Annotated in this window: 112 protein-coding genes, 2 tRNA genes, 1 other RNA gene, 2 pseudogenes and 1 riboswitch (1 of these 118 running past the window's edge); of the genes and pseudogenes, 74 read left to right on the top strand and 43 right to left on the bottom strand. The window is 62.9% G+C overall.

The window, feature by feature from the left end; translation table 11 throughout:
- A protein-coding gene (locus NKI25_RS00585) for an AsmA family protein (RefSeq protein ID WP_352997758.1) crosses the window boundary here: on the top strand, positions 1-1,285 show its end. The gene continues 2,825 nt to the left of window position 1, outside the view; 1,285 of the gene's 4,110 nt are visible here — the last part of the coding sequence; its start codon lies off the left edge, out of view; the stop codon is at positions 1,283-1,285.
- An 11-nt stretch (positions 1,286-1,296) separates the two neighbouring features.
- Here NKI25_RS00585 and NKI25_RS00580 read toward each other — a convergent pair whose 3' ends face one another.
- A complete protein-coding gene (locus NKI25_RS00580; RefSeq protein ID WP_023676711.1) occupies positions 1,297-1,734 on the bottom strand; it encodes a MarR family winged helix-turn-helix transcriptional regulator in 438 nt (145 codons plus the stop codon).
- 154 nt (positions 1,735-1,888) lie between these two features.
- On the opposite strand from NKI25_RS00580, the gene NKI25_RS00575 reads away from it, so the two are divergent.
- A complete protein-coding gene (locus NKI25_RS00575; RefSeq protein WP_352997756.1) occupies positions 1,889-3,682 on the top strand; it encodes a chloride channel protein in 1,794 nt (597 codons plus the stop codon).
- Between the two features lie 2 nt (positions 3,683-3,684).
- On the opposite strand, the gene NKI25_RS00570 is transcribed toward NKI25_RS00575, so the two are convergent.
- From NKI25_RS00570 to NKI25_RS00555, 4 genes are all read right to left on the bottom strand, one after another.
- Positions 3,685-3,906, bottom strand: coding sequence for a ribbon-helix-helix domain-containing protein (locus tag NKI25_RS00570; RefSeq protein ID WP_023676709.1), 222 nt, complete (start codon positions 3,904-3,906; stop codon positions 3,685-3,687).
- A 20-nt stretch (positions 3,907-3,926) separates the two neighbouring features.
- Positions 3,927-4,130 carry a DUF4169 family protein gene (locus tag NKI25_RS00565; RefSeq protein WP_023676708.1) on the bottom strand — a complete coding sequence of 68 codons (204 nt, stop codon included), beginning with the start codon at positions 4,128-4,130 and terminating at the stop codon, positions 3,927-3,929.
- 18 nt (positions 4,131-4,148) lie between these two features.
- Positions 4,149-4,685 carry an SspB family protein gene (locus NKI25_RS00560; protein ID WP_023676707.1) on the bottom strand — a complete coding sequence of 179 codons (537 nt, stop codon included), beginning with the start codon at positions 4,683-4,685 and terminating at the stop codon, positions 4,149-4,151.
- A gap of 134 nt (positions 4,686-4,819) precedes the next feature.
- The gene (locus NKI25_RS00555) at positions 4,820-5,509 is read right to left on the bottom strand and encodes a TetR/AcrR family transcriptional regulator (RefSeq protein WP_023676706.1); all 690 of its coding nucleotides are present in this window, start codon (positions 5,507-5,509) and stop codon (positions 4,820-4,822) included.
- 167 nt (positions 5,510-5,676) lie between these two features.
- Between NKI25_RS00555 and NKI25_RS00550 the strand changes: the two genes are divergently transcribed.
- Positions 5,677-6,882: a multidrug effflux MFS transporter gene (locus tag NKI25_RS00550; RefSeq protein WP_352997754.1), complete on the top strand. Its 1,206-nt coding sequence runs from the start codon at positions 5,677-5,679 to the stop codon at positions 6,880-6,882.
- 101 nt (positions 6,883-6,983) lie between these two features.
- Positions 6,984-7,805 (top strand): annotated as a pseudogene (locus tag NKI25_RS00545) (LysR family transcriptional regulator); the annotation flags it as partial.
- A 66-nt stretch (positions 7,806-7,871) separates the two neighbouring features.
- On the opposite strand, the gene NKI25_RS00540 reads toward NKI25_RS00545, so the two are convergent.
- From NKI25_RS00540 to ssrA, 3 genes and pseudogenes are all read right to left on the bottom strand, one after another.
- The gene (locus NKI25_RS00540; RefSeq protein WP_031211759.1) at positions 7,872-8,612 is read right to left on the bottom strand and encodes an SDR family oxidoreductase; all 741 of its coding nucleotides are present in this window, start codon (positions 8,610-8,612) and stop codon (positions 7,872-7,874) included.
- 173 nt (positions 8,613-8,785) lie between these two features.
- A pseudogene (locus NKI25_RS00535) lies at positions 8,786-9,325 on the bottom strand (AAA family ATPase).
- A 113-nt stretch (positions 9,326-9,438) separates the two neighbouring features.
- Positions 9,439-9,794: a transfer-messenger RNA gene (ssrA, locus tag NKI25_RS00530) on the bottom strand.
- A gap of 162 nt (positions 9,795-9,956) precedes the next feature.
- On the opposite strand from ssrA, the gene NKI25_RS00525 reads away from it, so the two are divergent.
- From NKI25_RS00525 to NKI25_RS00500, 6 genes are all read left to right on the top strand, one after another.
- Positions 9,957-10,268, top strand: coding sequence for a DUF2853 family protein (locus tag NKI25_RS00525; RefSeq protein WP_023676702.1), 312 nt, complete (start codon positions 9,957-9,959; stop codon positions 10,266-10,268).
- Positions 10,269-10,381: 113 nt separating this feature from the next.
- Entirely contained in the window at positions 10,382-11,176 is a 795-nt protein-coding gene (locus tag NKI25_RS00520) for a thymidylate synthase (RefSeq protein WP_023676701.1), read from the top strand.
- A 285-nt stretch (positions 11,177-11,461) separates the two neighbouring features.
- Positions 11,462-12,253, top strand: a complete 792-nt coding sequence (modA, locus tag NKI25_RS00515) for a molybdate ABC transporter substrate-binding protein (protein WP_352589558.1) — start codon at positions 11,462-11,464, stop codon at positions 12,251-12,253.
- A gap of 15 nt (positions 12,254-12,268) precedes the next feature.
- Positions 12,269-12,973, top strand: a complete 705-nt coding sequence (gene modB / locus NKI25_RS00510) for a molybdate ABC transporter permease subunit (RefSeq protein WP_023676699.1) — start codon at positions 12,269-12,271, stop codon at positions 12,971-12,973.
- A complete protein-coding gene (modC, locus tag NKI25_RS00505) occupies positions 12,970-14,082 on the top strand; it encodes a molybdenum ABC transporter ATP-binding protein (protein ID WP_352589561.1) in 1,113 nt (370 codons plus the stop codon). Before modB ends, modC begins: the two co-directional genes overlap by 4 nt.
- Before the next feature lie 81 nt (positions 14,083-14,163).
- Positions 14,164-14,505: a winged helix-turn-helix domain-containing protein gene (locus NKI25_RS00500; RefSeq protein WP_023676697.1), complete on the top strand. Its 342-nt coding sequence runs from the start codon at positions 14,164-14,166 to the stop codon at positions 14,503-14,505.
- 33 nt (positions 14,506-14,538) lie between these two features.
- Here the strand turns inward: NKI25_RS00500 and cobF are convergent, their stop codons facing one another.
- Entirely contained in the window at positions 14,539-15,312 is a 774-nt protein-coding gene (cobF, locus tag NKI25_RS00495) for a precorrin-6A synthase (deacetylating) (RefSeq protein WP_352589564.1), read from the bottom strand.
- Positions 15,313-15,452: 140 nt separating this feature from the next.
- Between cobF and NKI25_RS00490 the strand changes: the two genes are divergently transcribed.
- From NKI25_RS00490 to NKI25_RS00470, 5 genes are all read left to right on the top strand, one after another.
- Complete coding sequence (locus NKI25_RS00490; RefSeq protein ID WP_352589567.1) at positions 15,453-16,463, top strand: DUF4424 domain-containing protein; 1,011 nt, start codon at positions 15,453-15,455, stop codon at positions 16,461-16,463.
- Entirely contained in the window at positions 16,463-16,981 is a 519-nt protein-coding gene (locus tag NKI25_RS00485; RefSeq protein ID WP_023676694.1) for a dihydrofolate reductase, read from the top strand. The genes NKI25_RS00490 and NKI25_RS00485 overlap by 1 nt, the downstream gene beginning before the upstream one ends.
- A gap of 162 nt (positions 16,982-17,143) precedes the next feature.
- Positions 17,144-18,238, top strand: coding sequence for an FtsH protease activity modulator HflK (gene hflK, locus NKI25_RS00480; protein ID WP_352589570.1), 1,095 nt, complete (start codon positions 17,144-17,146; stop codon positions 18,236-18,238).
- Positions 18,238-19,200: a protease modulator HflC gene (hflC, locus tag NKI25_RS00475; RefSeq protein ID WP_023676692.1), complete on the top strand. Its 963-nt coding sequence runs from the start codon at positions 18,238-18,240 to the stop codon at positions 19,198-19,200. The genes hflK and hflC overlap by 1 nt, the downstream gene beginning before the upstream one ends.
- Positions 19,201-19,346: 146 nt before the next feature.
- On the top strand, positions 19,347-20,864 hold the full coding sequence (locus NKI25_RS00470; protein WP_023676691.1) for a DegQ family serine endoprotease: 1,518 nt from the start codon (positions 19,347-19,349) through the stop codon (positions 20,862-20,864).
- Between the two features lie 46 nt (positions 20,865-20,910).
- Here the strand turns inward: NKI25_RS00470 and NKI25_RS00465 are convergent, their stop codons facing one another.
- Positions 20,911-21,483 carry a GNAT family N-acetyltransferase gene (locus NKI25_RS00465; protein ID WP_352997750.1) on the bottom strand — a complete coding sequence of 191 codons (573 nt, stop codon included), beginning with the start codon at positions 21,481-21,483 and terminating at the stop codon, positions 20,911-20,913.
- Positions 21,480-22,367 carry a phosphoserine phosphatase SerB gene (gene serB / locus NKI25_RS00460; RefSeq protein WP_352997748.1) on the bottom strand — a complete coding sequence of 296 codons (888 nt, stop codon included), beginning with the start codon at positions 22,365-22,367 and terminating at the stop codon, positions 21,480-21,482. The genes NKI25_RS00465 and serB overlap by 4 nt, the downstream gene beginning before the upstream one ends.
- Here serB and miaA point away from each other — a divergent pair.
- From miaA to NKI25_RS00445, 3 genes are all read left to right on the top strand, one after another.
- Entirely contained in the window at positions 22,357-23,325 is a 969-nt protein-coding gene (gene miaA / locus NKI25_RS00455) for a tRNA (adenosine(37)-N6)-dimethylallyltransferase MiaA (protein WP_352471648.1), read from the top strand. The two genes, serB and miaA, sit on opposite strands and share 11 nt — an antisense overlap.
- 104 nt (positions 23,326-23,429) lie before the next feature.
- Positions 23,430-24,224 (top strand): GGDEF domain-containing protein, encoded by a 795-nt coding sequence (locus tag NKI25_RS00450; RefSeq protein ID WP_023676688.1) that lies wholly within the window; start codon positions 23,430-23,432, stop codon positions 24,222-24,224.
- Positions 24,225-24,356: 132 nt separating this feature from the next.
- Positions 24,357-24,743, top strand: a complete 387-nt coding sequence (locus NKI25_RS00445) for an ester cyclase (RefSeq protein ID WP_023676687.1) — start codon at positions 24,357-24,359, stop codon at positions 24,741-24,743.
- A 36-nt stretch (positions 24,744-24,779) separates the two neighbouring features.
- On the opposite strand, the gene NKI25_RS00440 is transcribed toward NKI25_RS00445, so the two are convergent.
- A complete protein-coding gene (locus NKI25_RS00440; RefSeq protein ID WP_352589577.1) occupies positions 24,780-26,606 on the bottom strand; it encodes an ATP-binding protein in 1,827 nt (608 codons plus the stop codon).
- A 150-nt stretch (positions 26,607-26,756) separates the two neighbouring features.
- Here NKI25_RS00440 and NKI25_RS00435 point away from each other — a divergent pair, with 150 nt between their 5' ends.
- The 7 genes from NKI25_RS00435 to NKI25_RS00405 all read left to right on the top strand — a co-directional run bounded on the left by NKI25_RS00435 (position 26,757) and on the right by NKI25_RS00405 (position 32,997).
- Positions 26,757-27,323, top strand: a complete 567-nt coding sequence (locus tag NKI25_RS00435; RefSeq protein ID WP_352589580.1) for a helix-turn-helix domain-containing protein — start codon at positions 26,757-26,759, stop codon at positions 27,321-27,323.
- A 1-nt stretch (position 27,324) separates the two neighbouring features.
- The gene (locus NKI25_RS00430; protein WP_352570433.1) at positions 27,325-27,636 is read left to right on the top strand and encodes a hypothetical protein; all 312 of its coding nucleotides are present in this window, start codon (positions 27,325-27,327) and stop codon (positions 27,634-27,636) included.
- A gap of 21 nt (positions 27,637-27,657) precedes the next feature.
- A complete protein-coding gene (locus tag NKI25_RS00425; RefSeq protein WP_352589584.1) occupies positions 27,658-28,185 on the top strand; it encodes a GNAT family N-acetyltransferase in 528 nt (175 codons plus the stop codon).
- A gap of 219 nt (positions 28,186-28,404) precedes the next feature.
- Positions 28,405-29,565: a PcfJ domain-containing protein gene (locus tag NKI25_RS00420; RefSeq protein ID WP_352589586.1), complete on the top strand. Its 1,161-nt coding sequence runs from the start codon at positions 28,405-28,407 to the stop codon at positions 29,563-29,565.
- A 352-nt stretch (positions 29,566-29,917) separates the two neighbouring features.
- A complete protein-coding gene (locus NKI25_RS00415; protein WP_352620207.1) occupies positions 29,918-31,669 on the top strand; it encodes an acetolactate synthase 3 large subunit in 1,752 nt (583 codons plus the stop codon).
- 66 nt (positions 31,670-31,735) lie between these two features.
- Positions 31,736-32,308, top strand: a complete 573-nt coding sequence (gene ilvN / locus NKI25_RS00410; RefSeq protein WP_023676680.1) for an acetolactate synthase small subunit — start codon at positions 31,736-31,738, stop codon at positions 32,306-32,308.
- A gap of 5 nt (positions 32,309-32,313) precedes the next feature.
- Complete coding sequence (locus tag NKI25_RS00405) at positions 32,314-32,997, top strand: SEL1-like repeat protein (RefSeq protein WP_352589592.1); 684 nt, start codon at positions 32,314-32,316, stop codon at positions 32,995-32,997.
- On the opposite strand, the gene NKI25_RS00400 is transcribed toward NKI25_RS00405, so the two are convergent.
- Positions 32,994-33,398: a metalloregulator ArsR/SmtB family transcription factor gene (locus tag NKI25_RS00400; protein WP_352589595.1), complete on the bottom strand. Its 405-nt coding sequence runs from the start codon at positions 33,396-33,398 to the stop codon at positions 32,994-32,996. The two genes, NKI25_RS00405 and NKI25_RS00400, sit on opposite strands and share 4 nt — an antisense overlap.
- 186 nt (positions 33,399-33,584) lie before the next feature.
- On the opposite strand from NKI25_RS00400, the gene NKI25_RS00395 reads away from it, so the two are divergent.
- The 8 genes from NKI25_RS00395 (at position 33,585) to NKI25_RS00360 (ending at position 42,788) form a co-directional block, all read left to right on the top strand.
- Positions 33,585-34,565 carry an acyl-CoA desaturase gene (locus NKI25_RS00395; RefSeq protein ID WP_352589598.1) on the top strand — a complete coding sequence of 327 codons (981 nt, stop codon included), beginning with the start codon at positions 33,585-33,587 and terminating at the stop codon, positions 34,563-34,565.
- A gap of 106 nt (positions 34,566-34,671) precedes the next feature.
- Positions 34,672-35,268, top strand: a complete 597-nt coding sequence (locus NKI25_RS00390) for a LysE family translocator (RefSeq protein WP_352644859.1) — start codon at positions 34,672-34,674, stop codon at positions 35,266-35,268.
- Positions 35,269-35,437: 169 nt separating this feature from the next.
- Entirely contained in the window at positions 35,438-36,688 is a 1,251-nt protein-coding gene (locus NKI25_RS00385; RefSeq protein ID WP_023676678.1) for an efflux RND transporter periplasmic adaptor subunit, read from the top strand.
- Positions 36,685-39,843: an efflux RND transporter permease subunit gene (locus NKI25_RS00380; protein ID WP_352997743.1), complete on the top strand. Its 3,159-nt coding sequence runs from the start codon at positions 36,685-36,687 to the stop codon at positions 39,841-39,843. The genes NKI25_RS00385 and NKI25_RS00380 overlap by 4 nt, the downstream gene beginning before the upstream one ends.
- A 56-nt stretch (positions 39,844-39,899) precedes the next feature.
- A complete protein-coding gene (nthA, locus tag NKI25_RS00375; RefSeq protein WP_023676676.1) occupies positions 39,900-40,505 on the top strand; it encodes a nitrile hydratase subunit alpha in 606 nt (201 codons plus the stop codon).
- On the top strand, positions 40,502-41,161 hold the full coding sequence (nthB, locus tag NKI25_RS00370; RefSeq protein WP_023676675.1) for a nitrile hydratase subunit beta: 660 nt from the start codon (positions 40,502-40,504) through the stop codon (positions 41,159-41,161). The genes nthA and nthB overlap by 4 nt, the downstream gene beginning before the upstream one ends.
- Before the next feature lie 19 nt (positions 41,162-41,180).
- Positions 41,181-41,513 carry a nitrile hydratase accessory protein gene (locus tag NKI25_RS00365; RefSeq protein WP_156937343.1) on the top strand — a complete coding sequence of 111 codons (333 nt, stop codon included), beginning with the start codon at positions 41,181-41,183 and terminating at the stop codon, positions 41,511-41,513.
- Positions 41,514-41,660: 147 nt separating this feature from the next.
- Entirely contained in the window at positions 41,661-42,788 is a 1,128-nt protein-coding gene (locus NKI25_RS00360; protein ID WP_023676673.1) for an ATP-dependent DNA helicase, read from the top strand.
- Positions 42,789-42,807: 19 nt separating this feature from the next.
- Here NKI25_RS00360 and NKI25_RS00355 read toward each other — a convergent pair whose 3' ends face one another.
- On the bottom strand, positions 42,808-43,212 hold the full coding sequence (locus tag NKI25_RS00355) for a SpoIIAA family protein (RefSeq protein WP_352997741.1): 405 nt from the start codon (positions 43,210-43,212) through the stop codon (positions 42,808-42,810).
- 115 nt (positions 43,213-43,327) lie between these two features.
- Here NKI25_RS00355 and NKI25_RS00350 point away from each other — a divergent pair, with 115 nt between their 5' ends.
- The 3 genes from NKI25_RS00350 to NKI25_RS00340 all read left to right on the top strand — a co-directional run bounded on the left by NKI25_RS00350 (position 43,328) and on the right by NKI25_RS00340 (position 48,163).
- Positions 43,328-44,068: a pyridoxine 5'-phosphate synthase gene (locus tag NKI25_RS00350; RefSeq protein WP_023676671.1), complete on the top strand. Its 741-nt coding sequence runs from the start codon at positions 43,328-43,330 to the stop codon at positions 44,066-44,068.
- Between the two features lie 97 nt (positions 44,069-44,165).
- Positions 44,166-46,085, top strand: a complete 1,920-nt coding sequence (locus tag NKI25_RS00345; RefSeq protein ID WP_352997739.1) for a potassium transporter Kup — start codon at positions 44,166-44,168, stop codon at positions 46,083-46,085.
- A gap of 158 nt (positions 46,086-46,243) precedes the next feature.
- Entirely contained in the window at positions 46,244-48,163 is a 1,920-nt protein-coding gene (locus NKI25_RS00340; RefSeq protein WP_352450049.1) for a potassium transporter Kup, read from the top strand.
- 41 nt (positions 48,164-48,204) lie between these two features.
- Here NKI25_RS00340 and NKI25_RS00335 read toward each other — a convergent pair whose 3' ends face one another.
- Entirely contained in the window at positions 48,205-49,095 is an 891-nt protein-coding gene (locus NKI25_RS00335) for an SDR family oxidoreductase (protein ID WP_352997737.1), read from the bottom strand.
- Between the two features lie 135 nt (positions 49,096-49,230).
- On the opposite strand from NKI25_RS00335, the gene NKI25_RS00330 reads away from it, so the two are divergent.
- Both NKI25_RS00330 and NKI25_RS00325 read left to right on the top strand, forming a co-directional pair.
- A complete protein-coding gene (locus NKI25_RS00330) occupies positions 49,231-49,641 on the top strand; it encodes a winged helix-turn-helix transcriptional regulator (protein ID WP_352450047.1) in 411 nt (136 codons plus the stop codon).
- Positions 49,642-49,715: 74 nt separating this feature from the next.
- On the top strand, positions 49,716-50,954 hold the full coding sequence (locus tag NKI25_RS00325) for an FAD-dependent oxidoreductase (RefSeq protein WP_352997735.1): 1,239 nt from the start codon (positions 49,716-49,718) through the stop codon (positions 50,952-50,954).
- Here NKI25_RS00325 and NKI25_RS00320 read toward each other — a convergent pair.
- Complete coding sequence (locus NKI25_RS00320) at positions 50,902-51,621, bottom strand: glutathione S-transferase family protein (protein ID WP_352829818.1); 720 nt, start codon at positions 51,619-51,621, stop codon at positions 50,902-50,904. The genes NKI25_RS00325 and NKI25_RS00320 overlap by 53 nt on opposite strands.
- Position 51,622: 1 nt before the next feature.
- Positions 51,623-51,928: a Rieske (2Fe-2S) protein gene (locus NKI25_RS00315; RefSeq protein WP_352997733.1), complete on the bottom strand. Its 306-nt coding sequence runs from the start codon at positions 51,926-51,928 to the stop codon at positions 51,623-51,625.
- Positions 51,929-52,028: 100 nt separating this feature from the next.
- On the opposite strand from NKI25_RS00315, the gene NKI25_RS00310 reads away from it, so the two are divergent.
- Positions 52,029-52,481, top strand: coding sequence for a MarR family winged helix-turn-helix transcriptional regulator (locus tag NKI25_RS00310; protein WP_023676665.1), 453 nt, complete (start codon positions 52,029-52,031; stop codon positions 52,479-52,481).
- 37 nt (positions 52,482-52,518) lie between these two features.
- On the opposite strand, the gene NKI25_RS00305 is transcribed toward NKI25_RS00310, so the two are convergent.
- On the bottom strand, positions 52,519-52,947 hold the full coding sequence (locus NKI25_RS00305) for an anthrone oxygenase family protein (protein WP_023676664.1): 429 nt from the start codon (positions 52,945-52,947) through the stop codon (positions 52,519-52,521).
- Between the two features lie 153 nt (positions 52,948-53,100).
- Here NKI25_RS00305 and NKI25_RS00300 point away from each other — a divergent pair, with 153 nt between their 5' ends.
- The 5 genes from NKI25_RS00300 to NKI25_RS00280 all read left to right on the top strand — a co-directional run bounded on the left by NKI25_RS00300 (position 53,101) and on the right by NKI25_RS00280 (position 57,781).
- Positions 53,101-53,754, top strand: coding sequence for a TetR/AcrR family transcriptional regulator (locus tag NKI25_RS00300; protein ID WP_023676663.1), 654 nt, complete (start codon positions 53,101-53,103; stop codon positions 53,752-53,754).
- Positions 53,755-53,889: 135 nt separating this feature from the next.
- Positions 53,890-54,909 carry a ketol-acid reductoisomerase gene (gene ilvC, locus NKI25_RS00295; RefSeq protein WP_023676662.1) on the top strand — a complete coding sequence of 340 codons (1,020 nt, stop codon included), beginning with the start codon at positions 53,890-53,892 and terminating at the stop codon, positions 54,907-54,909.
- A 257-nt stretch (positions 54,910-55,166) separates the two neighbouring features.
- Complete coding sequence (locus NKI25_RS00290; RefSeq protein ID WP_352997731.1) at positions 55,167-56,144, top strand: DUF3592 domain-containing protein; 978 nt, start codon at positions 55,167-55,169, stop codon at positions 56,142-56,144.
- A gap of 499 nt (positions 56,145-56,643) precedes the next feature.
- Positions 56,644-57,165 (top strand): hypothetical protein, encoded by a 522-nt coding sequence (locus NKI25_RS00285; protein ID WP_352589623.1) that lies wholly within the window; start codon positions 56,644-56,646, stop codon positions 57,163-57,165.
- Positions 57,158-57,781: a hypothetical protein gene (locus NKI25_RS00280; RefSeq protein WP_352997729.1), complete on the top strand. Its 624-nt coding sequence runs from the start codon at positions 57,158-57,160 to the stop codon at positions 57,779-57,781. Before NKI25_RS00285 ends, NKI25_RS00280 begins: the two co-directional genes overlap by 8 nt.
- 10 nt (positions 57,782-57,791) lie before the next feature.
- On the opposite strand, the gene NKI25_RS00275 is transcribed toward NKI25_RS00280, so the two are convergent.
- From NKI25_RS00275 to NKI25_RS00265, 3 genes are all read right to left on the bottom strand, one after another.
- A complete protein-coding gene (locus NKI25_RS00275) occupies positions 57,792-58,076 on the bottom strand; it encodes a PilZ domain-containing protein (protein ID WP_352570507.1) in 285 nt (94 codons plus the stop codon).
- 176 nt (positions 58,077-58,252) lie between these two features.
- Complete coding sequence (locus NKI25_RS00270; RefSeq protein WP_352589629.1) at positions 58,253-58,837, bottom strand: BA14K family protein; 585 nt, start codon at positions 58,835-58,837, stop codon at positions 58,253-58,255.
- A 51-nt stretch (positions 58,838-58,888) separates the two neighbouring features.
- Positions 58,889-59,026 carry a hypothetical protein gene (locus NKI25_RS00265; protein ID WP_352570411.1) on the bottom strand — a complete coding sequence of 46 codons (138 nt, stop codon included), beginning with the start codon at positions 59,024-59,026 and terminating at the stop codon, positions 58,889-58,891.
- Here NKI25_RS00265 and NKI25_RS00260 point away from each other — a divergent pair.
- Together NKI25_RS00260 and NKI25_RS00255 are read left to right on the top strand one after the other, a co-directional pair.
- Positions 59,025-60,137: an endonuclease/exonuclease/phosphatase family protein gene (locus tag NKI25_RS00260; RefSeq protein ID WP_352589632.1), complete on the top strand. Its 1,113-nt coding sequence runs from the start codon at positions 59,025-59,027 to the stop codon at positions 60,135-60,137. The genes NKI25_RS00265 and NKI25_RS00260 overlap by 2 nt on opposite strands.
- 7 nt (positions 60,138-60,144) lie before the next feature.
- Positions 60,145-60,873 (top strand): hypothetical protein, encoded by a 729-nt coding sequence (locus NKI25_RS00255; RefSeq protein WP_352589635.1) that lies wholly within the window; start codon positions 60,145-60,147, stop codon positions 60,871-60,873.
- Here the strand turns inward: NKI25_RS00255 and NKI25_RS00250 are convergent.
- From NKI25_RS00250 to NKI25_RS00235, 4 genes are all read right to left on the bottom strand, one after another.
- Positions 60,870-61,112 carry a hypothetical protein gene (locus NKI25_RS00250; protein ID WP_352997728.1) on the bottom strand — a complete coding sequence of 81 codons (243 nt, stop codon included), beginning with the start codon at positions 61,110-61,112 and terminating at the stop codon, positions 60,870-60,872. The two genes, NKI25_RS00255 and NKI25_RS00250, sit on opposite strands and share 4 nt — an antisense overlap.
- 113 nt (positions 61,113-61,225) lie before the next feature.
- Positions 61,226-62,443 (bottom strand): ABC transporter permease, encoded by a 1,218-nt coding sequence (locus NKI25_RS00245; protein WP_023676652.1) that lies wholly within the window; start codon positions 62,441-62,443, stop codon positions 61,226-61,228.
- A gap of 2 nt (positions 62,444-62,445) precedes the next feature.
- Positions 62,446-63,153, bottom strand: coding sequence for an ABC transporter ATP-binding protein (locus NKI25_RS00240; protein WP_352644836.1), 708 nt, complete (start codon positions 63,151-63,153; stop codon positions 62,446-62,448).
- A 2-nt stretch (positions 63,154-63,155) separates the two neighbouring features.
- Positions 63,156-64,448: an efflux RND transporter periplasmic adaptor subunit gene (locus NKI25_RS00235; RefSeq protein WP_352997726.1), complete on the bottom strand. Its 1,293-nt coding sequence runs from the start codon at positions 64,446-64,448 to the stop codon at positions 63,156-63,158.
- A gap of 111 nt (positions 64,449-64,559) precedes the next feature.
- Here NKI25_RS00235 and NKI25_RS00230 point away from each other — a divergent pair, with 111 nt between their 5' ends.
- Together NKI25_RS00230 and NKI25_RS00225 are read left to right on the top strand one after the other, a co-directional pair.
- Positions 64,560-65,465 (top strand): PhzF family phenazine biosynthesis protein, encoded by a 906-nt coding sequence (locus NKI25_RS00230; protein WP_352997724.1) that lies wholly within the window; start codon positions 64,560-64,562, stop codon positions 65,463-65,465.
- A gap of 344 nt (positions 65,466-65,809) precedes the next feature.
- Positions 65,810-65,885: transfer RNA gene (locus tag NKI25_RS00225), tRNA-Lys, on the top strand.
- Between the two features lie 379 nt (positions 65,886-66,264).
- On the opposite strand, the gene NKI25_RS00220 is transcribed toward NKI25_RS00225, so the two are convergent.
- Genes NKI25_RS00220 through cbiE form a run of 8 tightly spaced genes read right to left on the bottom strand, consistent with a single transcriptional unit; the run spans position 66,265 to position 73,066 of the window.
- Positions 66,265-66,702, bottom strand: a complete 438-nt coding sequence (locus NKI25_RS00220; RefSeq protein ID WP_352997722.1) for a hypothetical protein — start codon at positions 66,700-66,702, stop codon at positions 66,265-66,267.
- Between the two features lie 26 nt (positions 66,703-66,728).
- Positions 66,729-67,739, bottom strand: a complete 1,011-nt coding sequence (gene cobT / locus NKI25_RS00215; protein WP_352997720.1) for a nicotinate-nucleotide--dimethylbenzimidazole phosphoribosyltransferase — start codon at positions 67,737-67,739, stop codon at positions 66,729-66,731.
- A 24-nt stretch (positions 67,740-67,763) separates the two neighbouring features.
- Positions 67,764-68,537 (bottom strand): adenosylcobinamide-GDP ribazoletransferase, encoded by a 774-nt coding sequence (gene cobS, locus NKI25_RS00210; protein ID WP_352997718.1) that lies wholly within the window; start codon positions 68,535-68,537, stop codon positions 67,764-67,766.
- 3 nt (positions 68,538-68,540) lie between these two features.
- On the bottom strand, positions 68,541-69,890 hold the full coding sequence (locus NKI25_RS00205; protein WP_352997716.1) for a cobyrinic acid a,c-diamide synthase CobB: 1,350 nt from the start codon (positions 69,888-69,890) through the stop codon (positions 68,541-68,543).
- Complete coding sequence (gene cobA / locus NKI25_RS00200) at positions 69,887-70,693, bottom strand: uroporphyrinogen-III C-methyltransferase (RefSeq protein ID WP_352997714.1); 807 nt, start codon at positions 70,691-70,693, stop codon at positions 69,887-69,889. The genes NKI25_RS00205 and cobA overlap by 4 nt, the downstream gene beginning before the upstream one ends.
- The gene (gene cobM / locus NKI25_RS00195) at positions 70,690-71,454 is read right to left on the bottom strand and encodes a precorrin-4 C(11)-methyltransferase (RefSeq protein WP_352997712.1); all 765 of its coding nucleotides are present in this window, start codon (positions 71,452-71,454) and stop codon (positions 70,690-70,692) included. The genes cobA and cobM overlap by 4 nt, the downstream gene beginning before the upstream one ends.
- On the bottom strand, positions 71,451-71,831 hold the full coding sequence (locus tag NKI25_RS00190) for a cobalamin biosynthesis protein (protein ID WP_352470219.1): 381 nt from the start codon (positions 71,829-71,831) through the stop codon (positions 71,451-71,453). The genes cobM and NKI25_RS00190 overlap by 4 nt, the downstream gene beginning before the upstream one ends.
- A complete protein-coding gene (cbiE, locus tag NKI25_RS00185) occupies positions 71,828-73,066 on the bottom strand; it encodes a precorrin-6y C5,15-methyltransferase (decarboxylating) subunit CbiE (RefSeq protein ID WP_352786703.1) in 1,239 nt (412 codons plus the stop codon). The genes NKI25_RS00190 and cbiE overlap by 4 nt, the downstream gene beginning before the upstream one ends.
- A gap of 1 nt (position 73,067) precedes the next feature.
- Here cbiE and NKI25_RS00180 point away from each other — a divergent pair, with 1 nt between their 5' ends.
- Positions 73,068-73,850, top strand: a complete 783-nt coding sequence (locus tag NKI25_RS00180; RefSeq protein ID WP_352589669.1) for a cobalt-precorrin-6A reductase — start codon at positions 73,068-73,070, stop codon at positions 73,848-73,850.
- On the opposite strand, the gene NKI25_RS00175 is transcribed toward NKI25_RS00180, so the two are convergent.
- The 8 genes from NKI25_RS00175 to NKI25_RS00140 all read right to left on the bottom strand — a co-directional run bounded on the left by NKI25_RS00175 (position 73,814) and on the right by NKI25_RS00140 (position 84,057).
- On the bottom strand, positions 73,814-74,578 hold the full coding sequence (locus tag NKI25_RS00175; RefSeq protein ID WP_352589672.1) for a precorrin-3B C(17)-methyltransferase: 765 nt from the start codon (positions 74,576-74,578) through the stop codon (positions 73,814-73,816). The two genes, NKI25_RS00180 and NKI25_RS00175, sit on opposite strands and share 37 nt — an antisense overlap.
- A complete protein-coding gene (locus NKI25_RS00170; protein WP_352589675.1) occupies positions 74,575-75,333 on the bottom strand; it encodes a precorrin-2 C(20)-methyltransferase in 759 nt (252 codons plus the stop codon). The genes NKI25_RS00175 and NKI25_RS00170 overlap by 4 nt, the downstream gene beginning before the upstream one ends.
- Positions 75,330-75,977 carry a precorrin-8X methylmutase gene (locus NKI25_RS00165; RefSeq protein ID WP_502896971.1) on the bottom strand — a complete coding sequence of 216 codons (648 nt, stop codon included), beginning with the start codon at positions 75,975-75,977 and terminating at the stop codon, positions 75,330-75,332. Before NKI25_RS00165 ends, NKI25_RS00170 begins: the two co-directional genes overlap by 4 nt.
- Positions 75,974-77,443, bottom strand: a complete 1,470-nt coding sequence (cobG, locus tag NKI25_RS00160) for a precorrin-3B synthase (protein ID WP_352997710.1) — start codon at positions 77,441-77,443, stop codon at positions 75,974-75,976. The genes NKI25_RS00165 and cobG overlap by 4 nt, the downstream gene beginning before the upstream one ends.
- Complete coding sequence (locus tag NKI25_RS00155; protein WP_352997708.1) at positions 77,440-81,096, bottom strand: cobaltochelatase subunit CobN; 3,657 nt, start codon at positions 81,094-81,096, stop codon at positions 77,440-77,442. The genes cobG and NKI25_RS00155 overlap by 4 nt, the downstream gene beginning before the upstream one ends.
- Before the next feature lie 18 nt (positions 81,097-81,114).
- Positions 81,115-82,155: a cobalamin biosynthesis protein CobW gene (gene cobW, locus NKI25_RS00150; protein ID WP_352997706.1), complete on the bottom strand. Its 1,041-nt coding sequence runs from the start codon at positions 82,153-82,155 to the stop codon at positions 81,115-81,117.
- Positions 82,152-82,586, bottom strand: coding sequence for a DUF1636 family protein (locus NKI25_RS00145; protein ID WP_352458247.1), 435 nt, complete (start codon positions 82,584-82,586; stop codon positions 82,152-82,154). Before NKI25_RS00145 ends, cobW begins: the two co-directional genes overlap by 4 nt.
- A gap of 38 nt (positions 82,587-82,624) precedes the next feature.
- A riboswitch (cobalamin riboswitch) is annotated at positions 82,625-82,828 on the bottom strand.
- A 29-nt stretch (positions 82,829-82,857) separates the two neighbouring features.
- Positions 82,858-84,057 (bottom strand): winged helix-turn-helix domain-containing protein, encoded by a 1,200-nt coding sequence (locus NKI25_RS00140; RefSeq protein WP_352997704.1) that lies wholly within the window; start codon positions 84,055-84,057, stop codon positions 82,858-82,860.
- A 335-nt stretch (positions 84,058-84,392) separates the two neighbouring features.
- On the opposite strand from NKI25_RS00140, the gene NKI25_RS00135 reads away from it, so the two are divergent.
- The 23 genes from NKI25_RS00135 (at position 84,393) to NKI25_RS00025 (ending at position 108,230) form a co-directional block, all read left to right on the top strand.
- A complete protein-coding gene (locus NKI25_RS00135) occupies positions 84,393-84,758 on the top strand; it encodes an NADH-quinone oxidoreductase subunit A (protein WP_023798850.1) in 366 nt (121 codons plus the stop codon).
- Positions 84,749-85,330: a NuoB/complex I 20 kDa subunit family protein gene (locus NKI25_RS00130; RefSeq protein ID WP_023720749.1), complete on the top strand. Its 582-nt coding sequence runs from the start codon at positions 84,749-84,751 to the stop codon at positions 85,328-85,330. The genes NKI25_RS00135 and NKI25_RS00130 overlap by 10 nt, the downstream gene beginning before the upstream one ends.
- A gap of 6 nt (positions 85,331-85,336) precedes the next feature.
- The gene (locus NKI25_RS00125; protein WP_352997702.1) at positions 85,337-85,876 is read left to right on the top strand and encodes a hypothetical protein; all 540 of its coding nucleotides are present in this window, start codon (positions 85,337-85,339) and stop codon (positions 85,874-85,876) included.
- Positions 85,873-86,475: an NADH-quinone oxidoreductase subunit C gene (locus tag NKI25_RS00120; protein WP_352617419.1), complete on the top strand. Its 603-nt coding sequence runs from the start codon at positions 85,873-85,875 to the stop codon at positions 86,473-86,475. Before NKI25_RS00125 ends, NKI25_RS00120 begins: the two co-directional genes overlap by 4 nt.
- Positions 86,476-87,666, top strand: coding sequence for an NADH-quinone oxidoreductase subunit D (locus NKI25_RS00115; RefSeq protein ID WP_352450015.1), 1,191 nt, complete (start codon positions 86,476-86,478; stop codon positions 87,664-87,666).
- Positions 87,667-88,100: 434 nt separating this feature from the next.
- Positions 88,101-89,162 carry an NADH-quinone oxidoreductase subunit NuoE gene (gene nuoE / locus NKI25_RS00110; RefSeq protein WP_352997700.1) on the top strand — a complete coding sequence of 354 codons (1,062 nt, stop codon included), beginning with the start codon at positions 88,101-88,103 and terminating at the stop codon, positions 89,160-89,162.
- Between the two features lie 10 nt (positions 89,163-89,172).
- Entirely contained in the window at positions 89,173-90,477 is a 1,305-nt protein-coding gene (gene nuoF / locus NKI25_RS00105) for an NADH-quinone oxidoreductase subunit NuoF (protein ID WP_023676626.1), read from the top strand.
- A gap of 77 nt (positions 90,478-90,554) precedes the next feature.
- On the top strand, positions 90,555-91,250 hold the full coding sequence (locus NKI25_RS00100) for a helix-hairpin-helix domain-containing protein (RefSeq protein WP_352786695.1): 696 nt from the start codon (positions 90,555-90,557) through the stop codon (positions 91,248-91,250).
- A gap of 74 nt (positions 91,251-91,324) precedes the next feature.
- Positions 91,325-93,406 carry an NADH-quinone oxidoreductase subunit NuoG gene (gene nuoG / locus NKI25_RS00095; protein ID WP_352570380.1) on the top strand — a complete coding sequence of 694 codons (2,082 nt, stop codon included), beginning with the start codon at positions 91,325-91,327 and terminating at the stop codon, positions 93,404-93,406.
- 2 nt (positions 93,407-93,408) lie between these two features.
- Entirely contained in the window at positions 93,409-94,452 is a 1,044-nt protein-coding gene (gene nuoH, locus NKI25_RS00090; protein WP_023676623.1) for an NADH-quinone oxidoreductase subunit NuoH, read from the top strand.
- Positions 94,452-94,943 (top strand): NADH-quinone oxidoreductase subunit NuoI, encoded by a 492-nt coding sequence (gene nuoI / locus NKI25_RS00085; protein ID WP_023676622.1) that lies wholly within the window; start codon positions 94,452-94,454, stop codon positions 94,941-94,943. The genes nuoH and nuoI overlap by 1 nt, the downstream gene beginning before the upstream one ends.
- A gap of 118 nt (positions 94,944-95,061) precedes the next feature.
- Complete coding sequence (locus tag NKI25_RS00080; protein ID WP_023676621.1) at positions 95,062-95,682, top strand: NADH-quinone oxidoreductase subunit J; 621 nt, start codon at positions 95,062-95,064, stop codon at positions 95,680-95,682.
- Position 95,683: 1 nt separating this feature from the next.
- Positions 95,684-95,992 carry an NADH-quinone oxidoreductase subunit NuoK gene (gene nuoK / locus NKI25_RS00075; protein ID WP_023676620.1) on the top strand — a complete coding sequence of 103 codons (309 nt, stop codon included), beginning with the start codon at positions 95,684-95,686 and terminating at the stop codon, positions 95,990-95,992.
- A 10-nt stretch (positions 95,993-96,002) separates the two neighbouring features.
- A complete protein-coding gene (gene nuoL / locus NKI25_RS00070) occupies positions 96,003-97,976 on the top strand; it encodes an NADH-quinone oxidoreductase subunit L (RefSeq protein WP_023676619.1) in 1,974 nt (657 codons plus the stop codon).
- A complete protein-coding gene (locus NKI25_RS00065) occupies positions 97,976-99,481 on the top strand; it encodes an NADH-quinone oxidoreductase subunit M (protein WP_352450009.1) in 1,506 nt (501 codons plus the stop codon). Before nuoL ends, NKI25_RS00065 begins: the two co-directional genes overlap by 1 nt.
- An 18-nt stretch (positions 99,482-99,499) precedes the next feature.
- The gene (gene nuoN, locus NKI25_RS00060) at positions 99,500-100,936 is read left to right on the top strand and encodes an NADH-quinone oxidoreductase subunit NuoN (RefSeq protein ID WP_352589712.1); all 1,437 of its coding nucleotides are present in this window, start codon (positions 99,500-99,502) and stop codon (positions 100,934-100,936) included.
- Between the two features lie 4 nt (positions 100,937-100,940).
- Positions 100,941-101,762: a biotin--[acetyl-CoA-carboxylase] ligase gene (locus tag NKI25_RS00055; protein WP_352589715.1), complete on the top strand. Its 822-nt coding sequence runs from the start codon at positions 100,941-100,943 to the stop codon at positions 101,760-101,762.
- Positions 101,763-101,881: 119 nt separating this feature from the next.
- A complete protein-coding gene (locus tag NKI25_RS00050) occupies positions 101,882-103,552 on the top strand; it encodes a ribonuclease J (protein ID WP_352589718.1) in 1,671 nt (556 codons plus the stop codon).
- 140 nt (positions 103,553-103,692) lie between these two features.
- Positions 103,693-104,097 (top strand): methylmalonyl-CoA epimerase, encoded by a 405-nt coding sequence (mce, locus tag NKI25_RS00045; protein WP_023676614.1) that lies wholly within the window; start codon positions 103,693-103,695, stop codon positions 104,095-104,097.
- Positions 104,094-104,378, top strand: coding sequence for a DUF1467 family protein (locus tag NKI25_RS00040; RefSeq protein ID WP_023676613.1), 285 nt, complete (start codon positions 104,094-104,096; stop codon positions 104,376-104,378). The genes mce and NKI25_RS00040 overlap by 4 nt, the downstream gene beginning before the upstream one ends.
- Before the next feature lie 560 nt (positions 104,379-104,938).
- Entirely contained in the window at positions 104,939-106,267 is a 1,329-nt protein-coding gene (gene proS, locus NKI25_RS00035) for a proline--tRNA ligase (RefSeq protein WP_352570374.1), read from the top strand.
- A complete protein-coding gene (locus NKI25_RS00030; RefSeq protein WP_352458234.1) occupies positions 106,264-107,550 on the top strand; it encodes a lipoprotein-releasing ABC transporter permease subunit in 1,287 nt (428 codons plus the stop codon). The genes proS and NKI25_RS00030 overlap by 4 nt, the downstream gene beginning before the upstream one ends.
- Positions 107,547-108,230 (top strand): ABC transporter ATP-binding protein, encoded by a 684-nt coding sequence (locus NKI25_RS00025; RefSeq protein WP_023676610.1) that lies wholly within the window; start codon positions 107,547-107,549, stop codon positions 108,228-108,230. Before NKI25_RS00030 ends, NKI25_RS00025 begins: the two co-directional genes overlap by 4 nt.
- A 387-nt stretch (positions 108,231-108,617) precedes the next feature.
- Here the strand turns inward: NKI25_RS00025 and lipB are convergent, their stop codons facing one another.
- A complete protein-coding gene (gene lipB / locus NKI25_RS00020; RefSeq protein ID WP_023676608.1) occupies positions 108,618-109,361 on the bottom strand; it encodes a lipoyl(octanoyl) transferase LipB in 744 nt (247 codons plus the stop codon).
- 175 nt (positions 109,362-109,536) lie between these two features.
- Here lipB and NKI25_RS00015 point away from each other — a divergent pair.
- Together NKI25_RS00015 and NKI25_RS00010 are read left to right on the top strand one after the other, a co-directional pair.
- Positions 109,537-109,621: transfer RNA gene (locus tag NKI25_RS00015), tRNA-Leu, on the top strand.
- Between the two features lie 137 nt (positions 109,622-109,758).
- Positions 109,759-111,141 carry a DUF6538 domain-containing protein gene (locus NKI25_RS00010; RefSeq protein ID WP_352458233.1) on the top strand — a complete coding sequence of 461 codons (1,383 nt, stop codon included), beginning with the start codon at positions 109,759-109,761 and terminating at the stop codon, positions 111,139-111,141.
- On the opposite strand, the gene NKI25_RS00005 is transcribed toward NKI25_RS00010, so the two are convergent.
- A complete protein-coding gene (locus tag NKI25_RS00005; RefSeq protein ID WP_352458232.1) occupies positions 111,101-111,475 on the bottom strand; it encodes a hypothetical protein in 375 nt (124 codons plus the stop codon). The genes NKI25_RS00010 and NKI25_RS00005 overlap by 41 nt on opposite strands.
- Between the last annotated feature and the right edge of the window lie 958 nt (positions 111,476-112,433).

Raw genomic sequence — 112,433 nt, 5'->3', positions numbered from 1 at the left:
ACTCGCCGGCGCCGATCTGGCAGCCGTGCTGCCGGAGGCCGGCATCAGCGGAAGCGGCGAGTTCTCGACGGCGCTTTCGACCAGCGGCAAATCGGTCGACGCGATGGTTGCGGCGCTGTCCGGTTCCGGCACGGCAACGCTCAAGGGCATGACTATTGCCGGCTTCAATCCCGATGCCTTTGGCGCATTCATCGCCAAGGCCGACGCGATAGGGCGCGATATCGACGCGTCGAAGACCGCCGGCTTTGTGCCGCAGATCGCCGCGTCGGGCAGTTTTCCGGCGCAGGACACCGATATTGCCTTCACCATCGCGGGCGGCACGCTGAGGACGCCACCGGTCAAATTCGAAAGCCCGGGCGCGACGCTGTCCGCCGACATCACCGCCGATCTGAATACCAGCACCGTCGATGCCAAGGGCGAGATCGCTTACCGGCCCGGCGACGAGGCGCTGGTCGGCTCCGAACCGATTTTGAATTTCAGCGTCGACGGGCCGTTTGGCGCCACCAAACGGCAGTTCGACAGCGAGCCGCTGGCACAGTTCCTGACCCAGCGTGCGCTGGAAAAGGAGCAGCAGCGGGTCGAAGCCATGCAAGCCGCACTGCTCGAGAAACAAAGGCTGCGGCGTGAGGTGCGCTACTACGCTGCGCTGCAAACCGAGCGTGAAAGAGCGGCGGAGGAACTGCGCAGACAACAGGAAGCAGCGCGGCTGAAGGCCGAGGCCGACGCCAAGGCAAAGGCCGAAGCCGAGGCTCAGGCCCAAGCCGAAGCCGAGGCGAGGGCGCAGGCTGAAGCCAAGGCGAAGGCTGAAGCGGACGCCAAGGCACAGGCGGATGCGGAGGCGAGGGCGCACGCTGAGGCCAAAGCGAAGGCTGAAGCGGACGCCAAGGCAAAGGCCGAAGCTGAGGCGCAGGCCCAAGCCGAAGCGGAGGCCAGGGCGCAGGCTGAAGCCAAGGCGAAGGCGGATGCAGCGGCGAAGGCCGAAGCCGAGGCCAGGGCGAAAGCCGAGGCGGCTGCAAAGGCCGAAGCCAAAGCCAAGGCGGCGCAACAGGCTGCCGAGGAAGCAGCGCAGGCCGAAGAACAGCAACGCCAGAGGGCGGAAGAGGCGTTGCGGATCGCCTCGGAAGAGAAGGCAAGGCTCGACGCCGAACGCAAGGCCGCGGCGGAGCGAGCGGAACGGGCGCCACCGGCCGCAAATAACGTGCCACCGCCAGTGCAGCCCCCGCCAAAGCTCAAGTTCGATCCCTCGTCGATCGACGATCTGCTAAAATCGCTGAATGGCGGGTGACGGCGCATCCCTTATGTGTCGCGTCCAGCAAGCAAGCGCTTCAGCATCGGCTCGATCCGCCCGAGTTCGTCGAGATGAGCGGCTGACAGGTTGGCGAGACTGTCGTCGGCGCGCTCGGTCAGCCGCAGCAGCACGCGGCGGTGGTCCTCCTCGTCGTGGTCCCTCGCGACGAGCCCGGCTTCGCAAAGACGGTTGACCAATTCCACTGCGCTGTGATGGCGGATGCGCAGGCGCTCCGCGAGGTCGCCAATGGTCACCGGCCCTCCGCCGGGGAACCCTTTGATTGCAAGCAGGGCCTGATGCTGGCGTGGTGTCAGGCCGGCTTCCTGCGCCTGGATCTGGCTGAATTCGAGAAAGCAGCGGATCAGGTAACGAAATTCGGACAGCCTCTGGTAGTCGGCCGGCCCGATCGTTGCGCCGCGCTTTTGTGGCTTCGAAGTGTCTGCCATCGATTCCTTTCCGACAAAGCCGCAAACGGGCCTTGAACATTTATATCGCGTTACGATACAGAGCGCACCAACATGGCTCGTGCCCGCCATCTTCGGTGGCACGGCCGGCGACCCATCCGCAAGTCGGCACGCCGCCAGAAAGCAAGGTTTGCAAATGAAGTCCGATCACGCCAACCCCGGCCATCTGCGCGATTTTACCACCGATGCCCGGGTGCTGCTCATTGCCGGCATAGCAGTGGTGGTTGCGACGGCGGGGTTGTTTGCCGGCATTGCCCTTTTGAAGCTGATCCGGCTTGCCACGAACATCGCCTATTTTGGCCAGTTCACGCTCGCCGACCTGAAACTGCAGGATACGCCGCTTGGCTATGCCTCGGTATTTGTTCCGGTCATCGGGGCACTGATCATCGGTGTGATGGCTCGCTTCGGAAGCGAAAAGATTCGCGGCCATGGTATTCCCGAAGCCATCGAGGCGATCCTGCTCGGACGCTCGCGGCTCGACGCCAAGGTGGCAATCCTGAAGCCGTTGTCGTCGGCGGTCTCGATCGGTACCGGCGGGCCATTCGGCGCGGAAGGGCCGATCATCATGACCGGCGGCGCCATCGGTTCGCTGATAGCGCGGATGCTGCCGGTCAGCGACAATGAACGCAAGACGCTGCTGGTGGCGGGTGCGGCGGCCGGCATGACCACCGTGTTCGGAACGCCGATCGCCGCCATCATGCTTGCGGTGGAATTGCTGCTCTTCGAATGGACGCCGCGCAGCTTCATTCCCGTGGCGGTCGCCGCCATCATTGCCGAGGTCGAGCGCACCATGCTGCATCTGCCGGGGCCGATCTTCCCGTTTCAGGGCGGCATGGAGGTTTCATTTCCCGGCCTTGCCGGCTGGGTGCTGGTCGGCATGGCAGCCGGGCTGCTATCAGGGTTGCTGACCCAGATGGTCTATGCCTGCGAGGACGGTTTCCAGAAGCTGCCCATCCACTGGATGTGGTGGCCGATGCTCGGCGGCCTGGTGGTCGGCATTGGCGGGCTGATCGAGCCGCAGGCGCTCGGCGTCGGCTATGACAATATCGCCGACATGCTGGATGGCCGCACGATAGCGACCGCCGCGCTCACCCTGTTGGTGGTGAAGGCGATCATCTGGTCGGTCGCACTCGGCTCGGGAACGTCGGGAGGTGTGCTGGCGCCGCTGCTGATCATGGGCGGGGCGATGGGCGCGGTCCTCGCCGGCTTCCTGCCGGCCGCGGATCCGGGCTTCTGGGCGCTGCTGGCGATGGCGGCGACGATGGGCGGCACCATGCGTGCGCCGCTGACCGCCACCTTCTTTGCGGTCGAACTGACCGGCAACACCCATGTCCTGGTGCCGCTGATTGCGGCGACTGCCACCGCGCATGCGGTGACCGTGCTATTGATGAAGCGTTCGATCCTCACCGAAAAAATTGCAAGGCGAGGGCATCACATGGTTCGCGAATACCGTGTCGATCCGTTCGCCCTGACCAGGGTGCGCGAAGTGATGACCAGCGAGGTCGAAAGCGTGCCGGCGACGATGACGCTGCATGGCGCTGCAGCGTTCCTGACGGCGCCCGAGACACGGCATCCGAGCTTTCCGGTCGTCGACGAAGAGGGCCACGTGCTCGGCGTCATCGACCCGCCGGCGATCCTGCGCTGGAGACGCGCCGGCAAGCACCGCACGACGACGCTTGGCGAACTGCTGGCCGGCAGCAAGGTCACGCTGGCCTATCCGGATGAGTATCTCGAGGGCCTCTCCGACAAGCTGCTGATGGCGAACGTGTCCCATTTGCCGGTCGTCACGCGAGAAAATGCCCGGCTGGTGGGCTATGTCGGCTGGAAGGACCTGATGCGCGTCAGATCGAAGAAACAGGCCGAAGAACGCGACCGCTCGGCTTTGCTGCGCTTCCGTATCCGGCACAGGAAACAGGATAGCGTTGCCTGAAGCTACAACTTGCCGCGCTTGGCCCAATCCAGCACATAGAGCCGGAGCGCCGAGGAGAGATTGGCATCCCGCGGGCGGCTCTCGTCGATTTCGGCGACAAGCGCGGCGAGCGTCAGTTTTCGCACGGCCGCGATGGCGCCCAGTTCGTCGTAAAAAGGCTTTTCGAGCGAATAGCTGGTGCGGTGGCCGCGAATGGTGACCGAGCGCTTTTCCACCGGGCTCACGAGACGATCCTACTCACACTTCAAGCATCGGATTTGTCCGAATCGCCCGAATTTTCGCGGCGATGGCCGGCGACGAATTTATCGGCCTTGTCGGCGATCAGGCGGTCGCGATCCCGGCTGGGTTTGGAACGGCCATGCAGCGCCCGGTTCTGTTCGGCCAGGCGCTCCTTCTCGGCTCGCGCCTTCTGCTTGCGTGCCTGACGGAGATTGACGATCTCGGCCATGTCACGCCGCCCGTCGGGTCACTTCTTGCGGAAGGCGTCAAGCGACACCACGTCGGCGCCCTTGGCGCCGGCGTCGGCCGCGGCAGGCTTCTTTTCCGCCTCGGCGGTTTTCTTCTTCGTCTCGGGCTTTTTCTCGGCGACGATGGCCAGCGGTTCGGGAGCAGGCTTGGCCTTTGTCTCCTGTTCCGCCGGGGTATCGGTCTTGACGTCGAATTCGAGCTCGAAGTTGACGGACGGGTCGTAAAAGCCGCGTACGGCCGAGAACGGGATTTCCAGTTTCTCCGGCACGTCGGAAAACGACAGCCCGACCTCAAAGCCGGTGTCGCTCACCTTCAGGTCCCAATACTGGAACTGGATGACGATGGTCATCTGTTCGGGATAGCGCTCGCGCAGCCGCGACGACACGCGCACGCCCGGCGCGCCGGTGAGAAAGGTGATGAAGAAATGATGGTTGCCCGGGAGACCGGTGCGCGCGACCTCGGCCAGGACCTTGCGCATGACGCCGCGCAACGCCTCCTGGGCCAGAATGTCGTAGCGGATGTGGTCGTCGGCCATGTGGCTGTCGGGTTCCGTTGAATCGTCCTGATAGCTGTAATCAAGCTTGAGCGCGGCGTAAACCGGATATAGATCGCCGGCGTGCGGAAGCGAAGCCCATTGCCGACGATTTGATCGTCAAACGGCTTTGATCGTCAAGCGCTGGCGAGCGCGCCCTGTTTGCTTGCCCGGGCCATAGGCTGCCGCTTGCCGAAGGCGCGCAGGAAGGTGCGCACGCCATTTGTCGCCGACTGCACCACCTCGTCCTCGGTCGGTGTGCCGCCGAGCATGAACGTCGTCTGCAACTCGGCATTGGCAAGCGCCATGAACTGGCGCGCTGCGACATCGGGATCGTCGATGTCAAGGAAGCCGGCATGAGCGAGGCGGGCGAAGCGGGCGGCGATCGCTGGCCATGTCCTGCCCGGTCCTTCTTCGCGCCATTCGGCGAACAACTCGGGATAGCGCCCGCCCTCGGTCTGGATCAGCTTGCGCAGGAATTTGCCGTCGCGGTTGCAGATGCAGTTGTGGTTCATCCGCACAGCAAAGGCGATGAGGTCGGCCTCGAGATCCTTCGGCTGATCGGGAAAAGTGGAAATCGTGGCAAAGATGCCGGCATTGCAACGTTCGGTGAGGTCGCGGACGATGGCAACGAAGAGTTTTTCCTTGTCGCCGTGATGATTGTAGATGGTCTGGCGGGAGACGCCGGCCTCGGCGGCAATCATGTCGATATTGGCACCGGCAAAGCTTTCGCGGCAGAAGACCGAGGCGGCGGTATCGACAATCGACATGCGCTTGGCCTCGTGGCCTCGCGGCGGGAAAATGTCAGGAGAGACGTTGGCCTTCATGCAAAACTATATAGAGGTGGTTGACGAATTAGACAAGCCTGTCTAAATTTGTGGACTTGCACGAAGGGGTTTCGTTCCGCAGAAGAGTCGGAACTCCACGGGATGGAACGTCCTAGGGTTATACGCCGGTCCTCGGCGGCAACCAGAATTCGAAAGAGCCTGCTATCATGAACGCCAAATTCCTCCGCATTGCGGTCGTGCTCGGCCTGTTGTCCGCGATCGGCCCGTTTGCCATCGACATGTATCTTCCGGCCCTGCCTTCAATCGGTGAGGATCTGCATGCCGGCACTGCCGCGGTGCAGATGAGCCTGCTGATCTTCTTTCTTTCCATGGGCTTCGGCCAGATCGTCGTCGGACCGATCTCCGACATGGTCGGCCGCAAGCTGCCACTCTACGGCGGCCTGGCGCTGTTCATGGTCGGCGGCGTCGGCTCGGCGCTGGCTCCCTCGATCGAATGGCTGATCGCCTTCCGCTTCCTGCAAGGGCTCGGCGCCAGCGCCGGCATGGCCGTGCCGCGCGCGATCGTGCGCGATCTGCATACCGGCACCGAGGCCGCCAAGCTGATGTCGCTGCTGATGCTTGTGTTTTCGGTGTCGCCGATCCTGGCACCGCTGACCGGTAGCCAGATCATCGAGAATTTCGGCTGGCGCGCCGTGTTCTGGACGGTGACGGGCGCGGCCGTGCTCGCCACCGTCCTGCTGGCGACCTCGCTCAAGGAGACACGGCCGGTCGAGGAGCGCGCCGGGTCGTCCTTCGGGACGGCACTTTCCGGCTACCGCTTCCTGATGGGCGACCGCAACTTCCTTGGCCTGACGGCCATCGCCGGCTTCGGCATTGCGAGCTTCTTCGTCTATCTGTCGAGCTCGTCCTTCATCCTGATCGACCATTATGGCCTGTCGCCTTCGGTCTACAGCGTGTTCTTCTCGATCAATGCGGTTGCCTTTATCGGCATGTCGCAGCTGACCGGGTTGCTGTCGGAGCGGTTCGGGCTGCAGCGCGTGGTGCGCGTCGCGGTGACCGGCTATGCGACGACGATGGTGGTGCTGTTCGCGGTGATGGCATCGGGTGTCGACCGGCTCGACGTGATGGCGGCGCTGCTGTTCATCGGCTACGGCTTTCTCGGCCTGGTCATCCCGACGACGTCGGTGCTGGCCATGGAAGAGCATGGCGAGATCGCGGGTACCGCGTCGGCGCTGATGGGCACGCTGCACTTCGCCATCGGCGCGGTCGCCATGGGCGTCGCCGGCGTGTTTTTCGACGGCACGCCGCTGCCGATGGTGGCGGGCATCACGCTCTGCGCGGCGATCTCCTTCACACTGGCCAAAATAACGCTCGGCCGCAGCCGGGACGTCGCGGAAGCGCCGGCGGAGTAAACTTCGCCTATCGAGACAAAAAGGCCGGGCGATGTTCCCGGCCTTTTCACGTTTGCCGTCCCGGTTCAAAGCAGTCTATGCCTATATGACGGGTTCAGGACATGCAGCTTCGACATCTCAAAACCTTCGTGGCGGTCGCCACCACCTTGAACATCACACGCGCCTCCGAGCGGGTTCATCTTGCCCAATCGAGCGTGACCGAACAGATCCAGGCGCTGGAAAGCGATCTAGGCACGTCGCTGTTCGACAGGTCACGGCGTGGCTTGAAGCTGACGGCGGCGGGACAACGCCTGCTGGACTACGCAAACGATCTCCTCGACCTCGCGGACGAAGCCCGTTCCGCAGTCGCCGACGCGAGCGGCACGGTTGCCGGTCGCCTGACTGTCGGCGGCCTGGAGACGCTTTGCTCGACACGCTTGCCAGCTCTGCTGGCGGAATTCCATCGGCGCCATCCCGATGTGAAACTGAACCTCAGGGCGGACGATAGCAGTGGGTTGCGTGCCGGCGTGACAAGCGGGGCGCTGGACGTATCTTTCCATTTCGGAGCCGTCCCGGCGGCGGCGCCGGAGCTGCGAAGCGAGCAAGTGGCAGTGGAAGAGCTCGTCACCATAATGCCGGCAAATCACCGATTGGCTGGACATTCTGCCATGACGCCCGACGACCTGGCTGACGAGGCCTTCCTCGTGACCCAGCCCGGTTGCGTCTATAGGCGGATGTTCGACGAAACGTTTGCCGCAACGTTGCCTGACCGTCCAAAACTCGTCGGCGAGTTCGCCAGCATGGGTGCGATACGGGGCCTTGTCGCAGCCGGTCTTGGATGCGCGCTGGTTCCGCGTCTCGTGGCTTCCGCGGCTGACGCCAATGTTGTCGTGTTGCCTTGGGTCGCAAGCAGCCCGGTGACGCCGGTCATCATGGTATGGCGCCACCGGCGCATTCAAGCGCCGGTCATGCGGCTGTTCCTCGCAATGGTTCGCGAGGTCTGGCCGTCACTAGACCAGCCGCTGGCCACCATCGACATGAAGCACGGTTCCGGTGATGAAGCCGTTGTGCATGAGGGACGTGATGGCCTGGGCAATGTCGGTTGCCTGGCCGATCCGGCCGACGAGCAGACGCTTTGCCATGGCCTCCAGCGCAGCCACCTTTCCGCTGCCGACGACGGCATCCCAAATCGGCGTGTCGACCCAGCCCGGCGAAACGACGTTGACGCGGATCGGCGCCAGTTCGACGGCAAGCGCGTAGGCGAGTGAGCCAAGTGCCCCATTAACGGCTGCCACCACCGAGCCTTTCGCCGCCGGACGATAGGCGGCGATGCCTGAGGTCAGCGTGATCGATCCCCTAGGCGTCAGACGAGGCGCGCCATGCTTGGCAAGAAGAAGCGGTCCGACGACTTTGGAATCCATCACTTTCCGCGCCGCCGAGATGTCCATCTCGGGAAGCAATACATAGACGCCGGTGACGTCGGCGGCGGTCGAGACGATGTGGTCGAGCGTGCCGACCTCCTGGAACAGGCGCTGGACCTCGTCCTCGCTAGTGACGTCGGCTGCGATCGTCCTCAGCCTTTCGGGGTGAGGCACGCGCTGCCGTGCGGCCGACAACCGGTCCTCGGAGCGGCCGACGATCGTAACCTCGGCGCCGGCGGCAAGCTGCTGTTCGGCCAGCGACAGCCCCATGCCGGAACTGCCGCCAACGATCAGGATGCGTTCGTGTTTCGGTGTGGTTTCCTGGTTCATCTTATCTCTCCATGAGGCAGCTCGCCGGGCATGACCACACGCGGCGAGAAACTGAGGCCTTGTCCCGCAAAGGCGTGGAAGAAGGGAAACGGGAAGAAACGAATGCTGCCATCGGAGGTTCCGATGATGGGAGGCCCTTGGGCTTTCGCAAAACCGTCGCTTGCGGCGCTTCGCTACGACGCTGTCTCGGAGAGGACGAACCGCAGCCGCGTTTCGACGGGCGCCAAGGGCAGCGGCACCAGCTCGTAGCCTAGTTCCGTGTAAACGGCGACGAGTGCGTGAAAGGTGCGTTCAGCCTCGTCCATCGTTTGCTTGCGCTCGTTGTCCTGCCGAAAGATTTCTGGCCATGGCGGCGCGACGAAGACGCGCCTGGCATAGCGGAAGCGTCGGGCGGCATTCGTGGCGTGATCGGGAACCGGCACCCCGGTCAGGCGCAGATAGCCAAGAGTGTCCGGCACGCCGCGATCGAAGAAGACCAGGCCGGATTCCTCGCCCGCGATCCGGTAGGAGCGCAACTCCCAAGACAGCATCAACTCGGCGAACAGAGCCGCCAGGGCAGGGCCTTGCCGCCTATCGCCAATTGGTCGTGAATGATGCTGCGCCCGGCTTCGCCCGAGGTTGCGAGGCCTGCCACCTTAAGAGTCGATCAATGTTGTCTTGCCTGAGCCCGGACCGCCGGTCAGCACGAAAAACCGATTGGAATCGTTTCGCATTTCTGATCCATGGATTGGATGGGGGAAGTATGAAGACAGGGATTTTTTGGACCCGTCAGGGCACATGAAAGCCCGGCCGGCGGGGCCTGCTTCTGCATATGTCGAGAGGGAGAAATGGAGGTTTCTGTTGCCAGGTACCTCCGAACCCCGCCTAGAAGTGCGAACCACTAGGGCTTGAATTGAAGCTATCGCACCGCTTACGCGGCGAGACGTGCTTCCGCATAGTTGTCGTTGGCAACTATAAGTTTAGCCCGATAACGGTGGTACAATGCCGGGCAAAAGTACGATCTTTACACCTTCGTCGATCCTATTTCGCCCCCAGCAAAAGCCGCTCCTGAGCAGCGGTTTTTGGTGGAGGCGCCGGGTACCGCCCCCGGGTCCGAACGGCTTATTTCATCGCCTGTTTATCGCCATAGTCGGTCGAGCCGACGAGGCGAATATAGGGACTGACGGTGGAAAATGAAAGGCCGGAATGCCACTTTCGTCCGTGTTAAAGTGGATCATCAAGGGGTTGACTTGCAGCCGGTCTCAACCGAAGCTTTGTGGCGGTGAGGAGACCTAGCGCATACTTGCGGCAGCGCGCCACAATCCTCATTGACCGGATCCCGTGGCGCCGACGAGGGGAAATTCGATGGCCGATTATCTCGCAGACGTAAAGAAATATGATGCGGCGGCGGATGCCGACGCGGTCGCCAAGATCGTCAAGCATCTGGGCATCGCGCTCAGGAACCGCGATTCCTCGCTGGTGTCCTGCACCGACCCGGAGGAACTGAAGCGCGTCAGGAACAGCTGGGTCGCCGGCAAGCTCGGCGTCACCGACGGTGCCAAGGCGGATGCGGCTATCGAAAAGACCTGCAAGGCTATGGCGGCCGACAACAGCAAGAGCCGGGTGACATTCTATTACCTCGTCGCCAAGGATCTGGGCATGCTCGGCTCGCTCTGAGCAACCTCGCCGCCGGTGCTGGTGAGGCTTCTGCTGGAATCGTGTCGCTTTGCTGTGTTCGGCCGACGGTCATTCGGCTATGATGGCTGACAACCCGAATCGGACCGGAGCCGATGCGCCAGTATCTCGACCTTCTGAAGCATGTGCTGGAAAACGGCGCCGATCGCGGCGACCGCACCGGCACCGGAACGCGCTCGGTATTCGGCTACCAGATGCGCTTCGACCTGGCCCGCGGCTTTCCGGTCACCACCACCAAGAAGCTGCACCTGAAGTCGATTATCCACGAGCTTTTGTGGTTCCTGGCCGGCGACACCAACATCAAATATCTCAACGATCACGGCGTCTCGATCTGGGATGAGTGGGCCGACGAGAACGGCGATCTCGGCCCGGTCTATGGCAAACAATGGCGGTCGTGGCCGGACGGCCATGGCGGCGCCATCGACCAGATTGCGAATCTTCTGAAGGAGATACGCAAAAATCCTAATTCGCGGCGGCTGATCGTTTCGGCGTGGAACCCGGCCGAGGTGGAGGCCATGGCCTTGCCGCCCTGCCACTGCCTGTTCCAGTTCTATGTTTCGGAAGGCAAGCTTTCCTGCCAGCTCTACCAGCGTTCGGGCGATATCTTTCTCGGTGTGCCGTTCAACATCGCTTCCTATGCGTTGCTGACGCTGATGGTGGCGCAGGTGACCGGATTGAAACCCGGCGATTTCATCCACACGCTCGGCGACGCGCATCTTTACTCGAACCATTTCGAGCAGGCGCGCGAACAATTGCGGCGCACGCCCAAGGCGTTGCCGACGCTGTGGATCAATCCCGAGGTGAAGGATCTCTTTGCCTTCCGCTTCGAGGATTTCCGGCTCGAGAACTATTTCGCCGACGCGACGATCAAGGCGCCGATCGCGGTCTAGCACCATACCTGACCATCCATATCGAAATTGCCTACTGCGGCTGCGCCCTCGGGCGTTGTCAGCATCAATCTCGATCGGCCGACGTCGACCTCACGCGCAATCCCGGGTCGCTGATTTTATGTGAATATTTCCTTCGGCTTCGACGCCGCTGTATCCAACGACGATTATCGCAGGCCGGGAAAACCTCAGCTCAGAATGCCGTCGGCGGTAAAGAGCCTTTCCTTGTTATGTTCACATGGATATATCGATGGACGGCTTCGGGCGTTCTGAGACGAGGAGAGTTTCATGCTGGCGCGCAAAGGTTCGACGACGATTGCCATCGCGGGTCTCGCCGCCATGCTGATGGCCGCGGTGCCGGCGGCCCATGCCGATGACAAGGTGGTCGTGTTTGCCGCGGCGAGCCTGAAGGATGGGCTCGATGCCGTCAACAAGGCCTGCGAGGCCGATGTCGGCGAGGCGGCGACCATTTCCTACGCGGCGAGCTCGGCGCTGGCCAGGCAGATTGAAAGCGGCGCGCCGGCAGACCTGTTCATCTCGGCCGATCTCGACTGGATGAAATATCTTGCCGACAGGAAGCTGACCAAGCCCGGCACCGAAGTGAAATTGCTCGGTAACCAGATCGTGCTGGTTGCGCCGCGGGATTCCAAGGTTGAAACCAGGATCGAAAAGGGTTTCGATCTTGCCAAGCTCGTCGGTGACGGCAAACTTGCCATGGGCGATGTCAAAGCTGTGCCGGCAGGCAAATACGGCAAGGCAGCCCTCGAATCGCTCGGTGCCTGGTCTTCGGTCGAAGGCAAGGTGGCGCAGGCCGAGAATGTCCGCGCCGCTCTAAAACTGGTATCGACCGGCGAGGCAGCACTCGGCATCGTCTACGCCACGGATGCGCATGCGGAACCTGGCGTCAAGGTGGTCGGCACTTTCCCCGCGGGTACCCATCCGCCGATCATCTATCCGGTCGCCCAGCTTGCCGATTCGAAGAGCAGGGATACCCCGGCATTCCTGAAATGCCTGCAATCCGCCAAGGCTGGCGAACTCTTCAAGGCGCAAGGTTTTACAATCCTCGCGCCGAGCAACTGACGTACGGCACCGCACATGAACTGGCTGCTGGATCTCGCTCCCGACGAATGGAATGCGGTCCGGCTGTCGATCAAGGTGGCGACCGTGGCGATGATTGCCAGCCTGCCGCCGGGCATTCTGATCGCTCTTGTGCTTGCCCGCGGCCAGTTCTGGGGCAAGACGCTGCTCAATGGTCTGGTGCATCTGCCGCTGATCCTGCCGCCGGTGGTGACCGGCTATTTGCTGCTTTTGACTTTCGGCAAACGTGGTCCGGCCGGCGCTTTCCTGGCCGAACATTTCGGCATCGTTTTTTCCTTCCGCTGGACTGGCGCCGCGCTCGCCTGCGGCGTGATGGGCTTTCCGCTGATGGTGCGGGCCATCCGGCTGTCTATCGAGGCCGTCGACCGCAAAATCGAGGCGGCCGCCGGCACGCTCGGCGCCAATCCGCTATGGGTATTCGGCACGATCACGCTGCCGCTTATCCTGCCCGGCCTGATCGCCGGTGCGATCCTCTCCTTCGCCAAGGCGATGGGCGAATTCGGCGCGACGATCACCTTTGTCTCCAACATTCCGAACGAGACGCAGACGCTACCGTCGGCGATCTACACTTTCACGCAGGTTCCCGGCGGCGACGCCGGCGCGCTCAGGCTGACGCTGATCTCGATCGTCATCTCGATGGCGGCACTTGTTGCCTCGGAAGTGCTGGCGCGGCGCGTCGGCCGGCGGATGGACATCGAATGACGGTTCAGGTCGACATCAGCCACCGGCTTGGCGATTTCACCGTCAATGCCCGCTTCGAAAGCGCCGGGCGGCTGACTGCGCTGTTCGGGCCTTCCGGCTCCGGAAAGACGACGCTGATCAATTTGATTGCCGGGCTGATCCGCCCCGACAAAGGTCGTATCGCGGCAGACGGCCGCGTGCTGGTCGATAGCGATGCCGGTCTGTTCGTGCCGAAGCACAAACGGCGGATCGGTATGGTGTTCCAGGATGCGCGGCTGTTTCCGCATATGAGCGTGGCGAGCAATCTGCGCTATGGCCGCTGGTTCACGCCGGCTGCCGAGCGTTACGCGGATATCAATGGCGTGGTCGAACTGCTCGGGATCGGCCATTTGCTCGACCGGCGGCCGGCAAAACTCTCCGGTGGCGAGAAGCAGCGTGTGGCAATCGGCAGGGCGCTGCTTGCCAGTCCGAAATTGCTGCTGATGGACGAGCCGCTGGCTTCGCTCGACGAGGGGCGCAAGGCCGAGATCTTGCCTTATATCGAGCGGCTGCGCGACGAGACGAAAATCCCGATCGTCTATGTCAGCCACTCTATCGCCGAAGTGGCGCGGCTGGCGAGCGACGTCGTGGTGCTGATGCAAGGAAAGGTCGCCGCTTCCGGTCCGACCGGAGCGATCATGCAGCGTCTGGATCTATTGCCGGCCGAAGAGCGCGGCGAGGGCGGTGCCGTGCTGGATACCGCGGTTCTGCGCCACGACGAAGCCTTTGGCATGACGGTGCTAGGCTCATTGGCGGGCGAGATCCGGGTGCCGCTTCTGGCAACGCCAGCCGGTGCGCCGGTGCGCGTCCGCATCCGTGCCCGCGACGTGATGATCGCCACCGAGCAGCCGGTTGGCCTCAGCGCGCTCAACATATTGCCGGGCACGATCGTGGCGATAGAGCCGGGCGAAGGGCCTACGGTCGAGATTGGCCTCGACTGCAATGGCGCAACCGTGCTTGCCCGCATCACCGAACAGTCGCGGCAGACACTGGGGCTTCGGCTTGGTCGACAGGTCTTCGCCGTGGTCAAGACGGTGAGCTTCGACCGGGCGAATACCGGCGCCGGCCTGCCCGCCGAGGCGGATGAGTGAACGGCCGATGATTCGCTATATCGTTTTGGAATAGCGGTATCGCTGCAGAACTTGTAGAATAGCGTCACCGCGGAGGAGCAAATGCCGTCGCTGAGTTTGCGGATAAATCTCGATCCAGATGGCCGCATCGGACCGGGCAAGATCGAGCTTCTGGAACAGATCGCCGCCTTCGGCTCGATTTCGGCCGCGGCACGCGGCATGGAGATGTCCTACAAGCACGCCTGGGATCTGGTCGAAGACATGAACCGCGTGTTCGGCAAGCCGCTGGTTGCGGCACAGACGGGCGGCAAAAAAGGCGGTGGCGCCCAGTTGACATCGGTTGGGCTTGCTGTGGTCAGCCGCTTCCGCGCGATCGAGCGGGCTGCGTCTTCAGCAGCGGCGGCGCATATGGAGGCGCTGCAGGCCGAGATCGACGCAGCGTGACGCCGGCGGAATTCATGCCGCGTGTGATCCCTGTTACTTCTTAGGCTCGCCCGGCTTGCGCAGCAGATAGGTGTCCATGATCCAGCCTTTTTTCCGGCGGGCCTGCTCACGGGTGCTCACGATCTTGTCGCCGACGTCGCCAATCCGGCCCGAGATGACGATCTCGTCGGGCGTCCCGAGATAGGCGCCCCAGTGGACGGTGACGTCGTTGTCGTCCAGCGTGTTGAAGGCGCATTTGCCGTCCAGCATGACGATGGTGCTGCCGGCGTTTTCGGGCAGACCTTCCTCGGCGAGCCGGCGGCCGGTGGTGATCAAAATGGCGTCGCCGATCCGGTTCAATGCCATTTTGTGGCTGGCTGCGAGTGCCTGGATGGCGGTGATGCCAGGGATGACCTCCAGCTCGAACGCTACACTGCCTCTGAGGCGCACGCGGTCGAGGATGCGCAGCGCACTGTCGTAGAGCGACGGATCGCCCCAGATCAGGAAGGCGCCGGAGCCATCTTCAGGGAGTTCGTCGCGGATCAGGCCTTCGTAGATCGCGGCGATCGCCTCGTGCCAGTCGTCGACGGTCGAGCGGTAGGAAGGCGCCGGCTCGGCGCGCACCGGCACCTCGAATTCGACACGGCGCGAGTTCGGATTAATGACGAAGCGGTCGCAGATCTGGCGGCGCAATTCGGCGAGATCGTTCTTCTTGGCGCCCTTGTCGGGAATGAACAGCACGTCGGCCCGGTTGAGACCGTTAATGGCCTGGACCGTCATGTGCTCCGGATTGCCGGCGCCGATGCCGATGACGAGAAGCTTGCGCATGGGCGAACTCCTGCCCGATCGGGACCGGCGTGTCTAGACCGACACGACATGCCGGCGGGCGCCGGCGCATTTGCCGAAAGGCTTTGAAACGCCACATTGAACAGCTAGAGTCATGTTGGCATCTCGCCGGGGGAGCTTCCATGTTCCGTTACGTCCTGACCGCAGCCTTGGCGCTCTCGGCTACGCCTGCGCTCGCCAATGATTCGGTCGCCGAACTCGGCACCGGTGGGCTGATCCTTTCGCGCAGCGATGCGGTGGCGATGGAAAGCGAGGATCTCTACATCTCGCCGGAAAAGGTGACGGTCGACTACGTCTTCCGCAACAACACCGACAAGGATGTCGATGCGATCGTCGCCTTTCCGATGCCCGACATCGAAGGCGATCCCGAAGAAATACCGGCGATTCCGGAGGCGCAGAGCGACAATTTCCTCGGCTTCGAAGTGACGATCGACGGGGTGCCGGCAAAGCCGCAGCTCGAGCAGAAGGTGTTCGCGCTCGGCATCGACATCGGCGCTGACCTGAAGGCGCAGGCCGTGCCATTCTATCCGTTCGGCGATGGGGCCAAGGCAGCGCTGGCAAAGCTGCCGCAAGCGGTCGCCGACGACTGGGTCAACCGCGGCATCATCATCGAGGACACTGCCGACGACGGTTCGGGCATGAAGACCGTCTATACGCCGTTCTGGCAATTGCGCTCGACCTATTGGTGGCGCTCGACGTTTCCGGCCAACAAGGCGGTCCATGTCTCGCATCGCTACAAGCCGAGCGTCGGCGGCACCTCCTCGGTCAGCTTCTTCTATGACGGCCAGTTCCAGGGTCAGTATGCCGCCTACAAGACACGCTACTGCATGGACGATGCCTTCGAGAATGCCGTGCGCAAGGCAGCCAAGGACGATCCCGACGGCTACCCCAAATATTTCGAGAACCGCATCGCCTATATCCTGACCACGGGCGGCAACTGGGCGTCGGGAAACATCGGCACGTTCAAGCTGACCGTCGACAAGGGCGATCCGAAGAACCTGGTCTCGTTTTGCGGCGAAAACGTCAGGAAGATCGGACCGACGACGTTCGAGATGAAGGCGCAGAACTTCTACCCCGAGCACGACATCGACATATTGCTGCTGGAGCCATCCGATGGCGGAAACGGCGGCTGATGGACCTCGCGATTTATGTCGCCATCGCCGAGAACGGCGTGATCGGGCGCGAGGGTGGGTTGCCGTGGCGGCTGTCCACCGATCTCAAGCGGTTCAAAGCCGATACGATGGGCAAGCCCATCATCATGGGCCGCAAGACCTATGAAGGCATCGGCCGCCCATTGCCGGGCAGGCTCAACATCGTGGTGACACGAGACAGGGCATGGCGCGCCGAGGGCGTCGAAGTCGCGCACTCGATCGAGGACGCAATCGCGCTGGCGACGGTGCGCGGGCGCTGCATGGCCGGCGCCGACGAGATCTGCGTCATCGGCGGCGGCGAGATCTACGCTCAGGCGCTGCCGTTGGCCGATCGGCTGCACGTGACCCATGTTCTGGCCGCGGTCGACGGCGATGCCCATTTCCCGCCGATCGATCCGGCGCTGTGGCGGATCGTCCGCTCGCAGGAGGTGGAGGCTGGCGAAAAGGACAGCCATGCGACACGCTATTCGGTTTACGAGCGGCGCCGCGACGTGCATTGAAGGCGACAAAGGGGTCGCGACAGGTCTAGATGGACCCAAAAGGCGGACAGTGGCGGCAGCCGATCGCGTTGAAAGCGTGCCGCTGCATCCCTATAGAATAATAATATTGGATTTTGCGCCGGTGAGCCGGCGCTTGAGGGAATTCCAAGCGAAAGGACATTCATGCCCTGGAACGACAAGAGCGGCGGCGGCGGCCCGTGGGGCGGCGGCAACAATCAGGGGCCTTGGGGTCAGGGACCAAAAGGACCCAGCGGCCCGCAGGGCTCGCCTCCCGATCTCGAGGATATCATCCGGCGCGGGCAGGACAGGTTGCGGCGCGCGCTGCCGGGCGGCGGTGGCGCGAGCCCTGCCGTGTTCGGGCTGATTGCCGCGGCGCTGGTGGTGCTATGGGCGTTCAAGGCGGTCTACACCGTGCAGCCCGACGAAGTTGCGGTGGAACTCAGGTTCGGCAAGCCGAAGGCGGAGCTGTCGCAGCCTGGCCTGCATTTCCATTGGTGGCCCATCGAAACGGTCGAGACCGCCAACATCGCCGAGCAGCTTGTCAGTATCGGCGGCGGCAGTTCCAGCGGCAATGGCCTGATGCTTTCCGGCGACCAGAACATCGTCAATGTGCAGTTCTCTGTGGCCTATCAGGTCTCCGACCCTAAGGCCTATCTATTCGACGTGTCCGACCCGGACGGCATGCTGCAGCAGGTCGCCGAAAGCGCGATGCGCGAAGCGGTCGGCCGGCGCCCGGCGCAGGACATTTTCCGCGACGACCGGCAAGGCATCGCGGCGTCGGTGCGTGAGATCATCCAGACGACGCTGGATGGTTACAAGGCCGGCCTCAACGTCAACGCCATTTCGATCGAGGACGCCGCGCCACCGCGCGAGGTGGCAGACGCGTTCGACGAGGTGCAGCGCGCCGAGCAGGACGAGGACAAGTTCGTCGAGCAGGCCAATCAGTATTCCAATCAGAAGCTCGGCCAGGCACGCGGTGCGGCCGCACAGATCCGCGAAGACGCGGCCGCCTACAAAAACCGGGTCGTGCAGGAGGCCGAAGGCGAGGCGCAGCGCTTCATCTCGGTTTATGACGAATATGCCAAGGCGCCGGAGGTGACGCGCAAGCGACTCTACCTGGAAACGATGGAGAGGGTGCTGAAGGATTCGAGCAAGGTCATCGTCGAGCAAGGCAACGGGCAAGGGGTCGTTCCCTACCTGCCGCTGCCGGCATTGCAGCAGAAGGCGCCGACACCGACCACCGGAGGAAACCAGTGATGGCCAACCGTCTTCCCGTCATTGCGGTCATCGCCGCGGTCATCCTGTTCCTGCTCTACTCGTCGGTCTTCGTCGTCAATGCGCGCCAGCAGGCGCTGGTGCTCAGGTTCGGCGAAATCGTCGACGTCAAGAACCAGCCGGGCATCTATTTCAAGGCGCCATTCTCCTTCTTCGATGCCGACACCGTGCAGCTGATCGAAAACAGGGTCCTGCGCTTCGACCTCGACAACATCCGTGTCCAGGTTTCGGGCGGCAAATTCTATGAGGTCGATGCCTTTATCGCCTATCGTATCTCGGATCCGCGCGTGTTCCGCGCCGCGGTGTCCGGCCAGATCGAACTGGCCGAGGCCCGGCTGAGGACGCGTCTCGACGCCGCCTTGCGCCGCGTCTATGGCCTGCGAGACTTCGAGGCGGCGCTCTCGGAAGAGCGCGCGGTGATGATGCGCGAGGTGCGCGATCAGCTGAGGCCCGATGCCACCTCGCTTGGCCTGCAGATCGAGGATGTCCGCATCCGCCGCACCGATCTCACGGCCGAAGTCTCGCAGCAGACCTTCGATCGCATGAAGGCCGAACGTCTCGCCGAAGCCGAGCGGCTGAGGGCGCGAGGCAATGAGGCAGCGCAGCGGATCAGGGCTCGCGCCGACCGCGAAGTGGTCGAAATCGTCGCCGAAGCGCAAAAAGAGTCTGAAATCCTGCGCGGTGAAGGTGAAGCCCAGCGCAGTGCCACGTTTGCCGGGGCCTATCAGCGCGATCCGGCCTTCTTCGATTTCTATCGGTCGATGAATGCCTATGGCACGGCGCTGAACAGCGCCGGAACGACGATGGTGCTGTCGCCGAATTCCGAGTTCTTCCGCTTCTTCCGCGACCCGGACAGCAAGGAAACGCCTGTGGCACCGGCGGCACCAGCGCCAGCACCTGCCGCTCCCGCCCCACCGGCAGCGCAGCCAAGCACCGGCCAGTAGGGCCGGTGCAGGGATAGCCGGCGTAACAGAGGATTTATTCTCTGGCGGTAGCCATAGCCGCAAACGTGCCTTATTTCTTGCCAACATGACGCGGACCGGCATTTTTGCCGAAGCGGTTTTTTTTCAGAACACCCGGAGGCCTTTCGATGACATCCACCACCCTTCTGCGTGCAGCGAGGCGGACGTTCATCGCCGGGGCCGCTGCGCTTCTGGTCGGCGCCGTTGCCGTTCCGTCGTTCGTGGCGCCGACGATGGCAGCCGACGGGCCGCCCTCGGTTGCCGATCTCGCCGCCGGCCTGCTTGGCGCCGTGGTCAACATCTCGACGTCGCAGACTGTTAAAGGCACTGAGGGGCCGGGCGCAGTGCCGATGCCGCAGCTGCCGGAGGGCTCGCCCTTCCAGGACTTCTTCGACGATTTCTTCAAGAACCGTGGCGGCGACAAGGGCGGCGGCGGGCAAAAGGTGCAGTCGCTGGGCTCCGGCTTCGTGGTCGACGCCGAGCAGGGCATCGTGGTGACCAACAACCACGTCATTGCCGATGCCGACGACATCGAGGTGAATTTCTCCGATGGGGTGACGCTCAAGGCGACGCTGGTCGGCACCGACACCAAGACCGATGTCGCGGTGCTGAAGGTCGATCCGAAAGGGCACAAGCTGACGGCGGTGAAGTTCGGCGATTCCAACACGATGCGTGTCGGCGACTGGGTGATGGCGATCGGCAATCCGTTCGGTCTCGGCGGCACGGTGACGGTCGGCATCGTCTCGGCACGCAATCGCGACATCAATTCCGGCCCGTATGACGACTTCATCCAGACCGATGCCGCGATCAACCGCGGCAATTCCGGCGGACCGCTGTTCAACAGCAGCGGCGAGGTCATCGGCATCAACACGGCAATCATCTCGCCATCGGGCGGCTCGATCGGCATCGGCTTCTCGATCCCGTCGCAGCTTGCCTCGGGCGTCGTCGACCAGCTTCGCCAGTTCGGCGAGACGCGGCGCGGCTGGCTCGGCGTGCGCATCCAGCCGGTGACCGACGACATTGCCGAAAGCCTGGGCATGGCGACCGCCAAGGGCGCGCTGGTCGCCGGCGTCATCAAGGGCGGGCCGGTCGACAACGGCACAATCCAGGCCGGCGACGTCATCATCAAATTTGACGGCAAGGACATCCATGAAATGCGCGACCTGCCGCGCGTCGTGGCGGAGAGCCCGGTCGGCAAGGCGGTCGACGTGATCATCGTGCGCAAAGGGGTCGAGCAGACCGTCAAGGTGACGCTCGGCCGGCTCGAGGACGGCGAAAAGCTTGCCAGCGGCGGTGAAAACGGCAACACCGACCAGGACGATGCCGACAAGGCGCCTGCGGTTTCGACGGCTGCCGTGCTCGGCATGACGATCGGCGAGCTCAATGAGGAGACGCGCACGAAATTCGGCATCGCCACCGATGTCTCCGGCGTCGTCGTGACGGACGTCGCCAAGGATTCGGCGGCAGCCGAACGCGGCATCCAGCCGGGCGAGGTGATCACCGAGATCGCGCAGGAATCGGTCGCCACGCCCAAGGACGTCATGGACCGGATCGGCGCGCTGAAGGAGCAGGGGCGCAAGAACGCGCTTTTGATGCTGGCGTCGAAGACCGGCGAGTTGCGGTTCGTTACGATCCGGATGGATTGAGTCCGGAAGAGCCTGCAACGCTCTGATGTTAAAAGGAAAAGGGCGGCTAGCGGGCCGCTCTTTTTCTTGCCTGCCAGTCTGTGCGTGACAGCCTGTAGAAGACATGTCGCCTGAGTGCGGTGTGGCTGTCCGGAACACCGGGATGGTCGAAGTCGGAGGCGGGGTCGGCGATCATGCCCAGGCGCTCCATGACGGCAGTGGACCGGCTGTTATCCTTGACTGCGAAGGACACGATTTCGTCGAGGCCAAGTCTTTCAAAGCCATAGGTGAGCCAGGCTTCGGCTGCTTCGGTGACATAGCCGCGGCCCCAGAATTCGGGTGCCAGCCGCCAGCCGATCTCGATCGTGCCGGGCGGCAGGAATGGCAAATGATCGGTTCGGGTTATGCCGACGAAGCCGATGCATTCACCTGTGGCTGCGATCTCAGCGGCCGCGAAGCCGAAGCCGTCGCGATCGATAGCCGCGCGCAACTCCTCCATCTTGGCGTCCGACTGGGCACGGTCGCGCCGAAACGGAAAGAATTCCATGACGCGCTCGTCGGAATTGATGCGATGGAAGAGCTCGCGGTGACGATCTCCCCAGTTGCGCAGGATCAGGCGCTCGGTGCGGATCGGCGTCATTCGAAAAATTCCTCCCGGCGATAACCCTGCAGATAAAGCAAGGCGGTGAGGTCGCCGTGGTCGATGCGGATCTTTGCCTCGGCTGCCACGGCCGGCTTGGCATGCAAGGCGACGCCGATGCCGGCAAGACGGATCATGTCGAGATCGTTGGCGCCGTCGCCGACGGCAATGGCATCGGCAGGCGTCAGGCCGAGGCGGGCGGAAATCTCGATAAGGGCTTCGGCCTTGGCGGCGCGGCCGAGGATCGGTTCGGCGACCAAGCCGGTGAAGCGGCGATCCTGCTCGATCAGCCGGTTGGCGCGATTTTCGTGAAAGCCGAGCAATGTTGCGATGCGGGTGGTGAAGATGTCGAAACCACCGGAGATCAGCGCAGTCCAGGCGCCATTGGCCGCCATTGTCTGGACGAGCGTGCGGCCGCCGGAGGCTAGCGTCAGGCGATTGTCGATGATGCGGTCGATGATTACGGCATCGAGACCCTTGAGCAGCGCCACGCGCTCGCGCAAGGCCGGCTCGAATGCGATCTCGCCGTTCATCGATCGCGCCGTGATGGCGGCGACCCGATCCTTGACGCCGATCTCGTCGGCAAGCTCGTCGATGCATTCCTGGTCGATCATCGTCGAATCCATGTCGGCGATCAGGATCTTCTTGCGCCTGTTCTCAGCCGGCTGGACGGCCACGTCGATCGGTTCGGAAGCAAGCGCGGCCTGCAGGCGCGCCGTTATTTCGGAAGCGTCGGCGGTCTCCGGCAAGTCGAGTTCGCAGGCGATGCCTTCGGCCAGCCAGCGAACAGCGCTTGCGCCGACCGACCGCGAGGCCATATTCGCTAGCGTCGGCGTCAATGCGCGGCCGGCGGGATGGGATAGAAGCGTGGCGATCAGCGGCATCGAAAATTCCAGCGGACAGGCGGGCGAAGGCCGCGTGAAGAACGCGATCCTGATAGCCGGGCCGACCGCCAGCGGCAAGTCGGCGCTCGCACTCGACCTCGCCGAGCGCAATGGCGGTGTCATCGTCAACACCGATTCCATGCAAGGCTATTCGGTGCTCGACGTGCTGACGGCGCGGCCTGGTCCTGCCGAACTCGCCCGCGTCCCCCACTTTCTTTATGGACACGTTGATCCGTCCACCGCCTATTCCACCGGCGCCTGGTTGCGTGATGTCACGAAGCTGATCGACGACGGCACGCTCTCGGAGCGGCCAGTGATTTTCGTCGGCGGTACCGGGCTTTATTTCCGGGCGCTCACGGAAGGTATCTCGGAGATGCCCGACATTCCGAAGTCGATCCGCGATCGCTGGCGCTACGAGCTCCAGGAACAAGGCGCAGTGAGATTGCACCGCATCCTGCTGCGCGAGGATTCTGCGGCCGGCATGATGCTGAAGCCGACGGATGGCCAGCGCATCGTGCGGGCGCTGGAGGTGCTCGACGCGTCGGGGCGTTCCATCCTGGACTGGCAGGCCGCGCGTGGCCGGCCGTTGATCGACAGGAGCAGCGCGCGCTTTTTCGTCATCGAGCCGGAGCGAGCGGCGCTGGTGGAGCGGATCGATGCTCGCTTCGACCGCATGCTGGACAAGGGGGCACTGGACGAGGTGAAACAGCTTTCAGCGCTCGGCCTCGATCCCGACCTGCCGGCGATGAAAGCAATCGGTGTTCGCGAGCTTCAGGCCGCGCTGGCCGGCGCCTTCAGTTTTCCCGAGGCCATCGAGCGCGCGAAAATCGCGACGCGGCAATATGCCAAACGGCAGGCGACCTGGTTCAGGCACCAATTGGGCCCGGAATGGCAGAGATTGCGTCCTGGTGAGGGGATCGACTCGATGCTCTCACTCCCTCCTTCGAGCGCAACCTGAAAAGTCGACACCGAGGGGACATTTCGCGTTGAAGTTGTCCAGGTTAACTGTCCGTAAGTTCCCGCATGCCATAAGATCCTTACGAACTTTCCAACGGGGAGCAGATGCGTTTCCACAAGGCGGAATCAGCCTTTTTCGTCTTTATTTTTGTGATCCTGGCCGCCGGCCTGGTGACGCTTTACGCCTATGGGCTCCTGCAAACCCTGGCCGCCGACATTAGCAATACGCCTTCGGAACTCGATGAAATCGTCTATCTCAACAAGCTGCTGTTTGCGACGGGCGTGCTCCTGGCGACTGCGCTGTTCTTCGGCATTTTCTTCATCTACCCGCTGATCCGAAAGCAGGCGACGGAAGAAGGCAAGCTGCGCGCCATGACCGTTTCGCTCAGCGCGCGTTCGGAGACGCTAGAGCATGCGGCGCTCACCGACAGCCTCACCGGCATGCAGAACCGGCGTTATTTCGACGATGCGCTGAAGGAATATCTCGAAGAGTTCCGTCGCATCGAGAAACCAGTAGGGCTGATGATCCTCGACCTCGACCATTTCAAGCAGGTCAACGACAGCCACGGCCACGATGTCGGCGACGAGGTGTTGCGGGCGGTCGCCAACTGTCTCAAGGACATGACACGCTATCACGACGTGGTGGCGCGCCTGGGCGGCGAGGAGTTCGCGGTGGTCACGCCCAATATGGACGCCGAGCTGCTATCCAAATTCGCGGAGCGCATCCGCAAGGCGATCGCCAACATGTCGGTGCTGACGGGCAATGTCCGACTGAAAATCACCACCAGCGTCGGGCTTGCCGTCTGGGATCGTAAGGAAACCGCCGAGGAGTTCTATCGCCGCGCCGATCGCCAGCTCTATGAGGCGAAGAGGCAAGGGCGCAACCGCGTCTGTGCCTGAAATTCCGTCATTGAATTCGTGATGCCGGCCGTCTGGTATCGTTTTCTGCGTTTCCGGTGCACGCAGACCGACATCACCCAGTCAAGCTGAGATGCTGCCTTTGCGGGGCTTGCCGGAAATAGAGGTGTTGCCGTGACTAAATCCGATCTCTCCGGTCTTTACCGAGGCTATATTGCATGCCTGAACAAGCAGGATTGGCCAAATCTGGGGCGGTTTGTTCATGATGAAGTGACCCACAACGGTCGCAAGCTCGGATTGTCCGGCTATCTCGAAATGTTGGTGAGAGACTTCGACGAAATTCCGGACCTTTACTTCGACATTCAGCTATTGGTTGCCGATCCGCCTTATGTAGCGAGCCGGCTAAGCTTCGACTGCGCGCCAAGGGGAACGTTCCTTGGGCTCGATGTAAGCGGGAAGAGAATTTCGTTTGCCGAGAACGTATTTTATGAGTTTCAGAGAGGGAAAATTCGCCAGGTGTGGTCAGTTATAGACAAGACAGCCATCGAAACTCAGCTTTGATATCTGCGAGCGCTGCCTAAAAGTCGCTCGGCTCAATCATTCTGGGGGACGCAGGCCGAAGGTCGCCGGCTTGAGGCCGTAGCGCAAGTCGAAATCGTCGTTTCGCTGGGTGCGTGCGGCCGACGGCTTGCGATAGTCCGAATCGCCGGCCTGCCGGCCCGGATCGACGACTTCCGCGAAAGGCATTGCCTGCTGTGATTTCGGCACGTTGCGCAGCCGTTCGACGATCGCCACGAGGTCGACCTCGTCGCCGGTTTCGGACTGCAAGGCGTCCGCGCGCTTGGCGGTGCCGGGGATCAAATCCTCGGAGAGCTTTTCGAACTTCATCCGCATCGTCGTCGCCACGCCTTCCCCGAAGGCAATGGCCTCGCGCTGGCCCATGGAAGACAGGAACGCCAGCGTCGAAGCCGAGGAGTCGGCGATCGCCGAGCGGATGATCGCCTGGTCCTGCTCGTTGGCGAGCCGCATGGCAAAGAACGTCGAGCACTGCGACAGGATGGTCGGGTCGAGTTCGCCCGGGCGCTGGGTGACGACGCCGAGATAACAGCCATATTTGCGGCCTTCCTTGGCGATGCGCGACAGCGCGTGCCGCGTCGGCGCGAAACCGAGGCGCGGATCGGCCGGCATATAGCGATGCGCTTCCTCGCACAGGAAGAGCAGGCGCAGGCGGCCTTCGCTCCACAACGCCAGGTCGAAGGCCAGCCGCGCCAGCACCGAGCATACGGAATTGACCACCTCGGACGGCATGCCGGCCATTTCGAAGCAGGTCACAGGGCGGCCGTGATGCGGCACGCGGAAGATGTTGCCGATCGTCTCGTGGATGGTGTCCTCGATCAGGCGCGAGTTGAACATGAAACGGTAGCGCGGATCGGATGCCGCCGATTCGATACGTGTCTTCAGTGACCTGAGGGTCGGGCGATCGTTCTTGCTTTCCAGCAATCCCATGCGTTCGTCGACCAGCTTGATGAGGTCGGCAATGCGATAGGGCACTGGCGCGTCGGCGGTCAGCGCATCGGTGCTGCGCCGTAGATAGTTGCCGGAGTTCGGATTGCGGTAGAGATTCTTGGCCGCGGGAATGAGATCGCGCAAGGCGTCGACCTCTTCCGGAACCGTCTCGCGGCCGCGAAACAGCACCTCGGCAAATTCCTCGAGCTTGAACATCCAGAAGGGCAGGTCGAGCGTCGTCGAATCGACCCTGAGGCAATATTCGGGCAACGACGCCGCGAACTCGTTGTGTGGATCGAGGATGAGCACGCGCAGGTCGGGCCGGGCGGCGATCGATTTGCGCAAGAGCAGCGACACGGCGGTCGATTTGCCAACCCCGGTGGTGCCGACAATGGCGAAATGGCGCGCCAGCGTATCGTCGATGGCGATATTGGCGTCGATGGCCTCGTCCTGCGACAGCGTGCCGATGGTGATCGAATGACGACCGGCGAGATCGTAGACGGCCTGCAGGTCGCGGCTGCGGATACGATGGGCAATGGCGCCGATATGCGGGTAGGTTGTGATGCCACGGTCGAAGATCGGCTTCGCGCCGGGTTCAGCACCGTCGCGCACCTCGCCGATCAATTCGATGCTGACCTCGATCGGATTCTGGCCCTCGCTGCTCCAGGCACGATCCGACTTGCCGATTTCGTAGACCAGGCCGACGGTTCGTGACGCGCCGAGATTGATCGAGATCATCTTGCCGACGCTCCACAGGCCGGTGACCGTGCCTTCGATATCGTCGGCATAGGCGCTGATGGTGGCGCGCGCGCCGTCGCATTGCACGACATTGCCCAGAATGCGCTTGTCGTTCTGCTCCGCCCTGCGGCGCTCCAGCAAAGTCGGTTCCCCGATGGAGGCTTCGCGTTCAACGAGCATGGACACGCCGATCCCTTTTCCCAAGCGATGAGTCTAGGCGAACGGGGTTAAGGTGGGATGAGGCCGGATGGTTTAGCGGACATTAAGGAGTTTGCGAAAAATGGATGAAACGGCCGTTGCTCCGTAGAAAAATTTCGATATATTGGATTAATGGATGATATAGCGAACGACATCTCCTCGACCATCGGCAGAAGAATACATGCCGAAAGAGTGGCTCGAGGCTGGTCCCTGGCAGAGCTGGCGGAGCGGTCCGATGTTTCGAAAGCCATGCTGAGCACGGTGGAACGCGGCATGACCAGCCCGACGGCGGCACTCCTTGTGCGCATTGCGGCCGCCTTCGGCATGACGCTGTCCACATTGATCGCAAGGGCGGAATTGCAGGGCGGTGGCCTGCTTCGCGAACGTGACCAGCCGCTCTGGCGCGATCCGGCTACGGGTTATGTGCGTCGGCATCTTTCGCCGGTCTCCGACATACCCCTCGAACTGATCCGGATCCAGTTGCCGGCCGGCGCCAAGGTAAGTTTCCCGGCGGCGTCCTATGCCTTCATCAGGCAACAGATATGGCTGATCTCCGGGGGGCTGGAATTCACCGAGGGGGACATCGTTCACCGGCTCGAACCGGGCGACTGCCTGGCGCTCGGCGCGCCATCCGATTGCGTCTTTCACGCTCCGGGGCCGGACGCCGCCGACTATCTGGTTGCGTTGGCCAGGAGCTGAGGTGAAGGCGCGCCGTCCGAAACGCTCCGACAATGGCGGTCCGCCGCTCGACGACTATAACGGTCCGCCCTGGGGCAAGGGTGAGCCCTATGTGTTTCTTGCCTGGCGGACCGCCCATGCCCAGGCGTGGAAAGCGCCAAGCCGCGAGATCATGCTGATGCGGCTGGACAAGGCCGAGCGGCTGGGCCTGACCTATGAGGAATACACGCTCGAACTGCTGGAACGCGGGCGACATCTGCAAGAGGAAGACGCCGATCGCATCGCGGAAATCCGGCGGGCCAGGAAGCGGAAGCGGACCAGTCATTTCGATTGACGGACGGCGCAGGGGAACCACATGAGTTCGATCGAAATCAGACCACTCAGCAATACTGACGGAACGCAAAAAATGCTGGCGGATCTGCTGATCGGGACAGTCGCTGCCGGCGGCTCGGTCAGCTTCATGCATCCGCTGGCGCCGGAGATGGCCGCGGCCTTCTGGAACAGGTCGCTTCATGCGGCCGCCAGAGGCGAAAGGGCGGTGCTTGGGGCCTGGAACGGCGAGGCTCTGGTCGGCACCGTCACCTTGCTGCTCGACTGCCCTCCCAACCAGCCGCACCGGGCCGAGATCGCCAAACTGATGACCCGCCTCGATTATCGCGGCAAGGGCATCGCAACCCGCCTGATGGAGGCGGCGGAAGCCGTTACCGTGGAGAAAGGCCGCACGCTGTTGGTCCTCGACACGGCAAAAGAGGAGGGGGCTTCCGGCCTCTATGAAAAGCTCGGCTTCACGCTGGCCGGCGAAATACCGGATTATGCGCTGAAGCCGCATGGCGGGCTGACAGGCACCCTCATCTACTGGAAACGCGTCGGCCGGACACGGTGATGGCGACAACGATGCACCTTTGCAACACCCGTCAGACCATCGCGGGCATGGAAAGAATGGCTCTTGCGTCAAATTGGCGGCGAGCTTAGAGAAGCCGCCCATTCTGATCCGTCGTCCTGAAAGGAGACCTGTCAATGACCCGGCGATCCAGATCGACACATTCCGTGCCGACGCTGGAATTGCGTGCGGCCGACAGGGTTCCAATCAGGAAGAACGGCCATGGCAAAGTCCATGATCCAGCGCAGGCAGGATGCCGAGCGCGAACGCATTGAAGCATATGCCGTAACGCTGCGGCGGGTTTTTCCCGTCCCGCGTCCCGCTCCGGATTTCGAGCGGGCGCTCGACGAGGCACGTCGGGGCTTTGCCGGCATGGCGATCCGCGACGGCGCGCTGTGGCGTCCAATGCTGAAGACGCGCGACCCCGCGCGGCTGCGGCTGGCCGCGGCGCGTCATCTCTATGCGCGCTACCCGGTTACAGCCGCGCTCGAGGGGATCTGGCTGGACAGCTCGGGGTTGAATGCCGGCGAGATTACGCTTCGCAAGGCTTGGCATATCGCAGTGGCGCGTGGTGACTCGCTTTACAAGGCGGGCGCCCGTGCGTGGCTGTCTCGCAAGGAGGTGCATTGCTTCTTGAACTTGCCCAGCGATTTCACGTTCGACGAGGCATTTTGGGTGGCGATCGCCCGGTCCTACACGGATGATTCCGGATTGGCGGCCCGACTTGCCAAGTCGAAAATCGCGCGCACGCCACGTAACGATCTGGCCTTCTGGCGCGAGGTGACACGGTTCTTCTGCGGGCAACCCGCGTCGAAGGAGGAGATCGACGATCTATGCGACTATATCGGCGCCGTGCACCAGCGCGATGCGGCGTACAGCCTGAAGGGTCGCACGCTCGCCTCGCTGCGTCGGCAGATGCTGGAATGGCATCGAGACATTGCCGCGATCGAACGCATCGAGGCAATGCGCCGCCGCGCTGCCGGGCGGGCCACGCGTACTGCCGGGACGCAGTCGCAGGGTCGCGCCTGGGACGGCTCGTGCCTCGACGACTGGGACTGGCAGCCGTCGACCAAAGAGGCAAAGGCGCATGGCGAGCGTTTCTTCGTCCGTCAGTTGAGGACAGCCGAGGATCTGGTCGCCGAGAGCCGGGCGATGCATCATTGCGTCTCGATATACGCGGCCAAATGCATCGCCGGCAATGCCTCGATCTGGGTGCTGCGGCGCTCGGCGCTCGGCAAGATCGAGCGGTTGCTGACGATCGAACTCGACCCGCAAAACCGTGCGGTGCAGGTGCGCGGATTCGGCAATCGTCTCGCCTCGCTCGAGGAGCGCAAGATCATCGAGCGCTGGGCCAAGGCGAGGGGTGTGGTGCTCTGCGCCTGAAACGGAACACCCGCGCGGCGGAAAGGCGGCGCGGGTGCACAATGGGCGGATGTGCCGACGTCAGGCCAAGTGCACATTCGCCGTTGACAGCGGCGTCAAACCAATTCTATTGTCCGCCACCATGAAAAAGGCACTCATTCTCGTAGGAAAGCGCGTGGGCAAGGCGGTGTAACCGCCGGGCGATGACCTCCCATGCGCAAGACACAGGCTCCCTCGGGGGCCTTTTTTATTGCCCGAAACACGACTAAACGACGAGCAATCGCCAGATGGCGAACAGTACGGGACCAGAACGATGAGCAGTGGACAGAATGAGCGGCGCGAAATGCCAAGAACTGAAATGCCAAGGAGCGAAATGACGGGCGCCGAAATGGTGGTGCAGGCGCTGAAGGACAATGGCGTCAAGCATGTTTTCGGCTATCCGGGCGGCGCGGTTCTGCCAATCTACGATGAAATCTTCCAGCAGGACGAGGTCGAGCACATCCTCGTCCGCCACGAGCAGGGCGCGGGCCACGCGGCGGAAGGCTATGCGCGCTCGACCGGCAAGGCCGGCGTCATGCTGGTGACCTCGGGGCCGGGCGCCACCAATGCGGTGACGCCATTGCAGGACGCGCTGATGGACTCGATCCCGCTGGTCTGCCTGACCGGCCAGGTGCCGACTTCGCTGATCGGCTCCGATGCGTTCCAGGAGTGCGACACGGTCGGCATCACGCGGCCCTGCACCAAGCACAACTGGCTGGTGAAGGACGTCAACGAGCTCGCGGCAACAATCCACGAGGCCTTCCATGTGGCAACGACAGGGCGCCCCGGTCCGGTCGTCGTCGACATCCCGAAGGACGTTCAGTTCGCCAAGGGCATCTATGTCCCGCCGCAGACGGCGCCGCGCACTAGCTACCAGCCGAAGGTCCAGGGCGATCTGGAGAAGATCAAGGCGGCGGTCGAGCTGATGGCGGCTGCCCGGAAGCCGATCATCTATTCGGGCGGCGGCGTCATCAATTCCGGCCCGGAGGCGAGTCATCTGCTGCGCGAGCTGGTCGACCTCACCGGCTTTCCGATCACCTCGACGCTGATGGGCCTCGGCGCCTATCCGGCATCGGGCAAGAACTGGATGGGCATGCTCGGCATGCACGGCACCTATGAAGCGAACATGGCGATGCACGATTGCGACGTCATGCTCTGCATCGGCGCGCGCTTCGACGACCGTATCACCGGGCGACTGACGGCGTTTTCGCCGAATTCGAAGAAGATCCACATCGACATCGACCCGTCTTCGATCAACAAGAACGTCCACACCGACGTGCCGATCATCGGCGATGTCGGGCGCGTGCTGGAGGATCTGGTGCGGCTGTGGCGGGCAACCGCCAAGGCCGACAAGAAGGCGCTTCACCCGTGGTGGGAGCAGATTGCCAAATGGCGCGCGCGCGATTCGCTCGCCTACAAGATGAACCACGAGGTGATCATGCCGCAATATGCCGTCCAGCGGCTCTATGCGCTGACCAAGGACCTCGACACCTACATCACCACCGAGGTCGGCCAGCATCAGATGTGGGCGGCACAGCACTATCATTTCGAGAAGCCGAACCGCTGGATGACCTCTGGCGGACTGGGCACGATGGGCTACGGCCTGCCGGCCGCGCTCGGCGTGCAGATCGCGCACCCGGATGCGCTGGTCATCGATATCGCCGGCGACGCCTCGGTGCAGATGACGATGCAGGAGATGAGCGCCGCGGTGCAGCACGAGGCGCCGATCAAGATCTTCATCCTCAACAACCAATATATGGGCATGGTGCGGCAGTGGCAGCAGCTGCTGCACGGCAACCGGCTGTCGCACTCCTACACCGAGGCGATGCCGGATTTCGTCAAGCTCGCCGAAGCCTATGGCGGCCACGGCATTCGCTGCGACAAGCCGGACGAGCTCGACGACGCCATCAAGGAGATGATAGCGGTCAAGAAGCCCGTCCTGTTCGACTGCCGCGTGGCGACGCTCGCCAACTGCTTCCCGATGATCCCGTCCGGCAAGGCGCATAACGAGATGCTGTTGCCGGACGAGGCGACGGACGAAGCTGTGGCCAACGCTATCGACGCCAAGGGCAGGGAACTGGTGTAGCCTGGTTCAAGGAAGCTGTGCGAAAACAGCAGATTAGCGCAAAAGTTTGAAATCGAGATTGATGTCATGAACGCACAGTTGCAACCGACCGGCTCCGCCTATTTCATCGCCAAGGAGACGGAAAAACCAGAGAACCACACGCTTTCGGTCCTGGTCGACAACGAGCCGGGCGTGCTTGCGCGGGTCATCGGCCTGTTTTCCGGACGTGGCTACAACATCGAGAGCCTGACGGTCTCGGAAACCGAGCACGAAAAGCACCTGTCGCGCATCACCATCGTGACGCGCGGCACGCCGCACGTGCTGGAGCAGATCAAGCACCAGCTCGAGCGCATCGTGCCGGTGCACCGCGTCGTCGATCTCACCGTGCGGTCGCAGGAATTCGGACAGGAGCGGCCATTGGAGCGGGAACTCGCGCTGGTCAAGGTCGCCGGCACCGGCGAAGCCCGCGTCGAGGCGCTCCGGCTCGCCGATGCATTCCGCGCCAGCGTCATCGATGCCAACACCGAGCATTTCATCTTCGAGATCACCGGCAAGGGCTCCAAGCTCGATCAGTTCATCGCCATCATGAAACCGCTCGGGCTGGTTGAAATCTGCCGTACCGGAGTGGCGGCGATGAACCGCGGCCCGCAAGGGATGTGATCATAATGCTCGCGGCGGCAATTCTAGCAGGCGCCGGCGCAATCGTTCTTGCGGTCACGACGGCGGCGGCCAGCCAGGAGCCGGTATTCGACAAGTCAGTGCTGCCGAAATTGTTTGAAGAAATCGACCGCAGGGGCACACCGAGCTACTATTTCCAACAATGCCCGGCCGATATTTGGCGCAGGGCGTCGGGCGTCGATGACGCGCTCTTTTCCACGCCGGGAATAGATTACCAAGGTTGTGAGAAAGACGTCTTGGCCTGTGCCAAGCGGTGTTTCGACGGACGCAGGGGCGAAGCCTGTTTCGAGACGGCCAGGGTCATCCAGGAGCACTCGCCAGAAGACAAGCAATGGACCGAGGAGATGTTCGCCCAGGCCTGCGCTACTGGCAGTATCGGCGGCTGCACAAATCGCGGCGCGGGAATTCTCTTGGGTCGGCTTGGGCTAAACAAACTGCTTGCCGCCGGTAGTGCCAATGAATCTTGCCCTTATCGCACATTCAAGCTGAGCTGCAATGAGGGCGATGCCTGGGGTTGCACCATGTATGGCAGCGCCCTTCAGCATGGTGAAGGCGTCTCTGTGGACGAAGCCGAGGCGATGGCCGCTTACAAAAAGTCTTGCGAGATCGCTGTGGAATTTGACGCCTGCCGATACGCCAAGGCGCTCATGAAAACGATGCAAAGCCGCTAGGGCTTTTCAGATTTGCGCAAGTGCGATCTTTGCGCTGCCTCGCCTCGACCAAGTTCTTTGCTTTCTCTCTTGATAGGGCGCGATACCGGGCAGACATCCTGAACAAATCCATTCAGCGTGTTCACAAGATTGTTCTGGACCAGAGAATAGTGGATGAACTGTCCGTGCCGCTCCTTGGCGATGAGCCCGGCCGTCTCCAGAATGCTCAAATGCTGCGAGATCGACGGCTTCGACATCTCGAAGCGCGCCGCGATCTCGCCCGCCGTTAGGGAAGAGTGCGCAAGATAGGCGAGCATCTTGCGCCGGGGCGCTGAAGATAGCGCTTCAAACACGCGCTGTATCGCGCCATTTGCGTGAGCAGCCGTTTCGGCATCCGCTGCGTGCTCTGCATCTTCGATCACTGTCTGCCACCTTGTGATGCCGAGGCGTTGGCTGCGCCTCGGTCCGCTTTTCTTATTTTCATTTAGACTATTGCCTAAATACCTAATTCGTAGTAGTAGACGATTAGCTTACTGCCTAAGTAACGGAAGACGCGCCAGAAGGCAAGGCTGTGGTCCGGAAATGTTCATGCAGGAGGAGGGGTACCGATGAAAACCATATCCACGGGCAGAATGATTTCCCAACAGGACAGTGACGCCGAAGACGGCAAAGTCGTGTGGGTGCCGGCAAAGTCGATCTGGGTCGGGGCGATGACGATCGCCGCCATTGTGTTGGGACCGATGACATTTAGCTGGAGTGCCTTCGCCTTATTCGTTGCGACAACGGCGGCGACAATCTGCGCCGGACACTCGGTGGGGATGCACCGTCTGCTCATCCACCGTTCGTTCAAGGTTCATATCTGGGTCGAGCATGCGCTGGTCTACCTTGGCGTGCTCGTCGGCATGGCCGGTCCTTTTGGGATGATCTATGCTCACGATATTCGTGACTGGGCTCAGCGCCAGACCGCATGTCACGATCTCCATGCCCATCGTCGGCCATTTTTCACCGATGCCTTCTGGCAGATGCATTGCGCGGTCGCTTTGCGCAATCCACCCACCTTCGTCATCGAACCCTCGATCAGGAATGACCGGTTCTACAAGTTCGTCGAACGCACCTGGATGCTGCAACAACTGCCCTGGGCGATCCTCTTTTTCGCGCTTGGCGGCTGGGATTGGGTGGTATGGGGAATCGCGGTGCGCGTTTCAGTGTCGCTTACCGGGCATTGGTTGGTTGGGCATTTTGCGCACCGAGATGGGGAGCAAGGATGGCGCGTCGACGACGTTGCCGTGCAAGGATACAATTTGCCGCGTTTCGGGCTGGTAACGTTCGGCGAGAGTTTCCACGGCAACCATCACGCGTTTCCCGAGTCTGCACGGCTTGGTCTGGAACCCGGACAGATCGATCTCGGCTGGCTATTCATTCAGGTTCTGGCGATCCTGGGTCTGGCGCACAGCGTCAAGATTCCGGAGAATACGCCGAGACGCAAAGGGCTGCGACGCGTGCGCCGTCAGCGCGAAACTGCCCCGGATTCAGATCTATGGTCGGTGCAGCCTACCGCAGATAGATGTTCTCAGCGGATATTGGCCTAAGAAATGAAGGAACGCTTAGGGCGCGTGGACCAACGAATTGCATTTGCACTCAGCACCTCATCGATTTAAGTCAGTATTTCAGTATTATTGATCATTGCGATCCTCCATGACCTTCGATGCATTCCTTGCTCTGCTGGTTTATGCCTTCGTGACCTCGATCACGCCGGGTCCGAACAATTTCATGCTTTTGGCCTCGGGCGTGAATTTCGGCTTGGTCAAAACCGTGCCACACATGCTCGGCATCGGCTTCGGCTTCCTCGTGCTGTTGCTTGCCGTAGGCTTCGGGCTTGGCGCCGTGTTGACGGCCTTTCCGGTCCTGCATACCGGGTTGAAGATCGCCGGCGGCCTCTACTTGCTTTATCTCGCCTGGAAGATCGCCATGTCGCGCTCGCTCGGCGGCGAAGGCGAGGCGAAGGGCCAGCCGATGCGCTTCATCGAGGCTGCGGCTTTCCAGTGGGTCAATCCCAAAGCCTGGGTGATGGCGATTACAGCCATGGCCGTCTATACGAACCCGGAACGCCCGCTTGTGTCCGTGGTGCTGATCGCGGCCGCGTTCGCCGTCGTCATGCTGCCGAGCATTTCGACCTGGGCCGGTTTCGGCATGGCGCTGCGCGGTTTTCTGGCGGATACGGCGCGGCTCAAATGGTTCAACATCGCCATGGGTGTGATGCTGGCGGCGACATTGTGGCCGATGCTGCGCTAGCTGCCGTTTTATTGTGCACTGCACATTAAATCTTCGTAATGACGGGTTTTGGCCCTTTTTCGCCTTCGGCATCCTCTATTATCTGGCAAAATCGCGGCAAGAGGCTGCGAGTTGAGCTAGAGTGCGACCAGCGGAAATCGGCGTGTCGCGTTGAGAAGGCCTTTTGTCGATGCGCGGAAAGATCGTATTTGCGGTGATCGCTGCAGCCTGCCTTGCGGCGGCGTGGCTCTATTTTTCGCCCACCGCAATGACCGGTCTTCAGCAGATGCTGTCGGCGAAGCAGACCACGGCGGCGGCGGACAAACCCGCTGCAGCAGCAAATGCCGCTCGTTCGACTTCGGTGGTTGCCGCCACCGCTTCGACGGCCGATTTCCCGGTCCGGCGCTATGCCATCGGCTTTGTGTCCTCTCCTGCCGTGGTCAGCATCAACGCGCGGGTCTCGAGCCAGATCGTCGCAATCGCGGTCAAGGACGGACAGATGGTGAAGGCCGGCGACCTTCTTTTCTCGCTGGACGATCGCTCGTTGAAGGCGCAACTGGCACGCGATCAGGCGACGCTCGCAAAAGACCAGGCGCTACTTGCCAGCGCCACGGCCGATCTTCAGCGCGCCAAAAATCTCGTCGCCAGGCAGGCCGGAACACAGCAGACCTACGATCAGGCCGTCGCGGCACAGAAATCCGCCGCGGCCACCGTCGACGCCGACAAGGCAACGATCGATGCGGACCAAATCCAGCTTGGCTTCGCCACGATCAGGGCGCCGATCTCCGGCAGGCTTGGCGCAGTCAGCGTCGCCGTCGGCGATCTCGTCACCACCAGCAACGGCAGCAGCACGTCGACTCCACTGGTGACGATCACGCAGGTCGACCCGCTGCAGGTGAACTTCAATCTCCCCGAAAGCGATCTTGCCTTGCTGCACAAGGCGCTGGCAGCGCCGCAGCAAGGTGCGGTGACGCTGACCAAGGACGGCGACCCGAAGCCGATCGGCAAGGGAACGCTGGATTTCGTCGATTCCAGCGTAGACACGGCGTCCGGCACGATCGCAACGCGGGCCAGTGTGCCCAACGCCGATCTTTCGCTATGGCCGGGCCAATACGTCAACGTCGTGCTCGATGCCGGCATCATGCCACAAATGACGTCCGTTCCGACGGTCGCCGTCCAGCCCAGCCAGAAGGGCCCGTTCGTCTATGTGATCAAGCCGGACAACACCGTTGAAATGCGGCCCGTGCAGGTCGCGCTGACAGAAGGCACCAACACCGCAATTAGCCAAGGATTGAAAAGCGGCGAGCGTGTCGTCGTCGAGGGTCAGACCAAACTGAAGAACGGCGCGGCGGTGCGCGAAGGCAAGGCTTCGACCGGCACCGGCGATCAGGCGGCTCCGAAGGTTGCCGAGGCTGACCGGACGGGCGGAACACAGCCATGATTTCCGAATTCTGCATCCGCAGGCCCGTCGCCACGCTGCTCATGTCGTTCGCCCTGGTTCTGGGCGGGCTATTTGCTTACAAATTCCTGCCGGTCGCGGCGCTGCCAAGCGCCGAATTTCCGGTTGTCAACGTCTCGGCCTCGCTGCCCGGGGCTTCGCCGGAAACCATGGCGACGTCGGTGGCAACGCCTCTGATCAAGCAGTTTGCCACCATCGCCGGCATCGATTCGATCTCGACGACCAACTCGCTCGGCTCGACCTCGGTCGCCATTCAGTTCGTACTCAACCGCGACATCGATGCAGCCGCCGCCGACGTGCAGGCAGCGATCGCACGTACGCAACGACAATTGCCGCCGGAGATGACCAGCCCGCCGAGCTACCGCAAGGTCAATCCAGCCGACGCGCCGATCCTGCTGATGTCGCTGGTCAGCGACACAATTCCGCTGACTGATCTCGACGCGTTTGCCGAGAATGTGATTTCGCCGTCGCTGTCGACGATCGACGGCGTTGCGCAGGTTTCGATTTACGGCCAGCAAAAATACGCTGTCCGCGTCCAGATCGATCCGACGGCGCTCGCCGCTCGCGGCATCTCGATCGATCAGCTGCAGACGGCCATCGCCTCGGCCAACAGCAACACGCCGCTCGGCGTGCTCAAGAACAACAAACAGCAGCTGACAATCACCGCGAACACGCAGCTGACCGATGCGGCGGGATTCTCCAACATCATCATCGCCACCAAGAACGGCCATCCGGTGCGGCTCGGCGAGGTGACCCGCGTCATCGATTCGGTCGAGACCACGACGACGGCAAGCTGGTATGACGGCACCCGCGCCATCATCATGGCCGTGCAGCGCCAGCCGGATGCCAATACCGTCGACGTCGTCGACCGCGTCAAGGCGATGCTACCTTCCTTCGACGATCAGATGCCGGCAGCGGCGAGCATCCAGTTGCTAAACGACCGCTCGACATCGATCCGCGAGGCGGTCGATGACGTGCAGTTCACGCTCCTGCTCACCATCGCGCTGGTGGTGATGGTGATCTTCCTGTTCCTGCGCCGGGTGACGGCGACGATCATCCCGGCGGTGGCGGTACCGATTTCGCTCATCGCCACGCTGGGCGTGATGTACCTGTTCGGCTTTTCCATCGACAACGTCTCATTGATGGGGCTGACATTGGCGGTCGGCCTTGTCGTCGACGATGCCATCGTCATGCTGGAAAATATTTTCCGCCATATGGAGGAGGACGGGCTCTCGGCCCTCGAGGCGTCGCTCAAGGGCGCGCGCGAGATCGGCTTCACCATCATCTCGATCTCGATCTCGCTGGTCGCCGTGTTCATTCCGGTGCTTTTGATGGGCGGCGTGATCGGGCGCATCTTCAACGAATTCGCGGTGGTGGTGACGGTCGCCATCCTGGCGTCGATGTTCGTCTCGCTGACGCTGACGCCGATGCTGTGCTCGCGGCTGTTGTCATTATCGAAAGCCGAGCAGAAAGCAGCGCACGGCGGGGACCATAGACAAAACGTCTTCATGCGGGGCTATGACAGGCTGCTGACATTCTGTCTGCGCCACAATTTCCTTGTCTTCCTTGTCTTCCTCGTGACCGCCGGGCTGTCGGTGTGGCTGATCCAGATTTCGCCGAAAGGCTTCTTCCCGCAGGAGGATATCGGCCAGGTCTCGGTGACGACCATCGCGCGCCAGGACATTTCGTTTGACGCGATGGTGAAGCTGCAGGGGCAAGTGGCGGATGTCTTCACCCATTCGCCCTACGTCGCGCATGTCGGCTGGTCGGCGGGCAGTGGAAACAATGCGCTCAACCAGGGCCAACTGTTTGTGCAGCTGAAAGACAAGGACCACCGACCGAACATCGACAAAGTGCTTACGGACCTGCGGCGCCAGCTGGCCAATGTGCCCGGCATCGAAACCTACATGCAACCGGTGCAGAACCTGCGGCTCGGCGCGCGTTCTTCGGCGAGTGCCTACCAGCTTGCCGTGCAGGGCCTCGATACCGGCCTGACGAACGTCTGGGCGCAAAGGCTGACGGATGCGATGGCCGCCGATCATGCCGCCTTCACCGACGTCACCAATGACCTGCAGAACAACGCGCTACAGGCGACGCTGGTGATCGACCGCGACAAGGCGGCGAACCTCGGTGTCGATACCGACACGTTGCGCTCCAGCCTCTATGGCGGTTTCGGCACCCAGCAGGTGTCGACCATCTTCGGTTCGGCCGACAGCTACGACGTGATCATGGAGCTCGATCCGAAGATCGAGTGGTCGCCCGAGCGGATGCTGGCCATCAAGGTGAGAACGGCGAGCGGCAGCCTGGTGCCGCTCGGCGCGTTCGCCCGCGTCGATCGGACCGCCGGCGCTTTGACCGTCAACCAGCTCGGCCAGCTTCCGGCAGTGACGATCTCCTACAATCTGCCGCAAGGCGTGGCCCTCGGCGACAGCGTGAGCCACATCAACGCGCTGAAGGACAAGATCGGCATGCCGCCGACGATCTCGACCGCCTTCTCGGGCACGGCCAAGACGTTCCAGGATTCGCTTTCCAACCAGGGGCTGCTGATCGGCGGCGCGATCCTGACCATCTATATCGTGCTCGGCATGCTTTATGAGAGCTTCATCCATCCGCTCACCATCCTGACCGGGCTTCCATCGGCGGTGCTGGGCGCACTGGTGGCACTGCGGCTGGCGGGGATGGATCTGTCGGTGATCGCGGTGATCGGCATCCTGATGCTGATCGGCATCGTCAAGAAGAACGGCATCATGATGATCGACGTGGCGCTCGAGCTTAGGCGCGAGGGGATGTCGCCTGTCGAATCCATCCACAAGGCCTGCCTGATGCGCTTCCGGCCGATCATGATGACCACCCTTGCGGCGCTGATGGGTACCATCCCGATCGCGCTCGGCACCGGTGCCAGTGCGGAACTGCGCCAGCCTCTCGGCGTGGCGGTGGTCGGCGGTCTTGTCGCCTCGCAGGCACTGACGCTGTTCGTCACGCCCGTCATCTACGTCTACATGGAGCATTTTTCCGGCTGGCTGGTCAGGCTGTGGGCGCGGCGCCGGGGCGAGCCGAGGCCGGTCGAAGCGGTCGACCAGCCGTCACTGTTCGACGAGGAGGAAGAACCAGTGCCGCAAAAGGCGGCAGCCGAATAGCGCTGGCCCAAGCCGTGGTGCTTGCGGCCGGGGGTCCGCGATCGTAATTTGACGCCATGCCGCATAATCACCACCATGACAACGAGCTTGATCCTTTTGCGGCGCGCGTGCGCGCACTGGAGACGATTCTCACCCGCAAAGGCCTGATCGATCCGGCGGCGATTGATGCCATAGTGGACACCTACGAGACCAAGATCGGGCCGCGCAACGGCGCAAAGGTGGTGGCGAAAGCCTGGGTTGATCCCGCGTTTGCCGCATGGCTGAAGCGTGATGCGACGGCGGCAATCGAATCGCTCGGCTACACCGGCCGGCAAGGCGAGCACATGCAGGCGGTCTTCAACACGGCCGACACGCACAACCTCGTCGTCTGCACGCTATGTTCCTGCTATCCGTGGTCGGTGCTCGGCCTGCCGCCGGTCTGGTACAAGGCGCCGCCCTACCGTTCGCGCGCAGTGATCGATCCGCGCGGCGTGCTCGAGGAATTCGGGCTAATCTTGCCGGCGACGACAACAATCCGGGTGTGGGATTCGACCGCCGAGCTGCGCTATCTGGTGGTGCCTATGCAGCCAAGGGGCACCGAGGGCTGGGATGAGGCACGGCTCGCCGATCTGGTGACGCGCGATGCCATGATCGGCACGGCGTTGGTGCGGGAACCGGCATGAACGGGCCGCAGGATCTCGGCGGTCAGATGGGTTTCGGGCCGGTCGCGCCCGAACCGGACGAACCCTATTTCCATGCCGATTGGGAAAGGCGGGCGCTGGGCGTGACGTTGTGCGCCGGCGCCATGGGCGCCTGGACCATCGACGAGAGTCGGCACGCGCGGGAATCGCTGCATCCAGCGGATTATTATGCCTCCAGCTACTACCAGATATGGATCAAGGCGCTGGAGGTGCTGCTCAAACGCCATGGTTTCGTCAGCGACCGCGACCTGGCTACGGGCGACGCAGTCGACCCGGCAGCGACACCCAAACGGGTGCTGAAGGCTAAGGACGTTCCGGCGGTGCTGGCCAAGGGCGGGCACTGCGACCGGCCTGTCGCCGTGCCTGCGCGGTTCAAGGCGGGCGACCCCGTGCGAACCAGGAACTTTCATCCGACCGGCCACACCAGACTGCCGCGCTATGCACGCGGCAAGCGAGGCGTCGTCGAGGCTGTGCGCGACGGCTTTGTCTTTCCCGACACCAATGCGCACGGCCAGGGCGAAAACCCGCAATGGGTCTATACGGTGTCCTTCACCGGCGGCGAAATCTGGGGCGAGGGCGCCGATCCGACACTTGTCGTGTCGATCGATGCCTGGGAGAGCTACCTTGAGCCGGCGTGAGACGGGCTCAGTCGCCGCCATGCTGCCCGCCGGTGTCGAGGCGCCTGTGTTTGCCGAGCCGTGGCAAGCAGAGGCCTTTGCCATGACGGTAGCACTGCACGACAACGGGCTGTTTTCGTGGAGCGAATGGGCGGATGCTTTGTCGGCAGAGGTGAAGCGGCCGGGCGCCGCGCGCGACGGTCACGATTACTACGAGCACTGGCTGGCAGCGCTGGAAAAGCTGCTTTTGGCCAAGGGCGTTGCCGGAAAGCGCGACGTCGATGCGCTCGCCGCTGCCTGGGAACGCGCCGCGCACGCAACGCCGCATGGCAAGCCGATCCAGCTGGAGAACGATCCACAGCGGGCCGGGTAAGCTGCGGTCGCCTGGCCTTGTTCTCTTTACGTTCCTGTTCGTCACTGATAGCCTGACCCTGTCGCAGCGGCGTGATTGCCGGCGATGAAAATTGATGGTGACGGCAGTCACCTTGTCTTTCCCTCGCGAATCCGGTCTGTCGCGCTGATGGAATTCTCTCCTCAACAGGACGAGGCGCTGAAGGCGGTGGCCGGCTGGCTGAAAGCCGGCAAGCCGCAGCTGTTCCGGCTGTTCGGCTATGCCGGCACCGGCAAGACGACGCTGGCGCGCTATTTCGCCGAGCATGTCGACGGCCAGGTGCAGTTCGCCGCGTTTACGGGCAAGGCGGCGCAGGTGCTGCGTTCCAAGGGCGCGGTCAATGCCCGCACCATCCATTCGCTGATCTACCGGCCGAAAGGCGAGGAATCGGTAGCGGACGAGGTGACCGGCAAGACCTCGATGTCGCCGACCTTTTCGCTTAATCGGCAAAGCCCGATCTCTCGGGCCAAGCTGGTCGTCATCGACGAATGCTCAATGGTCGACGAGCAGCTTGGCCGCGATCTGATGACCTTCGGCACCCCTATCCTGGTGCTCGGCGATCCCGGCCAGTTGCCGCCGATCTCCGGCGGCGGCTTCTTCACCGACCACGAGCCGGACATTCTGCTCACAGAAATCCACCGCCAGGCGCGCGACAACCCGATCATCAGGCTGGCGCTCGACGTGCGCGAGGGCCGCGAATTCATGCGCGGCGACTATGGCGCGGCGCAGGTGATCGGCAAGGAAGACGTCACCCAGGAATTGGTGCTGAAAGCGGACCAGGTGCTGGTCGGCACCAACCGCACGCGCCGCCGTTATAACCAGCGGCTGCGCGAGCTGAAGGGGTTCAACGCCGATTATCCGCAAGCCGGCGACAAGCTGGTCTGTCTGCGCAACGATCCGGCCAAGGGACTGCTCAACGGCTCGCTGTGGAAGGTGATGACCTCGTCGCGCGAGACGGTCAAGCCCGGCATCAATCTGCTGGTTTCGCCGGAGGAAGATGACCCGGATCGCGGCGTCGCCAAGATCAAGCTGCTCAAAGCCGCATTCGAGGATCCCGACGCCGACATTCCCTGGCAGCAGAAGAAGCGCTTCGACGATTTCGATTACGGTTACGCGCTGACCGTGCACAAGGCGCAAGGGTCGCAATGGAATGAGATCGTGCTTTTCGACGAAAGCTGGGCATTCAAGGAAACTCGCCAGCGTTGGCTCTACACCGCGATCACGCGCGCGGCCGAACGGCTGACGATCGTCCGATAGGGCTGTCAGGTCCGTCGTATCAGCGCTGGGCGATCGGTCTGGCGTCAAGCCATTCCCAGGCGGCGGCTTCGTCCTTGGCCTCGAAATGCCGGAGTTCGATAGGCAAAGAGGCAGGCAAAAAGGCTCTTGCCTCCGGTATCCAGTTCGGCTCACCGACCGCCGCGCAGCTGCCGATATGCTCCACGGCATGAGCTATGCCCTGTTCGATCGTCTCGTCCGATACGTCGGCCCAGTCGACACCCTCATGGTCGATCAGGCGCACCAGCACGTCGATCTTCGGATGCAGCGCATAGGCCGCCTCCAGCAATCCGAACAGGTTTTCGGCGTCAGCCGCTGCGACATGGCCGACGACATCGATGGCGAAAAGATCTTCGCGATCGGTGTCGATGCGGCGAACCGCCGGCACGGCCTCGAGAAAATTCAACAGGGAACTCCTTGCGCTCGATTTTCTTCACACACCTTGGAACACCTGAAACCCTCTGTCTGTTCCCGTTAAAGGCGGTATAGATGCGCGCCAAGATCAGCCTGGAGCCGTGCAAATGCCTGCAAAGCTTTCCGTCAACCTTAATGCCATCGCCATGCTGCGCAACCGACGCGACCTGCCGTGGCCAAGCGTGACCGGGCTTGGACGCATCGCGCTTGCTGCCGGCGCGCATGGGCTGACGGTGCACCCGCGACCCGACGAGCGGCACACCAGGCATTCCGATCTGCCGCAGATCAGGGCGCTGATCGACGACGAGTTCCCGAATGCGGAATTCAACATCGAGGGCTATCCGACCGAGGATTTCCTGGCGCTTGTGGAAAAGCACCAGCCGGAGCAGGTGACGCTGGTGCCCGACGACCCGGCGCAGGCGACTTCCGACCATGGCTGGAACTTCGCCGCCGAGGCCGCGTTCCTGACACCGGTTGTCAAGCGCCTGAAGAAGGGAGGCTTTCGCGTATCGCTGTTTTCCGATCCGGATCCCGCTGGCGTGAAAGCCGCTCGCGACACCGGCGCCGACCGGATCGAACTCTATACGGGTCCATACGGCAGCTATCATTCCGATTCGGCAAAAGCGGCGAAGGAATTGGAGAAATTGGGAAAAACGGCGGATGCCGCACTGGCTGCAGGGCTCCAGGTCAACGCCGGGCACGACCTTGTGGTGAGCAATTTGCCGGCACTGGCCAAGTGTATCCCGGCATTGGCCGAAGTGTCGATCGGACATGGGTTGACAGCCGATGCGTTGGAGTATGGCATGGCCGCAACGGTCAGGCGGTTTCTGAAGGCTTGTGGCTGGTAGAGAAAGGCGAGCCGATAGGCCATGCGTTCTCGGCACGGCAGCGCGTCCTTTCCATCCCCGCAGCATAGAGCGCCGCACGTCTATGGGAGTGTCGTCCATGGCCCTTGCCAACGCTGGTAGCGAGGCGGAACCCATCGAGCAATCCAGCCACTCCACCGTCGAGCAGCACAGCACCAAGGTGCTGATGCTGGGCGCGCTCGGCGTGGTCTACGGCGACATCGGCACCAGCCCGATCTACGCGTTGCGCGAGGCACTGCATGCTTCGTCCGGCACCAATATCGCTGAGCGCGGCGATATCCTCGGCGTGCTGTCGCTGATCATCTGGTCGCTGACGATCATTGTCACCATAAAATACATCATGTTCGTGTTGCGCGCGGACAATCGCGGCGAGGGCGGCATACTCTCGCTGATGGCGCTGGCACGCGGCAGCGCTCCCCAGCGGTGGGGGCTGATCCTCGGTGTAGGCATAATCGGTGCATCGCTGTTTTTCGGTGACGCTGTCATCACGCCGGCAATCTCGGTGCTGTCGGCCGTCGAAGGCTTGAACGTCGTTACACCGGCGTTTCAGCCCTACATCGTGCCGCTGACTTTGCTGATTCTGGCGATCCTGTTCGCGGTGCAGCGTTTCGGCACCGGCGGCGTCGGCTTGGTGTTCGGTCCCGTTACCGCCGTCTGGTTTCTGGCCATCGGTGTGTCCGGGCTTATCCACATCATCGACGACCCGGAAATCCTGCTGGCGGTCAATCCGCTTTATGGCGTGTCCTTCCTGATAAACTCATCCGACGTAGCCTTCGTTACCATCGGTGCTGTCTTTCTGGCCGTTACCGGGACCGAAGCACTCTACGCCGATCTCGGTCACTTTGGCCGAAAACCCATCGTGCTTGCCTGGTTGGCGATCGTATTTCCGTGTTTGCTGGTCAACTATACGGGGCAAGGTGCTTTTATCCTGGCCAATGGCGGCGTTGTCGGTCACCCCTTTTTCGAGATGAACTCGGGCTGGGCGCTTGTTCCAATGGTGGTGCTGGCTACGGCCGCAACGGTGATCGCCAGCCAAGCGGTTATTTCCGGGGCCTTTTCACTGACCCGCCAAGCGGTGCAACTCAACATTTTGCCGCGTTTCGAAATCCAGCATACGTCGGAAAAGCAGTCGGGTCAGATCTACCTGCCGCGCGTCAATCTACTGATGGCCTTGGTTGTCATGCTGCTTGTGGTCGGCTTCGAGGAGTCGAGCGCTCTGGCGTCAGCCTATGGCATCTCGGTGACCGGCAACATGCTGGTGACGGACATTTTGCTGTTCGTGGTCATGAGGCGCATCTGGAAATGGCGACTAGCCGTCGCGGTTCCGCTGATGGCGCTGTTCAGCCTGGTCGATATTGGTTTCTTCGCATCCAACATCGTCAAGGTTTTCGAAGGTGGTTGGTCGTCTCTCGCTGTCGCTGCCGTGATCGTGATGGCAATGTGGACATGGGTGCGGGGGAGCCGTTATCTGTTCGACAAGACCCGCAGGAACGAGGTTCCGCTCGATTTCCTTGCCGCGAACTTGTTGAAGAAAAAACCGCAACTGGTATCCGGCACAGCGGTGTTCCTGACCAGCGACCCGCTGAGCGCGCCGACCGCGCTGATGCACAGCCTCAAGCACTACAAGGTGCTGCACGAGCAGAATGTCATCCTATCGGTGGTGACGGCGCCGCAGCCGGTGGTGCCCGACAGCGAGCGGGTGAAGATGGAAACCATCAACGAGCTGTTCATGCGGGTGACGCTGACCTTTGGCTACATGGAGCAGCCCAACATCCCGCGTGCGCTGGCGATCTGCCGCAAACAGGGCTGGAAGTTCGACATCATGACGACGTCGTTCTTCCTGTCGCGGCGCTCTCTCAAGGCCTCGCCCAATTCCGGCATGCCGGTCTGGCAGGACAAGCTGTTCATCGGACTGGCGCGCACGGCGGCCGATGCGACGGAATATTTCCAGATCCCGACCGGACGGGTGGTCGAGATCGGGACGCAGGTGGCTATTTAAAAACGTGTCCGTTGCGACATTCCAGGTGGTCTGCCGATCGGACTGAGTCTGCCAAGTCGTGGAGGACTCGCAATATCGGGACGGAGCCTTTACGTGACGGCACTTGATATTGCAGCGCAGCAAGCGTAGAGCACCGCCCGCTTACCGGAGTGTCGTCCATGGCCCTTACCAATGCTGGTAACGAGGCAGAACCTGTCGAACAATCGAGCCATTCTGAGGTCGAGCAGCACAGCACCAAGGTGCTGATGCTGGGCGCGCTCGGCGTTGTTTACGGCGATATCGGTACCAGCCCGATCTATGCATTTCGCGAGGCGTTGCATGCATCGGCCGGTGGCAACGTCGCCAACCGTGGCGACATCCTTGGCGTGTTGTCGCTGATCATCTGGTCGCTGACGATCACCGTCACCATCAAATACATCATGTTCGTGCTCCGCGCCGACAATCGAGGCGAGGGCGGGGTGCTGTCGCTGATGGCGCTGGCGCGCAACAGTTTCCCGACGCGCTCGGCGGTGATCCTCGGCATCGGCATCGTCGGCGCGGCGCTTTTTTTCGGCGACGCAGTCATTACGCCGGCGATCTCGGTGCTATCGGCGGTCGAAGGTATGAATGTCGTCACGCCGACATTCCAGCCCTATGTGGTGCCGCTGACACTGGCCATCCTGGCGATCCTGTTTGCGGTACAGCGATTCGGCACCGGCGGCGTAGGTTTGGTGTTCGGGCCAGTCACGGCGCTGTGGTTCCTGGCCATCGGCCTTTCCGGCATTAACCACATCATCGCCGATCCGGAAATCCTGCTGGCGATCAGCCCGCATTACATCGTGTCGTTCCTGGTCAACTCGCCCGATGTCGCCTTCGTCACGGTTGGTGCGGTCTTCCTCGCCGTCACCGGCGCCGAGGCGCTCTATGCCGACCTCGGCCATTTCGGCCGCAAGCCGATCGTACTCGCCTGGCTGGCAATCGTGTTCCCTTGTCTGTTGCTCAACTATGTCGGGCAAGGCGCCTTCGTGCTGGCAAATGGCGGCGTTGTCGGTCATCCATTCTTTGAGATGAACCAGGGCTGGACGCTTATTCCGATGGTCGTGCTGGCGACGGCGGCGACCGTCATCGCCAGCCAGGCGGTGATCTCCGGCGCTTTTTCGCTGACCAGACAGGCGGTGCAGCTCAATATGCTGCCGCGTTTCGTTATCCAGCATACGTCGGAAAAACAGTCGGGCCAGATCTATCTGCCGCGCATCAACCTGATGCTGGCGCTGGTGGTGATGTTGCTGGTGGTCGGCTTCGGCGAATCCAGCCGCCTGGCCTCGGCCTACGGTATTTCGGTGACCGGCAACATGCTGGTGACGAATGTACTGCTTTTTGTTGTGATGACGCGCATCTGGAAATGGCCGCTCGGCGTCGCGATCGCCTTGATGGCCGTGTTCGCCTTCGTCGATACCGGCTTCTTTGCCGCCAACATAGTCAAGGTGTTTGAAGGTGGCTGGGCATCGCTTGCCATCGCCGCAGTTATCGTGATGACTATGTGGACCTGGATCCGCGGCAGCCGCTATTTGTTCGACAAGACGCGCCGGAACGAGATCCCGCTCGATTTCCTTGCCGGCAATCTGCTGAAGAAGAAACCGCATCTGGTGTCGGGCACCGCGGTGTTCCTGACCAGCGATCCGCTGAGCGCGCCGACCGCGCTGATGCACAGCCTGAAGCACTACAAGGTGCTGCACGAGCAGAACGTCATCCTTTCGGTGGTGACGGCACCGCAGCCGGTTGTGCCCGACAGCGAGCGCGTCAAGATGGAAATGGTCAACGAGCTGTTCATGCGGGTGACGCTGACCTTCGGCTACATGGAGCAGCCCAACATCCCGCGTGCGCTGGCGATCTGCCGCAAACAGGGCTGGAAGTTCGACATCATGACGACTTCCTTCTTCCTGTCGCGGCGCTCTCTCAAGGCCTCGCCCAATTCCGGCATGCCGGTCTGGCAGGACAAGCTGTTCATCGGGCTGGCGCGCACGGCGGCCGATGCGACGGAATATTTCCAGATCCCGACCGGACGGGTGGTCGAGATCGGGACGCAGGTGGCTATCTGAACAAATAGCCGTGCCCTTTGAGGGCACGGCCATTGTGAGGCTCAGCTCACCAGAGCCGCCTTGTTTGCTTCAAGAAATTGCTTCAGCGGCTGCGGCTTCCTGCCGGACAGCGTCTCGACCGCGTCGGTCACCATGCCGATCCGGCCGGAGCGGGTGTTGGTGTCGAAGGAAACGATGACAGGCGCAAAAGCTTCGGGAACGCCGGCTGCCTTCAATCCCTCGGTCAGCGCTTCATCCGAAAGCTGGATAACTTCGATCGGCTTGCCGGTGACCTCGGTGACGAGGGCTGCAATCTCGGCCATCGTGTGGGCCTTGGGGCCGGTCAGCGTGTATGTCGTGCTTTCGGTTGCGCTCGAAGCAAGGCTGGCGGCGATCGCCGCGGCCATGTCGTCGCGCGCGCCATGGGCAATGCGGCCGTCTCCGGCGGATGTGTACCACTGCCCCGACGCGATGGCGTGCGGCAGCGCCATGAACAGGTTCTCCTGGTACCAGCCGTTGCGGAAGATGGTGTAGGGAATGCCGCTCGCCTTGATAGCCTGCTCGGTGCCGTGGTGATCGGGCGCAAACAGCACCGGCGATCCTGGTTCCGGATTGGGCATCGATGTGTAGAGCAGGTGCGAAACGCCCGCGCTTTTTGCGGCGGCGACCGCGGTCTCATGTTGCTTCAGGCGCTTGCCGGGAAGGGCGAGTTCGTTCGTCGAAATGATCAGAACCCTGTCGGCGCCGGTGAATGCACTGGCCAGCGATGCGGTGTCGTCGAAGTCGGCCGCCCTGATGGTGACGCCGCGCGCTGCCAGATCGGCCAGATTTTCCGGATTGCGGGTGGCGGCGATGATGCGCTGAGGGGAGACCTTGAGCGTGTCAAGCAGATGATTGATGACGCCGCGGCCAAGCTGGCCGGAGGCGCCGGTGACGAGAAGGGTGTCGGTCATGAGATGTCCTGACGTTGCGCCGGAGCGGCGGTGCATATGTTAGTCTCAAAAAGAGACCAGCACTAAAATAGGAATTGACCCATCCTCGTAAAGAAGGCAGTTTTGCGGGAGGTAGGCACACCCAGGGAACCAGCCATGGACGGCAAGATCGTCAATCTGAGATCGAAGCTCGAGATCTACAAAGCAGGCAGCGGTGGCGGAAACCTTGCGGATTGCCCGGTTCGCGACGTGATCCAGGGCATAAGCAATAAATGGAGTTCACTGCTGATGGAGGCCTTGGCCGAGAAGCCGTACCGCTTCGGCGAATTGCGGCGGCTGGTGCCCGATATTTCACAGCGCATGCTCACCCAGACGCTGCACGATCTGCAGCGCGACGGCTATGTGCATCGCCAGGTGTTTCCAACCAAACCGCCGAGCGTCGAATACAGCCTCACCGATCTCGGGCGCTCGATGTTTGGACCCTTGCATCAGCTGATCCAATGGGCCGAGCTCAATCACGGCGCTGTACGCGAGGCGCGGAAGATTTTCGATGCTGCCGAGGGCTGAGCCTCAAGGCCGAGACGGCGGCTTGATTTAGCGACAGCGCTGAAGGATTGTCCGGCCTGGGTTGGGTCGGGCAAATGGGCAATTCTCTGGACATCGCGATTGCCGGCGCCGGGCCGGCCGGACTTGCCGCCGCGCTCTATCTCACGCGCGCCGGACATAGGGTCACCATCTTCGAGCGCTTCGACCAGCCAAAACCGGTCGGGTCCGGGCTGATCCTGCAGCCGACCGGGCTGACGGTGCTTGCCGATCTCGGGCTGCTCGACGACATTCTGGCGCTGGGCAGCCGCATAGACCGCCTGCATGGTGCAGACGCCAGAACTGGCCGCACCATGCTCGATGTCCGTTATGATGCCCAGCGCGGCGGTCGCTTCGGGCTGGCGGTGCACCGCGCGGCTCTGTTCGGCGTGCTTTTCCGCGCCGCCCGGCGCCAGGCGATCACCATCGAGACAGGTATCGAGCTCGAGACGCTGGAAACCGGCGAGCGGGCAACATTGATCTGCGGCAACGGACGACGGATAGGGTCGTTCGACCTGGTAGTGGATGCCAGCGGTTCGCGCTCCAAACTGCGGCGGTGCGTAACCAATCCGGGCGAACCGCGATCGCTCGCCTATGGCGCGTTCTGGGCATCGCTCGGCTGGCGCGGCGAGGGTTTCGACGAGCACGCCCTGCTGCAGCGCTACGACAAAGCGAGCGTGATGATCGGCGTGCTGCCGATCGGCCGGCCTGAGCCCGGTGCCGGGAAGATGGCGGCATTCTTCTGGAGCCTGAAGCAGGCGGATGCCGAGTGCGTATGGGCGGCAGGTCTCGATGCATGGAAGGCGAGATTGGCCGGGCTGTGGCCTGAATGCGCGGCCTTCATCGACCAGATCGACAGTTTCGAGCAGCTCTCGATGGCGCGCTATGGCCATCACACGATGAAGACGCCAGCCGGACGGCGATTGGCCGTTATCGGCGACGCGGCCCATTCGACAAGCCCGCAGCTCGGCCAGGGCGCGAACATGGCGCTGCTCGATGCAGCCGCGCTCAACTACGCACTCATAGGAACGGCCCGTATCGATACTGCGCTGGAAGCTTACGTTCGGGCGCGGCGATGGCATGTGCGGGTCTTCCAGGCGCTGTCGCTGGTGCTGACGCCGTTTTATCAATCGGATTCGATTGTGATGCCGTTCGTCCGCGACAGGCTGGTGGCGACGCTGGCAAAAGTCCCGCCGGCGCCGCAGTTTCTTGCTTCCATGGTTACAGGAACGGTGCTCAATCCATTCAAGCCGATCGGGCTTGCGGAAGCGCTGTGGCCGGATCGTTTTGGCGGATGATTTCCGAAAGGTGCGAACCCTTAGCCTGCAAGAATGCATGGAGGCGTTGCGCATGATCGGGAGCGACCGCGTCCTTTACGGATGGGCGTTCGTGCAATGCCTTGCGCCAGGCCTGGATATGCGGTTTTCCGTCCAGGATGCCGAAATCGCCGATCCGGTCAAAGACCTCGAAATAACGGAAAATCGGCCCGTAGACCGCGTCGAGCAGTGAAAAGCGCTCGCCGTCGAACCGTGGCCCAGCCGCGCCGTTCGCCAGTTCCAGGCGATCGAACATTGCTGCCAGAGCCCGGCGTTCGGCGATGAAGGCGGCTTCGGTGAGCGCTGAATAGAAGCGGCCGATGGCATTGAGGATTGCCGAGCCGAACTCGATCCAGGCGCGATGCCGGGCACGGGCATAGGGGTCGGTGGGATGCAGCGGATTGGGCTGGGTTTCCTCGAGGAATTCGAGGATGACGAGCGATTCGAAGATCACCGTTTCCTGGCCGTCATGCTCAACGCGGAGCAGCGGCACCTTGCCGAGCGGCGATATCGCCTTGAACCAGGCAGGCTTGTTGGCGAGATCGACCGTGATGCGTTCGAACGGCACGCCCTTTTCGCGAAGTGAAATCGCCGCGCGCTGCACATAGGGACAAAGATGGTGGCTGACGAGGATGAGCTTGTCGGTCATCTCACTCTCCCCAGACATGGTTCAATGCGCCGTCCTCGACGCGGGTGGAGAGGAACATCAGGCGGGAGCCCTTCGGCGCCGGGCCTTCGAGGCGATCACCGTTCGCCATGTCGAACGAGGCGCCGTGCCACTGGCAGACGAGCTTGCCGTCCTTGCAGTCGAGCGGGCCACCGAAATGCAGGCAGACGTCGGCGGCGGCGCGGATACGCTCGCCGCTGCGGTAGACATGGACCTCGCGGCCGAAAAACGGAGCGATGAGGCTGCCTGTTTCCGGAATGTCGGCGATCTTGCAGATTTCATGCTTCATCGGAATTGCCTCTCATGATTGATGCGATTGCATCTATATAGATGCATTTGCATCGATCGTCAAGCTTGATGCAATTGCATCTATCGCCTACGATGCAATCATGACCGGGATTCCTTCACCTCCAGCCATCAAGGCCTGGGCCCGCCTGATGCGGGTTTCGCGCCAGTTGTTGGAACGAGCCGAGGACGCGCTGAAGGACAGTGGCCTGCCGCCGCTTGCCTGGTACGACGTCCTGCATGAGCTTGCCGAGGCGGGCGAGGGCGGATTGCGGCCGTTCCAACTCACCGAGCGCACTCTGTTTGCGCAGTACAACATCTCCCGGCTGCTGGCGCGGCTCGAAGCCGACGGGCAGGTCGAGAAGCTTCCAGTTGCCGATGACGGCCGCGGGCAAACAGTCCGCGTCACAGACAAGGGACGCGAGACGCGCCGCCGCATGTGGGCTGTCTACGGCCGGTCGATCGCGGAGTTGGTCGGCTCCCGGCTTTCCAATGATGAGCTCGACGCGCTGTCAGCTCTGCTTGGGCGCCTGCGAGATCCGCCCGCCCTGGAGTGACACGCCTTCATGACGAAGATGGCACCGATTGGCGAGGTCAGGCACTGCCCAAGAGGAATGCCAACGTCGCCAGAACGCCAAGACCGACGCGGACCAGATGTAGATTGCCCCATTTGGCGATCAATGTCCGAGCTTCAGGATTGACGGAGTTCGCGTCCATCGCCTCCAGCAACCTATTTGCCGGCATCATCACCAGCAGCGTCCATGGCCAAGGCAGGATGATCAGCAAGGCACCGACCAGATAAGCGAGATTGCCGGTCAGCCACCAGGCGACGAGGCCCAGAATACAGGCGATGACGGCGATCGAGGCCTGCATGGCGGCGCCGCGCTTGTAGGAAGGCTGCCATTCCTGCAGCAATGCCTTGTCATCGAGGCGAAGCCGCGCCGGCTGCTCGGCGACGCTGACGTAGATAGCCGCGCCGGCGAACACTGCGGCAACGGTCAAGGCAAGCAATCCGGCGAGCATGATCCGTGTCTCCCGTGATGCCCCGCATGGAGCAAACAGAAATAAAGGGTTGCGTCGGGTCGGGCAATACGCCATAAAGCCGAACCGTAACGTACGGTACGCCATCGAGCTCGTATCTGAACTGCGGGTGAGTTTGCCTCCGGAGGAAAAACTGTGTTGCACGCTGTGACCGACATCGACACCAGCGAGGCGCTGACGGAGCGGCAGAAGGACGTGCTCGACGCCGCCCTTCGCCTGCTGGTCGAAGAGGGCGATCAGTTGACCATGACCGCCGTGGCGCGGCGGGCGAGCTGCTCGAAGGAGACGCTCTACAAATGGTTCGGCGATCGCGACGGGCTGTTGACGGCAACGGTACAATGGCAGGCGTCCAAGGTGCGGGTAGTGCCGGTCGACCGCAAGGGGCTCGACCTCCCTTCGCTGACGGCGAGCCTCGAACGCTTCGCTTCGGACTGGCTCAAGGTAATTTCGAGTGACACCTCGATCGCGCTGAACAGGGTGGCGGTCGGCCATGCTAGTTCGGGGAAGGACGATCTCGGCGTCATCGTGCTGGAGAACGGTCGATTTGCGCTGGCCAAGCGCCTCAAGCCGGTGCTGGAGGCCGGGAGACAGGCCGGGTTCCTTGAATTTTCGGACGCGGAGACGGCGTTCCGCACCTTTTTCGGGCTGGTCGCCCGTGACGTGCAGATCCGCTTGCTGCTTGGCGACCGGCTGGAATTGACTGATGTGGCGATCGGCGGCGACGCCGTCCGGGCGACGCAGCAGTTTCTCGCTCTTTTCGGGGCAAAAACCGGGCCGCAGGGCCCATAGAGCCGGATGATTTCAGGTCAAATCGACCTGAAATCTGAATCCGGCTCTACACTAAAAGATGGAGCATGATGTCGTCCGAAAACCGCTTCACACTTTTCGGCATCATGCTCTGGTTCAAAACGGGAAGGAAGAAAAATGCGTGTCTATTACGATCGCGACGCCGATCTCAACCTGATCAAGGGCAAGAAGGTCGCTATCATCGGCTATGGCAGCCAGGGAAGGGCGCATGCGCTCAACCTCAAGGATTCCGGCGTCAAGGACATCGCCATCGGCCTCAAGGCCGGCTCGGCGACCGCCAAGAAGGTCGAGGCCGACGGGCTCAAGGTGATGAGCGTAGCCGATGCCGCCAAATGGGCCGACCTGATGATGATGGCGACGCCGGATGAGCTGCAGGCCGACATCTACAAATCCGAGATCGCGCCAAACATCCGCGATGGCGCGGCAATCGCCTTCGCCCACGGCCTCAACGTGCATTTTGGCCTGATCGAGCCCAAAGCTTCGGTCGACGTCGTGATGATCGCGCCGAAGGGGCCTGGCCATACGGTGCGCGGCGAATACCAGAAGGGCGGTGGCGTGCCGTGCCTGGTCGCGGTCAACCAGGACGCTTCGGGCAATGCGCTCGACCTGGCGCTCTCCTACGCCTGCGGCGTTGGCGGCGGCCGCTCGGGCATTATCGAGACCAATTTCCGCGAGGAGTGCGAGACCGACCTGTTCGGCGAGCAGGTGGTGCTGTGCGGCGGCCTGGTCGAATTGATCCGCGCCGGCTTCGAGACACTGGTGGAAGCCGGCTACGCGCCGGAAATGGCCTATTTCGAGTGCCTGCACGAGGTCAAATTGATCGTCGACCTGATCTACGAAGGCGGCATCGCCAACATGAACTACTCGATCTCGAACACCGCCGAATGGGGCGAATATGTCTCGGGCCCGCGCATCATCACTGCCGAGACCAAGGCCGAGATGAAGCGCGTGCTGAAGGATATCCAGACCGGCAAGTTCACCTCGGAATGGATGCAGGAATACCGCGCCGGCATGTCGCGCTTCAAGGGCATCCGCCGCAACAACGACAGCCACCAGATCGAGGAAGTCGGCGCCAAGCTGCGCGCGATGATGCCGTGGATCTCGAAGAACAAGCTGGTTGATAAGGCCAAGAACTGAAGGAAATCCACGTTCGTTTCGTTACCCGTCCTCGGGCTTCGCCCTGCGGGCGCGTGGGAATTTCCATGAACAAGCTGGTCGACAAGGCCAAGAACTGATCGCAATTTCATTGCCAATCAAGAAAGGCCGGCGGAGCGATCCGCCGGCCTTTTCGCATCAAGATTGTGTGGTTTCCAGGCTTCTGCACAGGCGCACTATCCTCATCACCGTGATATGCCTGTGCGGGGCATGGCACAAAAGTGCCAAGGGGGTGAGAGTTGGAACTCAAATTTCTGTTGGTCGGGTTTGCCTGCGCGGTTGCCGGCATGCTCTCCCTCGTCACCTTGCTGAAGTGGTGGGAGGTGAGGGCGGTCAGCCGCTGGTCTCCTACGCCGGGAAAGATCATCTCGTCGCGGGTCGAGGCTCGCGAGGTGACCAGTTCGGGATCCGGTTCGGACAGCGGAGGGTCGACCGAAATCCGCAACTTCCCGGCAATCACCTTCGAATACAAGGTGAACGGCAAGACATTTCGCAGTTCGCACTACAGCGTGCAGGAGAACCTTGGAAACTTTGCCGTGGCGGAAACCCTTGCGAAATTTCCAAACGGGGCCGGCGTAACCGTCTTCTACAATCCGGCCGATCCAGCCAAGGCCGTGATCGAACGCACCATGCCTGACGGCTCCTTCAAGTTCATGGTCCAGCTTTCGGCCGGGCTGGTGGTCGGCGCGCTTGTATTGGTCTTCTCCGTCGGCGGCGTCCTCGAAGCGGTCCGGCCGTTTTTGCCCAAGCCGCAGAACCTCGGCGCCGCGGCCCTGCTGCTTTTCATGGGATTATTTGTCCTGCGCATGGGCTTTGCCCAGAAGTCACTTGCGGAACAGGCGGCCAAATGGCCCATCACGGCAGGACGCATCGACGCCTCGGGCCTGCAGAAATTCGAGACCCGCGACAGGTCCGGAGGCGGCTATCGGCCCTGGCGAACAGTCTTCAAATCCCGCATCGTCTACAGCTATAGCGTCGCCGGCCAGCGCTACGCCGCCGATCGCATCGCTTTCGGCGCAAACGTGACGGCTTCGCTGCCGAGGCTCGTCAGCGGTCAATCACAGCGCTATCTTCAGGGCGACAAGGTTGAGGTCCACTACGATCCCGACAACCCAGTTGCAGCGGTTCTCGAATGCAGGGTGAGCGGGCTTTGGCTCCTGTGGGTCTGCGCCGTTGGCTTGATAGGTGGAGCCGCGCTGCTTGTCGGGGTGATCTAATGCTGAAGCTGCCGCCCTAGACGCTGTAGATTCAGAGGAAGGGCACTTGTCTTCAGCATCTGACAAGAACTCCGCTGTCGAAGCCAGGCCATGTCAATCTCACCGTCGCCCCGTCGACCACAATATGGATGACACGGGAGAACGGCTCTTCGGCCGACGGGTCGGATCCGTAACATTGGCTGGCCCGCGCCACCCAGCCCGTAGGCGTCTTGAGAAACGTTGCGTGTTCGCAGCCGAGAGCAGGGACCGACAGCGCGTCGCGGTACAATGTGTAGACAGTCTGGCGTTGAACATCCGCAACGGCGGTACAGTTCGATCTGTCCCCGGACCATGTGCCCACATAGGGTTCCGTGGCAAAGGCGCTGCCGCACGAAAATGTTAAGATCGAAATGAGCATCAAGAGATTTCGCATCATCGATTCTTCTTTTCGACGTGGCCTTGGGCCATGCTAAAGCATCGATGCTCAGACTTCACAATGATGCTGCTCCAAGGGACTTAAATGATCATCCACAAAGCAGCAGCTATTTTTCTGAGCATGCTGAGCCTGTTGCAAGCAGCGAACGCAACAGAATGTTCGCTCAGCCATGCGACTTATCGCGAGCCGCGTTCGGGAGCGACGATACAGTTCCGGCCAACCAACAACGAGCCGGCCGCGCTGACGACCGAGGTCTTTTCGTTGATCGTGCCCAACACCGACATTCGTCTGCCGTCGGACATTACCTGGACCAATGGCAAGTACTCGTTTCCTGTGGGCACGATCCGGCACACCTGCACCGACGACGATCGTGAGGCTGGTCTCGTGGACGGCACCGGGCTGTGCAGAGTGTGGGATGGGCAGGTCTATGCGTTCAATGCAGGCGGTGCCGAGCAGTTGAGTTCCCGCGAAGCCTCGCCGGCGCCGGCAGGGTTGCTGTTGCCTGACTTCGGCGCGATTTTTACCGAATGGCCCGATTTCGCCAAAGCCAATCCCGATGGTTCAGCCTGGGACGCCTTTAGCTTGACGGGTTGTAGCGATGAATAGCAAGAGACTGTCGGCCTGCATCTTCGCCCTGCCGGTCCTTATGGCCATGGCAACCGGCGCTCGTGCCGACCAAAGCAAGCCGTCGCGTCCGCCTGTCGACAAATGCGCTTGGGAACGGCTGGCGGACAAGGATGTCGGGCTGGCTGCCTGGGTGCAGCGCTGCGATTTCGGTTTTCGCCGGATTCATTTCGAGCTTGGCGGCAATGCTCTTGCCATCAAATACAGCGACGGCGGGCCGGCCGATCCCGTCGTCGAAGTCTTCGATATGCTGCCGGGCGAGGCCGCTGACGCTGCGTTGCAGCGCATTTTTACGCAGAAGACCGAGAAAGCCATCAGCACACGTTGCGTGCTCATGCCTTACACCGAAGGGGTCGCGCCCACGCGCACCCTGCGGTATGTCTTCAGTCCCGATGCCGTTTATCTCAGTGAATTGAAAGCCGTTGCCGACCCTGACGAGGTCGGCGAACCGCCTTGCGGCGAATGGGGCGAAGCCCCGGACGGCATTCAGTATTTCGAGGTGCAATCACCCGAACTGCGAAAGCTTCTATTCGTTCGCGTCGGCCAGGATGAGCCGCTGTTTGACGAGCAGACACTGCGAGTCCTGCCACCCGGATAGCGCCGGGATCTCAGCCGTAGTGCCAGCTGGGCTTTGGTTCGGTGCCGGTGAACATCACCCCAATTCGGTCCTCGCGGCGCCAGCGGACCACCGCCTTGTAGGCAATGCCGTCGGTCGGAACATAGAGCAGGAACTCATCGGGGACGCGCGCGTCGATCGAGACCTTCAATTCGGCACCGCCGGCATGCATGTTGCGCAGTGTGCATGTGACCTCGGAGTTGGTCATGCCGGTCAGGATCGCCGCGCCCTTCAAGACGCGCTGCCGGTGTTTGTCCCTCTGTTCGTCCTCGGCCATCGCACGCAATCCAGCCATCTTCGCGTCTCGGGCGTTCTGATCGGGAGGATTATTAGACCTGCCTGATAAAAATAGCGTTATCACCAGTGGAGGCTGGCGATTTTTCGCGGTTGCTGGCCGTAAGAAAAAATCGGCGCCGCAACGCGCGGCGCCAGACGATATTATTACCGGCCTGCTCAGCTATAGGGCGAGTAGCATTGCTGGCGCGGCCCGTTATAGGGCTGGAACGTGTTGTCCCAGGCGCGGTACGACCGGTAGCGATTGTAGCACCATTGGACATGCGCGCTGGAAAGCCGCTGTGTCCGGTAGTAGCGCCGCGGTGCGGGCGCATCGTAGTAGTTGTAATTGTTGTACAGGCTGCCGAGGCCAAACCCCAGGCCCAGCCCAAGAATCGCGGCGCCGGCACCATCATCGTAGTAACCGCCGCGGTAATGGCGGCGGTGATGGCGCCAACGCCAGCTGTCGTCCCAGCCGCCATTGTCCCAGTGTCTCGAGAAATGACGGCCGCGGAAATTGTTGGACCGCCATCTCCAATCATTGCCGCCGTGCCATTGCCGAACGCCGTGATTGCGCCAACGCCAGATCTGCCTGTCATTGCCGCCTGCCCAATCTTCACGAATTTGCACGATGTCGGCGGCATTGCCCGCCACCGGCAGCAGGGGTTTGGGCATCGGCCCGGCAAGCGAGGGGGCCGAGAGGCCGGCGATCAGACCGAGGGCCATCAGCCCGGATCTGACAGAAGATAAAAAGAGCGGTTTCATCGCACTCTCCGAAGATTCAGGCCCCACGCCCAGAATACCCCGGGGAAGGGCCTATTGATGGAACTTTCCATCTGAACGGAAGATGAACAAAAAGGTTCCGTCAACCATAACGAGCGCGCGATCAATCAGAGCCGCCTGATTTCTGCGCCCTTGTTTTCGCGCGCGCTTGCGGGCAAAGGTCAAAGCCATGTCGCTGCGCCTTGCCACCTTCAACGTCGAAAACCTGATGAACAGGTTTGATTATTCCGGATACCGCAATCAGCTCAACGAAGATCGCACGCTGGCGCTTTTCGACATCCAGAGCGAGGCCGAATACAAGATGCTCGAGCAGGCGCGGGCCATCGCCCAATCCGACGACACGCGGCAGTTGACGGCGCTGGCGATCGCGGCCACCCGCGCCGACATCATCTGCATGCAGGAGGTCGACAATATCGAGGCGCTGAGGGCCTTCGAATATGGCTATCTGTTCAAGATGGTGGGGCAAGGCTACCGGCAGAAATACACCACCGCCGGCAATGATTCGCGCGGCATCGACGTCGCCGTGATGATGCGCAACGAGACCGCGCAGGGCCAGCCGATCGAATTCGTGCGCATGACCAGCTACGCCTATGTCACGTTCGAGCAATTCGGGCTGCACACGGCGGAATTGGCAGCGCTTGGTCACCAGGCCAATGAGCGCATCTTCCGGCGCGACTGCCTGGAAATCGATCTGACGGTGGCTGGCGCACCGTTGACGCTGTATCTCGTGCATTTCAAGTCGATGGGCTCGCCCCGTAACGGCCTCGACGGCCGCGAGGCGACCATGCCGCTGCGCATCGCCGAAGCTCAAGCAGTGCGCCGGATCATCGAGGAGCGCTTCGGCAAGGACCATGCCGCCGACAAGCGCTGGGCAATCTGCGGCGATATGAACGACTACCGGCAGCGCGTGAAGATTACCGGCGATGCCGTCGACGGCTACCGTTTCGAGGTCATCGACGAGAGCCGGTCCTGCATCGATGTGCTCACTGCCGGCGGCTTTTGTGAAAACGCGGTCGAGCGGCGGCCGGAAATGGACCGCTGGACTTTCTATCACACACGCGGACCGGAAGAGCGGCATCTCTGCCAGCTCGACTACATCCTTTTGTCGAGGGCGCTGGCCAGGCAGAACGCCACCGCGGTTCCCGATATCATCCGCAACGGCCAGCCTTGGCGCACCATATTTCCAGCGGGCCAGGAGGTCGAGCGCTTCCCACGTGCCGGGTGGGACCGGCCGAAGGCATCCGACCATTGCCCGGTAGCAATTGCCCTCGACATGGTGTGAGACTGGCGTGAGTTTCGATCTGCCGCGCAACGTCATCCTGCCGGTCGATGCCATCGACGTCAGGCTCGATCCCGGCCCGCACCCGTTCGAGCGCGATAATGCCGAGGCGATCGCCGCAAACTGGCGGCGTGAGACCGCAGCCAAGCCGGCGCTTTTCGACGGCATCGTGGTGCTGCTTTCCGCTCTCAGCTATCGCGACAATCGCCTCGTTGGCCGCTGCCATGCGGTGCGGTATTCGACCTTCATGCTTTGGCGCGGCAATCGACAGGTGGCCGGGGCCGAGCACGCCTATGCCCATGCCATGCTGGTCGCCGGCGACAATGCGCTTGTGGCGATCCGCATGGCGCCGCATACGGTCAATGCGGGGCGCGTCTACTTCGCCGCCGGTTCGTTCGAGCCAAGCGATTTCCGCGATGGCCTTGTCGACGTCGACTTCAACATGATCCGCGAGGTGCGCGAAGAGACCGGTCTCGACCTGTCAGGCGCGACACGCGGCAGGCGCCATTACGCCCTGTCGACGGCAAGCGGCACGGTGATCTTTCGCCGCTACCGAGAGACGGCCTCCGCCGACGACCTGGCACAGCGGATCAGCGCTTTCGTCGCGGCCGAGTCAGAGCCTGAAATCGAAGGCCCCGTCATCATCCGCAATGCAGCCGACCTGCCGGACGGGTTGATGCCGCATATGAGACCGCTGATCGAATGGCACTTTGCGAGCGAGCAAGGTTTCCAACTCTAACGTCGTAGCCTACCTTCAATAGGCTTGCGGTCGTTGCGGGCGGCAACAAAATACAACAGCACGCCGAGACCCAGGAGCGCGCCCATCGTCGTTCCCATCGTCTGCCCAATTACCTGCTGGAAGTCAGCGGTGACGCGATCGGGATTCTCCATCCCATAAAGGATCAAATTCCACCAAAGCCCTGCCAAGGCGGCTTCGACGATCACAATCGCCAGAGCCAGTCGCGCTTTCTTGCTCATCCATTGTTCCCCCTTAGTCCCCAACAGCATTGTTATCATTGCAGAATGTGCTGCGACAAGGGCAGGTTGCATAAAAAATTGGCAGCGTCTGGAGGCGACACTTGCTGCAATGCCTATTCATGCCTCAGCGCGTCGATCGGGTTAAGCCGCGCGCCGCGCAGCGCCGGGAAGAAGCCGAACACCATGCCGATCAGCGCGGAAAAGCCGACGGCAAGCAGGATGACCGCCGGGCTCGGCGCAAACGGGATCGTCAGCGTCACCGAGGCGAGGCCGGCCAGCGCCAGGCCGATCAGGATGCCGATGATGCCGCCAAGCAGCGACAGCACGGTTGCCTCGACCAGGAACTGGATGAGGATGTGCTTTTCGTGGGCGCCGATGGCGAGCCTGATGCCGATCTCGCGCGTGCGCTCGGTTACCGACACCAGCATGATGTTCATAATGCCGATGCCGCCGACGAGCAGGCTGACGCCGGCGACGGCGCCGAGCATGCCAGTCATGGTGGTGGTGGCGCTGGCCATGGCATCGGCGATCTGGGTCATGTCGCGGATCGAGAAATCATCGTCACGGTCGGGCGTGATGCGGCGTGTGTCGCGCAAGATGTCCTCGACGCGCTGCTGCAGCACCGTGGTTGGCGTACCGTCGTCGGCGGCGACATAGATCGATTCGATGTCGCGATTGCCGGCAATGCGACGCTGATAGGCGGCGAGCGGCATCAGCACGACATTGTCTTGGTCCTGGCCGAAACCGGTATAGCCCTTCGGTTCGAGCAGGCCGATGATCTTGCAGGAGGTGCGGTTGACGCGGATGATCTCGCCTTCGGGGTCGCCGGCACCGAAGAACTGCTGGCGCACCGTCTCGCCGATGAGGCAGACGCCGGTGCCCGAGCGGGTTTCCGAATCACTGAACGGGCGGCCCGAAACCAGCTTCCAGTCGCGGGCATCGAGATAGGCGCTGTCGGTTCCGGTGACGCCCGAGGTCAGGCTTTCGGTGCCGAAAATGACGCGCACCTGCTTTTGCGACGCCGGCGAGATGGCGCGCGAGCCGTCCAGATGCGCGGCAAGCGCTGCAAGATCTTTGTCGCCCAGCGGCCGGACCACCTGGTCGAGCCCTCCAGGTCCGCCGGGCCCGGCCGGACGGCCGGAACGGATGACGAGCAGATTGCTGCCGAGCTTGGAAATATCGGACTTGACCTTCTCGGTGGTACCCGAGCCGATGGTCAGCATGGCGATGACGGCGGCGACGCCGATGACGATGCCGAGCAGCGTCAGGAACGAGCGCAGCACGTTGCGGCGGATGGAGCGGAGTGAGAGACGGACGGTTTCCCAGATCATGGCTAGGCCATCTCGAGATTGGCTGTGTCGGAGGCGACATGGCCATCGAGGAAACGGATCGTGCGCTGCGCATAGCCGGCAACATCGGCTTCGTGCGTGACCATGGCGATAGTCAGCCCGAGCTCGCTGTTCAGCTGCGTCAGGAGTTCCATGATCTCGTGCGTGCGGGCGGTGTCGAGATTGCCGGTCGGCTCGTCGGCGACGAGCAGCGTCGGCCTGGTGACGATGGCGCGCGCGATCGCCACGCGCTGCTGCTGGCCGCCGGAGAGCTCGGCCGGCGTATGATGCTCGCGGCCGACAAGGCCGACCTCGGCAAGCGCCTGCATGGCCAGGCCGCGGCGCTCGCGGGCACCAACGCCGCGATAGATCAGCGGCAGTTCGACATTCTCGGCGGCCGTGGTGCGCGGCAAGAGGTTGTAGCCCTGGAAAACGAAGCCGACATAAAGGTTGCGCAGCACGGCGCGGCGGTTGCGATCGAGACGGCCGGCGTCGATGCCTTCGAAGCTGTAAGTCCCAGCGGTCGGCGTGTCGAGGCAGCCAATGATGTTCATGGCCGTCGATTTGCCCGAACCGGACGGGCCCATGATGGCGACGAATTCGCCGCGCCTGATGGCAAGGTCGACGCCGGCCAGCGCATGCACCCGGGCTTCGCCCTGGCCATAGCTTTTCCAGACCTTGTCGAAGCCGATGAGGATCGCGCCCGATGCCACGATCAGCTCCGCTGCTGCGAGGCGGTAATGACTTGCGCGCCTTCCTCCAGGCCGGAGACGATCTCGGTCAGTTCGCCATCTGTCGAGCCGACCCTGACGTTGACCGGATGGGGCCGCCCATTTTCCAGCACATAGAGCGTGCGCGAGCCGTCGGTGGGCTTCGTCGCCGCCTGGCGCTGGCGGTTGCCGCCGGGGCGTCCCATGCGGCCGGTGAACACGTCGGTGAGGCTCCAGCCGCGCTCCGCCGTCTGCGCCGGCCGGTAGCGGAAGGCGATCGACGGCACGGTGAGCACGTTCCTGGCCTGCTTGGTGACGACCGAGACGGTGGCTGTCATGCCGGGCCGTAACAGAAGCTCGCTATTGTCGACGTCCAGCCTTGCATCGTAAGTGACGACGCCGTCGGTGGTGACCGAGGCATAGGAGATGTCGCGGATCTCGGCGTCGAACGGCCGTTCCGGGAAGGCATCGACGGTGAAGCGCGCATGCTGCCCGGGTTTGACGGCGCCGATATCGGCCTCGTCGACCGCAGCTTTCAGTTCCATGTTCTTCAAATCCGCGGCGATGACGAACAGCACCGGCGCCTGCAGCGACGAGGCGACCGTCTGGCCGGGATCGACCGAGCGCGTCAGTATGATGCCATCGATCGGAGCGTAGATGGTGCTCTTGGCAAGATCCGTCTGCTGCGCCTTGAGATCGGCATTGGCCATGGCGAGGTTGGCTTTGGCGATATCAAGCGCCGCCTTCGAGCGGTCGCGGGTGGCGGTTGCCGCTTCAAGCGACTGGTCCGTCGCCATGCCGCGCTTGGTCAGTTGTACCGCGCGCACCAGGCCCTTTTCGTTTTCGGCCACGGTCACGGTGGCGTCCTCGACGCTCGCCGCCGCCGCCTTGGCCGAGGCCTGGGCGCGCTCGATCTGCACCTCCAGCTTGGCGGTGTCGAGCGCGGCCAGCACATCGCCCTTCTTCACCAGCTGGTTCTCGTTGACCGAGACCGAGCGGACGACGCCCGAGAGTTCGCTGGAAATATCGACCTGGGTGAGGGGCTGCAGCGTGCCGGTAGCCGAAACCGCGACGGTAAGATCGGCCATGGTAGCCAGTGTCGTGGTATACTCGATCTTGGCGGGCGAGCCCGCGTACCACTGGTAGCCGACAAAAGCCGCGGCGACGGCAAGCAGTGCGAACACTGCGTAAAGCCAACGGCGACGGCGTTTTGTCTTCAGGCCCTGGTGGTCAAGCCCGAGCGCCGTCTCGATGGCGGAAGCGGATTCCGTCTTTGGCAGATTGACAATCTGGTCCACGCCGGACCCCTATGTTCAGTGATATCCCATCAGTGCACAAATCAGGCCTTATGGTTCAAAATTCAAATTAAATTTCGCTCATGTTGGGAATGAGGCAGAGGACTTACTGAGATGCAGCCGCGGAATTACTTGCTTTACGACGTATTCACCACCAACCGGCTGGCCGGCAATCCGCTGGCCGTGGTGCTCGACTGTGATGGGCTGGACGTTGCGGCGATGCAGGCGGTGGCGCGCGAGTTCAACCTGTCCGAAACCGTCTTCGTGCTGCCGCCGGACAACCCGAAGCACCGGGCCCGCATCCGTATCTTCACGCCCGACTATGAAATGCCGTTCGCCGGCCACCCAACCGTCGGCTCGGCGATAGCGCTCGCCGAAATGGCGGGAGAGGCCGCCGGCATCTTCGTGCTCGAGGAGAATATCGGCCCGGTGCGCTGCGCTGTCAGCAAGCACGACGGTTCGACCTTCGCCGAGTTCGACCTGGCGAAACTGCCGGAGCAACTGGAATTGTCGGCCGATCCCGAGGCGATCGGCGCCGCCCTTGGCCTCGGGCCGCACGAGATCGGCTTCGAGAACCACCGCGTTTCGTTCTGGTCGGCGGGCGTGCCCTACGTGGCTATCCCCGTCGCCAATCTGGAGGCGGCCGCCCGGATCAGGCTGGACAACCAGGCCTGGTCGGAGCTCGCACCACGCAAGAGCGATTGGGCCTTCGCCAGCCCCTATGTCTATTGCCGCGAGACGGTACACCATGACAGTGCCTTCCATGTCCGCATGATCGTGCCCGGCAGTCCGTCCTACGAGGATCCGGCGACCGGTTCGGCGGCGGCCGCCTTCGCCGGCGCGATCATGCATTTCGACGGCCCGACGGACGGCGTTTCACAACTGTGGATCGAGCAAGGGCTGGAGATGGGCCGGCCTTCGCGCATCCGCCTCGAACTGAATGTCGAAGGCGGCAAACTGACCGCCGCCCGCATCGGTGGCCATGCGGTCAAGGTGGCTGAAGGCAGGTTGTATGTCTGATCCTACCCTTACGCTTCGTCATCCCAGGGCGGAGCAGGAGCGAAGCGACGTAGCGAAGACCCTAGGATCCATGCCGTGGCCGGACGGCAACCCGCCGACGATGAAAGCTGGACTTCAACTAGCCGCCGTCTTCTGCTCATTTGCGGACGGATGCTAATCCGCGTCGCTGCGTTCTTCGACGACTGTCACGGCGTGGATCCCAGGGTCTGCGCTCCGCTTCGCGTTCGCTCCGCCCAGGGGATGACGAGACCCCGTGCGATTTGTCGGGAAATGAATCCGGCAGGGCTGGACATGGCGGATATCGGCGGCTATATGCCCGCCAACGCCGGTTTTGCCGGCCGAGTGGGTGCGTAGCTCAGTTGGTAGAGCAGCTGACTCTTAATCAGCGGGTCCACAGTTCAATCCTGTGCGCACCCACCAAATTTTTCAGAAAATTGGTGGAAAGACCTAGAAAGCGGGATGTTTCGCCGCTATCGGGTGGCCGCATTTATGCAACCGCTATTGGATAGTCGGCCGCAGACAGCTGAGGATCGCCCGCACTATGGCCAAGACGCCGTCGACGGCATCGAAGCTTGTCCTGCTTTTACCGACGGTCCATTTAAGGTCGAGTGCTTCGGGCAAACGGAGGTCCTGACAGACAAAACAGCCTGAAAGCATAAAGAGGTCTAGATGTCTCGGATCGCCTTCCGAATAGTAAGGAAATTGGAAGAACAACCTTATGGGACCACCATATGCCAGCTTGAAGGTCATCGAGAATCTAATTTCGTGACCAAATCTATCTTCGATAATTCCGCTAAAACTAAGGTCTCGGGCATCGTAGTGATGCAACTGCGTCGATAATCCCAAAGAATCCCAAGCCCTGAGGGTGCGCTTTCAGTTCTTTGCCATTGGGGAATTTTGCCTCTGCAGGATCGTAGGGAAGGGGTGGATCGATGTAGTCTGTCTCGGTTCGCCAATCTTCCGCGGCGCTGCGAAGATCTTCAAAAATCTGAACGATTCTCGGGTCTGTCTGCTCGCCAGAAAAGATTGAGATTCGCCATTGAGAAATCATCTCGCATAGCTCTTCGACCGTATGGCCCGATCGCTCTGCCCAATCCTCGGTGGCGAGTATCCACGGCGAATTGTATTTCAGCCCGGCAAAAGCGCCGCTCTTGCTGTCGAAATCTCTGATGATCCGAGCAAGAATATCGCGAAGCCCCTGTTTGGGGTCTCCGAAAATCTGTGAGGGTTTGTTCATCAACGCGATCCGCGCTTGGCTCCGCCTTACTTCTCCGAAACACCAGCTTCCGCAAAGCTTGCCATACGGGCGTGGCATTCGAGTGCCGAGCGGACGATGTTGACGGCGAGGCAGGCGCCGGAGCCTTCACCGAGCCGCATGCCGAGGTCGAGCAAGGGTGGCAGGCCGAGCGCTTCGAGCAGGCGGCGGTGGCCGGATTCGGCTGAGACGTGAGCGGCCATGGTATGAGCGAGGCCAGCAGGGTGCAGCGCTACCAAGGGTGCGGCGGCGGCGGTGCAGACGAAGCCGTCGAGCAGCACCGGCACGCCGAGATGGCGCGCCGCCAGTGTTGCGCCCAAGATCGCCGCGAGCTCGCGGCCGCCGAGGGCTGCCGCTACCTTCAGGGGGTCGGCTAGCGCCGGGGCGTGGCGCTTCAGGCCGGCCTCGATGGCGACGATCTTGCGCACGAGGCCGGCGTCGTCGACGCCGGTGCCACGCCCTGTCCATCGCTCCGCGCCGCCGCCGAACAGCGCGGTCGAGATGGCCGCCGCCGGCGTGGTGTTGCCGATGCCCATTTCGCCGAAACATACAAGGTCGAGATTCCTGCTGATCGCGTCGTAGCCTGCCGAGACGGCGGCGAGGAAGGCTTCGTCGTCCATCGCCGGCTCTTGCGTGAAGTCGCCGGTCGGGCGGTCGAGGTCGAGCGGGATGACGTCGAGTTCGGCGCCGGCCACGCGGGCAAGCTGGTTGATGGCGGCGCCGCCGCCGGCGAAATTCGCCACCATCTGCACGGTGACTTCCGAAGGGAAAGCCGACACTCCTTGCGCGGTGACGCCGTGGTTGCCGGCGAAGACAAAGATCTTGACGCGGTCGAGTTTTGGCATGTCGCGGCCCTGCCAGCGCGCCAGCCAGGCGGCAATTGTCTCGAGCCGGCCGAGGCTGCCTTGCGGCTTGGTCAGCGTGTCCTGGCGGCGGGCGACGGCGTTGGCCGCGGCGTCGCTGCCAATGGGCAGGTCGAGGCAGGCGGCGCGCAGTTCATCGAGCGATTTGAAAGGCATGGGGGCAAAATCTCCGAAACAGAGTCAGGACAGGGAAACAGAAGCGACAAGCAGGATTGCGATCTCGCCGAGCTGCTGCAGGGCACCGACCGTATCGCCGGTCTGGCCGCCGATTTGGTTGAGGCAAAGCGCGCGGAAGGCGGCAAACAACAGCCCGAGCAGGATGAGCGCGAAAACGGCGCCGCCGAGCCCAAGCGCCAGCAGCGCAACCGCGCCGAGCACGGCACCGATACCAGCGGTTTCAGCGGATACGGTGCCTGCATCGACCGAGAGGCCGTCGGCGCGGGCCGGCGGCAGCAGGTGCATGAAAGCGCCGAGCAGGCCGCGCGAGGCGGCATGCGCGGCAATGAGAGCCCAGAAGACATGAGCAGGGCCGGCGAATTCCGAGAGCACGCTCCAGCGGATCAGCAGCGAGATCGCTAGCGCGCAGGCACCATAGGCGCCGATGCGGCTGTCGCGCATGATCTCCAGCTTTCTGTCGCGTGTCTTGCCGCCGCCAAAACCGTCGGCGACATCCGAAAGCCCGTCCTCATGCAGGCAGCCGGTAGCGAGCAAGATCGCGGCAAGGGCCAACGCGGCAACAGGACCTGCGGCTAGGCCGAGCCTTGTGCCGATGGCGTAGACCAGCGCACCGACCAGAGCGACGGCGAGACCGGCAACGGGTGCAGCCCAGATCGCAGCGGCAAGGCTGCGGCCACGGAAGTCGGCTCTCGGCAGCGGCATCCGGGTAAAGAAGACGAGGCAAAGCGCGATATCATAGAGAATTTGCTGTTGCGAGGGGATCTGGAGTTTGAGCATGATCTATTCCGAAAACCGGCTACCACTTTTCGGGATCATGCTCTCGCCCCTCGCAATGGCATGGAAGAACGTGCCGCTGACATTGCCGCGCCGGTAGCCGGAGGCGCCGAGCGGATTGCCTTGACCGTCGGCGAGGTCGGCCAGCGGCTCGTCATTGCCGGTCGCAATCATCTGCGCATAATGGAATTCGTGGCCGCGGATCAGCGTGCCTTGGCTGCCGAGCGGACACTCAGAACGCAGCCGTGCCTCGCGGTAACCGAGGTTCATCTTGCGCTTGGCGAAGCTGGTCGAATGACCGAGCAGGCCGAGCATCGGATGCGTCTCGCCCGACGCGTCCTCGAGCGCTTCGCCCAACACCATGAAGCCGCCGCACTCGCCATGCACCGGCCGCTTGGCGGCGAACCTCGCCATGCCCGCCCTGAAATTCGCCGCGGCCGCGAGGCGGCCGGCGTGAAGCTCGGGATAGCCGCCGGGCAGCCAACAGACGTCGCTATCGTCGCCAGGCGCCTCATCGGCGAGCGGCGAGAACGGAACGATCTCGGCGCCAGCCTTGCGCCAATGCATGACGACATGCGGATAGAGGAAGGTGAAGGCGGCGTCCTCGGCGAGTGCAATGCGCTGGCCGGGCGGCGGCAGCGCGTCGCCGAAATTGCCCGGCGCAGGCGTGAATGGCGCCGCCAGCGCCATGATGGCGTCGAGGTCGAGCGAGCGCTCGACCATGTCGGCCAGCCGGTCGAGATGCGCCATCAGATTCTCATATTCGCCGGCCTGGACGAGGCCGAGATGGCGCTCGGGCAGGTTGAGCGAGGGATCGCGCAGGATGGCGCCGACGACAGGCAGGCCGAGTGCCTCGATGGCATCGCCGCATAGCCGGCGGTGGCGCTCGCTGCCCAGCCGGTTGAGCACGACCCCGGCCATGCGTACATCCGGGTCATAGGTGGCAAATCCCTTGGCGACGGCTGCTGCCGTGGTCGATTGACCGGAGACATCGAGCACAAGCAGCACCGGCAGACCATAGAGTCGGGCGAGATCGGCGGCCGAACCGGATCGTCCTGGAGCAGCCGGAATCCCGTCGAACAGGCCCATGGCGCTTTCGAGAAAGATAAAATCGGCATCCTCGGTCGCTTCGCCGGCCAGCGCGTTAAGCAGGGCGGGCGGCATTGCCCAGCTGTCGAGATTGACGCCGGACAAGCCTGTGGCGGCGGTGTGGAAGCCGGGATCGATATAGTCCGGGCCGGACTTGGCGCCGCGCACCTTCAGGCCGCGCCGGGCGAGGGCGCGTAGAATGCCGATAGTGACGCTGGTCTTGCCCGAGCCCGAGCGCGGCGCGCCGATGATGATGGCGCGGGTCATGGCTCACCCGCCAGTGCCGCGCGCATCCCGACGATGCCGCCGACGACGATCAGCGCCGGCGAGGTCAGACCGGCGGCCGCTGTCTCTTCCGCAATCGTGGCGAGCGTGGCGACGACGATACGCTCCTGCGGCGTCGTCGCGGCAACGATGACCGCGGCGGGCGTCGAAGATGGCAGGCCGCCCTCGAGCAGCGAAGCGGCGATCAGCGGCAGGTTGGCCATGCCCATATAGATGACCACCGGCTGGCCGGTGCGGGCGATTGCCGCCCAGTCGAGATCATCATCGGTGCCGGCGGCATGGCCGGTCGCCAGGATCAGCGCCTTGTTGATGCCGCGCATGGTGCCGGGAATGCCGGTCGCGGCCAGCGCGCTGAGGCCGGACGTCAGGCCAGGCAGGATGCGGAACGGGATAGTTTCCCCGGCCAACGCCAGCGCCTCTTCGCCGCCACGCCCGAAAATATAGGGGTCGCCGCCCTTCAGCCTGACGACGCGCCGGCCCGCGCGCGCCAGCCGGACCAGCAGAGCGGTGATGTCGTCCTGCTTCATCGACGGCTTGCCGCCGCGTTTGCCGGCATAGAACAGTTCCGCGCCCTCGGCGACAGCGACGACTTCTGGCGAGACCAGCGCGTCATAAACCAGCGCGTCGCACTGTCCGAGGGCGGCCAGCACTTCCAGCGTCAGGCAGCCGGGATCGCCAGGGCCGGCGCCGGCCAGCCAGACATGCCCGGGCTCAAGCTGGCGCGGCTTGAAGTTGAGCCGGGTGAGCGCCTGCTCGACCGTAGTGTTTCTGTTGCTGCCGCTCACAATCCGTCCCGTCCGCGAAAGCGTCGCTGGTAGTGCGCGTCGTACAGTGAACTTTCGCCAAAGCCCTCCGCCGCCAGCGAGCGGCCGACGAAGATGATTGCCGTGCGTTCCATCGGATCGGCGGCCAGTTGCGCCTCGATGGTGGCCAGCGTGCCGGTCAGCACGCGCTCGTCCGGCCAGGAAGCACGGAAGACGACCGCCACCGGGCAATCGGCGCCATAGAACGGCGTCAGTTCGGCGACGATCCGGTCGACAGCGTGGATGGCAAGGTGGATGGCCAGCGTGGCGCCGGTGCGGCCAAAGCCGGCCAGCGTTTCGTCGGGAGGCATTTGCGAGGCGCGGCCGGAGATGCGGGTCAGCACCAGGCTTTGCGCGACTTCTGGAATGGTCAGCTCGCGGCGCAGCGCTGCCGCCGCAGCGGCGAAGGACGGCACGCCCGGCGTCAGCGTGTAAGGAATGCCGTGCTTTTCCAGCCGGCGGATCTGCTCGGCAACGGCGCTCCACACCGAAAGATCGCCGGAATGCAGGCGGGCGACATCATTGCCGGCCGCGTGGGCTGCCAGATATTCGGCCTCGATCTCGTCGAGCGACATCGGCGCGGTGTCGATCAACCTCGTTCCGGGCGCGCAGTGCTGCAACAGCTCCGGCGCGACGATCGATCCGGCATAGAGGCAGACGGGACAACTGCCGAGCAGGCGGCTGCCGCGCAAGGTGATGAGGTCGGCAGCACCCGGGCCGGCACCGATGAAGTGAACGGTCATGCCGCATCTCCGCTGATGGCGATGGCGCAAGTGACAGCACCGAGCACGGTGCGCGGCCCGAGCAGTTTTGCGCCTTTGCCGGCGGCGGCAAGCGCCGAGGCTTCGGAAACCGACGGCGTGCCGGCATGCTCCTGCGATAGGTCGGAACGGCTGGTCGTAGATGCGGCTTTGAGTTCATCCTGCTCGACGACGATCACCGGAAGGCGGAGTTCGCGTCCGGCGGCGAAGATTGCCGCTTCATCCTGCTTGAGAGACGCGGTCGCGAGGGCTGAAAGCGCGGGCAGGGCAAGCCCGTGCGCCTCCAGCGCGGTTTCTACCGCGGCAAGCACGTCCGTTGCGCTGACGCCTTTGCGGCTGCCGATGCCCGCGACCATCATGGCTTGACCCAGCTCCATTGGGTAACCGGCATAGCCGGCCGCCACGCCTGCATCGAACCGACCGGCGAAGCACGGGATATAGCAATGCGGGTGAACTGGCCGCCGTGCGCGGCGTGACGGGAAAGCAGCAGTGCCTCCATCTCCAGGGTCACCGCATTGGCGACGAGGCGGCCGCCGGCAGGCAAGGCATCCATGGCTCCCTCCAGCACGCCGGCATCGCTGCCGCCGCCGCCGATAAAGATCGCCGCGGGCGTCTCCAGCCCAAGCGCTTGCGGTGCCGAACCTTCAACGACGGCAAGACCGGGAACGCCGCAAGCCGCGGCGTTGCGTCGGATGCGCGCGGCGCGGGCCGGATCTGCCTCAACGGCGATCGCACGCATGGAGGGATGGGCCAGCATCCACTCGATGCCGATCGAGCCTGAGCCAGCGCCGATATCCCACAGCAACTCGCCGCGTCTTGGCGCGAGAGCGGACAGGGTGACGGCGCGCACTTCGCGCTTGGTGATCTGGCCGTCGTGCTCGAACAAATGATCGGCAAGGCCTGATGTCAGCGGCAGGATGCGTGCTTGCGAAGTCGATTCAACTTCGATCGCGAGCACGTTGAGCGGGTTGATCTTTTCGAGGGCGAAAGTGCCGGCGCTCGCCGAGCGCAGCCTTTCGTTCGGCCCATCCAGCGCCTCCAGAACGGTCAGCTGCGAGGCGCCGAAGCCGAGCTCTGTCAGCAGACCGGCAATCGCTTCCGGTGCATCGCTGTCCGAGGTCAGCGCGAGAATGCGGGTGCAAGGATGCAGCAACGGCCGGATCAGGTCGAGCGAGCGGCCATGCAGCGAAATGGTCTCGACGTACTGCAGCGCCCAGCCCAGGCGTGAGGCGGCCAGCGAAAAGGCCGAGGGCGCGGGGATCACCCGCATACCCTCTGCCGCGACCTTGCGGGCGAGGGTGACGCCGACACCGTGGTAGAAGGGATTGCCGGAGGCCAGCACGCAGACGCGTCTGCCGGAGAGCGCCAGCACGTCGCGCAGCTCGGCATCGAAAGGTGTCGGCCAGGCGCGCGCTTCACCTTTGGCGAGCGACGCGACGAGGGCAAGGTGGCGCTTGCCGCCGAAGACGAATTCGGCCTCCGCGATCAACCGCTTGGCCTCGTCGCCGAGACCCGCTACACCGTCCTCGCCGATGCCGATGATCGTGAGCCACTTTGAGGTGAGCTTGGCGCCGCGCGGAGCTTCAGCAGGCATGATGACCCACCGCATTCTGATCCTCGGCGGAACCACCGAAGCCCGGCAACTGGCCGGAAAGCTGGCCGCGCGCGCGGATATTTCGGTCATGCTGTCGCTGGCCGGCCGCACCGAAAACCCGGCCGCGCAGGGGGTGCCGGTGCGGGTCGGCGGCTTCGGCGGTGCCGGCGGGCTGGCGGCATATCTCCGCCAGAACAAGATCGACCTGCTGATCGACGCCACGCATCCCTATGCGGCGCGAATCTCCGGCAATGCGGCGGAAGCGGCGCGCATGACCGGCGTGCCTATCGTTGCGCTCAGGCGTCCCGGATGGGAGGCGGTCGAAGGTGATCGCTGGATGTTGGTCGACACCGTTGCCAGCGCGGTGACGGCTTTGGGATCGGTGCCGCGCCGCGTGTTCCTGGCGCTCGGGCGACAGGAGGTCGCTGCCTTCAAGGCCGCCCCCCAGCATCATTATCTCATCCGCAGTGTCGACCCGGTCGAGCCCAGGCTCGCTGTGCCTGACGCGACCTATCTCTTGGCGCGCGGGCCGTTTCATGAGGTCGATGAGCGCGCGCTGCTCGGAAGCCGTGGCATCGAAGTCGTTGTTTCCAAAAATAGCGGCGGCGAGGCGACCTACGGCAAGATCGCGGCGGCGCGAGCGCTGGGGATCGAGGCGGTGATGATCCGCAGGCCGGCGCTGCCGGACGTCACGTCGGCTGAGACCGTCGAATCTCTTGCCGAGATGGTCGATCATTTTCTGGTCGGTCATGTTCTTGGGCCCGCTGCCGAACGCGGCGTGTAGACCAGCGCGGCCTTGTCACCCCGCTTGATGATCCTGGTTTCCGGCGAGCCGATGATGATGCAGGTCGACATGTCGGCCTTCGCGGCATCGGCGTCGGCCAGCAGAAAAACCTCGATGCGCTCGTCGGGACGGCCGGCGGCACGGCCGAAGATCACCGGCGTGGTGCCGGGCAGGATCGCAGCAAGGCATTCGAAGGCGCGGCCTAGCTGCCATGGGCGCGCCTTACTGATCGGGTTGTAGAGCGCGATTACGAAGCCGGCGCCGGCTGCCGCCAGCAGGCGTAGCTCGATCAGGTCCCACGGCTTCAGATTGTCGGACAGCGAGATGGCGCAGAAATCATGGCCGAGCGGCGCGCCGATGCGGGCGGCAACGGCGAGCATGGCGGTGATGCCAGGCACGATGGCGATGTCGACCGCGCGCCATTCGGGCGGGCCCGCCTCGATCGCCTCGCAGACAGCCGCGGCCATGGCGAAGACGCCGGGATCGCCGCCCGACACGACGGCGACATCGTGGCCTTCCACAGCCTTCAGCAGCGCGTCCCTGGCGCGCGCGAGTTCCTCGCGATTGTCGGAAGCGACGCGAATCTGGTCGGGGCGCAGATCGAGCCGGTCGAGATAGGGTTTATAGCCATAGAAGAATTTTGCCTCGGCAACGGCACGGCTTGCCTCCGGCGTCACCTGGTCGGCGTTGCCGGGCCCGAGGCCGATGACAGTGAGGCGGCCGCTCATGCTTCGGCTTTCAATGCGCTTGGCCGGCCCGACCAGCCGGCCACCAGCACGATGGCGAAATAAGGCGCCTGGTCATCCTTTTTGTCGGCAAGCCGCATCGAGACACCGCCCGGCATGGTGCCGCGCTCGACATAGATGGCCCGCGCCAGCTTGTCGGTTGCCTCCAGCGCGCGCCTGATCTTGGGCAGGTTGCGGCCGACCTTCATGATCACCGCAGCGTCGGTGTCGGCGAGGCGACGCGTCAGCTCGAATTCGCTCATGGTGCCCGGCAGCACCGTCAGCACGTCATCGCCCTGGACGATCGGCAGGCCGGTCGCCGACCAGCAGCCGGACATGGCGGTGACGCCGGGAATGACTTCGGTCGGAAAACGGTGCGCCAGCCGGACATGAAGATGCATGTAGGAGCCGTAGAAAAGCGGGTCGCCTTCCGAAAGCACAGCGACCATCCTGCCGGCGCTGAGGTGCGCGGCGACCTTTTCGGCCGATTGCTCGTAGAAATCGGTGATCTGCGAGCGGTAATCGCTGTGGTCCTTGTCGATCTCGGTCGTCACCGGATAGAGCAGCGGCAGTTCAATCAAATCGGGGCGAAAATGGGTTTCGACGATGGCCCGGGCGTTGCTGTTGTTGCCGCGCTTGGCGAAATGCGCGACGACATCGGCCTCAGCCAGCGCGCGCACTGCCTTCAGCGTCAAGAGTTCCGGGTCGCCGGGTCCGGTGCCGACGCCGACAAGCCTGCCTTTTGCAATCGCATTCATAGGCCCGGCCTCGCCAATGCATTGAGGGCGGCGGCGGTCATGGCGCTGCCGCCCAGCCGGCCGCGCACGATGGCGTAAGGCACGCCATAGGAATTTTCGGCCAGCGCATCTTTCGATTCAGCGGCGCCGACAAACCCGACCGGCATGCCGATGATCGCCGCCGGCTTCGGCGCGCCGTCGCGCAGTTTTTCCAGCAGATAGAAAAGGGCTGTCGGCGCATTGCCGATGGCGACGACCGAACCGGCCATGCGCTCGCCCCACAGGTCGATCGCGGCGGCCGAGCGGGTGTTGCCGATCTTTTTCGCGATGTCGGCGGTCCGCGGATCGCGCAGCGTGCAGATCACATCGTTGCCGGCCGGCAGCCGGGCGCGCGTGACGCCGTGCGAGACCATCTGCGCGTCGCAGAAGATCGGCGCGCCGGCGCCCAGGGCCGTGCGCGCGGCGGCGACGAAATCGCTCGAGAAAACGAAGTGCCTGCAAGCATCGACCTGGCCGCAGGCGTGGATCATGCGGATAGCGATTTCGGCCTCGGCTTCGGAAAAGCGCGACAGGTCGGCCTCGGCGCGGATAATGGCGAAGGAGCGCTCGTAGATCGCCGTGCCGTCATGGATGTAGTCGTAGGCGTTCTGGGCGGGCATGCTCATTCCTGTCGGTAGATTTCGGTGATGCCGGCCGCGCCGAGCCTTGCCAGGCAGGCGGCAGCGGTTTCGCCGGAATGTCGTGCGCTGCGGATCATCGCTGCAACGCGGCCGATGCCGTGCGCGGCGTCGTAGCCCGGCCTGTATCCGGCGGGCAATGCCTTTGCCGTCCCGTCCACGACAAGTCCGGCTCCGTTTTCGCCACCGACCAGGGTCAGCGCCGCCGGACCGGGATGGGCGCAACCCTTGGCGCAGCCGGAGATGTGCAGCGTCAGCGAGGAATCGAGGATATCGCGGTCTTCCACGGCGATGGTCTCGGCGATGTTGCGTGTCGCGATGCGGCCCGAGGCACAGGCGGAAGCACCCGGGCAGGCGGCGATCCTGGTGCGCGGATCGGCTGCGTCGGTGACGAAGCCGAGGGTTGCGGCGGTTTTCTGGAGTGAAAGACATGCGGCTGGGGAGAGGCCAAGCAAAAGCAGCGTGCGACCCGGCGCCAGACGGATTTCGGTGGTGCCGAGGATGAGGGCGTATTGGGTGAGATCGATAAGTTTTTGCGCTGGTATGCTGCCGAACGGCAGGCCGATGCCGAGGGAGGTACTGCCGGCTGCCAGATCGAAAACTCCGATGGGCCGGCGATCCTTCGCGCCCCCCTCTGTCCTGCCGGACATCTCCCCCTCTAGGGGGGAGATTGCGCCTTCGTCTCCGATTTCGCCAATCGCCGAAGGTGCTGGGGGGAAGCCGCCGGCGAAGCTGCCGATCTCCCCCCTTGTGGGGGAGATGTCCGGCAGGACAGAGGGGGGCGCGACGGATCGCCAACTTGCGAGAGATCTCAGCTGCCTCGCCGTCAAATCCCGCGCATGGGCATCGCGGCCCTTTTCGGCAACCATCCTGAGAATGGCGACGGCGATGTCACAAGCCGCATCTTCCTCGGACATCGCCAGCGGCGTGGCACCCTGCGCATCTCCGGCGAGCGATACCCGCCACTTAATTCCGTCGGCGGCCCGCACCCCGACCAGCCTGACATCGGCCGTAACCGCATCCATTGTCAGCTGCCCGCCGCCGTCGACGATCACCGAAACCTTCGGGCCAAGGCGTTGCGTAACACCGGCGTCCTCAATTGCCGCCCGAATCCGCTCCGCCATCGGGCGCGGGTCGGCTATCTCCTCCTGGTCGAGCCCAGCCAGCGGGCCGGTCTCGACCGGCACGCCGGTGCGCACCGCGATGCCGAGCGCATCGACCTCCATCGCCAGCAGCCGCGCGCTTGCCGGCGTCAGGCCGCGGATCTGCAGGCTGCCGCGGGCGGTCACTTCCATGATGCCGTTGCCATGGCGCAAGGCGGATTCGCAGAGTCCGATCAACGATTTCGGCAACAGTCCTCCAGCGACCGGATTGAGCCGCACCAGCAGCCCGTCGCCGGTCTGCATCGGCGCCGAGAAAGCGGGGCAGGCGCCACGGCGCGAGAAAGCGTTCATGCCGCCACTCCCAGAGCTTGCGCTTCGGCAATCAGTGCGGCGAGATCGTCATCGATCGAATTGCGCAGCGGATGCCAGAGCCCGCGCCGCCGTGCCGACAGCAAACGCTCGGCAATCACCTTCGCCGCCGCCGGGTTCTCGCGCAGGATGAAGGCGCGGACCACGGGGTCGCCAAGATAGGCGTCGTGCACCGCCTCGATCAGCGTGCCCGATATGGCATGGGTAGTCTCAGCAAAGCCGACAAGCCGGTCGACCGTCTCGGCGAATTCCGAGGCGCCGCGCGGGCCATGACGCATCTGGCCGGCGATGAAGCGCGGATTGACGGCGCGTGCCCGCACGACGCGCGACACGGCCTCACTGATCGAGCGCGGCTTCGGTCTTTGCGGGTCCGTGGTGTCGAGGACGATCACGTCGGCGTTTTTGCCGAGCGCGGCAACCGCTGCCGAAAAGCCGCCGATGAAGGCGACGTCGGCCGAGCCTTCGAGGATGTCGCGGCCGGGGTCGTCGCCGGTATGAACCAGAAGGTCGGCCTCGGCGAGGCGATCCTCGAACGCGCCGGGCGCCGAAATGCCTTTGCCCTCGGAGCCGCCATAGGCGTGCGAGGTGGCGGCGAGATAGGTGCGGCCGATCTCTTCGCGCGCGGCCCAGTCGCCGCTCGACAACAAGTCCTCGACGCCCGCGCCGTAAGTGCCCGGCGAGGTGCCGAAAATGCGCGGGCTGATCTTGCCGTCGATGCGGGTCCTAGCGGCGAGCGGGTTTTCCGAAGCGTCCTCGTCGCGGGTCGCCACCGCGTTGGCCGCGGCGTCGATCAGCGCGATCTGGGTCGGGAACATGTCGCGGAACAGGCCCGATATGCGCCAGGTGACATCGATGCGCGGACGGCCGAGTGTTGCCGGCGGCAGCACATCTATGCCGGTGATGCGGCCGGTGGCGGAATCCCATTGCGGCCGGCAGCCCATCAGCGCCAGGCCTTGCGCGATCTCCTCACCGCCGGTGCGCAGCGAGGCCGAGCCCCACAGGTCGATGACCAGCGAGCGCGGCCAGTCGCCATGCGATTGCATGTAGCTGCGGACCACTTCTTCCGCTGCCACCTTGCCCAGATCATAGGCGGTCGGCGTCGGCATGGTGCGCGGGTCGGCGGTGAACAGATTGCGGCCGGTCGGCAGCACATCGCGCCGACCCCGTGCCGGCGCACCGGCCGGACCGGCAGCGACGTGGCGGCCGTCGAGGGCGGCAAGCAGCGCGGTTTTTTCAGCTGCCGCACTTTGCCGCCGTACCGGATCAGCCTCGCCTTCCGGCGAGCGGCCGTAAATGTGCAGGCCGTCCTTGATGGCGAAATCCTTGAGATCGCAGAGCCAGGCGTCGATGCGGCGCAAAGCCTCGTCGGCTGCGTCGGTCCTGGCGACGCCTGCCTCTGAGGCGAGGCCGGTCTTTTCCGCCGTCTCGACGATCAGCTTCGCCAGGCGGTCGCGGCGGCGGCGGTCGAGCCCGTCGGCCTGAGCATATTCGTCAACCAGTCGTTCAAGCCTGTGCTGGTTTTCGTCCAGCCCGGCGCCGGTCAGCGGCGGCGGCAGATGGCCGAGCGTGACGGCGGCAATGCGCCGCTTGGCCTGCGCTGCCTCTCCCGGGTTGGAGACGATGAAGGGATAGATGACGGGCAGGGGACCGGTGACTATCTCGGGAAAGCAGTTTTCGCTGAGCGCCACGGTCTTGCCGGGCAGCCACTCCAGCGTGCCGTGGGCGCCGACATGGACAATTGCATGGATGCCGAGCGACTTGCGCAGCCAGAGGCCAAAGGCGACCAGCGCATGGCGCGGCGGCAGCGTCGGGTCGTGATAGTCGGCGCGGCGGTCGGCTGAGCGCCCGCGGTCAGGTGCGAGTGCCACGGTGACGTTGCCGAAGGTGGCTGCGCGGAAGGCGAATTTTGCGGCGGCAGGCGCTTGAACACCCCCCTCTGTCCTGCCGGACATCTCCCCCTCAAGGGGGGAGATTGGCAGCTTCGGCGCTCTGTCCACCCCTGCGACGTTGGAGATTGGCGAAAACAGAGATGACAGCGCAATCTCCCCCCTTGAGGGGGAGATGTCCGGCAGGACAGAGGGGGGTGCCTCGCACAAACTTGTCTCATCTGCCGCATTCCCCCATGCGGCCGTCACGGCAGCTATCGCTTCAGCAGGCAATTCCGCCGAGTACCCGAGATAGTCCTCAAACCCCAACCCTTCACCTCCACGCTCCAGCACCTCCAGCAACTCGCGCGGCGTTTGCGGAATCCTTTCAACGGCGTAGCCCTGTTCGCTCAGGTCGTGCAGCATTGCCAGCACGCTGGACGGCACATCGAGGCCGACGGCGTAGCCGGTGCGGCCGGGGGCGCTCGGATAGTCGGGGATCAAGATGGCGAGCTTGCGTTTCGCGCGCGGCGTCCGCTGCAGGCGGATGAAGGCTTCGACACGGTTCGCCACCTGCGCGACGCGATCCGGCTCCGGCCGGTTGGCGAAGGCGCGGAAGGCCAATGCGGGATCGGTCTCGCTTTCGCCCTTGAAGGAGATGGCACCGGCGAGAATGCAGCCGTCGAGCTCGGGCAGGACGACATGCATGGCGAGGTCGGCAGGCGCCAGGCCGCGCTGATTGTTTTGCCAGATGTCACGGCGTGTCGTGGCGACGATGACCTGGAAGACCGGCACCCCGGCACGGTCGAACAGGGTTTCGATGCCGGGTTCCGCGCCGGAGGCGAAGGCCGTGGCGGTGATGATGGCAGCTGGCTTCAGGGCTGAGAGCGCGGTCTCGACAAAGGCGAGCGATGCCGGGTCCTTGAGGCTGGAGACGAAGATTGGCACCGGCGCCATACCACGTTGCCTGAGCGCTGCAAAAAGCGCGTCGATCGGCGCGACATCTGCGGCCAGCAGCATCGAACGGTAGAAGAGGATGGGGATGATGGGCGCGGCGTCTCCCTCCCCCTTGAGGGGAGGGTGGCCCGCAGGGCCGGGTGGGGTCGTCACGGCAGTGCGCGACGTTTTGTGTAGGCGCGCTTCGGAGAGGACCCCACCCCCGGCCTGCGGCCGGACCCTCCCCTCGAGGGGGAGGGGGACGCCGCGTTCTACGACCCCCAGTCCCGGCTCGTAAAATCCCGCCTTTGGCACGCTAACAGGTTCGGCTACCGCCGCACCCGATCCAGCGAGACTTGCCAGCCTCTGCACCAGCGCCGTCATATTTGCCGGCCCGCCCTCGCGGAAATAGCCAAGCAGGGCGTCCAACTCCTCGCGCGGCAGCGTCGAGCCTTCGATCAGTCGCAAATCCTCGTCGTGGCTCTCGCCCGGTAGGAGCGCCAGCTTGATACCGCGATTTCGCGCGATAACGGCGAGCTGGTCGCAGCCATAGCGCCACCAGTCATAGCCGCCGAGGATGCGGACCAGAATGACCTTGGCGTGGCGGGCGACGCTGTCGATCCACAGGTCGACGGACATCGGATGGCGCAGGTCGCGCAAGGCGGCGAGCCGCATCGACGGCAGGCGGTGCGCATCTGCCTTCCACGCCGCCGCCAGCCCGGCCAGGTCGCTGTCGGTGAGGGACAGCGCCACGACATCCGCAGGCGTTTGCCTGAGATCGACAGGCTCGGCGAGATCGTCGAGCGAGGCGGATGTGGTGGTGAGGATGTGCATCGCGGCTCGTACCTGGGGTCAGCCGGCGAGGATACGCTCGATGGCCGGGCGGTTCAGCCCTTTCAGGCCGATGACGACCAGGCGCGAGCGGCGGTCGTCTTCAGCGGTCCAGGCGCGGTCGTAATAGTGGTTGACGCGCGGACCGACGGCCTGCAGCAGGAGCCGCATCGGCTTGCCGCCGACTTCGACGAAACCCTTGACGCGCAACACGTTTTCTTCCTCCGCCGCCATGGCGACCCGTTGTGCGAGCTCGTCCGGGTTGGACACAGACGCGATGTCGATGACGAACGAGTCAAAATCGTCATGTTCGTGGTCGAGCTCGGCGTCGTGGTGGGTCTTGCGGTTCTCGATGTCGTCCTCGACGGCGAGGCCGAGGCCGAGCAGCACCGACGGATCGACCTTGCCTTGCGAAGTCGGTACGATCTTCACCGCCCGCGCAACGTGCTTGCCGATGACGGCATTGGCACGGGCCGAGCCGGCTGCGTCCATCAGGTCGCTCTTCGACAGGATGATCAGGTCGGCGCAGGCGAGCTGGTCCTCGAACACTTCCTCGACCGGATCGTCGTGTTCGAGCGTCTCGTCCTGCGCGCGCTGCGCCTGCAGGGCGTCCATGTCGTTGGCGACGCGGCCATCAGCCAGCGCCGGTCCGTCGACCACGGCAATGACGCCGTCCACCGTCACGCGGCTTTTCACCGACGGCCACTGGAAGGCCTGGACCAGCGGCTTGGGCAAAGCGAGGCCGGATGTCTCGATCAGGATGTGGTCGACCCTCGGCGTCAGCGACAGGATCTGGTCCAGCGCCGGGACGAAATCATCGGCGACGGTGCAGCAGATGCAACCATTGGCCAGCTCGACGATGTTTTCCTCGGGGCAGGTGTCGATGGCGCAGCCCTTCAGGATCTCGCCGTCGATGCCGATGTCGCCGAACTCGTTGACGATGATGGCCAGGCGCTTGCCTTTGGCGTTTTCGAGCAAATAGCGGATCAACGTCGTCTTGCCGGCGCCGAGAAAGCCGGTGACCACGGTGCAGGGAATGCGCGAAAGGGAGGCAGCGGTCATGTCAGGTCCTTCAAAAGGTCAAGGGGAGGGATGCGGGCAACCAGGCCGCGCTTCAGGCAATCGGGACGGCCGCGCCATGGAATGAGCCCATCCGTCGAGGTGGCGAACAGCTTTGCCCCGGTCACGAGATCGGCGCCGCTGGTCGTGGTCAGATCACCGAAGACGTAACTCCAGCAGCCGTCGCGCAGCATGGCCGCGCTGAGCCGGCGCTTGCAATTGCCGAGGCATTCGACGGTGCGGATTTTGATGTTTTCGCTGGAAGCGGCGCGGCGCGTGTCCTCTGCGAGCAGTTCGCCGGCGCGCGGATGAGCGTCCGAACCGGTCTCGTCACGGCAGGACGAGCAGACGATGACGGTAACGCCGGCCGGGGAATCACCATGGCCGGACAATAAATCCGCTGTCTCAGCCGGAAAACTGCTGTCGCGTTCCAAATCAGGCTCCTTGCCCGGAAAACCCGCCAGGCGATCGGATTCTTATGTCCTAGACGGCAGGTCTCCTGGCTCGCGGGTCATCGCCTGGGTGCCGCCTTCCCGGGAATATCCCAGTGGTTTTCGGCCTTGGCTCGTCGCTTACAGTTGCGGGGACAGCCGCGGATTTGAAATCGAGATTTCGCACCGCATTCCCTCTTGGCCCCTGCCGTTGCGGGCAGGGGACCGTCTGGAACGGATTTAGGCTTGTGGAGGCAGTCGTGTCAACGCACGTCTATGACGCGGCGATATCCGCGAGCGGCCGGCCGAGGTCGCCGGCAGCGGTCACCTCGATGCGTTCCAGGCCGAGCCAGCCCTGCATCTGCTTCAATTCTTCGAAAAGCTCGGCTGCGGTTTGCAGCGAGGCGACGGGCTCCGCATAGGCGGCATGGACGCGCAGCACGCCGGCCGGGCGGTCGGCCCTGAGGTCGACGCGCCCGACGATGCTGTCGCCGAGCAGGAATGGCAGCACATAATAGCCATACCGGCGCTTTTCGGCCGGCGTGTAGATCTCGATGCGGTAGTGGAAGTCGAACAACCGCTCGGTGCGCGACCGCTCGAAGACGACGGGATCGAACGGCGCGAGCAAGGCGCGCGCCTCGATCTTGCGCGGCAAACGGGCGTCCTTGTGGAGATAGGCTGTTTTGCTCCAGCCTTCGACGCTCACCGGCAACAGGTCGCCGGCCTCGACCAACTCCTCGATGCGGCCCTTGATGTCGGCGGGCGAGAGCCGGAAATAGTCGCGCAGGTCTCCTGCCGTGGCGATGCCGTGGGCGCGGGCCGAGATGCGCAGCAATTCGCGGTGAGCATCCTCGGGACAGGGAACCGGTAGCGCGAGTACCGCCGGCGGCAGCACGCGCTCCGGCAGATCGTAGAACCGCTCGAAGCCGCGGCGATGCGCCGTGGTGATGCGGCCGGCCCAGAACAGCCACTCGAAGGCATGCTTGGCATGGCTCCAGCCCCACCAGCCGCCCGAACCCTTCTGGCCTTCGAAAGCCGACGCCGCGATCGGGCCTCGTTCGGCGACCTCGCGATAGATGTCTTCGATATAGGCGGCGTGCTCGCGGCCCCATTTGGCCAGTCCGCTGTACATTTCGTCGCCGCGTTCGGCCCGCTGCATGCGCCAGCGCATCAGCGGATAGGTCTCGACCGGCAAGAACGAGGCTTCATGCGCCCAATACTCGAAGACCATGCGCTTGCGCGTGACGGCGGCGTTGTCGAGCAACGCCAGCTTGTAAGGGCCAAGCCGCGAATAAAGCGGCATATAGTGGGCGCGCACCACGGCGCTGACGGAATCGATCTGCAGCAGGCCGGTACGGGCAAGCACGCGGGCCAGATGCCGGCGGTCAGGCGTGCCGGTGGGGCGCGGGTCATTGAATCCCTGTGCCGCCAGCGCAATGCGGCGGGCCATGGCAAGCGAGATTTTTTCCTTCATGAAGGCGGCATCCGGACGATTTTGGACAGAGAAAATGACCTGCGATTCCGTGCCATGCTAGCAGGGTTTTGGCGGCATCCATGTCAGGAGAGAAAAGTGGAGTAAAAAGTGAAGGAAATCAAACAGGAGCGGATCGGACCAGTTTTCCCGGATATGCCGTCCAGCACCGCGATTTGAACAAGGTTTGACTTGCTTCGCCGAAAGCGCTGCGCTAACCCTCGCCGCGTTGCAGCATAGAGCCCCCTTAAAACGGTTCAGTGGTTAAACTGTCACGCTTCCGCAAGTGGGTCCGGTGCTGTAATCAGAGTGGATTGGCCGCAACGGAAAGCTGCAGAATGAACGCATTGTTGAGTTCGTACCTGCCCATCGTCCTGTTCATCGGCGTGGCGCTGGTCGTCGGACTGGCGCTGCTCGCCGCACCCTTCCTGGTGGCCTATCGCAACCCCGATCCGGAAAAGCTTTCGGCCTATGAGTGCGGCTTCAACTCGTTCGACGATGCCCGCATGAAATTCGACATCCGCTTCTACCTGGTGTCGATCCTGTTCATCATCTTCGATCTGGAGGTGGCCTTCCTGTTTCCGTGGGCGGTGTCGTTCAGCCAGATCGGCATGCTCGGTTTCTGGTCGATGATGGTGTTTTTGGCGGTGCTGACCATCGGCTTTGCCTATGAATGGAAAAAAGGAGCGCTGGAATGGGATTGAACGACAGTTCCGGCACGCTCGTCGCGCCGAAGCCCAAGGGCCTCATCGACCCCAACACCGGCAGGCCGGTGGGGGAGGATGATCCGTTCTTCCTGGAGATCAACAACGAGCTCGCCGACAAGGGCTTTCTCGTCACCTCGACCGAGGCGCTGATCACCTGGGCGCGCAGTGGCTCGCTGATGTTCATGACGTTTGGCCTCGCCTGCTGCGCCGTCGAGATGATCCATACGTCGATGCCGCGCTATGACTCGGAGAGGTTCGGTGTCGCGCCGCGCGCGTCCCCGCGCCAGTCCGACATCATGATCGTCGCCGGCACGCTGACCAACAAGATGGCGCCGGCGCTGCGCAAGGTCTATGATCAGATGCCGGAGCCGCGCTACGTCATCTCGATGGGCTCCTGCGCCAATGGCGGCGGCTATTATCATTATTCCTATTCGGTGGTGCGCGGCTGCGACCGCATCGTGCCGGTCGACATCTACGTGCCCGGCTGCCCGCCGAGCGCTGAAGCGCTGCTTTACGGCATCCTTCTGCTGCAGAAGAAGATCCGCCGCACCGGCACGATCGAGCGGTAAATCGCCATGGATGAAGATCGGATTATTCATGGCAACCCTGAACCTTGGCTGGATTTGATGTTCAGAACGTCTGAACAGCGATTTGTAAAAACGGACTCCGGTTCGACGTTTTATTCTTCTGCGCTCTCAACAGACACGAAATTTGGTGCTGCTGGTGTCGGTATCGACATCCGATTGAATGATTGGGAAGCCGAGCCGACAAGCGACCCACGAATTATCTTTTATCATGGCGACGTAAGACTGCGTTCGCTTGGCGATCGAACCAAGAATCTGATTGGTGAAATGTCGGCCAAGCTTTCCTCTGCCGCGTCGGGCCAGGGAGCAACTACCGAAAAGCTGTTTGTGGAATGCGTTGCTCTAAATGGCGACCCTGCGCATCTGGAAACCCGGCAGTTTGTCGGAAAGCTGTTTTTTGGCGAGCCGGGTGACGATGATGAATGCCAGGTTTTTTTGACTATTGACGCCGCCAGGGAGAGCGGCTGGTTTGGTGAAAAAGATCCAGAAGACTCGCGCAAGGTTCTGGGCTGGTTGGCGAGGTTGTCATGACCCAGGCGTTGAATGACCTCTCGACCTATCTCGGCGAGAAGCTGATCGGCCGGATCGGCGAGGCGGTGTTCGCCTATGGCGAACTCACCATCTCGGTCGAGCCGCGCGACCTGATCGAGGTGGTGACCTTCCTGCGCGACGACCCGAAATGCCAGTTCATTTCGATCATCGACGTCTGCGGCGCCGATTATCCATCGCGGGCGAAGCGCTTCGACGTCGTCTATCATTTGCTGTCGCCGAGACAGAATATCCGCATCCGAATCAAGGTCCAGGCCGACGAAGAGACGCTGGTGCCGTCAATCACCGGGATTTATCCCGGCGCCGACTGGTTCGAGCGCGAGACCTATGATCTCTATGGCGTGCTGTTTTCAGGCCATCCCGATCTGCGGCGGATTCTGACCGATTACGGCTTTGAAGGCCATCCGCTGCGCAAGGACTTTCCGCTGACCGGCTTCGTCGAGGTGCGTTACGACGACGAAGCCAAGCGCGTCATCTACGAGCCAGTGGAGCTCAAGCAGGAATTCCGCAATTTCGATTTTCTGTCTCCGTGGGAAGGTACGGATTACGTGCTTCCGGGGGATGAAAAGGCAAAGCAGTAAATGGCTGAAACCTCCGTTCGCAACTTCAACATCAATTTTGGCCCGCAACATCCAGCGGCGCACGGCGTTTTGCGCCTGGTGCTGGAGCTTGACGGCGAAGTCGTCGATCGCGTTGACCCGCATATCGGGCTGTTGCACCGCGGCACGGAAAAGCTGATCGAGGCCAAGACTTATCTGCAGGCCGTGCCCTATCTCGACCGGCTCGATTATTGCGCGCCGATGAACCAGGAGCATGCCTTTGCGCTTGCCGCCGAGCGTCTGCTCGGCATCGAGGTGCCAAAGCGCGGCCAGTTGATCCGAGTGCTCTATTCGGAAATCGGCCGCATCATGTCGCACATCCTCAATGTGACGACGCAGGCGATGGATGTCGGCGCGCTGACGCCGCCGCTGTGGGGCTTCGTCGAGCGCGAAAAGCTGATGGTGTTCTACGAGCGCGCCTCGGGTTCGCGCATGCACGCGGCCTATTTCCGCCCCGGCGGCGTGCATCAGGATCTGCCGCAGAAGCTGATCGAGGACATCGGCAAGTGGATCGACCCATTCCTGAAATCGGTCGACGACCTCGACTCACTCTTGACCGGCAACCGCATCTTCAAGCAGCGCAATGTCGACATCGCGACGGTGTCTCTGGCCGACGCCTGGGCCTGGGGTTTTTCCGGCGTCATGGTGCGCGGCTCGGGCGCGCCGTGGGACCTGCGCAAATCGCAGCCCTACGAATGCTATGCCGAGATGGATTTCGACATTCCGATCGGCAAGAACGGTGACTGTTTCGACCGCTATCTGGTGCGCATGGAAGAGATGCGGCAGTCGGCGAAAATCATGCGCCAGTGCGTCGATCTGTTGCTCGGTAAGGAGGGCAGCGGGCCGGTGTCCAACCTTGACGGCAAGGTGGTGCCGCCGAAGCGCGCGGCGATGAAGCGCTCGATGGAAGCGCTGATCCATCATTTCAAGCTCTACACCGAAGGCTACCGCGTGCCGGCCGGCGAGGTCTATGCGGCCGTCGAGGCGCCGAAAGGCGAGTTCGGCGTCTATCTCGTCTCCGACGGCACCAACAAGCCCTATCGCTGCAAGCTGCGCGCGCCCGGCTTCGCGCATCTCCAGGCCATGGACTTTTTGTGTCGCGGCCACATGTTGGCCGACGTCACCGCCGTGTTGGGTTCACTCGACATCGTGTTTGGTGAGGTCGATCGGTGATGATGGGAATGGCTCGACCGTCAAAGGCGTTTCTGGCCGCGGCATGCCTTGCGGCTTCCGCTGAAGTGTCGCTTGCTGGGTCCGGTGAGGGTCTCTCGTCGACCGATCTTCTCAAAGAGGGGTTCAAGCTTATTGCAGAAGGCGATCTGCTTACAGTCCGTGGCTTGAGCACCCAGACCCCAGCAATGGATGAGGGCATTCTTGTCCATGGCCGGCCGTCGACATCGTCCAACTGCGCGGTTCATGACAACCTCGTAGCGTCATTGATCCCCGAAGAATATCGTTGCAAGCCAATAGCTTGGGTGTATAGCCGCTATGACGGATACATCCGCCTGAAGCGTGGAAATGAAGAGTTCGTATGCGTTTTGGGGCGATCCGAGGATTGCTATCGCGCCTACAACTCTAACCAGTAGAAACATAGAAGCGAAATCGTAATGTCAGTCCGCCGTCTCGCAGAAGCCAGCCTCCAGCCAGCCTCCTTCGCCTTCAACCGGGCGAATGCGGCGGCGGCGAAGCAGTGGATCAAGAAATATCCGAAGGGGCGCGAGCAGTCCGCCATCATTCCCTTGCTGATGCTGGCGCAGGAACAGGAAGGCTGGGTGACCAAGGCGGCGATCGAGACGATCTCCGACATGCTCGACATGCCCTATATCCGTGGGCTGGAAGTCGCCACCTTCTATACGCAATACCAGCTCAATCCGGTCGGCACCCGCGCTCATATCCAGGTCTGCGGCACCACGCCCTGCATGCTGCGCGGCTCGGAAGCGCTGATGGATGTGTGCCGCTCGAAAATCCATCACGACCAATTCCACACCAACGACAAGGGCACGCTGTCGTGGGAAGAGGTCGAATGCCTCGGCGCCTGCGTCAACGCACCGATGGTGATGATATTCAAGGACACCTATGAGGATTTGACGCCGGAGCGGCTTGCCGAGATCATCGACCTCTATGACGCCGGCAAAGGTGCTTCGGTGACGCCAGGACCGCAAAACGGCCGCATCACCTCTGAGCCGGCCAGTGGCCTGACGACCCTCAAGAGCGAAAAGGCGATCCTCAAGGCGACCCGCGACCGGGAAACCAGGGCGGCGACCAAGGCCACCAAGGATGCAGAGCCGGCGGCTGCCGTCGCAGCATCAGTTCCGCCAACTGCTCCTGCCGCGCCGGCGCCGGTTGCGCCCTCGAATGCCAGCAAGCCGAAGACCGACGCGGTCGAGACCAACCCGGCGCTGAAATCGCCGTCGGCGACGAAAGTCGCGCCCGCGGCGGAAAGGGCGGCGAGCGTCGCAGCGCCTCTGCATTCGGCCGCCAATGCCAACAAGGCCGAACCGCAGGTCGAGGACGTCTCGAAACAGCGCAGAGGCCCCAAGAACAAGGCCGAGCCGGCGTCTGCTTTCAAAGCGCCGGAGGCCAAGGTTAAACCGGCGAAGGCTGCCGCCAAGGCGACCAAACCGTCGCTCGGAAACAAGAGCCGGCCGACCGGCAAGAAGCCGGTCTGAGGAACGAGCAATGCTTCAGGACAGAGACCGCATCTTCAACAACATCTACGGCCGCTTCGACAAGTCGCTGGCCGGTGCCATGGCGCGCGGCGCCTGGGACAACACGCCCGGCATCGTTGCCAAGGGGCGCGAGTGGATCGTCAACGAGATGAAGGCATCGGGCCTGCGCGGCCGCGGCGGTGCCGGTTTCCCGACCGGGCTGAAATGGTCGTTCATGCCCAAACAAAGCGACGGCCGGCCGAGCTATCTCGTCGTCAATGCCGACGAGTCCGAGCCCGGTACCTGCAAGGACCGCGACATACTGCGCCACGACCCGCACACGCTGGTCGAAGGCTGCCTGCTTGCCGGCTTCGCCATGGGCGCGGTCGCAGCCTACATCTATGTGCGCGGCGAGTTCATCCGCGAGCGCGAGGCGCTGCAGCGCGCCATCGACGAGGCCTATGCGGCCAAGCTGATCGGCAAGAACAACACATCCGGCTACGATTTCGACATCTACATGCATCACGGCGCCGGCGCCTATATCTGCGGCGAGGAGACGGCGCTGCTCGAAAGCCTCGAGGGCAAAAAGGGCCAGCCGCGGCTGAAGCCGCCATTTCCGGCAAATGTCGGCCTCTATGGCTGCCCGACGACAGTCAACAATGTCGAGTCCATCGCTGTCGCGCCGACCATCCTGCGCCGCGGTGCCGCCTGGTTCTCGTCCTTCGGCCGGCCCAACAATGTCGGCACGAAACTGTTCTGCATCTCCGGCCACGTCAACAATCCGTGCACCGTCGAAGAGGCGATGTCGATCCCGTTCCGCGAGCTGATCGAGACACATTGCGGCGGCATCCGCGGCGGCTGGGACAATCTGCTGGCGGTCATTCCGGGCGGCGCCTCGGTGCCGCTGGTGCCGGCCGAGCAAATCATCGACGCGCCGATGGATTTCGACGCGCTGCGCGATCTGAAATCGGGCCTCGGCACGGCGGCTGTCATCGTCATGGACAAATCGACCGATATCGTGAAAGCGATCGCGCGGCTTTCCTACTTCTACAAGCACGAAAGCTGCGGTCAGTGCACGCCCTGCCGTGAAGGCACCGGCTGGATGTGGCGGGTGATGGAGCGGCTGGTGCGCGGCGAAGCGCAGAAGCGCGAGATCGACATGCTGCTCGACGTGACGAAGCAGGTCGAGGGCCACACGATCTGCGCACTGGGCGACGCGGCGGCGTGGCCGATCCAGGGCCTGATGCGGCATTTCCGCGGCGAGGTGGAGCGGCGCATCGACGAGTTTTCGCGCAACGCGCACCGTGCCGAACCGGTGCTGGCGGCGGCGGAATAGAAGTATTCAAAATGCGGACGAATGTCCGACACGAGGAAACGAGCGCGGGGCAGACGGAAACGACCAGGAGACCACCTATGTCGCTGTTTTCGACACCCGACGATTTTACGCCCGATATGGACCCGTTGTTGAAGATGAACCAGGATCTGACCAGGATGATGCCGAAGGAGATGGCCAATGCCGTCAATCTCCTGGCGCATCCTGTCGCGGGCGCGGCGGCGATGACGGCACTCGGCATCGGTCTTGCCAACCACGCCTTTGGCATCTGGATGGGCGTGCTTTCGGGCGCGGCCGAAACCTCGCAGCGGCTTTGGCAGCCGGTCGCCGAGGATTTCGAGGCCCGGACGGAACGCTTTTCCGCGACCGGCAAAAGCTCCTCGACAAAGGCGCGCGCAGCGACCAAAACCCTGATTGCCGAGGCGCAGTCCTTCGCCAATGATGTGACCGACATTGCGACGAGCACCGCGGCGCGGAGCTTGGCGAATGCGAGCACCGTTGCAGCGGATGCGTCGGCCGGGCTGATGCCGGAAGATTTCAAGCAGCCCAGGCCGATGGATCGGCCAGCCAAGCCCGCCGACCTCAAGGCGATATCGGGCATCGGGCCGAAACTGGAAAAGGTGCTGAACGGCCTTGGCATCTGGACATACGCCCAGATCGCCGCGTGGACGCCGCAAGAGATCGCCTGGGTCGAAGATTACCTGTCGTTGAAGGGCCGCATCGGCCGTGACGGCTGGATCGGTCAGGCGGCCGCGTTGGCCGGGGCCAAAAAGTGAATTCAATATCGTGCGCGGTCTCGGCTGCGCCCGGAAGGAAAGATTGCGGAACGTCCGCAGGGGTTTGAGGCGAAATGGCAAAGCTCAAGGTCGACGGGAAAGAGATCACTGTACCCGACCATTACACGCTGCTGCAGGCGGCCGAGGACGCCGGCGCAGAAGTGCCGCGCTTCTGCTTCCACGAGCGGCTGTCGATCGCCGGCAATTGCCGCATGTGCCTGATTGAGGTGAAAGGCGGCCCGCCCAAGCCGCAGGCGTCCTGCGCCATGGGCGTGCGCGACCTGCGCCCCGGCCCGAACGGCGAGCCGCCGGAAATCTTCACCAACACGCCGATGGTCAAGAAGGCGCGCGAAGGCGTGATGGAATTCCTGCTGATCAACCATCCGCTGGACTGCCCGATCTGCGACCAGGGCGGCGAGTGCGACCTGCAGGACCAGGCGATGGCGTTCGGAGTCGATTCCTCGCGCTACCATGAGAACAAGCGGGCGGTCGAAGACAAGTATATTGGGCCGCTGGTCAAGACGATCATGAACCGCTGCATCCATTGCACGCGCTGCGTCCGCTTCACCACCGAGATTGCCGGCATATCCGAGCTCGGCCTGATCGGCCGCGGCGAGGATGCCGAGATCACCACCTATCTCGAAAGCGCGATGACTTCGGAACTGCAGGGCAATGTCATCGACCTTTGCCCGGTTGGTGCGCTGACCTCCAAACCGTACGCCTTCCAGGCACGGCCGTGGGAACTGACCAAGACCGAATCCATCGACGTGATGGACGCCGTCGGCTCCGCGATCCGTGTCGATAGCCGGGGCCGCGAAGTGATGCGCATCCTGCCGCGTACCAACGAGGCGGTGAACGAGGAATGGATTTCCGACAAGACCCGCTTCGTCTGGGACGGCTTGCGCACGCAGCGCCTCGACCGCCCCTATGTGCGCAAGGATGGCAGACTGGCCCCGGCAAGCTGGGCCGAGGCTTTTGCCGCGATCAAGGAAGCGGTGTCGAATGCGGCACCCGAAAAGATCGGTGCCATTGCCGGCGATCTTGCCGCCGTCGAGGAGATCTACGCGCTGAAGCTTCTGATGGCTTCGCTCGGCTCGAAGAACACCGACTGCCGCCAGGACGGCGCCGCACTCGATCCGTCGCTCGGCCGGGCGAGCTATGTGTTCAACCCGACCATCGAAGGCATCGAACAGGCCGATGCGGTGCTGATCATCGGCGCCAATCCGCGCTTCGAGGCATCCTTGCTCAACGCCCGCATCCGCAAGCGCTGGCGGGCCGGCAATCTGCCGGTCGGCGTCATCGGCGACGTCGGCGATACGCGCTATGATTATGAGCAGCTCGGCGCCGGGCCGGAATCGCTGAAGGATCTGGCCGACGGCAACGGCAAGTTCTTCCAGCTACTGAAGAAGGCGACGCATCCGCTGATCATCGTCGGCCAGGGTGCGCTGGCGCGTCCGGACGGCGCGGCCGTGCTTGGCCAGGCGGCGAAGCTCGCCGTCGCCGTCAATGCCGCAAGGGCCGACTGGAACGGTTTTGCCGTACTGCACACCGCGGCGGCGCGGGTCGGCGGCCTCGATGTCGGCTTTGTGCCGGGCGAGGGCGGCAGGAATGTCGCCGGCATGCTCGGCGAGACCGATGTGCTGTTCCTGCTCGGTGCCGACGAAATCGACATGGCCAAGACCGGCGGCGCTTTCGTCGTCTATATCGGCACGCATGGCGACAAGGGCGCGCATCGCGCCAACGTCATCCTGCCGGGTGCCGCCTATACCGAGAAGTCGGGCACCTTCGTCAACACCGAGGGCCGCGTGCAGCAGACCAACCGGGCCGGCTTTGCGCCCGGCGAAGCGCGCGAGGACTGGGCGATCCTTCGGGCACTGTCGGATGTGCTGGGCAAGAAGCTACCTTTCGATTCGCTGCCGCAGCTACGCGCAAAGCTCTATGCGGAATACCCGCATCTTGCCCGCATCGACCATGTCGCGGCCGGCGACCCGGCCGACATCGCCAGGGTTGCCAAGCTCGGCGGGCGGCTGAACAAGGGCACCTTCACCTCGCCGGTCAAGGATTTCTACCTGACCAACCCGATCGCGCGGGCTTCCGCGGTGATGGCCGAGTGCTCGGCTTTGGCGAAGAACGGCTTCAGGCAGGCGGCGGAGTAGACATGGACACCTTCTTCTCCTTCTACGTGCTGCCGGCGCTGCTGATCCTTTTGAAGTCGGTCGTGCTGATCGTCGTTCTGTTGATCTTCGTCGCCTATGTGCTTTACGCCGACCGCAAGATCTGGGCGGCGGTGCAATTGCGCCGCGGACCGAATGTCGTTGGCCCATGGGGCACGCTGCAGGCCTTCGCCGATCTGCTGAAATTCGTCTTCAAGGAACCGGTGATCCCGTCCGGCGCCAACAAGGGCGTTTTCCTGCTGGCGCCCTTGGTGTCGGCGGTGCTGGCGATCTCCGCCTGGGCGGTCATCCCGGTCAATGAAGGCTGGGCGATCGCCAACGTCAATGTCGGCATCCTCTATGTCTTCGCCATCTCCTCGCTCGAGGTCTATGGCGTCATCATGGGCGGCTGGGCGTCCAATTCGAAATACCCGTTCCTTGGCGCGCTGCGCTCGGCGGCGCAGATGGTGTCCTACGAAGTCTCGATCGGTTTCGTCATCGTCACCGTGCTGCTTTGCGTCGGCTCGCTCAACCTGTCCGACATCGTCTTGTCGCAACAGGACGGGCTGGGCACGCGGCTCGGCCTGCCCAACACCTTCCTCGACTGGCATTGGCTGTCGCTGTTCCCGATGTTCATCGTCTTCTTCATCTCGGCGTTGGCCGAGACCAACCGGCCGCCCTTCGACCTTGTGGAAGCCGAATCGGAACTCGTCGCCGGCCATATGGTCGAATATTCCTCGACGCCGTTCCTGTTGTTCTTCCTCGGCGAATATGTCGCCGTCGTCCTGATGTGCGCACTGGCCACCATCCTGTTCCTCGGCGGATGGCTGCCGCCCTTCGACTTCGCACCCTTCACCTGGGTGCCGGGGCTCATCTGGTTCGTGCTCAAGGTCTGCCTGGTGTTCTTCATGTTCTCCATGGTGAAGGCGTTCGTGCCGCGCTATCGCTACGACCAGCTGATGCGGCTCGGCTGGAAGGTCTTCCTGCCGATCTCGCTGTTCATGGTGGTCGCCACCGCCGCCTTTCTCAAACTCACCGGGTTTGCCTGATGTCAGCATTATCCCAGGCCGCCAAGTCACTGCTTTTGCAGGATTTCGTCAGCGCTTTCTTCCTGTCGATGCGCCAGTTCTTCGCGCCGAAGGAGACGATCAACTATCCGCATGAAAAGGGGCCGGTCAGCCCGCGCTTCCGCGGCGAACATGCGCTGCGCCGCTATCCGAACGGCGAGGAACGCTGCATCGCCTGCAAACTGTGCGAGGCGATCTGCCCGGCACAGGCCATCACCATCGAAGCCGGCCCACGCCGCAACGACGGCACACGGCGCACCGTGCGCTACGACATCGATATGGTGAAATGCATTTATTGCGGCTTCTGCCAGGAAGCCTGCCCGGTCGACGCCATTGTCGAGGGGCCGAATTTCGAATTCGCGACGGAAACGCGCGAGGAGCTTTATTACGACAAGGACAGGCTCCTGGCCAATGGCGACCGCTGGGAGCGTGAGCTGGCGCGCAACATCTCGCTGGATGCGCCTTACCGCTGATATTTGACGCATGGACGGGGCGAGGGGCCTGGTTTAAGGAACACGCAACTTGCCGACCGGAGGCGGTGGCAAAAAACAGGACGAACGTCCTGTTCTGACAGGAAACCCGGGGGAACCCATGCTGAGTGGACTAGAGGCGGCCTTTTTCTACCTCTTCGCCTTTGTCGCGGTGGCATCGGCGTTCATGGTCATTTCGGCGCGCAATCCCGTGCATTCGGTGCTGTTCCTGATCCTGACCTTCTTCAACGCCGCCGGCCTGTTCATGCTGACCGGCGCCGAGTTCCTGGCGATGATCCTGCTCGTCGTCTATGTCGGCGCGGTGCTGGTGCTGTTCCTGTTCGTCGTCATGATGCTCGACGTCGACTTCGCCGAAATGAAGGAAGGCGCCCTGCAATATGCACCGATCGGCGCGCTGGTCGGGCTGATCCTGGCGGCGGAGCTGATCGTGGTGCTCGGCGGCTATACATTCGCGCCGAAACTGGCGGCGACGGTCGCGAAACCCATTCCGGACCTGGCCGCGCGGTCGAACACGGCAGCGCTCGGCGACATCCTCTATACGGATTACCTCTATTACTTCCAGGTAGCGGGGCTGGTGCTGCTGGTCGCCATGATCGGCGCCATCGTGCTGACGCTGCGCCACAAGCCGGGCGTCAAGCGGCAGTCGATCGCCGCCCAGGTCGGCCGCACGGCGGCAACCGGAGTGGAAATCCGCAAGGTCAAGACGGGCGAAGGAGTCTGAGATGGTCGTCGGCATCGCGCACTACCTGACCGTATCGGCGATCCTGTTCACGCTCGGCGTGTTCGGCATCTTCCTGAACCGCAGGAACGTCATCGTCATCCTGATGTCGATCGAGCTGATCCTGCTTGCGGTCAACATCAATTTCGTCGCCTTTTCGGCGGCGCTCGGCGATTTGGTCGGCCAGGTGTTCGCACTGTTCGTGCTGACGGTCGCGGCGGCCGAAGCGGCGATCGGCCTTGCCATTCTCGTCGTCTTCTTCCGCAACCGCGGCTCGATCGCGGTCGAAGACGTGAACATGATGAAGGGTTGACGGAACCACCATGTATCAGGCCATCGTCTTCCTTCCGCTGCTCGGCTTTCTGATCGTCGGCCTGTTCGGCACCTCGCTCGGGGCCAAGGCTTCCGAATACATCACCTCGGGCTTCCTGGTGATCGCGGCCGTGCTGTCGTGGGTCGCCTTCTTCTCGGTTGGCTTCGGCGGCGGAGAGGTGTTCACCGTGCCGGTGATGCGCTGGATCCAGTCGGGCGGGCTGGAGGCGTCCTGGGCGCTCAGGATCGACACGCTGACGGTGGTGATGCTGGTAGTTGTCAACACGGTGTCGTCGCTGGTCCATATCTACTCGATCGGCTACATGCATCACGATCCGGACCGGCCGCGCTTCTTCGCCTATCTGTCGCTGTTTACCTTCGCCATGCTGATGCTGGTGACGGCCGACAACCTCGTGCAGATGTTCTTCGGCTGGGAAGGCGTCGGCCTTGCCTCCTATCTGCTGATCGGCTTCTGGTACAAGAAGCCGTCGGCCAATGCGGCTGCGATCAAGGCCTTCGTCGTCAACCGCGTCGGCGATTTCGGCTTTGCGCTCGGCATATTCGGCGTGTTCGTGCTGTTCGGCTCGGTCAATCTCGGCACCATCTTCGCCAATGCGGCGACGTTCATTCCGGCGGAAGGCGCGCCGCAAGGCCCGGCCGTGCTGACCTTCCTCGGCTATGCGCTCGACAAGCAGGCTGCGATGACGGTTGTCTGCCTGCTCCTGTTCATGGGCGCCATGGGCAAGTCGGCGCAGGTGCCGCTTCACACCTGGCTGCCGGATGCCATGGAAGGCCCGACGCCGGTCTCGGCACTGATCCATGCCGCGACCATGGTGACGGCAGGCGTGTTCATGCTGGCGCGGTTGTCGCCGCTGTTCGAGCTGTCGCATTCGGCATTGACCGTGGTCACTTTCATCGGCGCCTTCACCGCCTTCTTCGCGGCGACAGTCGGTCTCGTCCAGAACGACATCAAGCGCGTCATCGCCTATTCGACCTGTTCGCAGCTCGGCTACATGTTCGTGGCGCTCGGCGTCGGCGCCTATGGCGCGGCGATCTTCCATCTGTTCACGCACGCCTTCTTCAAGGCGCTGCTGTTCCTCGGCTCGGGCTCGGTCATCCACGCCGTCTCCGACGAGCAGGACATGCGCAAGATGGGCGGCCTGAGGACGCTCATTCCGAAAACGTACTGGATGATGGTGATCGGCACGCTGGCGCTGACCGGTGTCGGCATCCCGGTAACGATCATCGGCACGGCCGGCTTCTTTTCCAAGGACGCCATCATCGAAGCGGCCTTCGCCGGCCACAATGCGGTCGCCGCGTTTGCCTTCATATTGCTGGTCATTGCTGCCTGCTTCACCTCCTTCTACTCCTGGCGGCTGATCTTCATGACCTTCCACGGCGAGCCGCGGGCCAGCCACGAGGTCATGCACCATGTCCATGAATCGCCGCCGGTCATGCTGGTGCCGCTGTTCATCCTGGCGGCGGGCGCGCTGTTTGCCGGCGTGATCTTCCACGGCGCCTTCTTCGGCGAGGGCTATGCCGAATTCTGGAAGGCGTCGCTGTTCACGCTGCCGGACAACCACATCCTGCACGAAATCCACGAAGTGCCGTTGTGGGTCGAGCTGTCACCGTTCATCGCCATGCTGATCGGCTTTGCGATTGCCTGGCAGTTCTATATTCGCGCGCCGGAAATGCCTCGGAGCGTCGCCGCCAACCATCGCCTGCTCTACGCCTTCCTGCTCAACAAATGGTATTTCGACGAGCTCTACGACTTCCTGTTCGTGCGGCCGGCAAAGCGCCTCGGCAGCTTCCTGTGGAAGACCGGCGACGGCACCGTCATCGACGGGCTCGGGCCGGACGGCATTTCGGCGCGCGTCGTCGACGTCACCAACCGGGTCGTCAAGCTGCAGACCGGCTATCTTTACCACTATGCCTTCGCCATGCTGATCGGCGTTGCCGCACTCGTCACCTGGATGATGCTCTGATGACCGCCTGGCCGATCCTATCGCTGGTCACCTTCCTGCCGCTGGTTGGTGTGCTGCTCATCCTTTTCGTGCGTGACGACAGCGAGAACGCGCGCCGCAACATCCGCGCCATAGCACTGTTCACGACCGCGTTCACGTTTGTGATTTCGCTGTTCATCTGGACCGGCTTCGACAATTCGCAGCCCGGCTTCCAGTTCGTCGAGAAGTTTGCCTGGCTGGATTCCGGCATCTCCTATCATATGGGCGTAGACGGCATCTCCATGCTGTTCGTCATCCTGACCACCTTCCTGATGCCGCTCTGCATCCTCGCCTCGTGGGAATCGATCGAGAAGCGCGTCAAGGCCTATATGATTGCCTTCCTGCTGCTCGAGACGCTGATGATCGGCGTGTTCTGCGCGCTCGACATCGTCTTGTTCTATGTCTTCTTCGAAGCCGGCCTGATCCCGATGTTCATCATCATCGGCGTGTGGGGCGGCAAGCGGCGCGTCTATGCCTCGTTCAAGTTCTTCCTCTATACGCTGGCCGGCTCGGTGCTGATGCTGCTCGCCATCATGGCGATGTTCTTCCAGTCCGGCACCACCGACATCCCGACGCTTCTGACCCACAACTTCCCGGCCAATATGCAGACTTGGCTATGGCTTGCCTTCTTCGCGTCCTTCGCGGTGAAGATGCCGATGTGGCCGGTGCACACCTGGCTGCCGGACGCGCATGTCGAGGCGCCGACGGCCGGCTCGGTGATCCTGGCCGCCATCCTGCTCAAGATGGGTGGGTACGGCTTCCTGCGCTTTTCGCTGCCGATGTTTCCGATCGCATCCGAAATGTTCGCGCCGCTGATCTTCACGCTCTCCGTTGTCGCCATCATCTACACCTCGCTGGTGGCGCTGATGCAGGAGGACATGAAGAAGCTGATCGCCTATTCGTCGGTCGCTCACATGGGCTTCGTTACCATGGGCATCTTCGCGATGAACCAGGAAGGCGTCCAGGGTTCGATCTTTCAGATGCTGTCGCACGGCCTGGTCTCCGGCGCGCTGTTCCTCTGCGTCGGCGTCGTCTACGACCGCATGCATACGCGTGACATCGACGCCTATGGCGGGTTGGTCAACAACATGCCGAAATATGCAACCGTGTTCATGATCTTCACCATGGCCAATGTCGGCCTGCCCGGCACCAGCGGCTTCGTCGGCGAGTTCCTGACCATGCTCGGCGTGTTCCGGGTCAACACCTGGGTAGCGTTCTTCGCCGCCACCGGCGTCATCCTTTCGGCGGCCTATGCGCTCTGGCTCTACCGCAAGGTGATCTTCGGCGCGCTGACCAAGGAAAGCCTGAAAGGCCTGCTCGACCTGTCGACGCGCGAGAAGGTGATCATCTATCCGCTGGTCGCGCTGGTCATCTTCTTCGGCGTCTATCCGGCGCCGATCTTCGACGCGACCGCCGAATCGGTCAAGGCGCTCGTTACCAATGTCACCGCATCCATCGGCGCCGCGCAGACCGCGGCGGCGAACTGACTGGGGGTTTTGCGAACCATGACGCCGGACCTTCTCTCAAGCCTGTCGCTCTCGACGCCAGAGCTGATCCTCGCCATCGGCGCCTTGGCGCTGTTGATGCTCGGCGCCTATTCGCGCGCCAACACCACTGTCACGGTGAGCGGCCTTGCCGTCGCCGTGCTGGTGATCGCCGGCGCCTGGCTGGTCTTTTCGCCGGGACAGGGCAACGCCTATAGCGAAGCCTTCATCCAGGATCCGTTCGCCCGCTTCATGAAGGTGCTGGCGCTCGTCGGCTCGGCGGTGACGCTGGTCATGTCGGTCCGCTTTGCCCAGGCGGAGCGTTTCGACAAGTTCGAATATCCGGTGCTGATCCTGCTCTGCACGCTCGGCATGATGCTGATGATCTCGGCCAACGGCATGATCGGGCTCTATCTCGGCCTCGAGCTGCAATCGCTGGCGATCTACGTGCTGGCGGCGATCAACCGGGACAATCTGCGCTCGACCGAGGCCGGGCTGAAGTATTTCGTCCTTGGCGCCCTGTCGTCGGGCATGCTGCTTTACGGTATCTCGCTGGTCTACGGCTACACCGGCAACACCGGCTTCCAGGAGATCGCCACGGCGCTGAGCGGCGGTGAGCGCCAGCTTGGGCTCGTCTTCGGCCTGGTTTTCGTGCTGGCCGGCCTTGCCTTCAAGATCTCGGCGGTGCCGTTCCATATGTGGACGCCCGACGTCTATGAAGGCGCGCCGACGCCGGTGACGGCTTTTCTGGCGGCGGCACCGAAGATGGCGGCGATGGCGCTGATGGTGCGCGTCACCATGGGCGCCTTCAAGCCGATCGCCGCCGACTGGCAGCAGATCATCGTCTTCATCTCGATCGCCTCGATGGCGCTTGGTGCCTTTGCGGCCATCGGCCAGACCAACATCAAACGGCTGATGGCCTATTCCTCCATCGGTCATATGGGTTATGCGCTGGTCGGCCTTGCCGCGAACAGCCAGGATGGCGTGCGCGGCGTCGCCATCTACATGCTGATCTATCTGGTGATGACGCTCGGCACCTTCGCCTTCATCCTCGCCATGCGGCGCAAGGAGGGCAATGTCGAGCAGATCAGCGATCTCGCCGGCCTGTCGGCGACCAATCCGATCATGGCGACGATCCTCACCATCCTGATGTTCTCGCTGGCCGGCATCCCGCCGCTCGCCGGCTTCTGGGGGAAATGGTACGTGTTCCTCGCCGCCATCAATGCCAACCTCTACGCGCTGGCGATCATCGGCGTGCTCGCCTCTGTGGTGGGCGCCTACTATTATCTGCGTATCATCAAGATCATGTGGTTCGACGAACCGGTCGGCGGCTTCGTGCCGATGGCGTCCGAACTGCGCGTCGTGCTCGGTGTCTGTGGCGCCTTCGTGCTGTTCTACGTGCTGATCGGCGGCCCGATCGGAACCTACGCCGCAGCCGCGGCCAAGACCTTCTTCTGACGGAATGACTTTCAGGCTGGCTCCAACCGCGGCTTCGGACGGGTTCCGGCTCGAGGCGCACGACACGGTCGGCTCCACCAACGCGCTGGCGCTGGAGCATGCACGGGCCGGCGATCCGGGCAAACTCTGGGTCGTCTCCAAAAAGCAGGAAGCCGGGCGTGGCCGCCGTGGCCGCGCCTGGGCGACGCCCGAGGGCAATCTGGCAGCGACGTTGCTGGTGATCACCAACACCGAGCTTCGGCTTGCCGCGACGCTCGGCTTCGTTGCCGGACTGGCGCTGGCCGACGCGCTCGACGCTGTCGTGCCGAAGGGCAGGATCGCGATCGGCCTCGATGGTGCGAGCCAAGGCAAGAACCGTTTCGAACTGAAATGGCCCAACGATGTGCTTGCCTCGGGCGCCAAGCTCGCCGGCATCCTGCTGGAATCGGCGATGCTGGATGGTGGCCGTTCCGCGGTGGCTGTCGGTGTCGGCGTCAACGTGGTGGCATACCCTGAGGATTTGCCTTATCCAGCGACGTCGCTCAGCGCGCTGGGGTCTGCTTGCGATGCCGAGACGCTGTTCCTGGCGCTGTCGGATACATGGAGCGAGAATGCGCGGCTGTGGAACGAAGGGCGCGGGCTTGCCGCCGTCAGGCGGCGGTGGCTGGCGCGTGCGGCGGGGCTTGGCGGGCAGGTTGCTGTCAGAATTGACGGTAATGTGGTGCGCGGCACCTTCGAGACCATTGACGAGGACTGCCGTTTCGTGATCCGCGACGATCAAGGTTCGGTTCTGACGATCGCCGCCGGCGACGTGCATTTCGGCGCGGTTGCCTCGGCCGGCGTTTGACTGGCCAATACGTTTGACTGGCCAGGTATTTGACCAGCTTGAATTTGACCGGCCGACAATTTTGACCGGCCGACAATTTTGACCGGCCCACAATTTTGACCGGCAAGGAAGGAAAGACCATGGCGATAGCGGAAAACGCCGAACTTGTCTTCGTGCCGCTCGGCGGTGTCGGCGAGATCGGCATGAACTTCGCCCTCTACGGCTATGGGCCGGCCAATGCGCGCGAATGGATCGTGGTCGACGTCGGCGTCACTTTTCCCGATGCAACCCTGCCCGGCGTCGACCTGGTTCTGCCCGACACGCGTTTCATCGAGGAGAATGTCGCCAATCTGCGCGGCATCGTCATCACCCATGCGCATGAGGACCATTACGGCGCGCTCCACGACATCTGGCCGAAGCTCAAGGCGCCGGTGTGGATGACGCCGTTCAGCGCCGGCCTGCTGGAAGCCAAGCGGCAGGGCGAGCAAGGGGCGCCGAAGATCCCGGTGACGATCTACCGGGCCGGCGAGAAATTCACCGTCGGCCCGTTCGAGATCGAGGCCATCCCTGTTGCGCACTCCATTCCCGAACCGATGTCGCTGGCGATCACGACGCCGGCCGGCGTCGTCATCCATACCGGCGACTGGAAGATCGATCCGGCGCCGACGGTCGGGCCGATGACCGACGAGGCGCGCTTCCGAGCCTATGGCGACAAGGGTGTGCTGGCGCTGGTCTGCGATTCCACCAATGCGATGCGGGAAGGGGAATCGCCGTCCGAAGTGGCGGTGGGCGAGGGCCTCAAGAGCGTCATCCAGAACGCCAAGGGCCGGGTCGCCGTCACCAGCTTCTCCTCCAATGTCGGGCGTATCGTCTCCATCGCCAAGGCGGCGCGGGATGCCGGCCGCCAGTGCCTGGTGATTGGCCGCTCGATGAAGCGCGTCATCGATGTGGCTGATGAACTCGGCTATATGGACGGGTTGCCGGAATTCATCGCCGAGGAGGATTACGGCTTCATCCCGCGCGAAAACCTCGTCATCATCTGCACCGGCAGCCAGGGCGAGCCGCTTGCCGCACTTGCCAAGCTGTCGCGCGACGAGATGAAGTCGGTGGCGCTGACGGCCGGCGACACGGTGGTGTTTTCCTCGCGCACCATTCCCGGCAACGAGAAGGCGATCCTCGAAATCAAGAACCGCCTGATCGATCTCGGCATCAAGATCATCGAGGACGGCGATGCGCTGGTGCATGTCTCCGGCCATCCACGCCGCAGCGAATTGCGCAAGATGTATGAATGGGTGCGGCCGCAGATCGGCGTTCCCGTGCATGGCGAAGCGGCGCATCTGGTGGCGCAGGGCTCGCTGATGTCGACGTCCGGCATCGGCCAGGTCGCGCAGGTGCGCGACGGCGACATGCTCAGGCTGTATCCGGGTGCCGCCGCCATCATCGACCAGGTGCCGTTCGGCCGCATCTACAAGGACGGAAGGCTGATCGGCACCGACCAGGCGATGGGCATTCGCGACCGCCGCAAGCTGTCCTTTGCCGGCCATGTCGCCGTCAATGTCGTGCTCGACGACAAATACGAGCTTGCCGGCGATCCCGATCTCGTCGCCATCGGCGTCGCCGAGGCCGACGGCAGCGGCGAGAGCCTGGAAGACCTGATGATCGATGCGGCAATCGGCGCCGTGGACTCCATCCCCCGCCAGCGCCGAAAAGACCTCGACCTGGTCCAGGAGGCAGTGCGGCGCGCGGTGCGCGGCGCGGCCAACGAAGCCTGGGGCAAGAAGCCGCTGGTGACGGTGTTCGTCACGAGGTGACGAACAAGGGAGTAGGGGAGTAGGGCAGTAAGGGAGTAGGGAAGTAGGAGGTAGGAGCGCAAACAGATGCACTTCTAGATCCTTTTTTCCCTACTCCCCTACTGCCTTACTCCCCTACTCCCCTAACCCGGGAGTACGCTATGCTCGGACGCCTCAACCATGTCGCGCTTGCGGTGCCGGATCTGGCCGCGGCTGCGGCGGTCTATCGCGATACGCTTGGCGCTCGCGTGACCGCGCCGCAGGCGCTGCCGGAGCATGGCGTTACGGTGGTGTTCGTCGACGTCGGCAACACCAGGATCGAGTTGCTCGAGCCTCTCGGCGAAGCCTCGCCGATCGCCGCATTCCTCGCGAAGAATCCGTCCGGCGGCATGCACCATGTCTGCTATGAGGTGGACGACATTGTTGCGGCGCACGACCGTCTCAAGGCCAGCGGCGCGCGCGTGCTGGGCGACGGCAATCCGAAGATCGGCGCACATGGCAAGCCGGTATTGTTTCTGCACCCCAAGGATTTCTTCGGCACGCTGGTCGAACTGGAGCAAGCATGAGTTGGGTTTCGTTTGTCGCCCTGTTCTTCGCCACATGGTGGGTGGTGTTGTTCGCCGTCCTGCCGTTCAGCATGCGGACGCAGGACGAGGATCGGGACGTGACGCTTGGCACGGTTCCGAGCGCACCGCGCGGACCGCACATGCTGCGCGCGGCGCTGCGCACGACGATCGTCACGCTGGTCCTCATGGGTATCTTCTACGGCATCACGAGAGGGCTTGGCCTCGGTATCGACGACATCCCGCACATCGTGCCGGATTTCAACCAGAGCCCAGCGCATTAGCCGGCTACCTACCGTGTCCGACTATCCCAGCCTAGCCGAGGCTCTGAAATCAAGCTGAGCCAGCAAGGTCAATCCAAAGTAAAGGCCGGGGCGGGTTTGGGCTGACGCAACGTCATGTAGTTTGGTAATCTGTCGTGCTAACCAGATGATTGCACAAAAAAAATGCAAGGCGCGAGGCCTTGCAATTTAAACGCGTCCGATCTGTTTCCGGTGTCCGGCGGCAGCGAGTTACCGCGCCTAGATCGCATCCTCCCAAGACTTTGACCGCGTAGGAGGGCAGATTTTTCTCTACCCTCTCGGTTATGGGGGCACACTAGCCTAAGGCGGGTGAAAATGTCACGAAGAATTTTGCCCGGAAACAGGCAATCTCGTGCTGCAGTGCACAATAGTACGGCAGGCGTTGCTTGCGAAACGCCCAGCAAGCCGCGTGCGGCAATTGCGGCGCCTGTGCAGCGCTTGGGCCGGGTTTCCATTCCGCCATGAAATGGCTATGAAGCCGGGGCAAGCAAGCCTGCGCTGCGCCGATTCCGGCGCCGCCATCCTCTCTCACGGACCAGTCCATGCGTTTGTCGCGCTATTTCCTGCCCATTCTCAAAGAAAATCCGCGCGAGGCCGAGATCGTCTCGCATCGGCTGATGCTGCGCGCCGGCATGATCCGCCAGCAGGGGCAGGGCAGCTTTTCCTGGCTGCCGCTCGGCAAGCGGGTGCTGGACAAGGTCTGCCGGATCATTCGCGAGGAGCAGAATCGCGCCGGCGCACTCGAAATCCTGATGCCGACCATCCAATCGGCCGAGCTGTGGCGCGAAAGCGGCCGCTATGAAGACTACGGCAAGGAGATGCTGCGCATCAAGGACCGGCAAGACCGCGATATGCTCTACGGGCCGACCAACGAGGAGATGGTCACCGAGATATTCCGCTCCTATGTCAAGTCCTACAAGGACCTGCCGCTCAACCTCTATCATATCCAGTGGAAGTTTCGCGACGAGGTGCGCCCGCGCTTCGGCGTCATGCGTTCGCGCGAGTTCCTGATGAAGGACGCCTATTCCTTCGACCTCGATTATGAAGGCGCCAAGGCCGCTTATAACCGCATGTTCGTGTCCTATCTCAGGACGTTTACGCGCCTGGGGCTGCAGGCCATTCCGATGCGCGCCGACACCGGGCCGATCGGCGGCGACCTCAGCCATGAGTTCATCATCCTGGCCGACACCGGCGAGAGCCAGGTGTTTTGCCATCGCGACTATCTCTCGCTTGAGGTGCCGGGGGCGGATACCGATTTTTCGAACGACGCCGAGATCGGCGGCATCGTCAAGACGTGGACGACGCCCTATGCCGCCACCGACGAAATGCATGACGAGGCGGCATGGGAAAAGCTCTCCGAAGGCGACAGGGTCTCGGCGCGCGGCATCGAGGTTGGGCATATCTTCCATTTCGGCGACAAATATTCCAAGCCGATGGGCGCCAAGGTGACCGGGCCGGACGGCAAGGATCATTTCGTTTCTGGCGGTTCCTACGGCATCGGCCCGTCCAGGCTGGTCGCGGCGATCATCGAGGCCAGCCATGACGATAACGGCATCATCTGGCCGGAGGCGGTGGCACCGTTCGATGTCGGCCTGATCAACATGAAGGCTGGCGATGCCGAATGCGACCGCGTCTGCCGCGAGCTGAATGCCGCCTTTGCCGCCGCCGGCAAGGAGGTGCTCTACGACGACACCGACCAGCGGCCGGGCGGCAAGTTCGCCACCGCCGACCTGATCGGGCTCCCGTGGCAGGTGATCGTCGGGCCGCGTGGTGTCGCCGCCGGCGAGGTCGAAATCAAGAACCGCAGGACCGGCGAGCGCGAGACGCTGCCGATCGGCGACGTGAAAAAGCGTTTCGGTGCCGCCGTATGAGTGAAGCGGCAGCAGCCAAACCTTCGGCGGCAGGACCCTTTTCCGGCTTCGAGCGCATGGTGGCGTGGCGCTATCTGCGCTCGCGCCGCAAGGAGACGGTGATCTCGGTGATCGCCTCGATCTCCTTCCTCGGCATCATGCTGGGCGTTGCCACGCTGATCGTCGTCATGGCGGTCATGAACGGCTTTCGCGCCGAACTGCTGACGCGCATCCTTGGCGTCAACGGGCACCTGATCGTGCAGCCGCTCGACATGCCGCTGGAGGACTATGACCAGGTCGCCGGCCGCATCAACGGCGTGCCCGGCGTCAAATATGCCATTCCGCTGATCGACGGGCAGGTGCTGGCGCAAGGCAATGTCGGCGGCGGCACCGGCGCGCTGGTGCGCGGTATACGCGGCGAGGATCTCGGCAAGATCACGATCGTCGCCAACAACATCAAGGCGGGCTCGATCGTCGGCTTCGACACCGGCGAGGGAGTCGCCATCGGCAGCCGCATGGCCGAGAATCTCGGCCTTGTGCTCGGCGATACCATCACGCTGATCTCGCCCGAGGGCGACGTCACGCCGCTCGGCACGACGCCGCGCATGAAAGGCTATCCGATAACCGCGATCTTCGAGGTCGGCATGTCGGAATATGACAGCTCCATCGTCTACATGCCGTTTTCGGAAGCGCAGCTTTATTTCAACATGGACGGCAGGGCGCAGACGATCGAGATCTACGCCGACAATCCCGACAATATCGACGCGCTGAAGCCGAAGGTCGAAGAGGCGGCGCAACGGCCGATCACCCTCGTCGATTGGCGGGAGCGTAACAAGACGTTTTTCGACGCGCTGCAGGTCGAGCGCAACGTCATGTTCATGATCCTGACGCTGATCGTGCTGGTGGCGGCGCTCAACATCATTTCGGGCCTGATCATGCTGGTGAAGGACAAGGGCCACGACATCGCCATCCTGCGCACCATGGGCGCCACGCGCGGCGCGATCCTGCGCATCTTCCTGATGACCGGGGCTGCGATCGGCGTTGTCGGCACCATCGCCGGCGTGCTGCTCGGCATCGTGATCTGCCTCAACGTCGAGCGCATCCGCCAGTTCTTCTCCTGGCTGGCCAACGAGCGGCTGTTCAATCCCGAGCTTTATTTCCTGAGCCAGCTGCCGGCGCGCATGGATGCCAGCGAGACGATCTCGGTCGTTCTCATGGCTTTGGCGCTGTCGTTCCTGGCGACACTGTTTCCGGCGTGGCGCGCTGCCAGGCTCGATCCGGTCGAAGCGCTGAGGTACGAATGATGGCCGAGGCCATTATCGAGCTGAAGAGCGTCGAACGCCATTATGTACAGGGGCCGCGCAAGCTGACCATCCTGAACGGCGCCGATTTTTCGCTGAAGCGTGGCGAGATGGTGGCGCTTGTGGCGCCGTCGGGCACCGGCAAGTCGACGCTGCTCCACACGGCCGGGCTGCTGGAGCGACCGGACGCCGGCGACGTGATCCTGGCGGGGCGCGCCTGCGGCCGGCTTTCCGACGACGAGCGCACGGCGATCCGCCGCAACGATGTCGGCTTCGTCTACCAGTTCCATCATTTGTTGCCTGAGTTTTCTGCGCTGGAAAACATCATGATGCCGCAGCTGATAAAAGGGCTGCCGCGCAAGGAGGCGGCCGAGCGGGCGGCGCAATTGCTCGACTATATGCAGATCGGCAAGCGGGCACAGCATCGCCCCTCCGAGCTCTCCGGCGGCGAGCAGCAGCGGGTCGCCATTGCGCGTGCCGTCGCCAATGCGCCGCTGGTGCTTTTGGCCGACGAGCCGACCGGCAATCTCGACCCGGTGACCGCTTCCTATGTGTTCGAGGCGCTGGCAGCACTGGTCCGGCAATCGGGCCTGGCGGCGCTCATCGCCACCCACAATCACGAGCTCGCCTCGCGCATGGACCGCCGCGTGACGCTGTCCGACGGCAAGGTTGTGCCGCTTTAGGGTGCGCTGCAATTGAGGCGATGACGGCCCGCGAGCTGCCGTGCGCCGTCCCGCCGCTTTCGCGCGCCTGTCGGCCCCGAAACGCTCGGCATCTCCTTCTCAACCCTTTCTTAACCCTGTCGAAATGACCGAGCGCAATTCGGGTGACGCCCGGACTGCGATCGTTGACATTCGAACAAAATTAGAACAAAATACGAACATACTAACAACAGGAGAGAGTTATGACCGATCTTGTTCAGGATGTCGTCTCGCTGGTGTGCATGAGCACGTTCCTCATTTCCATGGCAATCTGGATCGGCGCGATGTGAGGATTGAGCTCAAGGGCGGGCTCGATGCTGATGAGCGAGGGCCGCCTTCGCATATTGGCGCAGGCATTGGGCGAGTGTTTCAGCCGGCCTTGCGGGACACTTCGACAGGCGACACCGCGGCGGGCCCGAACACGTCCTCGAAAGCGGATTTCAGCGCCAGGTCGAGGTCGGCCATGGTCACGGGAAGGCCGAGGTCGACAAGGCTGGTGACGCCGTGATGCTGGACGCCGCACGGCACGATGCCGCTGAAATGGCTAAGGTCCGGCTCGACATTGATGGCGATGCCGTGAAAGCTCACCCAGCGCCTCAGCCTGATGCCGATGGCGGCGATCTTGTCCTCGGCCGCCGAGCCGTCGGGCAAAGCGGGGCGGTCCGGCCGAACCACCCAGACGCCGACGCGGTCCTCGCGGCGTTCGCCGCGTACGTTGAAGGCGGCCAGCGAGCCGATGATCCATTGTTCGAGTGCGGCGACGAAGGCGCGGACATCCTCGCGCCGCCGCTTCAGGTCGAGCATGACGTAGGCGACTCGCTGGCCCGGCCCATGATAGGTGTATTCGCCGCCACGCCCGGCGGCAAAGACCGGGAAACGGTCCGGCTCGATCAGGTCCTCGATGCGGGCGCTGGTGCCGGCGGTGTAGAGCGGCGGGTGCTCGACCAGCCAGACCATCTCGCCGGCGGCGCCGCTGCGGATTGCCTCGGCGCGCGCCTCCATCACGGCGAGCGCATCGGGATAGGCGGTGAGCCCGGGCTCGATGCGCCATTCGACCGGCGCCGAGCCGGGCAAGGGCAGGAACGACGTGGCGATCTGGCTGCGTTCTGTCATGATATCTCGTCTCGCCACTCATATGGCGGCAATCGGTACAAACGTCCAGTTCCGGCACGTTCGGCCCTTGAAGAGTTATGCCGATGTCCGGCCGATTATTGCTGGCCGCGCACTTGTTTCACCGGAAACGATTTGCTACACGCCGCGGGCCGGTTGGTTCCGGCTCCTACCACGTGCGGTCGTGGCGGAATTGGTAGACGCGCAGCGTTGAGGTCGCTGTGGGGCAACCCGTGGAAGTTCGAGTCTTCTCGACCGCACCATCAAATTCGTGAACTTGGCCCTCTAAGCCATTGAAACTCCAGTCCGGCAGAGCACCCGTTGATGAGGGCGCTTGGCGTTCTTGCCGAAATGCGATACAATTTGGGATACAAACTGAGATACATCGCGAGTTTGGCCCATGCGAAAAGAGGCCGTCGCAGAGCCCGCCAGAGACCCGGATCGCTACCTCGTCCAGCGCGACGGAATTTTCTATTATCATCGGCGAATGCCCGCCAAGATGGTCGGCATCGACGATCGCGGCAGGTTCATTCGCAAGTCCCTGGGAACGGACGAACGCCGCCTCGCACGTGCCATGCGCGACAAGCTCGAAGACGCGGACAAGACCCTGTGGGCGGTGCTTCTTTGCGGCGGCGAGACAAGGTCAGCACTCGATCAGTATCGCGACGCCGTTCGCCGGGCTGAAGCCATGGGCGTTTCCTACCTTTCAAATGGACAGGTGGCAGGCTTTCAGAATGTCGATTCAATTTTAAAGCGTGTCGAGGCGCTGGAGCGCGTTCAAGCGGCCCCCGCGGTCGCCGACGCTCTCCTCGGCGGGGTGCAGGTGCCGCCGGTCAAAGTCTCCAAAGCTTTTGATCTCTACGCCGATGAGATCATGGCCCATGAAGTCGCGGGTAAGAGCCAGTCGCAGCGCCGAATGTGGAAGAAGGTAAAGCAGAGAGCCGTAAACAATTTCGTTGCCCTGGTTGGTGACAAGCCGATCGGCGACGTCACGCGTGAAGACGGACTGACCTTCTACCGGTTCTGGCTCAAGCGCATCGCGCCGCCGCCAGACATCGGAGCCGCGACACATTCGGCGTCTGCCGGCAATCGAGACCTCGGCAACATGCGGGATCTCTACAGGCGTTATTTCGCTCATTTGGGCGAGGAACAAAAAGGCACCCCATTCGATGACCTCCGCTTTTCGGAGCGTGGCAAGCGCCGTCGTAAACGGCCGTCATTCGAACCCAAATGGATAACCGATCAGATCATGAGGCCGGGCGCTTTAGCATCCCTGGATGCTCAAGCGCGTCGCTGCGTTCTGGCGCTGATCGAGACAGGCACACGCCCAAGCGAGATATGCAATCTTGATGAGACCGTGATCTTCCTTGACACGCCGGTTCCGTATGTTCGCATTACCCCACGAGAGGACGCCGATGATCCGCGCGAGATCAAGACCGAATGGTCAGTGCGAGATGTACCGCTGGTAGGCGTCGCGCTGGAAGTTTTTAAGAAAAATCCGCAGGGCTTTCCGCGCTACCGCAATCGTGAAGAGGCGCTTTCTGCAAACCTCAATAAATTCTTTAAAACACACAAACTTTTCCCGACACCGAAGCACAAGATTTATTCGCTCCGGCACAGTTTCGAGGATCGTATGAAGGAGGCAGGTATCGACAGCGAGCTTCGCAAAATCTTGATGGGCCATACGATAGAGCGTGTAGAGTATGGTACGGGCGGATCGTTGCAATGGCGACGAGACGAACTCAAAAAAATTGCTTTGCCTTTCGATCCCGAGATCGTTTGAGCCGTTCCTGGACGCGCAGCATTGCGCCCATCTCTGCAATCAATTTCTTCTTCTCCCGTTCAAGACGCTCGTAAATCGGGAGATACGCTCGTCCTTTGTTGCCAGCCTTGTGGATAGCTAGGGCGAGCGTATCCAGAGCGCGGTCAATTCTGTCTAAGGTCACGGGCTCAGGAACAGTGCTTACCTGTGGCAGAACACAGGTCATTGTCTGTCCCGTCTGTTTCCTGTTCGGCGATGACACAGACGAGATAATGGCAGCAGGCGCAGGTGAGAAAAGCGGTTTGCCTCCCGCATCGTGCAGCGGCGATACTTCGACGTAGAAATCGGAAAACACGCTTGCGGCAACTCTGCACTGTCAGATGCAGCTAGCCACATCCGGCCACATGAATTGCTGAGCGGACTCAGACGGGTCGATGCCCTTGAACCGGACACGAGACCGAATCGATCCGCAGGCTGTCGGCGGGCCGGAATGCCTCATCCGATCCGACCAAACCGATCGGAGGACGCAGGCAATGCCGGATTTGGTGGGCTATAATTACCTGAGGAGAGGCAATCAGCTGATCCGGATCAGTGCGTGGGAGCGCGAGTATCTCGGGAGGTCGCTTATGATTACCTTATCATTAGCATTCCTCGATATTGCGGCACCTTTGGGGTGAGTTTGACAAGCTTCACACGGCGATCGCTTGGCAGGAAATCGGTCATGAGATTCGTGTCGGTTCAATGATGGGCGGGACCAACTGCGCCGAAAGCGAACAAATTCGAATACTTAATGTAAAGTCTTGGGTCATGCTGTCCGAATGCAGTACCGTGCGGGCGATCAGCCAACGATTGGCGAAATTTTGAACAGGCTACCATTACCGATGGCCTAGACACCGTTTTCGTCCTTCGTTGCCGCAAGAAAGGTATCGCCAACCGCCGGATCAATCCGATCGCCTGTGGCAACGCGCAACGGCTCCAATGCTCAGCGTTTCGGGGGGCTGAAGAGGTTGATGACTGCCGCACCCGGAGCAGTTCGACGTATTTCCTTATTTCGCTTGGCCCGCTGAAATGCAGCCGCATCTTTAGAAGGAACGAACCGTCTGGCAGGACGGCGCAAGCAATTGATGGCAACGCCGTCGAGTGGATCGAGAAAGTCAGCGACAAACGATACCGCCGCTGAACGTTACCGGTCCGCAGCGTCTCGCACTTGGCTGCCAACTCACCCCAGCCAATACCTCGGCCCCGGCCCCTTGCGTCCTGCCATATCGGCAGGGTTCGCAAGGCTACACCGGTCGATCGACAGGCAGCCGCAA

It is taken from the genome of Mesorhizobium sp. M0808 (assembly GCF_040320025.1).
Lineage (GTDB): Bacteria > Pseudomonadota > Alphaproteobacteria > Rhizobiales > Rhizobiaceae > Mesorhizobium.
This window is presented reverse-complemented; position numbering and strand designations above follow the sequence as displayed.

Coding starts and splice junctions, on each gene's coding strand:
- NKI25_RS00580 (WP_023676711.1), bottom strand. CDS start 1,734: ATGGCAGACACTTCGAAGCCACAAAAGCGCGGCGCAACGATCGGGCCG.
- NKI25_RS00575 (WP_352997756.1), top strand. CDS start 1,889: ATGAAGTCCGATCACGCCAACCCCGGCCATCTGCGCGATTTTACCACC.
- NKI25_RS00565 (WP_023676708.1), bottom strand. CDS start 4,130: ATGGCCGAGATCGTCAATCTCCGTCAGGCACGCAAGCAGAAGGCGCGA.
- NKI25_RS00560 (WP_023676707.1), bottom strand. CDS start 4,685: ATGGCCGACGACCACATCCGCTACGACATTCTGGCCCAGGAGGCGTTG.
- NKI25_RS00555 (WP_023676706.1), bottom strand. CDS start 5,509: ATGAAGGCCAACGTCTCTCCTGACATTTTCCCGCCGCGAGGCCACGAG.
- NKI25_RS00550 (WP_352997754.1), top strand. CDS start 5,677: ATGAACGCCAAATTCCTCCGCATTGCGGTCGTGCTCGGCCTGTTGTCC.
- NKI25_RS00540 (WP_031211759.1), bottom strand. CDS start 8,612: ATGAACCAGGAAACCACACCGAAACACGAACGCATCCTGATCGTTGGC.
- NKI25_RS00525 (WP_023676702.1), top strand. CDS start 9,957: ATGGCCGATTATCTCGCAGACGTAAAGAAATATGATGCGGCGGCGGAT.
- NKI25_RS00520 (WP_023676701.1), top strand. CDS start 10,382: ATGCGCCAGTATCTCGACCTTCTGAAGCATGTGCTGGAAAACGGCGCC.
- modA (WP_352589558.1), top strand. CDS start 11,462: ATGCTGGCGCGCAAAGGTTCGACGACGATTGCCATCGCGGGTCTCGCC.
- modB (WP_023676699.1), top strand. CDS start 12,269: ATGAACTGGCTGCTGGATCTCGCTCCCGACGAATGGAATGCGGTCCGG.
- modC (WP_352589561.1), top strand. CDS start 12,970: ATGACGGTTCAGGTCGACATCAGCCACCGGCTTGGCGATTTCACCGTC.
- NKI25_RS00500 (WP_023676697.1), top strand. CDS start 14,164: ATGCCGTCGCTGAGTTTGCGGATAAATCTCGATCCAGATGGCCGCATC.
- cobF (WP_352589564.1), bottom strand. CDS start 15,312: ATGCGCAAGCTTCTCGTCATCGGCATCGGCGCCGGCAATCCGGAGCAC.
- NKI25_RS00490 (WP_352589567.1), top strand. CDS start 15,453: ATGTTCCGTTACGTCCTGACCGCAGCCTTGGCGCTCTCGGCTACGCCT.
- NKI25_RS00485 (WP_023676694.1), top strand. CDS start 16,463: ATGGACCTCGCGATTTATGTCGCCATCGCCGAGAACGGCGTGATCGGG.
- hflK (WP_352589570.1), top strand. CDS start 17,144: ATGCCCTGGAACGACAAGAGCGGCGGCGGCGGCCCGTGGGGCGGCGGC.
- hflC (WP_023676692.1), top strand. CDS start 18,238: ATGGCCAACCGTCTTCCCGTCATTGCGGTCATCGCCGCGGTCATCCTG.
- NKI25_RS00470 (WP_023676691.1), top strand. CDS start 19,347: ATGACATCCACCACCCTTCTGCGTGCAGCGAGGCGGACGTTCATCGCC.
- NKI25_RS00465 (WP_352997750.1), bottom strand. CDS start 21,483: ATGACGCCGATCCGCACCGAGCGCCTGATCCTGCGCAACTGGGGAGAT.
- serB (WP_352997748.1), bottom strand. CDS start 22,367: ATGCCGCTGATCGCCACGCTTCTATCCCATCCCGCCGGCCGCGCATTG.
- NKI25_RS00450 (WP_023676688.1), top strand. CDS start 23,430: ATGCGTTTCCACAAGGCGGAATCAGCCTTTTTCGTCTTTATTTTTGTG.
- NKI25_RS00440 (WP_352589577.1), bottom strand. CDS start 26,606: ATGCTCGTTGAACGCGAAGCCTCCATCGGGGAACCGACTTTGCTGGAG.
- NKI25_RS00435 (WP_352589580.1), top strand. CDS start 26,757: ATGGATGATATAGCGAACGACATCTCCTCGACCATCGGCAGAAGAATA.
- NKI25_RS00425 (WP_352589584.1), top strand. CDS start 27,658: ATGAGTTCGATCGAAATCAGACCACTCAGCAATACTGACGGAACGCAA.
- NKI25_RS00420 (WP_352589586.1), top strand. CDS start 28,405: ATGGCAAAGTCCATGATCCAGCGCAGGCAGGATGCCGAGCGCGAACGC.
- NKI25_RS00415 (WP_352620207.1), top strand. CDS start 29,918: ATGACGGGCGCCGAAATGGTGGTGCAGGCGCTGAAGGACAATGGCGTC.
- ilvN (WP_023676680.1), top strand. CDS start 31,736: ATGAACGCACAGTTGCAACCGACCGGCTCCGCCTATTTCATCGCCAAG.
- NKI25_RS00405 (WP_352589592.1), top strand. CDS start 32,314: ATGCTCGCGGCGGCAATTCTAGCAGGCGCCGGCGCAATCGTTCTTGCG.
- NKI25_RS00395 (WP_352589598.1), top strand. CDS start 33,585: ATGAAAACCATATCCACGGGCAGAATGATTTCCCAACAGGACAGTGAC.
- NKI25_RS00390 (WP_352644859.1), top strand. CDS start 34,672: ATGACCTTCGATGCATTCCTTGCTCTGCTGGTTTATGCCTTCGTGACC.
- NKI25_RS00385 (WP_023676678.1), top strand. CDS start 35,438: ATGCGCGGAAAGATCGTATTTGCGGTGATCGCTGCAGCCTGCCTTGCG.
- NKI25_RS00380 (WP_352997743.1), top strand. CDS start 36,685: ATGATTTCCGAATTCTGCATCCGCAGGCCCGTCGCCACGCTGCTCATG.
- nthA (WP_023676676.1), top strand. CDS start 39,900: ATGCCGCATAATCACCACCATGACAACGAGCTTGATCCTTTTGCGGCG.
- nthB (WP_023676675.1), top strand. CDS start 40,502: ATGAACGGGCCGCAGGATCTCGGCGGTCAGATGGGTTTCGGGCCGGTC.
- NKI25_RS00365 (WP_156937343.1), top strand. CDS start 41,181: ATGCTGCCCGCCGGTGTCGAGGCGCCTGTGTTTGCCGAGCCGTGGCAA.
- NKI25_RS00360 (WP_023676673.1), top strand. CDS start 41,661: ATGGAATTCTCTCCTCAACAGGACGAGGCGCTGAAGGCGGTGGCCGGC.
- NKI25_RS00350 (WP_023676671.1), top strand. CDS start 43,328: ATGCCTGCAAAGCTTTCCGTCAACCTTAATGCCATCGCCATGCTGCGC.
- NKI25_RS00345 (WP_352997739.1), top strand. CDS start 44,166: ATGGCCCTTGCCAACGCTGGTAGCGAGGCGGAACCCATCGAGCAATCC.
- NKI25_RS00340 (WP_352450049.1), top strand. CDS start 46,244: ATGGCCCTTACCAATGCTGGTAACGAGGCAGAACCTGTCGAACAATCG.
- NKI25_RS00335 (WP_352997737.1), bottom strand. CDS start 49,095: ATGACCGACACCCTTCTCGTCACCGGCGCCTCCGGCCAGCTTGGCCGC.
- NKI25_RS00330 (WP_352450047.1), top strand. CDS start 49,231: ATGGACGGCAAGATCGTCAATCTGAGATCGAAGCTCGAGATCTACAAA.
- NKI25_RS00325 (WP_352997735.1), top strand. CDS start 49,716: ATGGGCAATTCTCTGGACATCGCGATTGCCGGCGCCGGGCCGGCCGGA.
- NKI25_RS00320 (WP_352829818.1), bottom strand. CDS start 51,621: ATGACCGACAAGCTCATCCTCGTCAGCCACCATCTTTGTCCCTATGTG.
- NKI25_RS00315 (WP_352997733.1), bottom strand. CDS start 51,928: ATGAAGCATGAAATCTGCAAGATCGCCGACATTCCGGAAACAGGCAGC.
- NKI25_RS00310 (WP_023676665.1), top strand. CDS start 52,029: ATGACCGGGATTCCTTCACCTCCAGCCATCAAGGCCTGGGCCCGCCTG.
- NKI25_RS00305 (WP_023676664.1), bottom strand. CDS start 52,947: ATGCTCGCCGGATTGCTTGCCTTGACCGTTGCCGCAGTGTTCGCCGGC.
- ilvC (WP_023676662.1), top strand. CDS start 53,890: ATGCGTGTCTATTACGATCGCGACGCCGATCTCAACCTGATCAAGGGC.
- NKI25_RS00285 (WP_352589623.1), top strand. CDS start 56,644: ATGATCATCCACAAAGCAGCAGCTATTTTTCTGAGCATGCTGAGCCTG.
- NKI25_RS00280 (WP_352997729.1), top strand. CDS start 57,158: ATGAATAGCAAGAGACTGTCGGCCTGCATCTTCGCCCTGCCGGTCCTT.
- NKI25_RS00275 (WP_352570507.1), bottom strand. CDS start 58,076: ATGGCCGAGGACGAACAGAGGGACAAACACCGGCAGCGCGTCTTGAAG.
- NKI25_RS00270 (WP_352589629.1), bottom strand. CDS start 58,837: ATGAAACCGCTCTTTTTATCTTCTGTCAGATCCGGGCTGATGGCCCTC.
- NKI25_RS00260 (WP_352589632.1), top strand. CDS start 59,025: ATGTCGCTGCGCCTTGCCACCTTCAACGTCGAAAACCTGATGAACAGG.
- NKI25_RS00265 (WP_352570411.1), bottom strand. CDS start 59,026: ATGGCTTTGACCTTTGCCCGCAAGCGCGCGCGAAAACAAGGGCGCAGA.
- NKI25_RS00250 (WP_352997728.1), bottom strand. CDS start 61,112: ATGAGCAAGAAAGCGCGACTGGCTCTGGCGATTGTGATCGTCGAAGCC.
- NKI25_RS00245 (WP_023676652.1), bottom strand. CDS start 62,443: ATGATCTGGGAAACCGTCCGTCTCTCACTCCGCTCCATCCGCCGCAAC.
- NKI25_RS00230 (WP_352997724.1), top strand. CDS start 64,560: ATGCAGCCGCGGAATTACTTGCTTTACGACGTATTCACCACCAACCGG.
- NKI25_RS00220 (WP_352997722.1), bottom strand. CDS start 66,702: ATGAACAAACCCTCACAGATTTTCGGAGACCCCAAACAGGGGCTTCGC.
- cobT (WP_352997720.1), bottom strand. CDS start 67,739: ATGCCTTTCAAATCGCTCGATGAACTGCGCGCCGCCTGCCTCGACCTG.
- cobS (WP_352997718.1), bottom strand. CDS start 68,537: ATGCTCAAACTCCAGATCCCCTCGCAACAGCAAATTCTCTATGATATC.
- NKI25_RS00205 (WP_352997716.1), bottom strand. CDS start 69,890: ATGACCCGCGCCATCATCATCGGCGCGCCGCGCTCGGGCTCGGGCAAG.
- cobM (WP_352997712.1), bottom strand. CDS start 71,454: ATGACCGTTCACTTCATCGGTGCCGGCCCGGGTGCTGCCGACCTCATC.
- NKI25_RS00190 (WP_352470219.1), bottom strand. CDS start 71,831: ATGATGGTCGCGGGCATCGGCAGCCGCAAAGGCGTCAGCGCAACGGAC.
- cbiE (WP_352786703.1), bottom strand. CDS start 73,066: ATGCCTGCTGAAGCTCCGCGCGGCGCCAAGCTCACCTCAAAGTGGCTC.
- NKI25_RS00180 (WP_352589669.1), top strand. CDS start 73,068: ATGACCCACCGCATTCTGATCCTCGGCGGAACCACCGAAGCCCGGCAA.
- NKI25_RS00175 (WP_352589672.1), bottom strand. CDS start 74,578: ATGAGCGGCCGCCTCACTGTCATCGGCCTCGGGCCCGGCAACGCCGAC.
- NKI25_RS00170 (WP_352589675.1), bottom strand. CDS start 75,333: ATGAATGCGATTGCAAAAGGCAGGCTTGTCGGCGTCGGCACCGGACCC.
- NKI25_RS00165 (WP_502896971.1), bottom strand. CDS start 75,977: ATGAGCATGCCCGCCCAGAACGCCTACGACTACATCCATGACGGCACG.
- cobG (WP_352997710.1), bottom strand. CDS start 77,443: ATGAACGCTTTCTCGCGCCGTGGCGCCTGCCCCGCTTTCTCGGCGCCG.
- NKI25_RS00155 (WP_352997708.1), bottom strand. CDS start 81,096: ATGCACATCCTCACCACCACATCCGCCTCGCTCGACGATCTCGCCGAG.
- cobW (WP_352997706.1), bottom strand. CDS start 82,155: ATGACCGCTGCCTCCCTTTCGCGCATTCCCTGCACCGTGGTCACCGGC.
- NKI25_RS00140 (WP_352997704.1), bottom strand. CDS start 84,057: ATGAAGGAAAAAATCTCGCTTGCCATGGCCCGCCGCATTGCGCTGGCG.
- NKI25_RS00135 (WP_023798850.1), top strand. CDS start 84,393: ATGAACGCATTGTTGAGTTCGTACCTGCCCATCGTCCTGTTCATCGGC.
- NKI25_RS00130 (WP_023720749.1), top strand. CDS start 84,749: ATGGGATTGAACGACAGTTCCGGCACGCTCGTCGCGCCGAAGCCCAAG.
- NKI25_RS00125 (WP_352997702.1), top strand. CDS start 85,337: ATGGATGAAGATCGGATTATTCATGGCAACCCTGAACCTTGGCTGGAT.
- NKI25_RS00120 (WP_352617419.1), top strand. CDS start 85,873: ATGACCCAGGCGTTGAATGACCTCTCGACCTATCTCGGCGAGAAGCTG.
- NKI25_RS00115 (WP_352450015.1), top strand. CDS start 86,476: ATGGCTGAAACCTCCGTTCGCAACTTCAACATCAATTTTGGCCCGCAA.
- nuoE (WP_352997700.1), top strand. CDS start 88,101: ATGTCAGTCCGCCGTCTCGCAGAAGCCAGCCTCCAGCCAGCCTCCTTC.
- nuoF (WP_023676626.1), top strand. CDS start 89,173: ATGCTTCAGGACAGAGACCGCATCTTCAACAACATCTACGGCCGCTTC.
- NKI25_RS00100 (WP_352786695.1), top strand. CDS start 90,555: ATGTCGCTGTTTTCGACACCCGACGATTTTACGCCCGATATGGACCCG.
- nuoG (WP_352570380.1), top strand. CDS start 91,325: ATGGCAAAGCTCAAGGTCGACGGGAAAGAGATCACTGTACCCGACCAT.
- nuoH (WP_023676623.1), top strand. CDS start 93,409: ATGGACACCTTCTTCTCCTTCTACGTGCTGCCGGCGCTGCTGATCCTT.
- nuoI (WP_023676622.1), top strand. CDS start 94,452: ATGTCAGCATTATCCCAGGCCGCCAAGTCACTGCTTTTGCAGGATTTC.
- NKI25_RS00080 (WP_023676621.1), top strand. CDS start 95,062: ATGCTGAGTGGACTAGAGGCGGCCTTTTTCTACCTCTTCGCCTTTGTC.
- nuoK (WP_023676620.1), top strand. CDS start 95,684: ATGGTCGTCGGCATCGCGCACTACCTGACCGTATCGGCGATCCTGTTC.
- nuoL (WP_023676619.1), top strand. CDS start 96,003: ATGTATCAGGCCATCGTCTTCCTTCCGCTGCTCGGCTTTCTGATCGTC.
- NKI25_RS00065 (WP_352450009.1), top strand. CDS start 97,976: ATGACCGCCTGGCCGATCCTATCGCTGGTCACCTTCCTGCCGCTGGTT.
- nuoN (WP_352589712.1), top strand. CDS start 99,500: ATGACGCCGGACCTTCTCTCAAGCCTGTCGCTCTCGACGCCAGAGCTG.
- NKI25_RS00055 (WP_352589715.1), top strand. CDS start 100,941: ATGACTTTCAGGCTGGCTCCAACCGCGGCTTCGGACGGGTTCCGGCTC.
- NKI25_RS00050 (WP_352589718.1), top strand. CDS start 101,882: ATGGCGATAGCGGAAAACGCCGAACTTGTCTTCGTGCCGCTCGGCGGT.
- mce (WP_023676614.1), top strand. CDS start 103,693: ATGCTCGGACGCCTCAACCATGTCGCGCTTGCGGTGCCGGATCTGGCC.
- NKI25_RS00040 (WP_023676613.1), top strand. CDS start 104,094: ATGAGTTGGGTTTCGTTTGTCGCCCTGTTCTTCGCCACATGGTGGGTG.
- proS (WP_352570374.1), top strand. CDS start 104,939: ATGCGTTTGTCGCGCTATTTCCTGCCCATTCTCAAAGAAAATCCGCGC.
- NKI25_RS00030 (WP_352458234.1), top strand. CDS start 106,264: ATGAGTGAAGCGGCAGCAGCCAAACCTTCGGCGGCAGGACCCTTTTCC.
- NKI25_RS00025 (WP_023676610.1), top strand. CDS start 107,547: ATGATGGCCGAGGCCATTATCGAGCTGAAGAGCGTCGAACGCCATTAT.
- lipB (WP_023676608.1), bottom strand. CDS start 109,361: ATGACAGAACGCAGCCAGATCGCCACGTCGTTCCTGCCCTTGCCCGGC.
- NKI25_RS00010 (WP_352458233.1), top strand. CDS start 109,759: ATGCGAAAAGAGGCCGTCGCAGAGCCCGCCAGAGACCCGGATCGCTAC.